This window comes from Calothrix sp. NIES-3974, assembly GCF_002368395.1.
Lineage (GTDB): Bacteria > Cyanobacteriota > Cyanobacteriia > Cyanobacteriales > Nostocaceae > NIES-3974.
This window is the reverse complement of the sequence record NZ_AP018254.1, coordinates 5,536,459-5,651,801: the sequence shown is the minus strand read 5'-3', so window position 1 is coordinate 5,651,801 and position 115,343 is coordinate 5,536,459. Positions and strand designations below refer to the sequence as shown.

The following is a 115,343-nucleotide window of genomic DNA, read 5'->3' as shown; positions in this document are numbered from 1 at the left end:
TTAGTCGATTTACTCAGCCATCTTTATGTGTTGATTCCGGTTTTGGATGATGATAAGCACTATTGGGTGGGAGAAGACGAAATTACTAAGTTATTACATCATGGAGAAGGTTGGTTAAGCACCCATCCCGCAAAAGCAGAAATTACCCGACGCTACCTCAAACGCAAAGGAAGTTTAACCCGTCAAGCTTTAGCTCAATTAGCAGAGGTAGATCAACCCGATCCGGATGGGATGGAAGCGGAAGCAGCAGAAGTGGAAGCAGCTGTGGAAAAACCGTTGAGTTTAAATAAACAACGGATGTTAGCTGTGGTGGATGCACTCAAACAATATGGCTGTCAAAAGGTGATTGATTTAGGTTGCGGTGAGGGGACTTTATTAAGGTATTTGATTAGGGATACTTTTTTTGCCAAAGTTACTGGTATGGATGTGTCCTATCGCGCTCTCACCATAGCTCAAGAAAGGATAGAAAAACTCCATTTACCGCGTCAGCAATGGGAAAAAATTAGTATATTCCAAGGGTCTTTAACCTATCAAGACGCTCGATTCAAAGGATACGACGCAGTCACCCTAATAGAAGTGATTGAACATTTAGATTTACCCCGTTTAACCACTTTAGAAAAAATTATTTTCGGATTTGTCCAGCCAAGTTGTGTAATTGTGACTACTCCCAATATTGAATACAATGTCAAGTTTGAACGTCTCGCTACAGGAAAATTTCGCCATCCCGACCATCGGTTTGAATGGACACGTTCAGAATTTCAATCTTGGGCAAATAAATTAGCGAGTAAATATGGTTATAATGTGAATTTAACCGGGATTGGAGAAACTGGTATTCAGGTAGGTTCACCCACCCAAATGGCGATTTTTCACCATTTGACTGGAAAGTGAGTCGGGAGTAGAGACAACCCAACGGGTCGTCTCCAGGGGAATAGGGAATAGGAACTGTCACTCCTCCATCATCAAAATTAGAGTTTTTGTCATTGCACTTCTTCCCGTAGCGGTTCGACCGTAGGGTCGCAAAGTAGTAATTTCATAATCACGACAAAGAACTACAGTTCTCAAACTGGATAGGTTTAGGTTTTTAAAAACCAATAACTCTCTTAAAAAGAAAACAGAGAACTATGCAAAAGATACTGAGAAACCCCCATTTTCCTAGTGGTCTGTGTCACTGGATAGAAAAAGCTTGAAAATAAAGGCGTTAAAGCGCTATTAAGTGCCTTTCTTGACTCATCAAAATTAATGACATGGAGTACTAGGTGAAATCAAAAGAGTCTCATATCTCGTGAATGAAGACAGTATCATTGCTTCCTTTAACTGCATTCTACTCGCTTCGGACATACCTCAATACAGTTAAGTTAGACTTCAAAGCCTGATTATTGGGTAGGTTAGGTCTTTTTTGGGGTCGCAAATTCATGCACAAACCGTGAAAACAAACTTTTTCTAATACTCCGGCTGTTGATACATATAGGGAAGCTCTGCTTCCTGATTTGAGGCAGTAAGTAGCCCTCGTGGAATGCGTCCCCACGCGGAGCATAGGAACGAGATAATCACAAAAACTGTGTGAACTTATGGGTAAATTTCAACAAAATCAACAGTCTAAGCAGAGCCTCAACCCGACCTACAGTTATCTTTAACTGAAACGTATTGGGACATTGGAACATCGACTTACCTGGAGTTATTTGCGCAACTGCAAACAAGTAATAAAATATGGAATCCCCGAAATTATAATTACGCAAGCAAAGCTTTACCGCAGGCTATTACGAACTACGAATTACGAACTACGTACGCGAAGCGTTGCCGCAGGCTATTACAAATTACGAACTACGTACGCGAAGCGTTGCCGCAGGCTATTACAAATTATTCAACCATGACTAAAATTAATATTCCCGAATTATCATTAATTACCCTAATAGGTGCTTCCGGTTCCGGTAAATCCACCTTTGCACACCAACATTTTCAGCCATTTGAAGTAATTTCCTCCGACTTTTGTCGAGGTTTAGTTAGTAACGATGAAAATAATCAAGCCATTTCTCAAGATGCCTTTGATGTTTTATATTATATTGTCCAGAAACGTTTAAAAGCTGGTAAATTAACCGTTATTGATGCAACTAATGTCCAACCGGAAGACCGGAAAAAATATATTCAACTAGCACGGGAATACCATGTTTTCCCGATTGCCATTGTGTTAAATTTACCGGAAGAAATTTGTCATCAACGCAATTCCCAACGTCCGGATCGACAATTTGGTATCCACGTCGTTCGTCGTCACACCCAAGCTTTACGACGTAGTTTACGTGGTTTAGAAAAGGAGGGTTTTCGCTATGTGTATGTGTTGAATTCCCTAACGGAAATTAATCAGGTGGAAATTCACCGTCAACCCCTATGGAATAACCTCAAACATGAACATGGTCCCTTTGATATTATTGGTGACATTCATGGTTGCTGTGATGAATTGGAAACACTCCTTACCCAACTGGGATACCAACCAACTGATCCATCCCACCCTGGGAATACAGGGGTGAATTTAGGAATTTGGGATTTTCCCACCTATTCCCACCCGCAAGGACGTAAAGCAGTATTTTTAGGAGATTTGGTTGACAGGGGTCCACGAATTCTCGACACTGTGAAATTAGTGAGAAATATGGTGGTAGCAGGGTCCGGGATTTGTGTTCCCGGAAACCATGAAAATAAACTTTTACGGAAATTGCGAGGGAAAAATGTCAGGGTGAGTCATGGTTTAGCACAAACCCTGGAGGAAATTGAGGGGATTCCGGAACCGGAAAGGGAAACTGCAATCAAGGCTTTAATTGAGTTTCTCGATTCCTTGGTGAGTCATTATGTCCTTGACAATGGTAATCTAGTAGTTGCCCATGCTGGGATGAAACAGGAAATGCAGGGACGTGGTTCCGGTGCTGTTCGGGAATTTGCACTGTATGGGGAAACTACGGGGGAAATTGATGAATTTGGTTTCCCTGTACGATTTAATTGGGCTAGTGAATACCGGGGAGAGGCTTTAGTGGTTTATGGTCATACTCCCGTACCCGAAGCCGAATGGTTGAATAATACCATCGATATCGATACTGGTTGTGTTTTTGGTGGTAAATTGACCGCATTGCGCTATCCGGAACGGGAATTGGTGGCGATCGCAGCAAAACGGGTTTACTGTGAACCCCTGAAACCTTTACAGGGAATTGGCCATCATTCCAGAACCGTACAGCAGGAACTGGATGATGTTTTACAGATTGAGGATGTATGCGGTAAGCGGTTTATCCAGACCCGTTTGCAAACTAATATCAAGATTCGGGAGGAAAATAGTATTGCTGCATTGGAGGTTATGGGTCGGTTTGCAGCAAATCCCAAATGGTTAATTTATTTACCACCCACCATGTCACCTGTGGAAACTTCCCAATTACCAGGATATCTGGAACATCCCCAGCAAGCTTTTAGTTACTACCAAAGTCAGGGGGTGCAGGAAGTGGTGTGTGAAGAAAAACATATGGGTTCCCGAACTGTAGTAATTGTCTGTCGTGATTTAGAAGCTGCAAATAAACGGTTTGGGGTGGTGGATGAAGGAATCGGTATTTGTTATACCCGGACAGGACGGAGATTTTTCGACAATCGGGAGTTAGAGCAGCAATTATTAAACCAGTTAAGTACAACCCTCAGCGATATTCAATTTTGGCAAAGATTTGCCACCGATTGGGTCTGTTTCGATTGTGAATTAATGCCGTGGTCTGCGAAAGCTCAGGGACTGCTGACCAGACAGTATGCACCTGTGGGGATGTCATCGCGATTAGCTTTAGGTACTGCGGTGGATTTACTCACAAAAACCCAGGAAAGGGGGGTAGATGTATCCCCACTGCTGGAAAAGTTTCAACGGCGATCGCAAGCTGCAAATTTGTATGTGCAAGCCTATCGACGTTACTGTTGGAATGTGCAGGATATCACCGATATCAAACTCGCTCCCTTCCATATTTTAGCCACGGAAGGTGCCACCCATATGGATAAAACCCACCTTTGGCATTTGCAAGAAATCGCTAACATAGCCCATGCTCACCCCGATTTACTCCTGACTACTGAGTATAAAATTGTGAATTTAAATGACCCCCACAGCCAAGCCGCAGGAATTAATTGGTGGCAACAGTTAGTTGATGCGGGTGGGGAAGGGATGGTAGTCAAGCCGATGGATTTTATTTGTGTGGGCGATCGCGGTGTTATCCAACCAGCCGTTAAATGTCGTGGTCAAGAGTATTTACGGATAATATATGGTGCTGAATACGACTTACCGTGCCATTTGAACCGTTTACGTCAACGGGGATTATCCCATAAGCGCTCGTTAGCCATGCGGGAGTTTGCTTTAGGAGTAGAAGCTTTAGAGCGATTTGTCAAGGGTGTTCCTCTGCGTCGTGTCCACGAGTGTGTATTTGGGATTTTAGCCTTAGAAAGTGAACCTGTTGATCCGAGATTGTAATTAGGGTTCGCTGTAAAAGTCTCTTCGTGAGGGTAGGAATAGGGAAATTAATTTGTTGGTTGCGATCGCTTGATTTCCATTTTGTCAGGAAGTATTCCAAGGTAAGATAAATAGGGGTATGCAAATTTGTTGGTAGCGATCGCTTGATTTCCATTTTGTCAGGAAGTACTGTCCCCAAGGTTAAGATCAATCAGGGTGTGCAGCAAGAGTCTCTTGTACCATTTTACTCAATGCTGCGGAAAGCTCACCATCTAGGGTGAAAGTAGTTTGTTCCGACCCCCTGTTTTCCCATCCCTACACCTGACACCACAGAGTGTAAAAAGATTTGGAATATGTAGTTTGTTCCGACCCCCTGTTTTCCCATCCCTACACCCATCCCAGTCAGTCTCCCATATCCTTGGGACACAATCAAAACCATTGACAAAAAACTTTGATTGATTAATTTTGACACTGACTCAAGACTCGTGGTTTACTGACATAAAAGTAGTTTAATGCTGATTCATGTAGCGCGGGGATGGGACTAAAAGCTGTTTTATTTGATTTTAATGGTGTAATCATCAATGATGAACCAATCCATAAGCAGTTAGTTGCCGAAATCCTGCTGACGGAAAATCTTGTTCTCAAAAAGGGTGAGTACGAGCAAACCTGTTTAGGTAAAAGTGAACGTGATTGCTTTCGTAATTTAATTGGTAGTCGGGGACGGGTTGTGAATGATGATTATTTACTGCAAATTTTACAGCGCAAGCTTAAACGCTACATTGAAGAGATGGAAAAGTTGGAAAAACTCCCTTTATTTGCAGGTCTTGATGATTTAATTTTTCAAATTCGTTCCCGTAATTTAAAGTTAGGCATTGTCAGTGAAGGATTACGTTCAGCAGTTGATTTCGTGTTAAATAAAACCAATTTAGGTGAGTATTTTCAAGTGATTGTATCGGGGGAGGAAATTACTACAACTAAACCAGAACCGGATGGTTATATGTTGGCTGTTCAACGTTTAAATGAAAAGTTTCCCGATTTAAATCTATTACCGCGAGATTGTTTAGTCATTGAAGATACTTTGGTGGGAATTAAAGCGGCAAAACGAGCGAGAATGCAGGTTGTCGGCGTTGCCCATACCTATCCATTTCACATGTTACAGCGTCAGGCAAATTGGACGATTGATTTTTTGACTGATTTAGATTTGGAAAGGGTAATAGAGGTTTTTAAAAACCGGGAGAAGGAAAAGGAAAATATTCAGAAATAATGTTCAAATAAACATTCAAATAATAGCTGGTAACATGAAGCAAAGGCAAGATTTTTGAATAGGGAAGTCGGGTTTGTAGAATAAATTTCGATGAAACAAAATAATCTTACTAACAACCCAACTTCTCACCAATTTGCAGGAATACCATTGATTACAAACTCGATAATTCCCTTTCCAACTCCAATAGTGCAGCCACTCTTTGTTCCGTACTGGGATGGGTTCTAAATAAATTAGCGATCGCTTCCCCCGAAAATGGGTTAATAATTAGTAATGGCTCAAAGGCTGGATTCGCACCATGAAAGGGAATTCCTTTAGCGGCTGCTTCCAGTCGTTGTAGCGCACTAGCTAAAGCACGGGGATTTCGGGTCAATTTAGCTGCACCAGCATCGGCGGAAAATTCGCGGGTGCGGGAAATTGCCATTTGTAGGACGGTTGCTGCAAAGGGTGCTAATATCACTGTTGCCAAGACACCAATGGGGTTGCCACCCCGCTCATTGTCGCGGGAACCGCCAAACCACATACTATAGCTTAACATCTGTCCCAAAAAACTGATCGCTCCAGCTACCGTTGCCGCGACCGCTTGGGTAAGGGTATCACGGTTAGCGATATGACTCAGTTCGTGGGCAATCACCGCCTCTAACTCATCTGGGGGTAAAATTTGCATAATCCCCTCCGTCACTGCCACTGCTGCATGTTCCGGGTCTCGTCCCGTGGCGAAGGCATTAGGAGAAGCACTAGGTACAATACAGACACGGGGCATCGGTAAATTTGCCTGCTCCGCCAATTTGCGCACCATCCGATACAGTTGAGGTGCTTGGGATTCGTTGACTTCCTGTGCACCGTAAGCAGCTAGGGCAATCCGGTCAGATTGATACCAAGAAAATAAATTTGTTGCTGCTGCGATCGCAATACCGATAATTATACCCGTAGTTCCGCCCACAACCCAATAACTAATTGCAATTAAAAGTCCACTCAAAGCTGCCAACAAAGCTGCTGTTTTTAATTGGTTTCCCATAAATGTCTGTTCTCCAAATTTATTTATGGCTTTGCACTCAAAAATCGACGTTGCTGATTTGATGTATGAAATTGATTCGTTGGATGTGTAAAACCCTGATGGAGACACGATATATTGCGTCTCTACATTTTATTCATATCTGGATTCAGCAACGCCCAAAAATCGCTGTGTACCGTTAGGCGATACGCAAACTGCCCACATTCGTATTTTATCGACCGCCAACCCTATATTAGTCGAGAGAAAACCTCATCATCAATGTACGGTTCTCCCTCTGAATTTATGGGATTTTGGATTTGTATCTAGTTTGCTAACCAAAGGTTTACATCTCATACAAATCCGATAAAGTACGAATTTTGGCTTTGATGCGATCGCGTATACTGTTTGGTGTCACCACAATACAATCGGGTGCATACTGCATAACTTCCCGAATAAACCAAAATGTCGATGTCACCCTTCTAATTACCTTCTTCACACGCTGTTTTTCCGGTATCCATTCAACTAACACATCCTCCGGTTTCCCTTGGTAAGCAAAAGCTAAACCACCAAATAAATGCATAGAAACTTCAACTTCCGCTAAATGCGATCGCCACTTCCGATCAATTTCCACCACCGCAGCATCTTGTATCCGATCAAAACGCAAACACCAGTTATGTTGCAATTCCTCAATATCCTGATTCCCCTCCGTCTCTTCACACCAACAATCTAAATACTGACGCTTTTCATGATTCGTAATTCTGGCGTAACACACTGTAAAATTCCATACCCGATGGGCCGCATCTTCATAGGAAAGTTGAAAGGGTTGCTGTCTTTTAATCAATTGCTCAACCCGTAAACGCCACGCAGCAGGGGGATTCCCCAGAAATTCTTCTATTTGAGTTCGTAGCGGTGTCGATAACTCACTACGTTCTAAAAGTAACTTACCAATTTCCCACGCTTGTTCATTTTCTCCCATATCGACGAATCCGCGCATCGCTCGATCCAAAGCACGAATCCGACTTGGGGTCCAATCATTATTATTCCCCAGCAATAACTGACGACGCGCGATCGCTTCCACTAATCTGGATATATTCGGTTTATCCCCCCATTTCATCCCAAACTCTAACGCAAGGGTTTCTAGTTCTGATTTATCCCTTTCTGAAATTGATAGTGTGATCGACTGACCTTTACGACTCATAATTATACGGACACTTTTATAAGGACACATCTTGTCAATCACTATTTTGCGTGCCAAGATAGATTTTAACAACAACTTACGGACACTATTTTATGTCCAACCTGTCTAGCTATCGTATTTATCTACAACCAGTTTTTTCCCAGACCATCCCCACACCTAACGGGGTGAAAATACCTAACGGCTGGTCACTATCTTGGCATCAAGGGGAGACTTATAAAGCGTTGCAAGACCCACAGGTAGAAGTAATATTTAACACTGCTATGACGGGAGATGGGAAGAGTTTAGCAGCTTTTCTCCCGTCTATGAATCAGCGTATGTATACTTTAGGGATGTATCCCACCAATGAGTTGGTGAGAGACCAGGAAAAGCAGGTACAAGCTTACAAAGCACAGTTTCAACCCCATTATGATCCGCAGATATATCGGTTAACAGCAGCTATTTTGGAGAATTATGTGGATGGGGTAAAACTACCTGCTAAGTTGGAAGGATTAGAGGATATTTCCAGTAATCATGAAATACTGCTGACCAATCCAGATTTGTTTCATTACATTCATAATTTTTACTATTTACGGGGAAAAATAGACAATCCAGATAGATTATTTCGTCGCATTGATGAGAGGTATAAACTATTTATTTATGATGAATTTCATATTTTCTCCTCACCCCAAATTGCTAGTGTAATTAATACGATATTCTTAATTCGGAACACAGCCAATCATCCCAAAAAGTTCCTCTTTCTCTCCGCCACTCCCAGCGAGTTATTACAAGGATATTTCGAGAAGGCGGGAATAAAAGTAAAAATTATTAATCCCATAGATGCCGGAGCTTATCAGTTTACTGTCGATAGCTATCAACAGGAATGGAGACAAATTAGTCAACCGATCACCTTAAATTTCCCCTCTGGCTTAGAACCTAATTTACGTTCTAGTCGGGAATGGATAGAAGAGAATCTAGAAACAGTAATCCTCAAATTTTTCCAAGATAATCCCAATAGTAAAGGGGCAATTATCCTGAATTCCATTGCTGCGGTGAAGAAGTTATTACCAAAATTTAAGGCAGTATTTGAACCGCGCTGGCAAGTTAGAGAAAATACCGGATTAACGGGGGAAACAGAAAAAAGAGATTCCATCGCTGAAGCAGATTTATTGATAGGAACTTCTACAATTGATGTCGGTGTAGATTTTCGGATTAATTTTTTAATTTTTGAAGCAGCAGATGCAGGCAATTTTATTCAGCGTTTTGGCAGATTAGGAAGACATCCAGGTTTTTCTATCTATCAAGCCTATGCTTTAATTCCCAATTTTTTAGTTGCCAGGTTGTTTGTAGAAGAATCCCATCCCTTGGAAGAAAATCAAACCTATGACCGCATAAATTTTACAGACGCAATTCGTAGTGTATGGATTAATCGAAATGAATTTGAACGGTATCCCCAGCGATGGGGTGGTATGCAATCAGCTGACATTTACTCAAAACTATGTCGCATGAAAGAAAAATATCCCGATGTGGCGAAAAAGTTTGGTACCCATATTCAAAAAGCATTAGGAATTAGTATCAAACAAATCAATGCCCAGTTTTATCGCTGTCAAAATGAGGGTAAAAATAAAATTATAGATGAAGCTCGAAGTTTTCGTGGTAGTAGTCAATTAGATTGTGCCATTTATGATTTAACTAACCCCGATGAACCGGAAACAGATCGATTTAAAACCTATCATCTTCCCGGTATTCTCAGTAACTTTATTTTTGAAATTTGGGATAAAAATAGCTTCATGGAGAAAGCAAAAACAGCAGGAGTTTCTACCAAGCGATTTGAAAAAGCCTTATGCTATCTGAAACTAAAAGACTTTCGCGATGTCCGGGAGGATTGGTATTTTTACTACCCAGGCAATATCCGCGAATTTGCTCAGACAAGTAAGGTACAGCTTTTAAAAAACTTAGAGATTTGCCAACCCCACGGTTACGGTATCCAACAAATAAGTGATGCAGTCAGTCGGCGTAAATTAGTGTGCTTTATTTCGGATCGCGATCGCAATTATTTACGCGCTGTCCTGCGATTACCCATGCACTTTCAAATTTACCCGTTGACCAACCAACCAGAAAATCGGGGTTCCTGGTATTCCATCGCTTTTGGACAGGATGCGTTGTTACTGGAAACCCTTACATGGTATTGGAAACCAAAGGAGGATGAAGGATGGATATGTTAGAAAGATTGAAGAATTTGATAAACCAAGTCCCCTAGCAGCAAAGGTTAACGGTGGTGCAGCTAATGGGTGGGAATACATCGAAGTAAAGAAAAACGACCAATGGATTCGTTTAGAAGAATTACGACAAATTTGGAGAAACACCAATGATTAGAAATGATTTACTCTCTCGCATTTCCATTGATCCAAATATCTGTTTCGGTAAACCTTGCATTCGCGGACATCGGATTTGGGTTTCTCTGATTCTTGATTATCTTGCAAGTGGTACAACAATTGAGGAAGTTCTTGAAGCATACCCAAGCATCGAACGCGAAGATGTACTTGCTTGTATTGCTTATGGAGCAGAAATGGCAAGAGGTGTATTTGTAGAACTTCCCCTAGACAAAAAAAAGAAGCGAGCGCATGAAATTAAAGTTAGATGAAAATATCGACTTGCGTGTTCTCAGTTTATTACGGTTAGCAGGACATGATGTTGCAACTATCCCAGGACAAGCTTTAAATTCTGCTTCTGATGAAGAAGTAATTGAAGTTTGTCGTAGTAAGGGTAGATGTTTAATTACATGTGATAGAGGATTTGGTAATCGCTTGAAATATAATCCAGAAAATTATCCAGGAATTGTGATTATTCGTCTACCATCACGTTTTACTTTTACAAATTGGCGCGAAGCTATTGAAATATTAATTAATGCTTTGGAAACAGCAGATGTGACTGGTAAATTGTGGGTCATTCAAACAGGACAAGTTCAAGAATTTCAAGCTATTGAACCAGAAGGATAGGATGTATGAATAACTTAGAAGATAATTTGGAGAATTTGGATGATGAGTTACCGGAGGAAGTACCAGATTATGATTTTACAAAAGAAGAAGATGATGATGAATTCCTTCTAAAAAAGGAACTGCTCACAATACGCTTGTTCATAGAAGCAGTAAAAAAATCAAAAGGGAATCAGGATGATGCGACTTTAGAAAAGTTTGCGAAATATGTTTTACCACATATAATTTTACAATTAGCAGGTGCAACTGCAAAAGGTGGGAAGTTTTTTGATGTCACTATTCCCAAAATCAACGCTAAACGTGCTTCTGAAGGTAAGCCACCTGTTGATAGCACCAGAAATGCAGGTGATCAATCGATAATTGCACATTTACTGAATGGATTATTTCCCACCTATCGAATTATCAAGGAATTGCAAAAATCCAGTGTAACTAATCCAGTTAAACGTAACTTAGGTGAGTTACAAGTTTGTATTTTTATCGTTGCTTACCTACTGCATGATTATGAAAAATTTCCTGATTACATAGCATGGTTGATAGAGAATAATGTAGCTGACAGAGATTGGGAATTAGAACCTCCTCAGAAAGCAGATGCACCCAATTTAGGAAGGGATTACATTGCCAAAAAAATCCAAGATTTTGGTTTGCATCATTTACTAGGTGAGAATTGGCGAGATTTTATTGACGATATTATTGAAATTAGCAGTAATTCTGGTGTGAAACACGACTCAGATTTAGGTCTTGCTACCCGTGGTTTAAAAACCCTAGATGATGACAGATTAGATAGTCGCATTCGACAGGATTTAATTGACCTAGTTTCCCTATCTGATTTGTTTGCTTCTGTCGTCAAACATCCTAGAGATGTAGAAACTGGTCGCTTACCGAATCTCATTAGCAGACTCAGTAACCATCAATTAAAACTCACATACCATTCCCTTTGCGAAAATCGTGGTGTTCTCACGAATATCCTCAATAATGCCATCATTGAAGCGCACCCCGAAGAATTTTATACCCCACTACTCTACTTACCTGATGGTGTTGTTTACCTAGCTAGTCAAGATGCAACGGAAATTAATACCGATGACATACCTGAAAGAGTAGTTAATAAGGTGAAATACCTGTGTGGTGAAAAACTCAGAGAAAGACAAACCGGATTTAATCGGGATGGGAAGGGATTTAAATTCGCAGATTACTATTGGTTATTCTTTGATGTCATCGGATTAATGAAAGTCAGTATCGATGCAGCTTGTCGATTACTTCCTGATGGTAAAACAGCTTCCAGTGGGAAAAGGGGTGAAAGTTTACAAAGCTATCAAACCCAGGGTGAGTTATCAACAAATCTCAACTTGCAATTTCCCAGTGAAATTCGGATTGATAGATTAGCGGAATTTGGTGATATTTTGTGTCGAGGAATTTGGGGTAGTTGGTGTGAAAGGGTAAAACAAGCACAAAAAGATATACCTAAAGCCAAAAGAAAAATACCACCAGAACTGGATTTAACTCAAAAGTTGGCGGAATATTTAGGATTATCCGATGAAATACCAGCTATTAAACAAATTCAATCCCTGAAAAAAACAGGTGGTGTTCCTTTAGATTGGTACTATCTTGCAGCGCAGTATTTCCGCAAGCATCCGGGTAAGGATTTTGCTCAAATCTTGGAAGTTATGCGAGGAATGGTAAGTTATGCAGAAGGTATAATTCAGCCAATTCTTCAAGAATTTCAAGATATTCCTGATGGTTGGAAGGATTTAAAAATCTATGTGCAACGAGTTATATTCTTACCGACACAAGCAGTAGTCACACCAGAAATTGACCCCTTCCTGGAGGAATTACGACGTTATCAAGCAGCAAAAGTAACGGGAAGAGGTAGGGAAAATGTCTGTGCAATGTCGAGTTCTGCTTACACTGTCACTGAACAGATGGAGTCAGCAACTTTATTTGCACCGCAAGTTTACAGCAACCGACAAATTTTATTTAATGCTCAAGCTGCAAAACGACAAATCTGCTCAATTTGGTCGATTGAAATCATGTTGAGACAGATTTTAATGAATCAAACTAATGCGGTAGGTGCGGATTTTGAAGGTCGTAAATATCGCTATCTCTATCTTTATCCAACTTATTTTTTTACACCGGAGACAAATAAATTTTTACAATTAGCCTACAATCAATTTGCCAGAACTAGGTTTGATGCAGAGTTACGCAAGCATTTTATTACTGAGAAACAAATTGCGAAGTTTGACATTACCAATTATCAGCAAGTTGATACCTTACTTATCAAGGAAAGTCTGAAACCAGAGGATGATAAAACCTTTAAAATAAGCTTTCCTGAACAGGAAACTTTGACATTTTTCTTCTTGGGATTACCTCCCGGAAGAGATGCGACAGATACGGAATCTTGGGTGACACCAGCTTGGTTAGCATTGACATTACCACTGGTAATGGATGTAAAAGTTGTCGCTTCTGAATCCCCTGTTCCTCCTTTTATTAGTGGTGCTGATTTTGCCGAAACTGTGTTATTAGATGGAGAACATCAAGCAATTCGTTCTCTAGTGAAAAAAGATATCTATCGTTTAGATAGTATTCTTCCTAGGAATTCAGAAAAACGGGAATTTTCACCTTTGAATGCACTCACTGCTGCTTATTGTATTCACCTAGAAGTAAATCGGAAAAAGGATGGTGATCCAGATTGGGGTAAATTATCAGATTTAGCAAGAGATTTGGAAACAAGTCCCTTGTATGTTTTTCATTATCTCACTAAATGGTTACGTAAACCCAAAAAAGATAAAGACAATCAACAGAAGACAATGGATTCTGTCCCAATCGCTAAGATTCGTCTTTATATGGATTTGTATAAGTACTTTGAACCAGGAGAAGAAACTGTGAATAAATTGCGGAAATTAACAGAACTCTATCGCCGTTTTTATCGTGCAAAAAGTTCTTATGCGAAAGCAAACGCAATCCTCAAACCCATTGATGAAGCTGCGGATGTGATTTTGAAAATTGACAAAGCTGTTGTACCAGACACCGAATCATTAACAGACGTAGTAGCAGCGCGTTTAGCAAAATTAATGAATAATGTTAGGAGGAGAACTGCGGAGGGGAAACCGACCCTTACTTTTGTGGATGGAAAGTGGAAACCTGCACTTACTTCCGAACAAGAACGTCAAGCAGTATATGACTTTGCTCAGTATTTTGTTGAAGAAATATTTAAAGAGAGTTTTAAAAGCGATCGCGCGCGTTTAGCAGGTACACAACTCAACCTCATCCGCGATACCTGCGAATATCTCTATCGTCTTACAGACGATGAAGAACGTAAAAACCTTCCCCAAACAGAACCTGAAGATATTCCTGATTTGGGTGTTGATGATGCAGCCTAAATATTTAGAGACGCGATCTATCGCGTCTCTACAATAGATTTCGTATTTTTGTTTAACCTTAACCCTTGGAGAAACATATGAACTTTCTGAAAACCGTTGACGCTAAATTCTTCCACAACGAAATCCCAGCAAAACCAATGGGTAAATATGCTCATTTTGTGACAATTCGTATCACTGAATCTTACCCATTATTCCAAACAGACGGAGAATTAAATAAAGTCAAAGTGCGTGCTGGTATTCAACATGCAGAAGCAATTAGTCGTTTGGCAATGTTTAAACGCAAACAATCCACACCCGAACGTTTAACTGGGAGAGAATTACTCAGGAATTACAAAATTGGTGACTGGGAAAAATGCGACTATAACGTCGATTTTAGTAAAACTACTCCCGATTGTATTCTCTATGGTTTTGCCATTGGTGATGCTGGTTCGGAAAAATCTAAAGTTGTCGTAGACACAGCTTTTTCCATTACACCCTTTGATGACTCTCACCTGAACTTTACCCTGAATGCTCCCTATGAAAATGGGACTATGAGTCGCAATGGGGAAGTTACAAGCAGAATTAACAGTCAAGACCACATTCTACCTCAAGTTTTCTTCCCTAGTATTGTCACCCTCAAAGACCCCACAGAAGCGGGATTTTTGTATATATTCAATAATATTCTGAGAACCCGTCACTATGGAGCGCAAACAACCCGAACTGGACGAGTAAGAAATGAGTTAATGGGAGTAATTTTTGCTGACGGAGAAATTGTTAGTAACCTACGTTGGACACAGAAAATATATGATTTATTAAGTTTCGATGGCAAAATTAATCCACCCGATCCATTAAATGAAGATGATGTTCGCAAAGCAGCAATTAAAGCAATTAATGAATTAATGACTCAAGAATATGTCACCCATACTGATTATATCGGAGAAAATTTCACTCCCTTACTAGATGAAGTTAAGTTAATTACTAGCAATGAAGCAAAACTTCAAGAATTGCTGACGCAAGCAAATCTTGAATCTTCTGCTTATGCACAGAAATATATTTCCAAGAATTCGGAAGCGAAGAATTCCGAGAAAGGAAAAAAAGGTAAAAAAGCTGCTGCAATGGAGTGAGAATTATGAGTTTTATCTACCATTGTCAAATCGAATTGCATGATAGTATGTATCATGCTACTCGCGAAATCGGTAGACTCTACGAAACAGAGCCAATAATTCACAATTATGCACTTTGCTATGCACTGGGGTTAATTGACAGTGACAAATATGCAACTAATGTCCCAGAGGAAGATTCCTATCGCTATTTTTGTCCAGAACAAGTACCAAAATACGAACAACATTTAACCCCTCTCAATCAACAGGGTATTTATGTCACCCCTGCTGCTTCTATTCACCATACCTCTGTTCTCAATACATGGAAGTATGCCAATAATAATTACCATGTGGAAATGGAGAAAACCCAAAAAAACATTCCTAGTTTTGGTAGAGCAAAAGAAATTGCACCGGAAAGTCAATTTGAGTTTTTTATCATTTCCCAAAAAGACATCAAAGACTTGTTACCAAAATGGATTCGTTTGGGAAAATGGATGAGTAAAGCGGAGGTAATGGTTAATAAATTAGCTGAAGCTCCAGTAACTGAAGGTTTATTCACTTGTAAACACCCTTTAAACCCTTTGGATGTGATGTTTACAAATCAAGTATTTAGTTACGATGTGGTGAATATGCCTCCTGTTAGTTTAATTCAAAATGTGCAAATGCGAGGACAATATTACCAAATCAAAGAGATGAAAGAGATGAAAATTCCGGCTCGAATGGCTTATTATTTTCGTAGTTAATCATTACTATCGGATGGTTTACCGACCAACCAGTGGTGAACCATCAGCAAACTTTGAATTCTGTGAAATACTATCAACAAAAACTTAATGCTTTCCCCTTTGATTATAGCGGTTCCCGGTCTGGTGAGGTACGATTTTAATTCTGCTTGTATTTTGATCAAAGCTAGAGAATTTTAGATGTACCTCAGTTGCTTGGGAAAAGCTATACCTCAATCACCTCTGGGGGAAATTCATGCTTGTCCCTACCTTAGCGTCAACAACCTGAATCGTGATTTTGTCGGGAATAAAGGTTTTTCTGTCGTGTTTGCGTGATCGCATATCTCTTTAGTAGAACAAAAGTTCTTCTATTTTCAGTCTTACTTGGATTTAGCTCTCCAACCAAATTGTAATGTTTTCTACCTGAATCCGTTGTTACTTCAGGAAGGTTCCCGTGTTGATCCCCATGTTGATCGTTCTTTACGTTCCTATTGCAAGACCGTTGAACCACCTTTGTGAGGCGAATTGAAAGCCCTTCTTGAGGGAAACACAGCTATTGCAAGACCGTTGAACCACCTTTGGTTGTGAGTGTTCTCTGTGTCCGTCTACCTCTGAATATGGAAGGGGGAGAACTGGTTCTCAAAGCAAATAAACGTCATTTGGGACAAACTCAACCCCAGATCAACACTTTGCTGCACTTTCAAGGTGACTTAACCCATGCTGTTAACCCGGTGAAAACTCCCGGATATCGATTGAGTTTGGTTTGCGAGCAGTATAATTTGACCGATGGAGAACAAGAGAAGATCCCACATTAGTGGAGTCATTATAGTGGAGTTACAGGTGGTTCAATTTACGAAAAAGTCAAAAAAATATGCCTCATAGCCTAATTCTCAACCTCATCCCCAAATCCCCCATCTACCCTAACTACCTCACCGGGAGACACTACCACGCTTTATTTTTGAATCTGATTAGTTCGGTGGATCGCAATCTCGGTGACAAACTTCACGACTCTACCGCAGATAAAGCTTTTACCCTTTCACCTCTGCAAGTTCAAACAAATCATAGGTATCAACACAAAAATTCCCAATACAGTAAGCTACTACAAGTTGAGCAACCGCAACCGATTCCTCCTGGTACTCCTTGTTGGTGGAGGATATCCCTACTCGATGATACGTTGTTTGGTAAGTTAACACCCCTGTGGTTAAATATTAATCCAGAGCAACCTTGGCGTTTGGGTAGTGCGGATTTATTTATTACCAGTATTTTGGCTACACCCCAATCTACCCAGCCCTGGGCAAACTCTTGCAGTTATGGGCAATTATATCAGCAAGCGAGCGATTCTGAACGGGTGATTTCGTTAAGTTTTGCAACTCCTACGGCTTTTCGTCAGGGTAAGTATGATACGACCTTACCGACAAGGGAATCTGTTTTTAATTCTTTACTATCTCGGTGGAATAAATATAGTGGAATTGAGTTTACAAAGGTGAATTTGGAGAGTGTTTTTCCCAGTTTTATAAATATTCATACGGAAATAGTTGCTGATTCTCGCAGCAAATTTATTGGGATTGTTGGGGAAGTTAGCTATCGGATTATGGGGGATATTGAAGCAATGGAAATTAAGAGGATAAATGCTTTAGCTGATTTTGCTATTTTCGCTGGAGTGGGGAGGAAGACGACAATGGGGATGGGAATGGTGAGGAGAGTGAATAATAATTCGTAATTTTTAATAGCCTGCGGCAACGCTTCGCGTACGTAATACCCGCTACGCGGAAAGCAAGCTATGTAATTTGTAATGCCTGCTATTTGGGGAGGAAGCTACTTAATTTGTAAGTTTATTTCGTAGGTTATTGCTGATTAATAATTTATCTGGATATGTAGAAAGTGAAGTAATCATGAATAATCAAAAAGAGACTCTATCTTCTGTCATCTGTAATTCTGCTGTTAGCACGGATGATTATATTTCTATTGCTGCCTTAAATCAATATTCCTATTGTCCCCATCGTTGTTGGAGAATGCATTGTTTGGGTGATTTTATGGATAATCAATACACGATTGAAGGGACAAGTTTACATGAGCGGGTGCATACTATCGGGGATAGTAATCGTGAGGAAGTTTGGCAAGTGCGTGCAATTTGGTTGAAGTCAGATAAGTATAAATTAATTGGTAAATCGGATTTAATTGAGTTGGAAAATGGGGAATGGTATCCGGTGGAATATAAACGGGGAAGAAAGGGGGAGTGGGATAATGATGAATTACAGGTGTGCGCTCAAGCTTTGTGTTTGGAGGAAATGACGGGAAAAAGTATTGGAGTTGGGTATGTTTATTATGCGCAAACTCACCAGCGACAGTTGATAGAAATTAATCAGGAATTACGTCAGCAAACTATTACCGCGATCGCAGAGGTTACAAAATTATTGAAAACTGGAATGATGCCACGGGCTGTGTATAGTCAGCGCTGTAAAGGTTGCAGTTTGGAACCGCAATGTTTACCCAAGGTTGGAGAGAAAATCAGGAAGTATTGTGAAACTGATTGAGAGATTTTTTTGCCGAATAATACGGGATACAGGAGTAAACTTAAATCTTGTAGAACCTGAGCAAATACCTAAATCAAATCATCATATTTATATTTACGGTAATTAGTTACTCCAATCTTTATACTGGAATTTGTAGTTTATTTCAACATGCTTAAATTTTAAATCAAAAAATCTCAAATCAAAAATCAGGAATTATGGGAACATTATACGTAACACAGGAAGATGCTTTTATCGCCAAAGTTGATGAAAGATTAAATGTCAAATATGATAAAAAGACGATTTTAGACGTTCCTTTGATTAAAATAGATGGTTTAGTAGTCATGGGAAGAGTCAGTATTTCCCCAATGGCGATTTCCGAATTAATTAATCATAAAATACCACTGACTTTTTTAACTGCAAACGGTAAATATATAGCTCGTTTAGAACCGGAAATGAGTAAAAATGTATATTTACGAAATGCTCAGTGGAAAGCTGCTGGTGAGTCATTCCAAGCTCTTCATGTTGTCAAGGGTTTTGTGAGAGGAAAACTCAAGAATTATCGCTATGCTCTAGCAAAAACTCAACGCAGCTACAGTGATGTTGATCTCTGTGAAAATTTAACCACTTTGGGAAATGCGATCGCATCCCTAGAAACAGCAGCGACTATTGATTCTGTTCGCGGTTATGAAGGTGTAGGAAGTGCAGCTTATTTTGCTTGCTTTAATCAATTACTCCGGAATGAAAACTTCTGTTTTACAAATCGTAATCGTCGTCCACCAGTTGACCCAGTTAACTCTCTGTTAAGTTTGGGATATTCATTGCTACGACACGACATACAAGGAGCTTTAAACATTGTTGGGTTTGACCCCTATTTAGGATACTTACATGTCGAACGTTATGGTAGACCCTCCTTAGCACTAGATTTAATGGAAGAATTTCGACCTTTGATTGTCGATGCTGTGGTGATTTCAGCAATTAATCGAAAGATTTTCAAACCTTCAGATTTTGTCACCGAACCGGTAAGTAATGCGGTTTCCCTGACTAAGGAAGCTTTACATACCTTTTTGCGCTTATATCAGGAGAAAAAATTGACAAAATTTAAACACCCTGTTTTGGGAATTCAAAAAACCTATCAGGAAAGCTTTGAAATTCAAGCTCGTTTGTTGGGTAAGTACCTAATGGGGGAAATAGACAAGTATCCTCCCTTAGTCATGAAGTAACTGTTTGTTGAAGTGATCCCATAAATCCACACTGTCACTAGCGATCGCTAATTCCATCTCTCCTTTGTCATCAAGTAACTGAATCTCTCTTTGTCTCCTTCAGAGATTGAACTGACTAGCGATCGCTAATTCCATCTCTCCTTTGTCATCAAGTAACTGAATCTCTCTTTGTCTCCTTCAGAGATTGAACTGACTAGCGATCGCCAATTCCATTTTTCCTTTGTCATCAAGTAACTGAATCTCTCTTTGTCTCCTTCAGAGATTGAACTGACTAGCGATCGCCAATTCCATTTTTCCTTTGTCATCAAGTAACTGAATCTCTCTTTGTCTCCTTCAGAGATTGAACTGACTAGCGATCGCTAATTCCATCTCTCCTTTGTCATCAAGTAACTGGTTCTTAAAGTGATTATTTTTTGTGTCAAGTCATGTTTGTAGTTGTCTCCTACGATATTCCTCAAGATAAGCGTCGTACTAAAATTCATCGCATTCTCAAATCCTACGGACAGTGGATGCAGTATTCTGTATTTGAGTGCGATTTAACAGACACTCAGTACGCAAAATTGCGATCGCGGCTTTCCAAATTGATAAAACCAGATGAAGATAGTGTGCGCTTTTACTTCCTTTGTGCCTGCTGCCAAGGTAAAGTAGAGCGTATCGGCGGTGAAATGCCACGAGATAATTCTATATTCCTTGTCTGATTTCGTAATTATTTGTCGATTTGGGTGCGAACCAGGGGGTGTAAAAATAGGATGAGGCTTTTTTTCGCTGGAAATACTTGCTGGATAAGGGTTTCCCGGCTTGGGAACCAAAAGGAGGTTCGCACCATTCTCGAAAAGCTTACTATGAATGGTTTTGAGCGTTTTTTCTCCGCCTTCCCCTTGACAAGTCAGTGGCTGAAAGAGTATTTTAAAAGAGGTTCGCACCTTTGCACCTTGAAAACTAAATATGGTAAGGGTTCTGACTATGAACGGTTACAAAACTAAATAATCCCTATTAGGGATTGAAACCGAGTATGTCGCTACCCAGGAGCAGCTGATGACTTGTTACAAAACTAAATAATCCCTATTAGGGATTGAAACCTCCGGGATCATGCTATCATCCGTGACAAACATGTACGTTACAAAACTAAATAATCCCTATTAGGGATTGAAACACTGATGCCGGCTTCGATGGGCTGAAGTTGCCTGGTTACAAAACTAAATAATCCCTATTAGGGATTGAAACTTACCGCCTGTAGTTTGTCCGCATCTAGTAGAGCTAGTCTTAGTTACAAAACTAAATAATCCCTATTAGGGATTGAAACGTCTATGGTTCCCTATGCTGCCCCCTCCCCCAAGGTTACAAAACTAAATAATCCCTATTAGGGATTGAAACGCTTCACCAGCAAAAGGTGTCAGCTCTGAACGCGTTACAAAACTAAATAATCCCTATTAGGGATTGAAACCTTTTCTAGCTTTGCCCTCATCCAATACACCTCCTCGTTACAAAACTAAATAATCCCTATTAGGGATTGAAACCTTATAGCCGCCGTTCCTGGAAACCAGGATGCAGCTATCCGTTACAAAACTAAATAATCCCTATTAGGGATTGAAACACCTCACCACCCACACCCTTATGATACTAATGAGTTACAAAACTAAATAATCCCTATTAGGGATTGAAACTGGGATTTCAGAAAAGATCGTCGTCGTCGTCGTGTTACAAAACTAAATAATCCCTATTAGGGATTGAAACATTGTCTAAGCTAAGGCTTTATCTATGATATGCTTGTTACAAAACTAAATAATCCCTATTAGGGATTGAAACTTTCCGCGCGTGGGATTGCGCGGAAAGGAATAGGAGTTACAAAACTAAATAATCCCTATTAGGGATTGAAACAGCATATGAGCAGCAGCAGAGTGCCTTCCGCCAATGGCAGGTTACAAAACTAAATAATCCCTATTAGGGATTGAAACAGCTTAAGGGGTAACTAGTGAGAGAGGTGACAAATAGTTACAAAACTAAATAATCCCTATTAGGGATTGAAACCAAATAAGGTCTGCCATCTCTTTTCTCCTTTGTTACGTTACAAAACTAAATAATCCCTATTAGGGATTGAAACTACCTATGCCTTAGTCTACTCAAGATCATAGGTATACCGTTACAAAACTAAATAATCCCTATTAGGGATTGAAACTGCATTCAACGTAGGCAAAGCCTATGAGCTCGACCACACGTTACAAAACTAAATAATCCCTATTAGGGATTGAAACTACCAGAGAATAGGTTGCTATCACTAAGAAGGTAGGTTACAAAACTAAATAATCCCTATTAGGGATTGAAACCGACTTCAATACCCTGCGACAAGCCCTAGACACGGGTTACAAAACTAAATAATCCCTATTAGGGATTGAAACGCACCATAGATGATGCTAAATATTAGCGCTTTGGGTTACAAAACTAAATAATCCCTATTAGGGATTGAAACAGATATGTAGGGGGCTCCGTTATCGTCCTCGGCTGTTACAAAACTAAATAATCCCTATTAAGGATTGAAACCACAGCGCACCAAACGCTTTGGCGGAATCAAGAAGGTTACAAAACTAAATAATCCCTATTAGGGATTGAAACACCTACTGATTGGCGCGGATATTGATCGCGCGGAGCTTAGTTACAAAACTAAATAATCCCTATTAGGGATTGAAACGTTAGGTACACACCGAACCCAAAGCCATTGACACTGTTACAAAACTAAATAATCCCTATTAGGGATTGAAACACGGTAGATTTCGTACCGGGACACCTCTGGAAGCCTTGCGTTACAAAACTAAATAATCCCTATTAGGGATTGAAACGAACGCTGCAGAAGAGGAAAACCAGCTAGCTGCAGGTTACAAAACTAAATAATCCCTATTAGGGATTGAAACGATCTGATACTGCTAGATGTAAATGCTACCTGTCCTTCTCTTGGTTTGATAAGGATAATTCATTTGAATTGAAACGATCTGATACTGCTAGATGTAAATGCTACCGCTATGTTACAAAACTAAATAATCCCTATTAGGGATTGAAACAGAATCCGGCAAGCCGTACAGATGTAGCACATCGTTACAAAACTAAATAATCCCTATTAGGGATTGAAACGAGTCACGCCTTCAAGAGCCTGCCATGCTCTGTGTGTTACAAAACTAAATAATCCCTATTAGGGATTGAAACGCTCATATTCCCTCAGCTATCTGCTATCATTTGCTTCAGTTACAAAACTAAATAATCCCTATTAGGGATTGAAACGTCTGCCACCGCCTGTGCATACGCCAGATTGGGGTTACAAAACTAAATAATCCCTATTAGGGATTGAAACACGAGATGTAAGGAACAGCAGGAAATTTGACAACGTTACAAAACTAAATAATCCCTATTAGGGATTGAAACGTATAAATCCTTACTCTGGTTATTTACTCAGTTAGCGAGGGCTACTTGCCTTCATTCACGAGGTCGGAACCTCGTAGATTCTACCCCCACGCAGAGCATGGGTGCGAGGGAAAAGGTAGGCGTATTTACGCCGCGTGGTACTAGGAGGTTAATTTGAGGATATGATTTTGATTGGGTGTATTAAACTGGATTACTCAAGCTATGTCTATTCAGGAATTTCAGGCTTTTTTTGATTGCTGTGTGGGAAAATGGAGTACGGAGCGGACGTATCATTACCTCACAAAACGGGAAGTCGAGCGATCGCACACGGATTTTGTGGTGGAGCCAATTACGGATACGGCGAAACTGCAAGTTCTCCAGGACAATCAATTCCCGATACCCACAAATCTGGAAATCCTTCCCGGATATCATCTAGAGTTTGAAACTGTCTCCGAAACGGGTGAAAAAGTTTCCCAGCAGTTAAATATGTTGTTTGTCACAGAAGGTAATGGGAAAATTATCACCGGACAATATCTACGCGATCGCGCTTATGAGGAAGATCGACCCATAGTTGCCGATTTCCAGTTTGACATCAGTAAGTGTGAATTGCTGATGACAACTAAATATACCCGTGTTGTCGCAGTGGACTCGATTACCCTGATTAACCCTAATCTCCGCATTCGTAAAATTATCACCTATTGTCGTCCAGAGGATAATCAACCCCTTCAAGAAGTCGTTTTAGTGGGATTTGGTGTGGAACAGAAAGCCTAGGTATAAAACCCGCACTTCTCACAAAACCCTAAAACTCATCGGGAATAGGGAGTAGTCCGTGATGGGAGTAGAAGGAAAATCAATCCGTTACTCAAGGCTTACAACTTACGCGTGAGAAATCCAGGAAAAGACCTGGAAGCAACATCAGCTTAGAATCCCCTGTGTTTCAACCAGGGGAGATGTTAAATCGGTAAACGATTAATATCCTTATTACAACCAATCACCACCATTGCCGCACCTTTGTATAGCCGTTGGTAGGGGTCTGGATTAATCTTGAATTTACCATCTTGACTTACTGCCAATAAATTCAACCCATAGCGATTTCTCAACTGTAATTCCGCCACGGTTTTACCATCAAATTCATCGGGAACAATAATTTCCACGATACTGTGTTCTGGGTCTAAATCAAACCGTTCCAAAATCGATGGTTTAGTTAAAGTTCGAGCGAGGGAACTTCCAGCTTCATACTCTGGAAATACCACATGGTCCGCACCCACCCGCTTTAACAGTTTACAATGCACTTCGGTGGAAGCTTTAGCAATAACATGGGGTACTCCACCCTCCTTCACATTTAAGGTCGTAATAATACTTTCCTGAATGTAATTACCAATCGCAATAATCACGGTATCAAACTCAAACAACCCAGCTTCTTTGAGCGCTGCTGGTTCAGTCGAATCCAGTTGTACAGCATGACCGACAATTTTTTCCGACAAAGCATCAGCAACCCGTTTTTCATCAATATCGGTAGCCAAAACCTGATACCCTAATCGATGCAGGGTGGAGCAAACGGAACGACCAAATCGACCCAACCCAATCACGGCAAACTGATGATTATCTTTGCGTAGGCTACGAAAAAACCCCAATGATGACAAATCCACAATGTTATGTCCTTAAAGAATATCGTGCAAATAATGAATGTACTAAAAAGTCAAAAATTGAGATTAACCCACACGGAGGTTTTCTTCGGGATAATGAATTCTGGTTGGTTGGGGGTCTCCCAAAATTGCCGACATTAGCAATAACACACCAACACGTCCCATATACATTGTGACAATTAGAATTAATTTGCCAGCAGTAGATACACTAGCAGTGATTCCCGTGGACAAGCCAACCGTAGCAAATGCTGAAACAGTTTCAAATAAAATTTGAATAAAAGGCAATTTGGGATCGGTCAAAGCAATTAGTATGGTGACACTCAAAACAGCAGCGATCGAACCAACTAGAACACCAACAGCCTTTAAAATTAACTGTAAAGGTATTTTCCGCTCATATAATAAAACTTCTTCCTTACCTTGCAAAATCGATTTTGTACAACTAGTTAAAACTCTTAACGTTGTGGTTTTTATCCCTCCCCCCGTACCACCGGGACTTGCACCGATAAACATTAAAGCGATGGTAATAAATAAACCCGCAGTTGTCATTTTACCGATATCCACACTATTGAAACCAGCAGTACGGGTTGTCACCGATTGAAACCAAGCTAATAAAAATTTATCAGCAATACTGTAGCCACCAAAAGTTGATGGATTACGGGTTTCTACACCAAAAAAAGCAACCGTCCCCAACACCAATAAAATTAGGGTTGTACTAGTTGCTACCTTAAAATCCAGGGAAAATATGAGTTTTGCTTGACGCTGCAAAATGCGATCACGTAACCACATATAGGTTTCAATCAAGACCTGATAACCAATCCCACCACAAATAATCAACATACTAATTGTGAATATAACCAATGGTGAGGTTTGGTACTTAACCAGGCTATCGCTAAATAAACCAAAACCAGCATTATTCCAAGCACTCACACTATGGAAAATCGCCAACCATAACCCCTCCCTCCAGCCAAATTCGGGAACAAAGGTAGTCATTAACAAGAATACACCCGTCAGTTCAAATATCAGCGTCGTCGCAATAATTGAACGAATGATTTGCCTACTCCCACTCATCCCCGGACGGTCTAAAGCTTGTTGAATGGCAATTTTTTGCCGCAAATCAAATTTGCGACCAGTCAACAAAATCAAAAATGTGGTGGTCGTCATATACCCCAAACCACCAATTTGCGCCAATAACATGATCCATAATTCACCCCAAAAGGAAAAGTGCGTACTCACATCCACTATCGATAGACCTGTAACGCACACAGCCGAAGTCGAGGTAAATAGGGCTACAATCAGGTCATTCCAAGTACCTGTGGTAGTCGAAAACGGCATCATTAACAATACCGTTCCCAGCAAAATCACAGCTAGGAACCCAAAACAAATCGTCCGAGAAACAGTCATATTCAGACATGTAAAAACAAATATAGAGGAAACAAGACGACAAGCAACCGAAAAATTGACTTGACGCAGAAAAATCCCCCATACAGATCAAAACACACATGGTAGCCTACGAGTATGGGTATTTTGATCTGCATTTTTTCTTTTGCTCGTGGTGCAATATGAATACTAGCCTCAACAATCGAATTCAAAACTTTTATGATGCTTCTTCCGGACTGTGGGAACAAATCTGGGGCGAACATATGCATCATGGTTACTATGGTGCAGACGGACTCACCAAAAAAGAACGTCGTCAAGCCCAAATCGACCTAATTGAAGAATTACTCCACTGGTCAAACCCAAACCCTGTCACGAATCTCCTAGATGTCGGCTGTGGTATCGGTGGTAGTTCATTATATCTTGCCCAGCGCTACCATGCTCGTGCGACTGGAATTACCCTCAGTACCGTCCAAGCTCAACGTGCTCAAGAACGAGCAAGTGAACAGGGTTTATCAGCCAGAACTAATTTCCTCGTAGCCGACGCTTTAAATATGCCCTTTGAGGATAACAGTTTTGATCTGGTTTGGACTTTAGAAAGTGGCGAACATATGCCTGATAAAGTCAAATTTCTCCAAGAATGCTATCGCGTACTACAACCAGGGGGAACCTTAATTATGGCTACCTGGTGTCACCGTCCCACCGATCAATCCCCCCTCAACCAAAATGAACAAAAATTACTAGCCGATATTTATCGAGTTTACTGTTTACCCTACGTAATTTCCCTACCCGAATATACTGAAATTGCTACAAAACTGCCATTAAAAGACTTGAAAATAGCCGATTGGTCAGCAGCTGTTGCTCCCTTTTGGAACGTCGTTATCGATTCTGCTTTCACACCCCAAGCCCTGTTTGGTTTGTTACGAGCTGGATGGACAACCATTCAAGGCGCTTTAGCCCTGGGTTTAATGCGTCAAGGCTACGAAAGTGGATTAATTCGCTTTGGCTTGGTTTGTGGGAGAAAATAATAGCCGATGGGGGACAGGGGAAAAGTGGGAGACAGGAGGAGAAAAGGGGGAATAATTGGCGATATTAGTCTCCACCACATTAAGGAAAGGCACGTACTAGCGCTAGTCTAGGACAACCCTGCGGATATAGCGCTTTATATTCCTTGTATTTATGTGATCAACAGTTTGAAAAAATGGGTTTAAATGCGATCGCAATTTTTCTGGTATCGGCTTTTCAAGTCCGTGATTGTTCCCCTATCGCAATTGTAATAAAAATGCGATCGCAATACCCAAAATTTAAATATGGCGATCGCCCTTGATTTATAAAATAGTTGCTATAGTTAGCCTTCGTCCTTAACAGCACTACTGACCATCATATCTGGGGGAGAAGGAGGAATGCGAGCAGCACGAACCCGTTGCCAAACCGTGAATGCCAGCAGTATGACAATACCGGTCGTGGTTGCGGATATCTGGAACCAGCTCATATTTTGTAACCACATGGCCAAAATATTAGAACCCAGAGCAATTAACCACAGGGTTAAAGCTGCTCGCCGTTGAGATAGACCCCAAGCAAGGAGACGATGGTGGATATGGTCTTTTCCTGGAGTATTTAGAGGATTTTTACCAGCCATGAGTCGGCGAATTATCACTTGAGTGGTGTCCAAAACTGGTAATAACACAAACAAAACCGAAGGGAATAGGGCAAAAACCGTTGATGCCTGTAATTTCCCTAGGATAGTGGTTGCAGCTAGCACATAGCCAAAAAAATAGGCTCCCGCATCCCCCATAATAATACGAGAGGGATGAAAATTATGGCGCAAAAATCCTAGAGCGGCTCCTGCAAGGGCTGCTAAAACTAATGTAGCCGCAGCGCGGTTAAAAGACTGGGCAGATACAGCCAGCAAACTCATAGAAGTAATAAAACCAATTCCCCCGACTAACCCATCCATTCCATCCATCAGGTTAATGGCATTGGTAATACCTACTACCCACAATACCGTTAGTAGGGTTGAGAGGGTAGGGTCGAAGGGTGTGCCAATTGTCACCTGAATACTAATTTTGTTCGCAACTAGTAGCAGGGCTGTAAAAACTTGTACCAGTAAACGGATTGAAGAAGGTAATCCAAATTGGTCGTCAATAAATCCCACCAGTACCAAAATTGAACCACCGAGCAAAATCGTTAAAACTTGGGCAAGTACGCTTTGGATTTCAATGGGGCGTAGTAAACTAGCCAACACTAGAGCCGCAATTACACCAGCATAAATAGCTAATCCCCCAGCATTGGGTAGGGGTTCCCGGTTCAAACGTCGAGCATTGGGTTGATCTGCCCAACCGACCCGTAGGGCAAATTTCCGAACCACAGGAATAAACCGCCAAGTGACAATCCAAGCTAAGAGAAACGTAAATACAACTGCTAACCAGCCAAAGCCGCTTGGTTCAGCAATGCCCAGTGCTTTGAGGGAACTGTAGATATCCATCATCTCATGGGGGTAGTGTGGAACAAGAAGGTTTTTTTACCAAGGCAATTCTAGAACAATCTAACTATATTTCGGGGAGTAGGGAGTGGAGAATAGGCAATAGGTGAACAATTAAATTAAATGCACTCCTGACAATCGGTTTGACTAACTTAAATACAGAAGGAGACATAGGGTATGGTAGAATACCTCCCCTATGTACATCAAGCCTAATTCCTACTTCCAACTCTTAATACCCAAAAACTGATAAATTCATAATTTTTAGATATATCTCTCATTTACCTGTCCTTATTTATTAGCACTCTCACCCAGTGAGTGCTAAATTGTCTTATGTAGACAATATGATAATGACTGACTGCAAAACTAAACGACGGAAATATGGCGAAGATTGTAGCATTTGATGATGAATCTCGGCAGGCATTGGAAAGAGGTATTAATGCCCTCGCAGATGCGGTAAAAATTACCCTGGGACCAAAAGGTCGCAATGTCCTGCTGGAGAAAAAATTTGGCGCACCCCAAATTGTGAATGACGGGATTACGGTTGCCAAGGAAATTGAATTGGAAGACCCCCTGGAAAATACCGGGGCACGTCTGATTCAAGAGGTAGCATCCAAAACCAAGGATACTGCTGGTGATGGTACCACAACTGCCACGGTTTTGGCACAGGCAATGATTCGTGAAGGTTTGCGGAATGTGACTGCTGGTAGTAATCCAATTGCCTTGAAGCGAGGGATTGATAAGACTGTGGAAGCTTTGGTGGAGGAAATTGCCAAAGTCGCTAAACCCGTAGAAGGAAGTGCGATCGCTCAAGTAGCAACTGTCTCGGCTGGTAATGACGAGGAAGTGGGAGCGATGATTGCGGAGGCAATGGAACGGGTGACAAAGGATGGAGTCATCACCGTTGAGGAATCGAAATCCCTTTCGACGGAGTTGGAAGTTGTGGAAGGGATGCAACTGGATCGCGGTTACATTTCTCCCTACTTCATTACCAATAACGAACGGATGACGGTGGAGTTTGAAAATCCTCGTATCCTGATTACCGATAAAAAAATCAGCAATATCCAAGAGTTGGTTCCAGTCCTGGAAAAAGTGGCCCGGAGTGGTCAGCCTTTGTTAATTATTGCTGAGGACATTGAAGGGGATGCTTTGGCAACTTTAGTTGTCAATAAGGCTCGCGGTGTTTTAAATGTCTGTGCCATTAAAGCCCCTGGTTTTGGCGAACGTCGTAAAGCCATGCTCCAAGACATCGCGGTTTTAACCAAAGGACAAATGATTTCCGAGGAGATTGGTCTTAGCCTGGATACTGCGACCCTGGAAATGCTGGGAACCGCTCGTAAAGTTGAAATTGACAAGGAAAGTACCACCATTGTCGCTGCTGGTGATAATGCGGCTGATGTCCAAGCGCGTATTGCTCAAATCCGCAAACAGTTGGCGGAAACTGATTCCGAGTATGACAAGGAAAAACTCCAGGAACGTATCGCTAAGTTGGCTGGTGGTGTGGCCGTAATTAAGGTGGGTGCGGCCACAGAAACTGAGTTAAAAGACCGGAAACTACGGATTGAAGATGCATTAAATGCGACTAAAGCAGCGGTGGAGGAGGGAATTGTTCCCGGTGGTGGAACAACTTTGATCCATTTAGCCAAGAAGGTGGCAGAGTTTAAACAAACTCTGACCAATGAGGATGAAGTTGTTGGTGCTGATATCCTTGCCCGTAGTTTAGAAGCTCCTTTGTGCCAAATGGCTAATAATGCTGGTGCGGAAGGTGCGGTGATTGTTTCCCGTGTCCGTGATACGGAATTTAATATCGGTTACAACGCCATTACTGGTCAAATGGAAGACATGATTGCTTCCGGAATTGTTGACCCTGCCAAAGTTGTCCGGTCTGCCCTCCAAAATGCTGCCTCGATTGCGGGAATGGTTTTAACCACTGAAGCCATTGTGGTGGAAAAGCCTGAGAAAAAAGCCCCTGCTCCCGATATGGGTGGTATGGGCGGTATGGGCGGTATGGGAGGTATGGGTATGGGGATGATGTAATTTAATTTACCTATATCTACCTGTCAACCATATTTGTTGTAGAGACGTAGCACCGCTACGTCTCTACGGGTTTGTACGAATCACCCGGAATGTTAAATTAATCCGTTCGCCGATGGGTTTGGCGGTTTTGGGGATGTGGTGTTGCCAATAATGCTGGGTTTGCCCTGCCATGATTAGTAGGCTACCGTGATTGAGGGGAATTTCTAATTTGGGTAGGTGTTTGTCGTGACGATGACGTAGCAAAAATCTCCGGGTCTCCCCAAAACTAACGGAGGCGATGAGGGGATTTGCTCCCAGTTCGGGTTCATCGTCGCTATGCCAACCCATGCTATCTTGACCGTGACGGTAGCGATTGAGTAAGACGCTGTTAAACTCGATTTGTTTGTCTTCCTCTGTGTTGTTGATGTTTACAGCCATTTCTACTTGCTGTTTGACCTGGAGTAGGGTATCCGTCCACGGTTGGGGATACATGGTTATCCCCGAATAGGTATAAACTACCCCCGGTTCTCCATACCAAGCGGTTAATCGCGGCTGCAACATTTCTTTCCCATACAGTTTGATGGGGTCTTGTCGCCACTTAATATTATTTAATAATTCTTGATAAATTGACTGGGCATTTACGCCGGAGAAAAAGTCCTTGTAAAGGAGAATTTCTGCTTGGGGAGTGGGTTCCCCATTGGGTAATTTGATAATTTCTGGAAGCGGTAATTTATTACAATTTATTACAGTTTTTGACATGGAATTTAATGAATCAGTTTGTAGAGCAACTGTTGAGGGAGAAGGCTTTGACGGTGTAATCGTAGCTGGGACGACAAATTGAACGCTGAACGTGATATTTGTATAACAGCAGCTTAAATACGACTTTTTAATTTCACTGGCATTATCTGATGAAACAGGTATTTTGTGTGTTGTTTTTAGGAATGACGTACAAATTGCCAACTGCATTAAGTTGCTTTGAAATAAATCCTGTGTTGAGCGTCAAATATCGTTAAGGGGAAAGATGTTGAGAAGAATCATTGGCGTATTTGTGGCGACGGTAGTATTAACATTTCAGTTTGCGATCGCCAGTGCAAATGCGGTGGAACTTGATGCGAAAATTCGTACCGTACCTTTAAATGAGAAAGGTGATACACTCACCCTCTCCCTCAAACAAGTGAAGGAAGGTAAGCAACTGTTCCAGTATGCGTGTGCGCAATGTCATGCAGGTGGTGTCACCAAAACTAACCAAAACGTGGGTCTCGACCCAGAAACCTTGGCGTTGGCAACACCACCTCGCAATAATATTGAAAACTTGGTGGATTATATGAAAAATCCCACCACCTACGACGGAGAAGAGGAAATTTCCGAACTTCACCCCAGTCTCAAAAGTGCAGATATCTTCACCGAAATGCGCAACCTCAAAGAAGAGGATTTAGTCGCGATCGCTGGACATATCCTCATGCAACCCAAGGTAGTTGGTGAAAAATGGGGCGGTGGTAAAATTTACTACTAAAATGCTCGATTAACTCGATTAACTGATGTTAATCCCTGAGTGTTTTGTTTTTGTTTGACTATGCCTGTGGCTGAAAACGCGAGTGCAATGGTAACGCGATGGACGATGATTTTCGTGTAGTCGGTTAAATTTGCCTCGCGGCTTCGTTGACAAAGATTAGGAGAAACGCGACATGTCGCGTCCGTACTCCCTTGCAGTGGGAGGGATTTGTGAACAATCTGAGTTGAAGTGAGTCTGACTGATGATTTGGGCTATCTGAAATTAAAAAAACTTTTAAGTATGACAAGTTGTCGTATTTCGGTGTAAATTTATTTAATATGGGACTAAAAAAAGATGGTTTAAATTAGTTCAGGAGAGAATTTAATGAAAGCGATCGCAGAACAAATCCGACGTATTGGTTTATTGGTGGTGACTTTGGTGTTGGTGGCTGGTACTTTGGCGATATTTGCTCCCACCGCAGCAGCTGAGACCTACACAGTCAAGTTAGGAAGTGACAAAGGCATGTTGGCATTTGAGCCTGCGAAAATATCGATTAAGCCTGGTGACACCATTAAATGGGAGAATAACAAGTTACCTCCCCACAACATCGTTTTTGATAGTGTGAAAAACCCAGCGAAAAGTGCCGATTTAGCCAAAGCACTTTCCCACAAACAATTAATGATGAATCCCGGACAGGCTTTAGAAACAACTTTCCCCGCAGACGCACCCGCAGGTGAGTATACTTTCTATTGCGAACCCCACCGTGGTGCCGGAATGGTTGGTAAAGTGATTGTGGAAGGCTAGAATTGAGTATATTTGCTCAATAATTTGCATTCAGGAAGACTTGAAAATAATAAGTCTTCCTTTTTTGTGTGGGGGGAAAATGATCAATTCAGGTCTACTACCGACAGCGACGAACCTGATCGACAAATAGCCAACCCTGGGTTCCATCTGCGAGTCTGACTTGGGCAAAATCCCCTTGAACTTTGACAAGTAAAACCTTTTCACCGTGGCTAAGTTGTCTCATGGAACCAACTTCTGTTTGGGGTTCGGGACGGAGTTTCGCCAGAAAATTACCACCGGTGGGATTGATTTCCCGACATTGGGGTTGGAGAGCAATAAAGTTGGTTTCCGAGAAAGAATTACCAGATTTACCAGGTTGAAGAAACATCAGACCACCAACTAAACTGAGGGCGATCGCACTACCAGTTCCCAATAGCCAGGGATTTTTACGGTGAAACCGGGATTTAATGGAGACATTTTGAGAACCGGAGCGGGTACGAGAATAGACGATTTTTTGTGGAGGTGCGGTTTTGACCACGGGTTCGTAGACCGATGATGGTGCGGGTTGGTGGGTATTTTCCGCCGGTAGGGAGCAACCAACAGGATATTTTTTAATCGCGATCGCTTGGACTTTAAAACTTTGTTTCCCTAAGCGTAAACTACTCCCAGCCGTCAGTGGCATTTCCCCAGCTAATAATAATTTACCGTCGAGGATGGGGGGGTTTTTTTGCCGTAAATTACGTAAATAAAACTGATTTTGCTGGGGATGGAAAAAGATTTCCGCATGTAAGGCTGATACGGATAAATCGGGAATGACGATATCGCACACCTGGGGGTCCCGTCCAATCCGAATCCGTCCGGGATTTTTACTATTTTGGTTTTCTAAAATTGTATAGGTTTTTGTTTCCCCCCCATCCTGCCAACACAGAGTTAACTCATGTATCGTTTGTCCTGCTTGAGCAGGTACCACCGTTGGAGCTTCCACTAAAGCCGATAATTCTTCTAAAGCAGCTAAAACTTCCGTTGCACTTTGATAGCGGTCTTTGAAATGATACCGCGTCATTTTCTCCAGAACTTGGGTTAAACCAGGACTCACAGGAGTTAAATGTTGCCACAGAATTTCCCCCGTATCCGGGTCATCATTCAATTCTCGCGGATTTACCCCCGTTAATGCTTGAATTGCCATCATCCCTAACGCATAAATATCGCTACTGGGACGGGGTAAACGCCGAGTTTGTTCGGATGGCATATAACCGGGTGTCCCCACGGCAAAAGTCATCCGTTGCGCACCTACCGCCATTGCAGTTTGATTACGCAATTGTTTAATCGCACCGAAATCAATTAATACTAATTTTCCATCGGATTGACGGCGAATAATATTATCTGGTTTGATATCACGATGAATCACCCCCTGACCATGTACAAATTCCAATATCTTGAGAATTTCAATTAACATCTCAATGACTTGGCTTTCAATCCATGACTGTCCAGGAATTAATTCCTCCCGTAGGGTGTGTCCACAAATATATTCTTGAATCAAATAAAATTCTTGATTTTCTTCAAAATAGGCAAGTAAGCGAGGTATTTGCTCGTGTTTACCTAACAGTTGTAGGGTTTCTGCTTCTTTTTGAAACAACTTTCGCGTTATCTGTAAGCTTTCCTGGTCTGTACTAGGAGGTTGGAGGTGCTTGAGTACACACTGGGGATGACCTGGAAGGTGGATATCCTCGACAACATAGGTTTGTCCAAATCCACCTTCACCTAAGACCTGAAGAACTTGATAATGTCCTGCTAGTAACTGACCAATCATGCGCTTAAACTGGTGGTTAAAATTCTGAATTGACCTAATTGTGATCCACTGATACTAATTCTGGATTGCTCAAGAGTGGGACTCCCTATTCAGGAGCAAGTTATCGGGATGGGTGAGAAATTTAGGTAATAAGATAATTTATCATCACTCTTAATCAATAACCAATAATATATGTACTTTGCACACTGATATATTTCCCTTTGGGCTTTTTAACAGTTGACAGTTGTGACAGTAGACAAAGCATTAACCATCTCAACAAAAAGCTCACCTATTGACCGTGTAAAGTATAGCCGATTTGGGTTTTTGATACATGTTTATTGCATATCAGTTCATCGGTTATTTTTTGTGTTGAGAGTTCGATAATCACAAATGCTAATAAACTGCACTAACACTATCAATCCGATGGGAATCCTACTTGCGTCTTGCCATAGCAATTCGTTGAGGATTTATAAAATCTTACATGTTGGGTTGGTGACTGTTAACGGTTGACAGTCAACAGCCATAGACGTAGACACGCGTAGCGCAACTTCTCTAGGAGAAGACTTACCGTAGGGCACAGTCAAAACCAATATTTTTCACTACTTAAATCAGATTGCTATGGGAGTTCTATATTTTTCCCTAAATAGATTCACAAAGACGATTATATAATCATAATTTGATTTTGTCAGAGGTTTTGGGAGATAAAAATCGATGACAACCCCGGTATACTCATGAATAACAAATTCAATTTATGAGTGTTGCCAGTTTGGCATATATTTAGTTTTTTAGAAATAAAAATAAACTTATTTTAATTATCGATTTTCAGCAATTTGTAACCGCAAATACTAAATATGAATCCGGAACTTTTTGCTAATTTTTTGGGGACAGAATAGGGTCATTAGGAAGAAAAGGAAGGGAGGGAAAATTTAATAATACTCACCCGGATTTCTCACAAACCCCTAAAACCTTCAGGGAATGGGGAGTGGGGAGATATATCGCGTCTGTACGGGAGTAGTAGGAAAAACCACCCATGACCAACCCTTATCACTTGCTCGTGAGAAATACAGGTTACAGGACTTACGCCAATGAAGATTTGTCATGACGACGGAAACTGCGTTTCGGGAAGCGATCGCAGGATTTTTGTGTAGACGCACATAGCGCGTCTGCGTTGCGTAGGTCCTGCTCCTATTTCCCCTGCTCCAGAAAGCACCCGTGGTTCCTATTCCCCAATTGCGGGTAGATTTGCGAACAAGTTGGTAATTAACCTTTTGGCTTTAAAATCAAGGGCATTCCAATCCACATCACCCGTAATATCGATTAGACTAGTATCTATATGTACGTGTTCTTGATTAGGTGCGTAATCGAGAAAACAGACTTGATAGCACAATTCCCATAGATCAACTTGTATTTGCTGCTCTTGACGCTGCAAGCACAGATGATATCCTGGATGGGGTGTCGGTAGTTTGGCTAGGGTTTGACGAATTTCGACAGCTCGTTGGGGAATAGCAGTTTCTAATTCAGTTTGCAACTGTTTGACCTGTAATTTGACATCCTCCGTTGTATCTTCAGCCCAAACCATTACTTCTTGATAACTTCCTTTCCATGCTGATGTATCCAATGTTTTGCGGATATTATCAATCACCCGAATAAAGGCGGGTTGCATCAGCAGTTCGGCTTGCTTCCACATAACAGGGTCAGTGATTTTTGGTGGCATGGTTATAAATGCGACTATGGAAATGTGTATTGATAAAAAACTGGATTTTGGTTAAATCTTTTCTCAACATAGCGGATTTTACCGTGAAAGATTTGGAGATATTCATTACCGTCACAATTAAATCCACGATTAAATCGGTATTTGGACAGGGGAGGGAGGAAGTATGATTGGCACACTACTAGACCGACGTTATCGAGTTGTTCAGGTTTTGGCGACTGGGGGTTTCGGTCAAACCTATATTGCGGAGGATACTAAGCGACCTGGTAATCCTATTTGTGTGGTGAAGCATTTGAAGCCAGCAAGTAGTGATGCGAAGTTATTTGAAACTGCCAAGCGGTTGTTTCAAAGTGAGGCTGAGTCCCTGGAAAAGTTGGGTAATCATGACCAAATTCCCCGGTTGTTAGCTTATTTTGATGAAAATCAGGAATTTTATTTAGTTCAAGAGTTTATTCAAGGGCATACTCTAAGTGAAGAATTAGTGGTTGGCCAATGCTGGAGCGAGGCGCAGGTTTTTTATTTATTACATGAAATTTTAAGTATTCTAGATTTTGTTCATGCTCAGGGGGTAATTCACCGGGATATTAAACCAGATAATATTATTCGCCGCACCACGGATAATAAATTAGTGTTGGTGGATTTTGGAGCGGTAAAACAATTGCGGGTTCCTGGGGGTTATCCAGCGCGGGTAAATATGGGGGGACAATCAACGGCAACGGTAGCGATTGGTACACCTGGATATATGCCGACGGAACAGGGACAGGGTAAACCTCGACCGAATAGTGATATTTATGCATTGGGAATGATTGCGATTCAGGCTTTGACTGGGGTTTCACCAATGGATTTACAGGAAGACCCGAATACGGGGGAATTTATCTGGCAACATTTGGTTCCCATTAGTCCCCAGTTGGCGGAAGTGTTACGGAAGATGGTGCGTTACCATTTTAAAGACCGTTATCAAAATGCTGGGGAGGCTTTGCGAGCTTTAAATGCGATCGCACCCCAAGCATTTTTGGCGAGTTCGGGTTCTGTGACAACACCTACTGGAGCAATGGTTCGGGTTAATTCCCCCTATTCTCGTCAACAAACTTTGGCTGTTGCTCCTAAACATCGCCAACCTGTTGCATCTGCGGTTGTGGCGACACCGACACCCATAAAACGGGAGCAGACTAAGTTTGATTTTCTCCAACTGTTTGTTTTGTTACTCTTGATTGGGGGAACTGCCGCAGTTACACCGATGTTGGTGCAGAATTTTCAAGCTTTGACGGCGAATTGGACAAAAAATGATCCATTGTCTTCCCAAGCTTGTATGGCAGAAATTGGTGGGACGGCAAATATTCGTTCGGAACCGAGTGCGATTAATTCCCAAACAATTCTCAAAACCGTCAATCGCGGAACTAAGTTGGAAGTGACGGGAACTCGTACCAAGAAGGGTTGGGTGCAGTTACGTTTAGATTCTGGTCAGACAGCTTGGACCCATTCGAGTGTAATTGCGAACAATCAGGAATGGGGAACTTGTTTACGCGATCGCGGTGTAGCCATTCAGGTTGTTAATGATGATAATTTGATTGCTGACCGTCCTGCTCCCAAACCGATTGCAAGTGTGAGAATTCCTCCCCAACCAGCACCACAGCAGACCCCAAATAACCAACCAACAGGGATAAACCCGGTGGAGGTATTGGAACAAGCACGCAAAAAGTACGAGTCGGGTGATTTTCAAGGAGCAATTGATTTACTGCGGTCGGTTCCCCAAGGGATAGAGGATACCCGAAAAACCATTTCCCAATGGCAAAAGGAATGGGAAAAGGCTGAAAAGGTGTTTCGAGATATTGACGAAGCGATCGCTCAAGGAAATTGGGATAAGGTCAAGGAACTTCAAAAAAATCCCCAGGGTTCTCCCAATATTCAGTATTGGCGTGACAAGATTAATCCTTTGTTGCAAAAAGCCAATGAACGACTTTCTCAACAAAAAACTCCGGAAAACCCGATTCCGCAATCGGAGGTTTCCCCTCCAGCAACAAAGGAAAGGGAAAAATCCCATTCCTCACCAACTCCATCCCCCAATCCAGAAACCGAAGTTAATCCTGCGGAGGAATTAATTAATAATTTATTTGCTAATTAGAGTATCTTTTTAATTCGTAATTTGTAATTCGTAATTCGTAATTACGAATTATTAATTTATTGAGCAATTTTTCCATACACGATTCAACGGTTATAGCTGCTGATATGTAGCAATCATTAGCGTAAACGATATTAAACGCTATAATCTCTGTGAATTAATGATTTTGAAAGACAATACCAATTTAATATGAAGACGCATAGAAAGAACCCCACCGTAACCCTCCCCGATTACCCTACGGGAAGTAAGCTAAGGGGAGGAGACTGGATTTCTCCCTCTCCGTAGGTGAAGGAGTGGGTTCAAATTATGTGCAACTTTACATTAAATGGGTATAAGGTTTAAAGTAATTTCACTCATTAGTTGAGAAAACAATCAATAACTGACTGGTTCCAAGTTTAATGATTTTCTTCTCAACACACTAGGAGGTTTTTAAAAACTTCTATTTCCTACAAATTGCAAATTACGTACGTAGCTTGCTTCCCGCGTAGCGGGTATTACAAATTACGAATTATTTAAAAACTTTTCCACACATCCAACAAATATTTCTACACCCATTGCTAAGGCTGTTTCATCGAAGTCAAAACGGGGATGATGGTGGGGGTAGGCTAAATTTAGCTGCGGATTGGCAGAACCGAGGAAAAAGTAACAGCCGGGGACTTCCTGTAAAAAGAATGACATATCCTCCCCTCCCATTGTTTGACATTCAGGAACTACACCTAGGGGTGTTTCCACTACTTGAGTCGCAACGGATTGAACTAGGTGGGTTATATCGGGATGGTTAATCACCGGGGGATAGAGACGATAATGCTGAAAATCGTATTTTGCACCATTGCTAGCACAGACACCTGCAATCACTGTTTCAATTTTATTTTGAAAAAAGTCTGCTAAATCGGGATTAAAATAGCGAATTGTCCCGGACATCCTCGCAGTATCAGCGATAACATTACGTTTTGTACCGGCGTGGAGTTCGCCAATGGTGACGACCGCAGCATCGAGGGGGTTAACATTGCGGGAAACGATGGTTTGGAGGGCATTCACAACTTGAGCCGCCACGACGATGGAATCAACGGTTTGGTGAGGCATGGCCCCGTGTCCACCCTGACCCAGGATGGTACAGTCAAAACATTCCACCGCCGCCATTAAAGCGCCTGACCGTACTCCTACGGTTCCCAAGGGTAAATTATTCCACAAATGCAACCCAATAATGGCATCGACATCGGGGTTTTTGAGAACACCTGCGGTAATCATGGGTTTTGCACCACCGGGACCTTCCTCGGCTGGTTGAAAAATAATTTTGACGATACCATTGAAGCGATCGCGGTGTTGGTGTAAATAATAGGCAGTACCCAGAGCGATCGCGGTATGGCCATCATGACCGCAAGCGTGCATTATCCCATCATGTTGGGAACGGTAGGGAACCTGATTTTGTTCTTGAATTGGTAGAGCATCCATATCTGCTCGAATTGCTAAAACCTTACCGAAACCTGGCTTTTCTCCACGAATAATGGCAACAATACCGGTTTTGGCGATACCTGATTCATGTTCGATTCCCCATGCCTTTAATTTTTGACAGATAAATTCTGCCGTTAGTTGTTCTTGAAAGCCTAATTCCGGTTTTTGATGAAAATTACGTCGCCATTCCACCAATTGTGGTTGTAATGTGCGAATATCTAAACGAATATTCGCGTGATTAGGAATTGAAGTTGTATTAGGTAATGTGGAAATCATGGGATTTTGGATTTTAGATTTTGGATGTTGGATTTTGGATTTTCTAAGCTCGACCTTATCCAAAATTAAGAACTTGGCTTTCCTGATGCGGCAAAAATCCTGGTTTTTTGGCAAAGACTTTTTCCATGTCACAGATTTGCACTCAAGTCCAAAAACTAAAACAACTATCTTGCAATGGTTTCAGCGTTGGGTTTTAGGTTTTTTAAAAATGGATAAAGTCGAGTTTCTCAGAGGATGTTGCTCAAGTGTCAATAAATACTTTATCAACCACTTATTGAAGACGTGACATAGGCTCAAACAGTATATTTATCGTTGTCGGCTACTCCCCATTCCCAAAAAACGATAAGTAAAGTATTAGAAGGGACTTTTAAAACATCCTCTAACCTATATCCTGTATTTTTTTTACGTCCTTTCTACTTACCCTCCTGTATTCTGTATTTTCCCATACTAACTAATGAAAATATTATTTTTAGACCAAAGTGGAAAGCCCGGTGGGGCAGAATTATGTTTAATTGATATCGCCAAACCAATACGCGATCGCTGTTTGGTGGGGTTGTTTGCTGATGGGGATTTTCGTCGATTGTTAGAACAAGAGCAAATTCCTGTACAAGTCCTGACCCAGCAAGCGATTCAGGTACGCAAGGAAAGTGGTTTAACCCAGGGTCTAGCGAGTTTAGGGCAATTACTACCCTTGATTAGAAATGTTGTCCCCATAGCCAGGAATTTTGATATTATCTATGCTAATACTCAAAAGGCATTGGTTGTTGGCGCTGTCGCCAGCTTTTTGGCTCGTCGTCCCCTGGTCTACCATTTACATGATATTCTCTCCCCAGAACATTTTAGTACAACGAACCGCCGCATTGCCGTAACTTTAGCAAATCGTGCCCAGTTGGTGATTGCAAATTCCTCGGCTAGTAAGCAGGCTTTTGTCGCAGCTGGAGGAAGAGAGGATATTGTGGAGATTGTTTATAATGGGTTTGAGTTAAATAAATATCAAATACCTCAACAGGAAAGTTTAGTAATTCGCCAAGAATTAGGCTTAACAGATAAATTCATTATCGGTCATTTTAGCCGTCTTTCTCCGTGGAAAGGGCAACATATTTTAATTGCGGCTTTAGCAAAAGTACCAGAACAAGCTTGTTTAATTTTAGTGGGAGATGCCCTATTTGGAGAACAGAAATATGTGCAACAATTACATACCCAAGTGCAAGAATTAGGTTTAGAAACAAGGGTAAAATTTCTCGGTTTTCGCCACAATATTCCCCAATTAATGTCGGCTTGTGATTTAATAGCCCATACTTCCACAGCCGCAGAACCTTTTGGTAGAGTGATTGTGGAAGCAATGTTATGTGGTAAACCTGTGGTTGCGGCGAAAGCCGGTGGTGCGATGGAATTAGTCGAATCCGGGGTCAACGGCTTTTTGACTACACCTGGAAATGTGGAAGAATTAGCTGAAGTGATTAATCTCTGCATTCACCAACCAGAGAAAACCGCCATGATTGCTGAACATGCTCGTTATACCGCTAGTCAGCGATTTGATGTGGCAGTGATTAATCAACAATTAGCTAGGTTTTTGGACAAAATTTGACCTGGTAGAGACGACCCGACGGATCGTCTCTACTACACAATGTAAAATTTTCAATTCATATTTGTATTCTGCAACACCCGGTTTTTGCTAAACATCAAAACCCGACTTCTGGCCAAACAATTAAATTAAACTGAGAACACGACGAACTAAATCAGATGTTTGCATCACACCTTCGATTTTATCTATCGGCTCCCCATTTTTAAACAGAATTAATGTGGGCAAAGCATAAATCTGATACTGACTTGCTAGTTGGGGATATTTTTCCGTATCGATTTTGGCAATTTTAATCTTACCTTGAAGTTGGGCGTTCACCTGTTCTAAGATTTGGCTCATAATCTTACACGGACCGCACCAATCTGCATAAAAATCGACTAACACTGGCAAATCTGAACTAGTAAGCATTTCTTCAAAGCTACTAAATTGCTTTTGTATCGCCATATAACATGTACCAGTTGTAATAGTTTAATTTCAATGGTAATCCTTGCCACTGATTTATGGTATGGTAAAACCCGATTTTTTTTAGCTTTTGATTCACTGGGGAGCAGCAAAGATATATTCCTCTGCCATCAGTCCCCAAATCACCATAAGATATTCCTTTGGGGAAAAATTACCAGAAAATTTTGTCTATGGAACTATTACCAGAAAACTTGCAGTTACTACGCACACAGGTGGCCCTAGTTACAGGTGCATCCAGGGGAATTGGTCGAGCGATCGCGTTGGAATTAGCCAAGTATGGTGCTACGATTGTTGTCAATTACGCTGCTTCTAGTGCTGCTGCGGATGGGGTTGTGGAAACGATTACTAGTGCTGGGGGAAGTGCTGTCTCCCTCCAAGCTGATGTTTCCCAAGCTGATCAGGTAGACACCCTCATTAATGCCATTATCGAAAAATTTGGACGTATTGATATCTTAGTCAATAATGCTGGTATCACCCGCGACACATTACTGTTACGCATGAAGCCAGAAGACTGGCAAGCTGTAATTGACCTCAACCTGACTGGTGTATTCTTATGTACTCGCGCCGTCAGTAAAATCATGCTGAAGCAACGCAGTGGACGGATTATTAATATCACCTCTGTAGCTGGATTGATGGGCAACCCTGGACAAGCCAATTATAGTGCGGCGAAGGCTGGTGTAATCGGTTTTACAAAAACCGTTGCCAAGGAGTTGTCCTCACGGGGAATCACGGTAAATGCGGTCGCACCTGGATTTATCGTCACCGATATGACAAATGATTTGGGGAATACGGAGGAAATCCTCAAGTTAATCCCCCTGGGACGCTTTGGACAACCGGAAGAGATTGCGGGAATGGTGCGCTTTCTAGCTACAGACCCCGCAGCAGCCTATATCACTGGACAAGTTTTTAATGTTGATGGGGGAATGGTAATGGCTTAATTCGTTGCAGTAAATATGCATTTTTTGCATAGAATCAATGCGTTTTGAACATAATACTGCTAGTCATCTATGGAAATAATCGTTATATTTGATTCCAGTATTTAAGTGTGTTGACTCTGTGTGTTAGTAGTTAATCCAGTCCAGGCGTTGAGTTTGGGCTGTTTTTTGTTTGCAGGGATATGTTGATTTGCCAAAATTCTGGCAACAGACCACTTAGATATTTATTTGATTAACGGCGAATTTTGCTGGCATATTGGCCGTGAATATTCACCAAATAGGGCACAATATAGGTGAGACCAGCCGCCAACCAGCGCTGACGATTCATTTGTCCGGAAAGGAAAGCACTACCGTGGTTAATCATAAATAAAACGGAACCAACCACTAAAGCGACTTTAATTGCAGTAGGAGTGAATTCGGGATGGATTAGACACCGAGTAAACTGACGTAGAGATTTCATTGCCAATTAGCGATTGGGATTTATGATCTTCGACGGAATGCAGATTTTTGACAAAGATTTTGTTTTTGACATACTCCCTGCCCTACAAAGGCAGAGATTCTAGGCTCAAACAACGATTGCGGACAAAGTCCGTCTTAAATCGTCTAACCCAACAGTTGATGCCCCAACTGCACAAATATTTTTAGCTGCGTTTTCGTCTCTCCCATTGACTGACTGACAGGACGGACAACGCCACTTTCTAACTGACAAATCTAATTTTTCTAGAACGTGTCCACAATTAGAACAAGTTTTGCTAGACGGATACCATTGATCAATAAATACGATTTGTTTGCCTTTCTTTTTGGCAATCCACTCTAGAATTTGTAGAAATTCTCCAAAAGCCAGGTCTGATATCTTGCGCCCCCAAAGACGTTGCATTCCTTTGAGGTTGAGTGTTTCAAAACACAACACATCAAACCTATTAGTTAGGTCGTGAGCTAATTTCCAAAACCAATCACGTCTAGCATTAGAAATATCCTCATACTTGCGTACTAAATTCTTTCTAGCCCGTTCTCGATTGGCTGACCCTTTCAACTTTTTGGAATGCTGCCTACTGGCTTTTTTAATAGCATTAAGTGACTGTTTGAAGAATTGGGGCGACTCAATTTTAGTGCCGTCTGAGCAGGTGAGAAATGTCTTTAATCCCAAATCGAAACCAGCGATTTTACCTGTCTTGATTTCAACGTCTGGATTGCTAGCATCATCAACAACAATAACCATAAACAACTCACCTAATGATGTGCGTTTTCTAGTTAAGGTTTTGACTGTTCCTTCTATCTCTCTTGACTTCCAAAATTGATATATTCGATTACCAATCTTTACCTTGTTGCCACTTAAAAACTTATAACCTGCTTGCTTAAGGGTGAATGATTTGTACTTTTTAACTTTCTTGAATCCTGGTGGACGAACCCCCTTCTTGTTGTGTTTAAAAAATAATTGGTATGCTTTCTCAATGCGTTGGCAAATATCTTGTACTGCCTGAGAACCTACTGATTGCCAAAACAAGTTACGCTTCCGCAATTTGGCTATATGAGATTGGAGGAGATTGGAGTTTCGCACAACTCAAGTGTTTACCCCACATCCGGTAGTATCGACGATGAAGGGCAATGCAATGGTTATAAATCACCCCAGAAGCGTTAATCATTCGCTTGAGGTGTTTATTGCGTTTGTGTTCGTACAACTTAAATCGTAGTGTTCTCATGCTACTATTGTACAGCGTTATTGTGTACAATAGTATGAAGAAACGATTAGATTTTAGAGTAGAAGAATACGAACTTCAAATCCTTGAAGACTACTGCTTATTTGTCGGCAGAACAAAAACTGATGTGCTTAGATAACTCATTAGAAACCTGAAGATAAAGAAAAGTCGTCCTAGAAGGACGGGGCTTTAGACCCATTCTTTCGGTAACGAATTTTAACTCAACGTGAGTACCCCTGCGAGGAATAAACTATGACGCATACACCAGAAGCAGGGTTTTTATCGCTCTGATCTTGATTGAAGGGACATTTATCTTTAATAACCTGAGTATTGCGTAGGTCGAGTTGAAAAACGTAAACCCAACCGACAACGAGAATTCCTAGGGTTCCACTGCGTTACAACGTCACCTACTTCAACGTGGGGAACCCGCACAACATAGTGGTTCCCCAACCGACGATGATTTTATATTTGTTTTATTATCTCCTGTATCCTGTTTCCTGTATTCTTTTCACATCAGTTTATTGTGTCCAATCAATTCGCGACAAATGTTAACCAAGCCAAAATTTCCATCATTATTCCTACCCTCAACGAAGCGGGGAATATTGATACTACCCTCAAAAGTGTGTTAGGAGGCGAAAATATTGAAATTATAGTAGTTGATGGTGGTTCTGATGATAAAACCTTAGAAATCGTCCAGCAATTTCCCGTCCAAGCAATGGTATCAGCACCAGGAAGAGCGACGCAAATGAATAGGGGTACGGAGGTTGCGAAGGGGGATATATTCCTATTTCTCCATGCAGATACCCAATTACCACCGGGATATGACACGATGGTGCGAAATGCTTTAGCCATCAAGGGGACGGTTGCGGGTGCATTTGCCTTACAAATCGACGCACCCCAATATAGCTTACGTTTAATCGAGTGGGGTGTGAAAATGCGATCGCAGTTTTTTCAGTTTCCCTACGGCGACCAGGCAATTTTTTTAACTCGCGATATATTTTTTCAGGTGGGAATGTTTCCAACTGTCCCCATTATGGAAGATTTTATCTTGGTGCGCACTCTCCAACGTCTTGGTAAAATTACCTTAATTCCGGTTCCTGTAGTGACTTCTGCACGTCGGTGGTTATCCAGGGGTATCCTGAAAACAACATTAATTAATCAAATGATAATTTTTGGCTATTTTCTCGGAGTTTCCCCCCAAATCTTGCATCGGTTATACCAAAGAAGAAAATAATTCGATTGTGGATTGTGAATTTTCCATGAAGTTCGTAGCATTGCTAAATTAATCATCGGCAATCACCAATTACGTACGCGAAGCGTTGCCGCAGTCTATTACGTAGACGCGAAGCGGCTTGCCGCAGGCTATTACGTAGCTTGCTTCCCGCGTAGCGGGTATTACAAATTACAAATTACGAATTACGAATTACGAATTACGAATTACGAATTACAAATTACCAATGCCTAAACGTCCCTATCACCATATTCCCATCCAAGAATGTAACGAAGCACTGATTCCGATTCCAGGGGAATTATTTGCAGTGGAAACACCCCACCCCTATGAAAAACTTGGCGCACCCTATGGGGGATATTCACCCTATTTTTTGCGGGAAACCGTGGTGGAAAAATTATTAATCGCTCAAAATAACTTGCAACAACAATACCCAAACTGGCAAATCCAAATTTTTGATGCCTATCGTCCCGTGAGTGTACAACAATTTATGGTGGATTATGCTTTTGCCGAAGCCTTACAAATGAAAGGTTTCAGTAGTCAAGATGTATCCCAAATCCCCCCATCCCAACTAGAGCAGATTTGGGAACAGGTGTATCAAATTTGGGCCCCTCCCAGCTTGGATTTGGCTACTCCTCCACCCCACAGTACGGGTTCTGCGGTGGATATTACTTTGGTGGATGATAAGGGGAAAGTAATTAATATGGGTTCACCGATCGACGAAATGTCGGAGCGCTCCTTACCGGACTACTACCGTGAACATACTTCCCATCCCCAAGCCAAAGAATTTTCCCACCACCGTCAACTACTGTGTGATGTGATGGTAGCAGCTGGATTTGTCCGCAATCCACGGGAATGGTGGCATTTTTCCTATGGTGATCAAATGTGGGCTTGGTTATCGGGTGAAACTACGGCTAAATACGGTCGAATTTAGGGAGACCGTCGCAACTGTTACCAAACTTGTGGTTGATTCTGGTGTTGCTGGTGGTGGGGGTGATTCGGGTTTTTTGGGAAATACCAATCTCCAGATAAAGGGTGAAATGGCCAGCAATATGATTATGATTAACAAATGATAGACGCGCAATGTACTTCCTTTAGTGATTAACTCTAGTGATTGCGATTAAATAATATACCAAGTTGCGGTTTTTGGGATTGAATTTGATGGCGATCGCTTTTTTGCTTTTCTAGTTAATTTTTACACAGCACTACTCCCGCATTTCTTGCAAAACCCTAAAACTCACAGGGAGTAGGGAGTAGAAGGAAAATCAGTCTGTCACTCAAGGCTGACAACTTACTCGTAAGAAATCCAGGTACTTTCCCTGCTCCCTCAGTTCCCGAAAGCTCCACTTGCATCCCCAGTTTTCCTCCCCGTATTGATTTTGGTGTGGTCAAATACTAGGGGTGGATTTGACTGAGAATATAGCGTAAGCGGTCGTAGTCATCCTTCAGTAAAATATTCAACATCCGTCCAGTTTCGACTAACCATGCTCGATCGGCTTGACGCAATCGATAAATTTCCCGAATCGCGGCTGCCGTTAGGGATTCTACGGGTGCGCCTGCTACATTAAGCAAAGTACGTAAAAAATCTAACTTCTCGCTAAAACGAATAATTGTATCTGGGGAACAGCGATACACAGCCTGGTGAATTTGTGGAGGACGGGGTGGTAGATATTGATACAAATTACCGGGAGCGTCGGGAATAGGACTTGGTTCTTCAAAGCCGACAATGGCAGCACGAAACTCGGTTTTCAACATCGCGAAAATTTGGGGTTGTTCTTCCCGTAAATCCTGTAGGGACATACCTAAAGCCCTAGCGCGGTGGACAGAATCAATGGGCATAGTAGTAGCATAGTAGACGATGCCGTAGATTTGGTTCCCGGTTTCCTCATCCTGGGATTTGACCCAACTACCAAAAGCTGGCATTGCTGGGAAACTTAAATCATCTGGTTCCAAACACTGGGCTAAAAATTCGCAGGTGGAGGTTTCAATTACTTCAGCAATGTGGGTCGGGTCGCGATCGCTGCGATTAAATTGGGGAAGGGGAAGACGCATATACTAGGAGACAGGATACAGGAGATTGGGGATGTAGGGGAAGCTTTTGGGAGATAAATGAGCAAAATTTTGGCGAAATAGTAACAAGTATTAATCTCGAAAAAAGCCGTAATCATGAACCGGAGAACAAAATTACGGCTATTAAGCTTGATATTAGCGAAATATCAACAATCTATTTCTTTTTCTTTCCTGGACTTGTTTCCACTGCTTCCAACTCCGATAAACGGAAAGTAATCAACTTATCCCAGTTACCACCCTCAAACAAAACGGCAACTTTACCATCACTCACCCTCTGGACTAGTCCTTCAAAGCGGTAGTATGTGTCCGCAGGGTTTTTTACACGAACAGTAGCTCCAGGCAAAATCATAGCTCTTTCTCGTAATGTTTACCTTTTTCTAGCTTAATCCATAATCTCTTTGGCAAAAAAGGACGCATGTAAATGCGTCCTCAGTATTTTTACTTGTATGAGAATTGGGGAAAAGTTAGCAAAAAATATCACCCAAGTTAAACCATGCCACCAGCAGCTTGAAAACGCGCTCTAGCCCGTTTAAAAGCTTGTGTCGCCTGGATTTGGGCTTGACGGTCATCGGCGGGTACTCGCTCCAATTTGGCTTGAGCTTCTGTGTAGGCTGCACGAGCTTCTTCCAAGTTAATCCCGTCTCCACGTTCGGCTCCATTGACGAGAATTGTCACCTCGTCTTCTTCCACTTCCACAAATCCGCCCATTAGAGCGATCGCTACCCAATTTTGGTTTTTGTTAGCACGCACGCGCATCACTCCAGTGTCTAACGCGCTCAAAAGTGGTGCGTGTCCACTCAAAATACCTAACTGTCCTGTGGTGCTTGGCAAAATTACTTCTTCTGCATCCGCATCCCAAACAGTTTTATCTGGAGAGATTACACGAACTGTTAGCGTCATATTATTCCTTTTGACAAGCAAATTCTTACGGTTAGATTCTGGATTTTGGTTCTCTAATTAGAGAAACCCAAAATCCAAAATCCAAAATCGATCTAGCCTTTGAGTTTTTCAGCTTTAGCGATCGCTTCGTTGATATCACCAACCATATAGAACGCCTGTTCTGGTAAATCATCCAATTCACCGGACAGAATCATCTTGAAGCCTTTGATGGTATCTTCCAACTTCACATATTTACCAGGTGAACCCGTAAACACCTCTGCCACAAAGAAGGGCTGGGACAAGAAACGCTCGATTTTACGTGCCCTTGCCACGGTCAAACGGTCTTCCTCTGACAACTCATCTAACCCGAGAATAGCGATGATATCTTGTAACTCTTTATACCGTTGTAGTGTCGATTGTACAGCACGAGCGGTGTTATAGTGTTCCTCTCCCACTACATTCGGTTGCAACATGGTGGAGGTGGAACCTAATGGGTCTACTGCGGGATAGATACCTTTTGCTGCCAAACTCCGAGATAATACGGTTGTACCATCAAGGTGAGCAAATGTAGTGGCAGGTGCGGGGTCAGTTAAGTCGTCCGCAGGGACGTATACAGCTTGAATGGAGGTGATGGAACCTTCATTAGTGGAGGTAATCCGCTCTTGGAGTTCGCCCACATCCGTACCGAGGGTGGGTTGGTATCCTACCGCAGAAGGCATCCGTCCGAGTAGGGCTGATACTTCCGAACCAGCTTGAACGAAGCGGAAAATGTTGTCAATAAACAACAGCACGTCTTGCTTGTTCACATCACGGAAGTATTCCGCCATTGTCAAACCCGACAGACCAACACGCATCCGCGCACCGGGTGGTTCATTCATCTGACCATATACAAGGGCAATTTTCGATTCGTTGAGGTTATCTTTGTTGATAACTCCCGACTCAATCATTTCATTGTAAAGGTCATTACCTTCGCGGGTACGTTCACCCACACCTGCAAACACCGATACACCACCGTGTTCCTGGGCGATGTTGTTAATCAACTCCATCATAATCACGGTTTTGCCCACACCAGCACCGCCGAACAGACCGATTTTTCCACCACGACGGTAGGGGGTCAACAGGTCAACGACTTTAATTCCGGTTTCAAACACCGATGGTTTGGTTTCCAATTCGGTGAGTTTAGGAGCAGCACGGTGGATGGGTAGGGTATCTTGGGTGTTAACAGGACCCTTATTATCAACAGGTTCGCCAAGAACATTGAAAATCCGACCGAGGGTAACTTTACCAACTGGAACGCTAATTGGCGCACCAGTATCGACAACTTCCATGCCTCGCACCAAACCGTCGGTAGTACTCATTGCTACCGCCCGTACTTGATTGTCGCCTAAAAGTTGCTGTACCTCGCAGGTCACGGAAACTTCTTGTCCGGCTTCATTTGTGCCTTTGATGGTCAACGCGTTGTAGATGGGGGGCATTTTGCCGCCGGTAAATTTCACATCCACAACCGGACCAATTACTTGGGTAATATAACCAACGTTTGTTTTTTCTGCAGTGGTGACCATGCTGAGCCTAAGTTATTGAAGCTATATTTTCAGTTCGGGTCGAAAAGACTAAAAAGCAATATCATTTCCAGAGTAGCACCGAACGACCTCACTATACTCCCTAATTTCATTCTTTCGTTTGATGTCTGTCCGTTAGCCATGTGATATCCTGCGAAAGCGGATAAATAGGAGGCAAATAGAATCATAAACTACCTATCATTTTTTTTGTCAGTAGCTGCGATTTTTTTGATTAGCCTTGTAAAACGAGCGTGGAGGGATTTGAACCCCCGACCTACAGAACCGGAATCTGACGCGCTATCCACTGCGCTACACGCCCTAGTAAATGCATGTCGATGCGTTTACAACTAAACTATTATAGCAGAAAAGTCCATCAGTGCGTCACGGTTCCAATATTTTTGATTTTTCCCACGGCAATCAACTGAGCTTTTACCTTTGACGGTGGTGCTAAAGCGCAACTACGTGCCTTTATTTCACCCACCAAAAATTAATGAAAGTGGTGTTTCCCTACTCCATAGAAGCGTTTTAATCTATATTTAAGTAGAACTAAGTTACCAAATCTGGAATGAATAAGTTTCTTGACTCAAACTTGTCTACCGAAGTTGCTCAACAAATCAAAAGCAAGGCGAAACAACCGTTTGATAATGCCTATAAAGCGGTACTGACGATTGCTGAAGCTAGATATACCCAAGGGTTTCTCGTCTACCCTGGTAAGCCTTATCAGCCGATTGAACATGCATGGGTAGAAGTCACAGAGACTACCGAAGGTGGAGATTGTGTCCGGATTGTTGACCCTACTTTCCCACATTTACAGAAAAATCCGGAGACAGTTTTTTATTTTGCTGCCCATACTATTAAAGCATCGGAACTTCAAGCTATCATTGAGGAATCCCAAGAAGATTACCCAGAAGATGATCCTTTACCAATCTATGGTGATGCACCCTATGAATATTACGGGGATGTAATGCTTGGTGGTAAAAATTATTTGACGGCTTACGAAATGGCAATGAGTAAGTGTCGGGAACTTAATCAACCGATTCTCGATGGGAATTAATCGGGGGAAGGGGTTTGGGTCTGCAAAAACGGGTGAATTTGTCAATTGCCGACCAGCTGAATTAAGTCTTCAATTTTCTTAATATTTGGATCTCCAGCGAGGTAGCCAATACCTCGATGGAGGTGTAGGATTAATTGCTGTGAAAGGGTCTCTTTTTCTGTGGATAGCCCATCATTGTAACAGCGCTGTTTGAGAGCCATAATTAGAGCATCGGACATTTCTCCGGCAAAGACTTGCCAAGCTATTTCTACATTGCTATCAAGCTTGATGGGTATGGGGGATGGTGGTGTTGGTTCACATAGGGAACGACAAAAAGCCCAGCGACATAGTATATTCCACTGGTCAATTTTGGTGATTCGTTTGAGTTTAATTAGTTGGTCTTTCCCGGTTTGGGAAATCTTGATACGTTCGATTGGTGGTTCCATAGATTTTCCGATGATATTTATTTCCCAAATTTCCGAAATTTAGATGGGGTTGTCTGTAGTTATTGAGGGAATGTCAAGTAGTTTTAATTACAAGCCCAAAATGAATTTATACCATATTCTCTAAATTTTAATTGCGAGTTACATCGATCAACATCGGTTTTTGCAAGAATAGTTCTATCTTTTTCTTTTCGGTGCATTTTTGTCAAAGTAAGAAAAGCGACGTGTCGCATCTGTACGGGAATTGGGAGAGACGGGACGTGTCGCGTTTGTACAGTTTATAAGGATAAATATATCGTTTGAGCTTATTTCTGTCTCCAAAAGATGGTTGGTGAAGTATTTATTTATACTCAAAAGATGCCTTGTTTATGGTGTCTTTGATTCTAGATTTGTAATCAATCATTCGGGTTGAAGTAATAATTGATTTTTGCAAACATGGGTGTTTCTTGTCAATCACAAGTTTCCTGTTAATCAACAAATAAATGTAGTGATTTTTTATTTTGGTATTTGATATGAACGAGGGTAAAAATGTATGAAAGCTGAGTCAAGGGACAATTCGACAAGTTTTCCAATTAAAAATAGTTTAGAAGCAGCTAGACAGGAATATCAATATAATTATACTTTGATTCCGTCTGTGGCAATGGTGGAAACTTTACCGGAAAAGGAAAAGTTTCCGAGAGAATGGTATTACTTGTTAGCTCAAAGTTTAAAGGTTATATTTATCAATACAATTATTACCAATCGTGGTAATCGTGGTTCCTTGTCAGTGGGTGATGATGTCAGGGATTTTATCTTAGAAGCGGTAGTAAAAGGAGCAATTCCCACCCAGTTTAGTGTCGCTAGTCGATTACTACAAATTATTCCCCAAATGCTGTTAGTGGGGTTTTCTAAAGATTTTCGAGAACTGGATGATTTGTTTTTTTCGCTGTTAAGGGAAAGTGGGGTGACGGTGTTGCGAGACTCGGTAGAACGAATTAAGCAATTGATGTATGAAGGACAACCGACGGGACAGGTTCAAAATCTTAGGGATTACGAGAAGTTACTACCACAAATTGCATTACCAGCTTTAATTCATACTTTGAATCAGGATGATGGGTTTGCGTGGATGCAGGTTGCTGGGTACAATCCAGTCATGATTGAGCGAGTTAATTCCCTCCCGAATAATTTTCCTGTGACCGATGAACATTATCAAGGGGTGATGGGGAATGATGATTGTTTAGCAGATACGATCGCTCAGGGTCGATTATATATTGCTGATTATCGGATTTTAGATGGTGGGGTAAACGGGACTTTTCCTCGATACCAAAAGTATTTGTATGCTCCCTTGGCTTTGTTTGCAGTCCCCCAGGGTAATGACCCCCATCGAACATTACGAGCGATCGCTATTCAATGTGGTCAAAATCCAGGTGAAAATCCGATTGTCACCCCTAATTCAGGTAAATATGCTTGGATGTTCGCGAAAACCGTTGTCCACATTGCTGATGCTAATTATCACGAAGCTGTTAGCCATTTAGGACGAACCCATTTATTTGTTGGTAGTTTTGCGATCGCTACCCATCGACAACTTCCTCCAAGTCATCCGTTGAGTGTTTTACTGCTTCCCCATTTTGTTGGTACTCTGGCTATCAATGACGCAGCACAACGTCAGTTAATCGCACCAGGGGGTAGTGTGGATATATTGCTTTCCGCAAGTATTGATAATTCCCGTGTGTTTGCAGTTAAGGGTTTACAAAGTTATGGTTTTAATTCCGCAATGTTGCGCAAACAGTTAAAATTGCAAGGGGTTGATGATGTAAATGCTTTACCTGTTTATCCTTACCGAGATGATGCTTTATTGATTTGGGATGCTATTCATGCATGGGTAAGTGATTATATCGGTTTGTATTACCAAACTGATATGGATGTGCAACAAGATATCTACCTCCAGAGATGGAGTCAGGAAGTAGGAGCTTTTGATGGAGGACGGATATCTGATTTTGGCCAAGAGAATGGGCATATTAATACTAAATTATATCTGATTGATGCAATTACGTTAATTATTTTTACCGCCAGTGCCCAACATGCTGCGGTTAACTCCCCCCAACAGGACTTAATGAGTTATGCGGGAATGGTGCCATTAGCAGGTTATGCTCCGGCATCAGTTTTATTGAAATCAGAGGTAACGGAAGCGGATTATTTACAGTTGTTACCTCCTTTAGAACAAGCTCAAAAACAATTAAATATTCTGTATTTGTTAGGTTCGGTGTATTATAGCAAATTAGGTAATTATCCCCCTCGACATTTCACAGACACAAAAGTCGAACCTTTATTACAAAAATTCCGTAAACAACTACAAAAAATTGAGGACATAATTAACCAACGAAATCTTAATCGTCAACCATACACCTATTTATTACCTTCGAGAATTCCCCAAAGTATCAATATTTGAGGAGATAGAATACAGGAGATAGAACCGGATTGCTCACAAATCCCTCAAGCTCTTAGGGAATAGGGAAGAGGGAGTAGGAAGTAGAAAGAAGATGAAGGCGTGACTTAAGGCTTACTGTTCACTGATGAGAAATGCAGGATAGAATAATTTCTTTACCATAATTACTCTAAAGCTTTCAGGGAGTGGGGAATATCAAGAAATTTAAGTCATTACTTAGAGGATGTTTTAAAAGTCGATTTTAATACTTGAATTATCGTTTTTGGGAATAGGAGGAGACGCGACATGTCGCGTCTGTACGCTCGAAGGGAAAATCAGCTTTATGATTACTTTCTAGAAGAATACAGGATACGGTAAACAGTCTTAAAAACCCTTGATTACAAGCTTTGAAAATAGAAATAATACACCAAATTTACCTAAAATTTGCTGTAATTTCCATTCAAAATCCAAAATCCAAAATCCAAAATCATCATGACTCTTGAAGAAAAAATTCTCAAAGGACACAAACGTCAAGTTTGGTTAGCAAATATCTTAGCGAAAGTTGGTTATAACACACCCATTGGTAAACTTCTGCGTTTGTGGGTTTACTATGCAGATGGAATTGTAATACTCAGACATTGGCGAGATTTTTTATCGATTCGTCAAAAAAATATCGGTGACCAGTATTTAGCCGTTGACCAAGCTATTATGCATTCCTCCTATTCCCAAGTACGGGAATTAATGCATGGGGAACCACAAATCCGTGGCAATGATTTAGGGATTATCCGTATTCTTGCTCCTAGTTATTTACTCAATAATCCCCTGAGTTTAGGGACGAATGGAGAGGAACATACGGGTGTGAGAGCTTTATTTATCCAAGCATTACCCAATCCTTTGGAGGTATGCGATTTTTTGGGAGCATTAGTTAATGAATGTTTGATGGTCGCTGTTCAAAAAGGAGAATTACACGTTGGCAATGATTTACCCGCAATGATGATTCAAATCTTACACCAAGTTGTGTTTGATATCACTTTAACAGACGAAGAAGTAGAAGCTTCCCGCAAATTTATTAAGAGTTTACCTTTGGCTTCCCTACCCAACTTTATCAGTGAAAAAGTTATTTTCCCTTTGACTGCACCAATCATTAAACATCGCCAAAAACTTATTCAAAAATATCAGCGATCGCCCAAGTGGTTCAGTTATTTAGAAACTGGTTTTTCCCACGGATTAAATGAGCATCAAATCGCCAATTCACTCTTTGATATGATTCATATTGCGGGAACTGCGGGAACTAGTGCTTTACTTGGTTCTGTAATTGGGGTGCTATGTTTGGATAATGGCTTAAGAAGTAATGTGATTGCCGAAATTGACAGAGTATGGGATGGAAATGACCCTCTACAATCGGTAAATATTGCCCAATTAACCCTAGTTTATCAAGTAATTTTAGAGACTGCTCGTTTATATCCTCCCGTGAGATTTGTTAGTCAACTTGCACCTGATAGGGGTGAAATTAATTTGGGAACTAGTAAATGTCCTTTCCAAAAAGGAACCCGTTTGTTAGGTTCGATTTTCACTGCGAATCGCGACCCCAGAAAATATGATAATCCAGATGATTTTGATATTACACGAGATTTATCAGATATTTTATCCTGGAACGGGAGTGGACACGAACGAGCTTGTCCGGGTCGAGACTTATCAATTGGTATAATTCAAATCTTTTGTTTATATCTTTTCAAGAAGTATAGATGGGACTCGATTACGGAAGTCAAATGGGATTTTGAAAAGGTGACTGCGGTGACACCGAATAATTTAGTTCTTCAAGGTTTTAGCTGCAAATAATGATCAGCTAACACTCACATGAGCTGATTGTTAACTGTTAACAATCATCTATCGAAAGTAGTGAATATACAACTTAACGTGAGTTCGATGAGTTATAAAGCCTGAAAATCTTGTCCAGTATCATTCGTAGGAAATATAAGTTTTTAAAAACCTCCTAGTACCACGCGGCGTAAATACACCTACCTTTCCCCTCGCTCCCATGCTCCGCGTGGGAGCAGAATCTGCGAAGCTCCTGCTTCGTGAATGAAGGTAGAGCCTTCAACTCACTAAGCGACCACACGGAGCATGGTCACTAGATAAAAAGTATAAAAAGTTAATACTCGGTTTATTTCAGCTAACCTGTACTAGTATGTTGAGAATAAAATCATTAAACCTGGAATCAGTCAGTTATTGACTTTGTTCTCAACTAATGGATGAGGTTACTTTAAACCTTAACCTTCAAAATCATTGATTAACAAATATTATAGCGTTTACAATCCATCGTAGCGAGCTACGACCTAGGAGTATTCACGTACAACTTAAATGCGTAACAGTTGCTCAAAACCTGAATGCGACATTAGCCATGCTTAGATGTATTCCCTAAGTTGGTTTTTAAAAATTGATGAATATATGTAATTGTTGATTGTTGAGTGTTAACCGTTAACTATCAACAGTCAACACCTTCTACTAGCTGACTACCGTAACCTGTCCCCTATTCCTAAAATTGCAATGATTGAAATTAGATTACTGGAAGATATCAATACTTGGATGATACCTGTTGAAGAAACGGGTTTACCTGACACTTTGAAGGGTGTGTTTTTTATGGATGGAAATCCTTTACCGGATAGTTGTTTAACGATGTATAACTTAACCTGGGATAAGGAAAATCTCAGTTTATTTATACCTGTTTATGGTCGGTTACAGTGGACTTTTCATCACAGCTTACCGGGATTATTATTACTGCGTGCTGCTCAAATTGCTCGCTTTGGTTATCAAATTAAGTTTACAGATGCAAGTTTACAATTCGCCAATATTATCCCGATGGGATTTGGAATTGCTGTACCGAAATGGATTGTTGATTTGACAATGTTTCAAATTGATGATTCGACAAATGGAGATATCTGGAAGCGTAAAAATATCTGGTTTGGAGGAATTCCCTATATTGGTGAGTATATTTTACGTCGTGTTGTCAATGCGGATGGTAGTTTTACTGCTGCTTTTCCAGATATGTTGAATAAAGCACCCAATCAGTGTTTGGTAATAAATTAAATTTCTACTAGGTTTTGAGAATAGATATTTTAAGCAATATGTAAAAAATTATGGTGTTGCTGAATCAAAATATGAATTGAAAATTTTGCGTCGTGTTGTGTAGAGACCTAGCATTGCTACGTCTCTACATAACGATAATTTTGGTGTTAATGCAAAATGTAAATAATTATAATTCATACCCAAATTCAGCAATGCCACAATTACTGTTTAATCAATCCCTCCCTCAAAGAATTTAAATATAAATATCGGCTGACTACTTCTTCTAATTCTTCTATCAGATAGGGTTTTGTAACATACCCATGAAAACCTGCTGCTTCAATCCGTTTTTGGTCTTCTACTAGGGCTAAAGCTGTCACCGCAATTACTGGTATTTCCCGTGTGAAAGTATCCGCTTGTAAAGATGCAAAAATTTCCAATCCGTTAGTACCTGGTAACATTATATCCAGTAAAATAATATCTGCCTGACAAGATTTAGCGATTTCAACTGTCCTACTTCCTTCACTCTCACCGACAAAATCACAATTGAGGGATTCAGCAATATAGGAAATTAATAACAAATTATCTTCATTATCTTCTATCGCTAAAATCACAGGCTTTCTTTTCTGAGTTGATTGACAGCACGTGTCACTGGAATAGGATACTGGTTTCATAATTTAGCTCAGTTATTTCTAGTTTTTGCAAGGTAACACGTCACGATTTCTGATTTAGTAATACCAATTTGAAAAAAGAATGCGACAGATGAATTTTGGATGTTGCAAACATTTTGCCATCGGTATAAGTAATTAACAGCAAAATAAAGTATTGTTTTTATACCAACAATACCTGTCTGATTTCTAAATCAATCGTGAATTATTGGAAACTTGAGTACAACAAGCTGAATAATCACCAGGTCAATCAAACTTTTTGTTTGTGCCTATAGCCAAAGAAAAAGCTTATTAAGCTGATATAGTATGGCAATCCGTTGGGGATTTGTAAAATCTTACATATGAGGTTGTTGGCTGTTAACTGTTGACAGTTATAGCCTTCTCTAGGAAAAGACTTTCCGCAGGTTACAGTCAAAACTGATACTTTTCCCCTACTGAATAGGATTGCTATAATAACTAATATAATATTTTAATCAAATTTTAATAAAAAAACTACTTTTTCCAAGTAAATAAAAAATTAGCTCCACAATTGGGTTGGGAAACTAGTCTAATTGTACCGCCTTGGGTTTCGACAATTTTCTTGACTATTGATAGACCGATACCCGTATTTTCCGTGTTATCGCGGGAATCTAGGGTTTGGAAAATCGTAAAGATTTTTTCATGAAATTCAGGAGCTATACCTAATCCATCATCGGCAATGGAGAATTCATAGTATTCATTCTTTTCTTGATAGGTAATATGAATACATCCATCGATGCGAGGATGATGTTTAATCGCGTTACTAATAAGATTGGTAAACACCATTTGCAATGGTAAACGTTCGGTGGTGATAGTCGGCATATTTTTCGCGATCGCAATGGTAAATGTGGGGGGTGGAGCAAGGGAATCGATGATTTCTGCTAATAATTGGGAGATTTCTACCTCTTCCGGTTGATTGGTGATTCTGCCAATGCGAGAATACTGGAGAATACCATTAATTAACGCATCCATCCGATTTACCCGCGATCGCAATAAATGCATTTGATGACGGGTATCATCGGTGAGTTTGTCTGCTAAATCTTCTTCAATCCATTGGGAAAGATTGGCGATCGCTCTTAAGGGTGCTTTTAAATCATGGGAGGTGACGTAGGCAAATTGATCTAACTCTGCATTTCTGCGTTCCAATTCTGTCGTAATTTTGACTAATTGATTATTTGCTTGCGCTAGTTCCTGAGCGCGAAGAGCGATTAATTCCTCCGCTTGTTTGCGTTGAGTAATGTCGTTAATTGTACCCCATACACCAATAATATTACCGTAGGAGTCAGTTTTCGGTTGGGCATACATTTCTAACCAACGGGGTTCACCTTGTTGATTCTGGATTAAAAAATCAATCTGATAGGTTTCTTGGGAACCATTAATTAATGACTGAAATAATTCTTGAGTTCGCTGTTTTTCAGTTGCTTTCACCATTAAATCGGTGAAATTTTGGTACAGACTTACAGATGCTGGAAAACCCGTCACTGTTTCCCAAGCAGGACTTAAAAATGTCCAATTTCCCTGGATATCTGTTTGAAAAATTACTTCATCTACACTATTAATTACAGATGTATAGAGCCGTTCACTTTCTGCTAAAGCTGTTTCCATACGTTTGCGATCGCTGATGTCCTCAAATGCAACACCGAGATGGTGGTTAGGAATTGGAAATACCTTCAATGCAAACACAGTTGGTTGGAGACGTTCATCGCTGTAGTTGACACTTTCAATAATTTTTGCTTCCTTAGATGTGGCAACCCAGCTATAGGTGTGGAGTAAGTCGTGACAATCTTCCGTCACCATATTGGGAAAAGCTTCTCCGATAGTTCGACCAATTTCTGCTTGCATGTCTATCTTGAGTATCTGGGAAGCTGCTGGATTTGCGGTGACTAAACTTAAACTACTTGCATCGTCGGTTTTTTTGAGGTTCCAAACTAGTAATCCCAGAGGAATATTATCAATTATGTGCTTATAAATTTCAATTTCTTGACGATAATTCCGTTCTTGAGCAATTAACTGGTCTTTTTGTTGATTTGCAGCTGCTAACTGGGCTGTTCTTTGTTCTACTCTTGCTTCTAATTCTTGGTTTAATTTCGCCAATTCTAATTGTACCTGCTCCCTTTCTTGAATCTCCGCAACTAAACGCTGGTTTGTTTCTTCTATCTGCTTACGACTTGGTAAAGCCATAATTTGGGGAATTAAATAGAATAATGCGATCGCTGTTGCGAGGGATACAATTCCTGTGACGACGCGAATGTAAATAGCCAACCAGTAATTAGGATGCCATAATGTCCATATATCCATCAAATGACCAATACCACAACAAATAATAAAAGCAGCAAATAATTGGGGTATCCAATTAAAGGGAATATCTTGACGTTGACGGACAATATGTACCAAAGTCACAGGTATGGAAAAATACGATAATCCAATCACCGAATTACTAACGACATGCAATCCCACTAACCACGGTTTCCATAGATAACACATTCCATGGGGCATAAATGATGAGGTCAGGAAATAGCTGGTTAGCGTGAATATATGCATAGTTGATACACTTTTTTTTCCATATATTGTTCATAGTACATCTCCTGGCTATGGATGTAAATCTGATTCTGTCTCCGGATGGAATTAGGTCGAATGATTTTGGATTTTGGATTAACTCAATGCATGAATGTAGGTATTTGAAAGCGATTGAGAGAATATTTTTTAGTCATTTGTTTTATTTATATATTTCTCCCTCTGGATTTATCTCCCAAAAATTATTTGATAATTGGATGAATCAGGGATGGATTTTTCTTCCACTGCTGTTCTACATCTGAATTGATAAATATGGGTATTCATATCGATAGATAGGTTAATTAGGGATTATCGCCGTTTGATAGATGGTTTATCAAATAATTAAAAATACTATGTAAATAACAAATAAAAACCAAATCAAAAACGGAGGAAGCAATGAGCGCTGAAAATAGAATGAAAGCTGCGGCTAAAAATGTTGAAGGTAAAGTTCAAGAAGCTGTGGGTGAAGTCACCGGAAACCCTGAAGATAAAGCCGCAGGAAAAGCAAAACAAGCTGAATCTCAAGTTCGTCACACTGTCGAAAACGCTAAGGACGAAGTGAAAAAAGCGATTGATTAGTCATTGAATAAATATATATTGATGGCTTTTTGATCAACACTGAATAGACTGGGGTATGGTCTAGGTAGATTGATATCTATCTGGACTTTATTCTTACAGAAGTTTTTATTTCACATAAAGGATAAAATTATGGCTGCAAATAAACCCTTAACAGGAATCGAATTAATTGATTGTGCTAAAGCTAATAGTCAAGAACTAGTCGATATAGTTGCCAGCAGATGTGGTTATGGGGAAAATGTATCGTTATTTGAGCAGGAACTCAAAAAATCCTGTCAAGAAATCGGTATCGACTTAGATAGCTTTTACGATTTAAAGCAAATTGAGCAACAAAGGTTTTTAAAAACTAAAAAAGCTGGAGTAGAAATAGCACCAGATACCTATAGGGAGTTGTAAAAATTTATTTGAATACAATCTCGAATATGAATAAGCTAAACCCTACCATCTTTCATAAGGGAATTACCTCCCTCAGTACTTTGTCTCGTATGATATATATAATGTAGAGAATTTGTTGTAACTACATCTACTTTGCGGTTTAATAAGGCTTATAAGTCCTGAATTAGTCCACTGGGAAACCAAGCTGTAACTTTATTGATGTCGTAATCAATTAAGAAATCTATATCACTTGTTTCAGTTTCTTCTTTCCTAGCGACGCTACCAAAAATTCAGAGATTATAAGCTCCATTTTTAGTAGCAATTGTTTCTATCTCTTCTTTTTTTCTTGCAGTAATTGTCTGAGTGTCATTTGATTTTCCTTGTGGTTATATTTCTCAAATTTGATGATATCAATCTCCTCATATAATTGAGCGCGATCGCATCAATTTTCCTCAGAATCACTCTCCAAACTAAGAGGATGTTTTAAAAGTTGATTTTAATACTTAATCAGCTCGTTTTTTGGGAGTAGGGAGAAGGGAATCGGGAGAGACGCGACATGTTGCGTCTGTACTTTATCTTGAAAAATATACCGTTTAAGCCTATTGACAGTCTTCAAAAAGTGGTTGATAAAGTATTTATTGATACTTGACCAACATCCTCTAAGCCAGTCACCTGGGGAGCATCTACACATACCAATTCGCTGCAACAAGGTAAAAGAAGCACTTTCGCGCTAACTCCCCGTAGCGATAGCCTAACACAAATCCAGTAAATTTACCCATAAAAAAATAGCGATCGCTAATTCGAGCAATATTCTATATAGCTATACCGGGAATCAAAGCTTTATGAAAAAGAGAAATAAGCCTTATCCAAAAGGATAAGGCTCTTTTTCAACACACATTCACAAATATAAGGAGATTAAAAGGAGAAAGCCATCTATAAATCACCAAAACAAACGTAATTGTTACATAGATACTTGTAGTGTAGCTTCCCATACACGTATAGGAGAAATCAGATTTTGAAATTCCCCCAGACTTTTGAGCATAACTGTAGATAAACCTAGCATAATTTCTGATTTAATAAGTTCTAGTACCTTCTTCAGCCGTTTCGTAATACTTTGCCACAGACCAGACCCCATGAATAGAACCGGGAACCCAACCCAACAGAGTTAACAAAATATTGATAACTAAGGTTATACCTACACCGTAGGTCAAAAAGACACCAACAGGGGGAACAAGGACAGCAAGTATGTATCTCAAAAATCTGGTGTTCATATCTATATCCTGTATTGATTCAACTTATTAGCTTTATTATTAATCGTCTTACCTGGAAAATCCTCTACATAAATGAATAGTTAGGTTTTATCTTGCGGTCGAAGGAAATAGACTATTTGTAAAAATGATACATATCTGGAGATAGAGATACCAATCAATCTTTATAAAGATGTCAGAATTTTTTAAATTCGTAATAATCAAGGCTGAAAGGTAAATATAGTCATATTCAAAAACTTGTAATCCCATTCGCTATGCTTAGTCAAAATATTTGATTATTCCTTTTGATTAACCCTGAAGATAAATCTGCTGACTCTATATCATTAACAGCTGGTCGTCATAGATTTCCATCAGAAATCAAATCGGATTAACATACATATTGAGAACTAAGCGATAGAGAACTATATCACCTTGATGAACCCCAATTAAGATTAGGAAAATCATATGCTGTCATATTTCTTTACTGTTTTAGCCACTGCTTTGAGTCTATTAATTGTTGATCTGGCTGTTCCGGGTGTAAACATTGCCACATTTGCATCTGCACTGATTGCTGGTGTCGTAATTGGTATTATTAATTCAACCGTTAGACCAGTAGTTTCCTTCTTTTCCCTACCTTTAAATATCTTGACATTAGGACTTTTTTCTCTGGTTGTGAATGGAGTCTGTCTGTGGTTAGCAGCAGCTTTTGTCCCTGGATTTTCAATCAATGGTCTACCAGCAATTATCATTGCACCAGTTGTACTTTCCCTAGTTAATACATTTTTGAGCAAATATTTTGTGCAGCGCAATCCCGACTTAAATATTAAAAGCCAAGCCTAGGGTTCAGAACAAGCAGGGGACTTACGTACTGACTATATTTTTACATTACGACAGCAGTCCGAGCGGGATTTGTGAAATCTTACATGTAGGGTTGTTAACAATTGACAGTTGACGGTTAACAGTCACCAGTCATCAGTCAACGGCACGCTATTTTTCACGACTTAAATCGGATTGCTGTATATATATACGTAAGCCCCTCTGCAATCACTAATATTTTCAAAAACTCCGAAATGGAGCTTGGTAAAGGTTTGATAAAACCCATATTCAAACCTATGATAAATTGAAATTACAGAAGTAATATCGATTCTCTTTTACTTTGCAAGAAAACTAGAATAATTAACACTTATAGCCCCCAATATGTAGCGATAATTGGCGTAAACGATATAACAGATTATTCCCAAGTTTTTATTTTTTTTAATCTGTCCAAATAATATTTAATATTATGAAGCTAGGCTGAATATTTGATAAAGCTTTGGTGTTTACAGAAAAATCTTACACTAGGTATAAGCGCGGTTGAGGCTTGATAAATTCTTAACTACCAAGGGCTAGAGCTCACAGGTCAAAGTTTTAGAATAATCATGGGTCAAACTTGGACTTAAAGCGACAAAGTGTGGTAAAAATTTAAAGAATCAAATATTGGCTGTGAATCCATAAGTAATCGTGAATACACTTCCGACCTAGAGATATACAGCTAAATACAGGTGAAACAGATAAAACGTGCTTATCTGTTTTTTGCGCTGATATAATTATCAGCCGTCTCAGACAATTTAATATCAGTTTCAAGTGATATTTATGTCTTTGGATAGACGATATCGCCACAACTGATTATCGGTGCATGAAACTAAAAACCCTAATTTATTGTACACAATTTATCAAAGTGTCACCCAAGATACTGAGCGATGAATGTGCTTTTTTGTCAAGTCCCATGTCTCAAAACCTAAACTGCTGAACACTTAAAACTTGTATTGTCCCAAGAGAAACATGAACCCAAAGTTGACTGATGAATTTACCAGCTTTAACCCAAGTCAAAATTATAATTTATCTGAGTTGAATTCATTATTTATAAATGATGCTAATAAAAGTTTTGCTGGGATAAACTGGAGTAATCAATATTTAAGCGGTGTCAACTTAAGCTATGCAAATCTAGAACAAGCGGTATTAGATGGTGTAGATTTAAATAATGCGGATTTAACTGGGAGTAACTTATCTACAACTACATTACGAGGTGCAAACCTCAATAGTATTTGTTTGCGGAATGGAGATTTACATAATGCTGATTTAGCGAGTGCTAACCTTAGCTGTGCGGATTTGAGTGGTGCAGATTTAACAGGTGCTAATTTAACAGGAGTAAATCTGAGTGGAGCGGTTTTAGTAGGAGCAAAATTAGAAACAGCGAGTTTACGGGAAGCCTATCTGTGGAATGGAAACCTAACACAGACAAGGTTAATCGATGCAGATTTAACTGGTGCTTACATGAGCAATGTCCGATTGCAAGATGCGGATTTACGGGGAGCTATTTTAAAATCTGTACAATTAAGTGAAGCAATTTTACGTCACGTGAATTTAGCTCAAGCCAATTTAAAAGCTGCTCAATTAGATGCAGCAAAAATGTTTGATGTGGATTTAACAAATGCTAATTTAACAAATGCAAATTTAGAAGCAGCTAGTTTAAATCAAGTCAACTTAACGGGAGCAAATTTACTAGGTGTGAAGTTGAATCATCGGACAGCGATCGCACCGAAATGGAAACTAGTCTGGGAAATAGTCAATAATATTTTTGTTGGCGATAGTCTGAAGGATGCTGATTTAAGCGGTGCAAATTTAGCAAATACAGATTTACGCAAGTTTGATTTGACCAATGTCAATTGGTCTCAGACACAATTGCAGCAGACACGCTTTAGCAAACAGCAAAAAGGTATTTCCGAAAAAATTCAAGCAGAACTACGCGATCGCGGTGCTATTTTTGAGTAGATATGTCTTTCTTCAGTTTCTGTTTTATCGCTCCCGGTCGAATTTGATGGTACTTATTTTTACCAACTTTCAGAATACAGCTAGGTGCTTGTTTACACTGTTTTTGACATCCCGTTGTTTGAATTTTGACTTGCTGGTGTAATCCCTCTGCCTTCAGTGTTTGTTGTAACTGGGATAGTAATTTCTCACTACCCCGTTTGCGGCAACCTGATTTTTGACAAATCATGATTTTCGCGTTGGGTGGACAGGGTGGCTGTTTGGTGTGATTAATTTCTGGATAACTCCGTATTTCCCCAGAGGAATGGGGGAAAGCGATCGCGGATATATTTTCCGTATGCAGTTTTAATCGTGAATTATGTATATTTAATTTGATGACACCGGAAAGACGAATCCGCGTCATTTTCGGTAGGGAATATAGATCAAAATTTTGGCGTAGAGTTTTCGATAGTTTAATCAGTATCCGTTTACCATCTGTAATTAAATACAGATACTTTTTGACTATACCCACATAATCGCCCTCGATATCAAAGGAGGATAAGCGTAAATATTTCTGCCCCATTGTCATTATACTCTATGAGAAAAAATACAGGCGAACAATTGCTCGCCCCTATAAACTAATTCATAATTAATAATTATTAATTCCTAACTCTTAATTACGTCCGCAAAGCGTTATCATAGACTATTAAGAATTACGTAGCCTGCTTCCCACGTAGCGGGTATTACAAATTACGTACGCGAAGCGTTGCCGCAGGCTATTACGAATTATTCAACTTATTCTTCTCGCTTCAACGGTTTGCGGTAACTTAAGAGGGTCACTTAAATTACTAAATTCCAATTCCCAACCATTAGCTAAAGTAAATACTTTCCCCCCATCAGATTCCGTTTGTTTAATCACCTCTTCTTCCAAGTCTTTTTTGGGAACATACACGGTTAATTTTCCCAGTGAATTTTCACGTAACATTACTTTCATGATTGTTCCCTTTCCAAATCTGGATTTTTTTCAATAAGTTCTAATTCTTTTTTGCGACAACCGACGACGAACCCTGTTTTTAAAAAATGTACTGCATAAATATAGGACTTTTGCAGGAATGTACCGATGCTGACCACGTAACCAATCTCACCTTTTTGTGCTAAGACAGTACCAATTTCTTGACCGGGAAAAGTACCATCATTTTTCAGGAGTTTACGGGTACGAACCTTATCACCAACATCAAATTCTGGAGGGGAAAATAATTCCATTTCATCCGATTGTTGCATGGGAATATCTCACTTGCATTGCTAAATTTAATAATTCTTCGGCGGTTAAATTACGTTTTTTGTTGGTAGATTCTTGACGAACCGCATCCAAAACTAATTGGGTTTGTTCATAATCAAGATTAATACCGTGGTTTTGTAAAATATTAGTGAGTAGATGCCGTCCGGAGTGTTTCCCCACAACTAACTTCCGTTCCCAACCAACTTCTTCCGGTGCAAAGGGTTCATAGGTGAGGGGGTTTTTAATTACACCATGAGCATGTATTCCCGATTCATGGGTGAAAGTATTTTCACCGACAATCGCTTTCCAAGGGGGAATACTCGAACCAGATGCGCTTGCAACCAGACGAGATAATTCCAATAAGCGTGGTGTATCAATGGTAATATCCTGTTTGTACAGGTGCTTGAGAGCCATGACAACCTCTTCTAAAGCTGCATTTCCAGCTCTTTCCCCCAGTCCATTCACGGTAGTATTTACTGAAGTCGCACCAGCTTTGATACCAGCTAAAGCGTTTGCCGTTGCGAGTCCAAAATCGTTATGGGTGTGCATTTCCACCGGAATTCGCAAAAATTTCACCAGTCGTTGGACTTTTTCGTAGGTAGTGAAGGGGTCAAGAATACCCACCGTATCGCAAAAACGAAAACGGGATGCACCCCAAGATTGAGCATTAAAGGCAACATCAAGCAAAAAACTTTCATCAGCGCGGGATGAGTCTTCACCTCCAACTGCAACCCACAAGTCGTGATCGACTGCAAAACTAATGGCATCTTTGAGGTGATTCAGGGTGACTTCCCATTGTCCACGAAATTTAGCCGCGATTTGAATCCCAGAAACGGGGATGGAAATATGAATTCGTCGCAATCCTGCGGCAATGGATGCTTGAATATCGGCAATTATAGCGCGATTCCATCCCAATAAATCAGCCTTTAACCCTAATTCACCAATGGCTTTGATGGCATTAATTTCATGTTCTCCCATTGCGGGAATTCCCACCTCTAGTTCATGAACACCAATGCTATCCAAAAATTGAGCGATCGCAATTTTCTCTTGCAGGTTAAATGCAACTCCTGCGGCTTGTTCTCCATCACGCAGAGTTGTATCATTGATACAAATTTGACTCATTATCTATTTTTTGCCCCTTCCGAATTGAATATCTCCCAATTAACTATTTGCGGATTTTAGACTTTTTTTCGGTCATATTTTTAGCAGTAAATATGAATATTTTTGGATTGTCTGTACTGATAAACACACAGCATTATCTGGGAGAAAATAGGATTGAAAACCTATCCAGTTTGAGAACTGTAGTTCTTAGTCGTGATTAGCTGCTTCAAGTCTACCTGATTCGCAATGACGAAAACTCCAGTTTTGATTATGGAGGAAGTTTAATATCCCGTCTCTCCAATCAATATAACTGATTTAATTAAAGTACACTATCAATAGGTTGAGATACTTATTTGCTAGTTGGGAAAAATTAATTAATAATGCGGAAAAATTGACTGTTTTTCACAACACTATTAATCTTTGAACATTCTTAATTTTTCCTGATGATTGATTCTCTATCTGTATTCTACTAAACAATTACAGACAAGAAAATTTAATTTTTAGGACTTACGCATTTATTCCCATGACTTACGAGTTCGTAGTGAGGACCTTAGTTCTCAAAGTCAGCGCTATGGGTACTGACTACAAACAAAAAATCAGAATTTTGGTGACACTTGTGTAAGTCCTAATTCAGAAAAAAAGACTTTGAGATTACTTCCTGCGACCCTAGGGTTGATCCGCTACACGAAGAAGTGCAGTTATGTAACTGGGTAGTAACTGCGTAAATCCCGATTTTATTTCCCCCGTGATGGCAAAGAGTTAGTGAATAACATCTGACTCATATACCCGGAGATGAAACCAAAACTACCAATTAAGGTTAAACCAAAAAATAGAACTACAATCATAAATATCCTCTTGGGTTGTTCAATGAATTTTCATAGACGACCCGACTCAGGGAGAAGTCACGCTATCACTTCTAGGGGTCATCTCTACTGGTTTTCTAACCAATCAAAGATACGCTCTAACTGGTCGATATTTACAAATCCATATTGCCAAAGTAACATTGGTAATGGTGCGGTTTCGACCTCGTTGTGACGCAAGGCAACGGATATATCTGCCTTTGATAGTTGTAATTCCTGTTGGAGAAACCGGATAAATTTGCGCTTGCGTCGATAATTTATCATAATCAATTCTTCCAGCTAAAAATGGCTCGTAAATATCAAAATCAACAATGCAGGTGGTGGGAATTTTAGTAGAGACGACCCGATAGGTCGTCTCTACATACGCATCATCCAGAAATTAAGAATCATCACGATATTATTCCCAGGCAAAATTTTCTAGTTATACTGGGTTTTATAGTCACAAACAAATCAACTGAAATCAGATAAACTTGCCCAGCTAATTATCTATCCTCAACTATCAACAGTAGTTGCCGAAGCTAATAGAAAAAATTAGCGATAATCATGAATAAATACATCAACTCTGAGTCAAATTGAGAAATATCTTGATGACTATAATTTATCGGACTTACCCTCGTGAGTTCGACACCCGTAAAGGGAGGTAAACAGAAAAGAAATCGGATTTGAAGATTGCTATTCTGTAACCAATTGCTACAGGTTTACCCAATGACTTAAATAGGTATTCCGTGAAAAAGTCCCGACTTCATCGAAATCCAACGCTAAATGTTCAAGAACGGCGAAAAAAAGATAGCGATGGGATTTATATTGTCAGCTAATCATGAATAAAATGATGTTAGGGACTAACCTAATTAACAGATAATGCGAACAAAAACTCTAGACCCGCATTTCTCACAAAACCCTAAAACTCACAGGGAGTAGGGAGTAGTGAATAGAAGGAAAATGAATTCGTTACTCAAGGTTTACAACTTACTCGTGAGCAATCCAGATAGAGATTTTTGACAACAATGGTAATTTTGAAGGTATCTTGGAAATTGGCATCATGGTAATCTAAATTTACTATTGCCAACAAAATTCTAGCCAGGTTATTAATTGGTGACGGGATGCTGTGTATTGCATAACTACGCTACGTACTTGTAAAGCAGTTAGAGGAGTTTCTACTTGTACTTCTAAAGTACCGTCAGCAAGACAGGAACAGGGAATTGATAACTCTTGTAAGCGTTGGAAAATTGGCCAGCGATAGGTAAAACGTAAAGCTGGTTGATCACCACAATGGAATTGGAGAATCTGGGTGGTGAAAATATGGGAATTTGGGGAATTCAACATATACTTTAAACGGCAATAAGTGGGCTTTTTGTTAAGACTGTTAATGCTTAAAGGTCAACTGTTAACCGTTATCTGTCAACAAACTAAGCGGGAAATATATCTGCGTACACAAGTATAAAAATCACTTTTGATGTTGTTGGTTTTGCAGGGTTTGTAGTTGTGTTTCCAGAGTTTGCACACGGGAAACTAAAGAACGAATCAGATTACCCTCCACATCAGGGAGCTTTCCATGTTCCAGGACAGCAAGACACTCATTTCCATTGCGACAGATATTGCGTCCAGGAATTCCTACCACAGTGCAATCGTCGGGTACATCGCGAAGTACCACACTACCAGCACCAACACGAACGCGATCGCCGATGTGAATATTCCCCAGAACCTTAGCACCAGCACCAACAACAACGTTATTACCCAAAGTGGGATGACGTTTTCCGGTTTCTTTTCCGGTTCCACCCAAAGTGACACCTTGATAAATGAGTACATAATCACCAATAATTGCGGTTTCACCGACCACCACACCAATCCCGTGGTCAATAAATACTCCGTGACCAATTTTGGCTCCGGGATGAATTTCAATCCCGGTTAAAAATCGAGCTAGATGGGAAATTAAACGCGGTAAAACTAAAATGTTGCGTAAATATAAATAATGGGCTATTCGATACAAAAATAAAGCATGCAATCCTGGGTAACATAAAATTACTTCTAACCAATTCCGTGCAGCGGGGTCGCGTTCAAAAATAATTTGAAAATCTTGCTTAAGGACTTGCCAAAATTGGTATAAACCGAAACTTTTGAGCAGATAATTTAGGGAATAATTTAACATTTTTGCAGTTGGAAAATGCCAAATTGGGTGATAGGGTTGTTTCATAAAAATTTATCGGCATTCAGATTTGATGGTATGCGGTGAAGTCACCGACTTCCCGACGAATGAAAGGCGGTCTGCTATTGTTATTGCTTATATCAAACCACCATTACATCTACTTTCTGTCCACCATTGATTGAATTAATTAAATTATTTATAAATCTACTCATGCAGCAAGTATATACCCTAGTTGGATTCAGAATTATGGATGGGGATAGGGAGTGAGAATTTTGAGGATGGGGGACAAGAATTGTTGCGGGTAGGTATTAGATTTTTGAGGATTGTTGAATACAAATCTAAATTGAAAATTTGACCTTGTGTAGAGAGGTAGCAGTAGAGACGTAGCAATGCTACCTCTCTACACAAATATGATTATTTTGATTTTCATCCAAAATGTAAATAATTATAATTCATGCCAAAATTCAACAATGCTGATTTTTTGTACTCAACACCCTTGTAAAGGTTATAATTGAGACAAAATCTAGCGACTACTTTTGCTGGTATGATGGATCGACTTAAACAGGTGCTGAAAACTTTCCAACCAACACGAGATAATCATCAGGCATTAGTGGTATCATCGCCAGATGAACAACCAGTTTTAGTTCGAGACAGTCAGCAGGTCGATTGGCGTTTACCGTTGGTAGCGGTTAGCATCAGTGCTACGGCATTAGTCGCAACTGTAAGAGAAATCGGTTGGTTACAAGGCTGGGAATTGCAGGTCTATGACCATATGGTGAGAGTATTTGCACCCCGTTCTCCCGACCCGCGGATTGTAGTAGTGACGATTGGGGAAAGTGAATATCCGCAAAAAACCGACGCAAATATTCTCAAAGCAGTAAATATTTTACAAGCGAATCAAGCCCGTGTAATTGGCCTAAATCTTTATCTACCAGAAAGCAATAAGTTGAGTCAAGCGATCGCCAATCAGAAAAATCTCCTTGTCACCTGTTTTCATCATCGCCAAAATGATAGTCAACAAGCTCAGATTTCTCCACCACCAGGTTTTGATGTCAAAAAACATGATATTGGTTTTAGTGATTTAATTCCTGACCAAGCAAGTAGTCCCATCCTCCGCAGAGCCGTATTATTTAAACCCGCAAATCCCCAGAGTAAATGTGGTACTGGTTATTCCTTTGCAGCTTTAGCGGCGATTATGCATCTAGAGCCAGAAAAAGTCAATTGGCAGCAGATGGAAGAAACAGCATGGCATTTAGGTCAACAAATTATTCCCGCACTAACTGAAAATGCTGGTGGTTATAAAAGATTTGATAGTGGTGGTTTTCAAACATTAATTAGTTATCGTCATCCCCGATATGCATTTGCTCAAATTTCACTACAGCAATTATTAAATAACCAGTTTTCCCGCTCCCAAATTGCTGATAAATTAGTCCTCATTGGAGTTACTGCAACGAGTATAGAACGCGGCTTTTATACCCCCTTTACAGGTGATGATAGCCATGAATATAATCGAATGCCACCTGTATTTATTCATGCCCAAATTATTAGCCATTTACTCGATATTGGCTTCGGTCAACGTCAACCCATTTGGTACTGGTCAGAACCGGGGGAATTACTATGGATTTTGCTCTGGTCAACGGTCGGTGCTGTGGTTGCATTGCGTATCCGTTCCGGGTGGATATTAATGATCAGTGGAAGCGCGATCGCCATCTTACTTACCGGAATCTGTTATGCAGTTTTTTCCCAAGGTGGTTGGATTCCCCTCATCCCCCCCCTCCTGGGTTTAGGATTCAGTGGTTTAGGTGTAACCCTCTATCAAGCCTATCAAAATCAGGTTCGCACCCGAATTATTATCCTTCAAGTTGAAAAACAACAACAAGCGATCGCCCAATTAAATGCTCTCCTCCAGGATACATCACGTCTAGCAGTTCCCCCCAGCAACGATAATATCCGCCAAACTGGTGATTTACTCCTAGGGGGTAGGTATCAAATTACTCGCGTCCTCGCCTCCGGGGGATTTGGTTGCACCTATCTCGCCAAAGATAACCAACGACCAGGGACACCCACCTGTGTCGTCAAACAGTTAATGCCAGCTCGACGAGATCCGAAATTTTTAGAAGTTGCACGGCGCTTATTTGCGGCGGAAGCAGAGATTTTGCAAGTATTAGGGAAACATAATCACATCCCTAACCTCCTGGCCTATTTAGAAGAAAATCAGGAATTTTACTTAGTACAGGAGTATATTCCCGGACGTACCCTAGAACAGGAATTACATTCCCCCCACCCCGAAGCCTTTGTGATTAACTTAGTAGGTGAAATTCTGGAAATTCTCAAATTTGTCCATAGCCATCGCGTTATCCACCGTGATATCAAACCCGGAAACATTATCCGTTGCAAACACGATAACCGTTTGGTACTAATCGACTTTGGTGCAGTCAAAACCATCCAACCCCTCCCACCCGGTCAAACGGAACTAGCAACCGTAGCAATTGGAACCCGTGGTTACGCACCCCCCGAACAATTAGCTGGTCATCCCCGACTTAGTAGCGACATTTATGCCGTAGGGATGATTGGGATTCAAGCACTGACCGGATTACCCCCCCAAGATATTGAAATTGACCCCGACACCGGTAATCTCAAATGGAGTCATCTAGTGCAAGTTAGTCCTGAATTTGCCCAAATCCTGGAGAAAATGACATCTTACCACTTTGGCGATCGCTATTTATCTGCAAACGATGCCTTAGCTGATTTACGTCGGTTAGTTTAACAAGCTCTGAGTCAAAACATCGGGAAAATCTGATAAAGATAATTGATTTTTACTGATGGTTTATAACTATCTAAAATCGGCAAACTTTTGAACATAAAGTTTTACTTATATATACAATCCGATATTTATTCTGAATTACCCTTTCCTCAGTGATTGCATTTGAGCATATAAGGATGTATAGTGATTTCTAGACAGTTAAAAAAGTCACACACATTCCCGAATGCTAGTCTTTGATTAAGGACTTAATACCCATAAAAGTCAGAAGTCTTTCGCTATTGTTCCTAGCCATACAATTTCATTAGGGCTGGGAATTATTAATATCTTTAGTAATCAGAAAAGATAAGTCTGGAAAGCTTTTTTGTTTCAGACTACAGTTTTTGCCTACCCCAAAAATTAGTTATTTGGATTTAAACGATGTCAGAGATTTTTAATTCCATATCCCGACGCAAATTTATCTTCATTGCTGGTACAACAGCTAGTGCAACGCTATTAAAAGGTTGTTTGGGAAATCCACCTGAATCAGGTGGAAATACAGGTGCTTCCGGAGGTGGAAATACAGCCCAACCAGTAGCAAATGTTGGCTCCGAACAAGCACCAGAAACACCCAAAATCAAATTGGGATACATACCAATTGTGGAATCCGCACCCCTAATTATTGCCTTTGAAAAAGGGTTTTTCCGAGAGTTTGGGATGACCGAGGTCGAACTCTCGAAGCAAGCTTCCTGGGGTTCAGCACGGGATAACGTTGAAATTGGGTCTTCCGGTGGTGGAATTGACGGTGGACAATGGCAAATGCCCATGCCACACTTAATTACTGAAGGCATAATTACTAAAGGAAATCAGAAAATTCCCATGTATGTGCTGTGTCAATTGAATACCCAGGGAAATGGCATTGCGATCGCGAGTAAATGGCAGGGTAAGGGTGTAACATTGCAATTGGCAGGGGCTAAATCTGCAATCACAGCTTTGAAATCATCTACTCCCTTCACAGCTGCGCAGACTTTCCCCGCAGTTAACCAAGATTTCTGGATTCGTTATTGGGTTGCAGCAGGTGGGATTAACCCCGATACCGACATCAAGCTTTTAACCGTACCTGCTGCGCAAACCGTTGCCAATATGAAAACCGGGACGATGGATGCATTTAGTACCGGAGACCCTTGGCCATACCGAATCGTCAAAGATAAAATTGGCTTTTTAGCAGCTTTGACTGCACAAATGTGGAAATATCACCCTGAAGAATATTTAGCAATTCGTGCTGATTGGGTTGATAAACATCCTAAAGCCACTAAAGCTTTGCTCAAAGGAATTTTTAAAGCACAACAATGGTTAGATGATTTTAATAACCGCAATGAAGCCGCAGAAATTTTATCTGGACGAAATTATTTTAACCTCCCCGCAGAGGTATTAAAAGAACCATTCCAAGGTCAATATGATATGGGGGATGGTAACAAAATAAATGATAAAACAATGGCTGCTTATTATTGGAAAGATGGTGATAAGGGAACTAGCACCTCCTATCCCTATAAGAGCCATGATTTATGGTTTATTACCGAAAGTGTACGCTGGGGTTTCTTACCAAAAGATTATATTACTGGTGGTGCAGCTAAAGCAAAAGCCCTGATTGATAAAGTTAATCGTGAAGATATTTGGAAACAAGCAGCTAGTGAAATGGGAATTGCCGCAGCTGATATCCCCAACACCACATCGCGGGGAATCGAAGAATTTTTTGATGGCATTAAATTTGACCCAGAAAATCCTGAAGCCTATCTCAATAGTTTAACCATCAAAAAAGTGTAGTGTTACCATCAGCAAAATAGATAATCACCAGGCATTACGAGACGATAAATATTTCTAGAAGCAGGTAGAATGGTGATAGATATATCATCTCTTGCAATCTTAGAAATACAACCTCATAAGGATAGCCATACTAATAGTATCCGCTAAAATCCAGTTGCAATGCTAATAATGTGGTTAGGCGTTATGAAACATATAATTATCAACGTCATATCCAACAGGTGTCACTATAGACAATTATCAGGATAGCAAGATTCCTTGCGAATAGGACTCATTTAAAATCTTGAATTGCCTATTTTTGCCATACTCTGCTAGTACATAAAGGCAAAAAAACTAGACTCAATCCAACAGCCTTTCTATCATTGGAAATAGTCCTTTTACTTCTTACCACGGTACTAGATTAATCCCGACTTAGATGACTGCACTCCATTTTTAACTATCCCCAAACCATATTACTTCAAGGAGAATATTCCCAATGACAACAGCTCAAAGAAGGCCAGTAAGTGCCACTTTCGATAATTCGTTTATTAACCGTTTACAAAAACAGTTTCCCGAATTAATTCCACCAGCTATTGCCATTGTGATTTTTCTGGTTGTATGGCAACTGTTCACCATTTTACCCGGAGCCACTTTACCAGGACCAATCAAAGTCATTCAAGATACATGGATTTTAATTCTTTATCCTTTTTACGATAAAGGTGGTATTGATAAGGGATTATTTTGGCAAATTTTAGCTAGTTTACAACGAGTGGCGATTAGCTATACTGCTTCGGCAATTGTGGGAATTGCTCTGGGGATTTTAATTGGTGTGAATAAAACAATTAATAAAGCCCTTGATCCACTTTTTCAACTGCTACGTACAGTTCCGCCTTTAGCTTGGGTACCGATTTCTTTAGCAGCCTTAAGGCAAAATGAACCAGCCGCATTATTTGTAATTTTTATCACTGCAATTTGGCCGATTTTAATTAATACGGCAGTAGGTGTGAAAGAAATCCCCAACGATTACAATAATGTCGCCAAAGTTTTGCAACTATCACAAAAAGAATATTTTATTAATATTCTTTTGCCCGCAGCTTTACCCTACATTTTCACCGGGTTGAGAATTGCCATTGGTTTAGCTTGGTTAGCAATTATTGCCGCAGAAATTGTCATGTCAGGGATTGTAGGGATTGGATTTTTCATCTGGGATGCATATCAAAATAATAACGTCAGTGAAGTGATTTTAGCGCTATTCTACATTGGCATAGTCGGGTTATTGCTGGACAAATTAATGCTCTGGATTCAAAATCGAATTATTCCCAGTGAGGGCAGATAATTCTCTTCAATACTGTACCCGAATTTTTCACAAAACCCTAAAACTTTCAGGGAGTAGGGAATGGGAGTAGGGAATAGAAAGATAATTAAGCCTTTACTCAACACTTACCATTCACTCGTGAAAAATACAGATTTGGGTGATGTTTTTACTTCTGTCTCCTATCTTTTGTATCCTGTATTCCTCCTAAATTCAAAACTTGAAATTCCAAATCCGAAATTACCATGAGTATTTTTGTTGGTGTTGACCAGATCGAAAAGGTTTTTGAACTAACTGGTGGCGGTAAATACATAGCCCTCAAAGGAATTAATTTACAAATCAAAAAAGGCGAATTTGTCTCCCTAATTGGTCACTCCGGTTGTGGTAAATCAACCTTATTAAACATGATTGCAGGTTTAGATTTACCAACAGATGGGTTAGTCACCCTAGAAGGAAAACGAGTCACTAAACCCGGACCAGACCGGATGGTGGTATTTCAAAACTATTCCTTGCTACCTTGGCGGACTGTACGGGAAAATATCGCCCTAGCAGTAGATTCAGTAATGAAAGACCTACCCGCAGGTGAACGCAAGGCGATTGTGGAAAAACATATAAATATGGTTGGGTTGCGTCCCCATGCAGATAAACCCCCCACCATGCTATCGGGTGGACAAAAACAACGGGTAGCGATCGCCCGTGCATTGGCAATTCGTCCGAAACTTCTCCTCCTCGATGAACCCTTTGGAGCTTTAGATGCATTAACACGGGGAAATCTCCAGGAACAATTAATGCAGATATGTGAAGAAAATCAAGTGACTGCGGTGATGGTGACTCACGACATAGACGAAGCAGTTTTATTGAGCGATCGCATCGTCATGTTGACCAATGGCCCAGAGTCGAAAATTGGTGATATCCTGGAAGTTGATATTCCCCGTCCCCGTAAGCGCATGGAAGTGGTGGAGCATCCGAGCTACTATAGCCTACGTAGCGAGATGATTTACTTCCTCAATCAACAAAAACGTATCAAAAAATTACGGGCCCGTAAAACTACGGCTATATCCCGTCACGGATTGGAAAAAATTAACCTGGAAATTGGATTTGTCCCCTTAACAGCTTGCGCACCCCTAGCTATTGCTCAGGAAAAGGGATTTTTCCGCAAACACGGTCTCGATGATGTCCATCTTGTCCGGGAAACCAGTTGGCGAGGAATCGTAGACGGAATTGCCGGTGGCTACCTCGATGCAGCCCAAATGCCTTCCGGAATGCCGATATGGATGACCTTGGGTGGACACCGTAACCGTCCCTTACCAGTGGTATCATCCTTAACAATGACCCGGAATGGCAATGCAATTACCCTTTCTCGGCAATTCTTTGAACAGGGTGTCCAGTCTTTAGGTGATTTCCGTAAATATCTCCTGCAAACCAGGGAAAAGCGGCACACAATGGGTGTAGTTCACCCCGCATCCATGCATAATCTTCTACTGCGCTATTGGTTAGCCGCAGGTGGCATTGACCCCGATAGCGATGTACATATTCAAACCATACCCCCAGCCCAAATGGTGGTTGACTTACAGAATGGAAGTATCGATGGCTACTGTGTAGGCGAACCGTGGAATTTACGGGCAGTGGAAGAAGGTGTCGGTTTTACTATCGCCACTGACTTAGAAGTTTGGTTCGGTCATCCCGGAAAAGTCCTGGGAGTGCGGGAAGAATGGGCACAAAAGTACCCAAATACCCACATTGCTTTAACTAAAGCCTTACTGGAAGCTTGTTACTACTGTTCCCGACCAGAAAATGCCGAGGAAATCCGCCAAATCTTGGCCCGTCCCGAATACGTCAGTACTGACCCCAACTTTATCCAATTAGGCGACCCCAATCACACAACCTGCGACTTAGACCACCCGATGCGCGAATATGCCCATCATTTATTCTATGCCGAGTCAGCCGTCAACCGTCCCAGTCGTACCGAGCAAGTTTGGATTATGACCCAGTTAGCTCGGTGGGGTGATACCCCTTTCCCCCGCAATTGGGTGGAAATTGTGGAACGGGTCTGCCGCGTAGGAGTTTTCAGCACCGCAGCCAGAGAATTGGGTTTGGATATTAATTATACCCGTCAACCAATTGAGTTTTTTGACGGGGTGAAATTTAGTGCAGACGACCCGATTAGTTACCTGAACAGCTTAAAAATTAAGCGTGATTTCTCGATTGCTGAAGTAGTTTTAGATACACCAATTTCCACTGCTGCTTAGAGGTTGTTTGAAAAGTCGCTTTTAATACTTAAGAGACGCGACATGTCGCGTCTGTACGGAAAGGAAATCAGGAGTAGTTGATAATTATAAATATACTTTTTGAGCTTCCTTCCTCTATTCCAGAAGATGATTAAAAAAGTATTTATTGACACTTTCCAAACATCCGCTTGGGGTTAAGCATCTTCACTTTTGACTTGCTCTCAAAAATCACCTTCACCACCTCACCATGCAAACTCGTAATTTTATCGCTACAGAAATGCCCAGAAAACCTTTAGGAATAACCCCGAATTCTGACTCAGCTATAACTAGACAACAGCCCTTTCTAGAAATCAAAGATGTTACTAAAGTTTATCCAACTAAAAATGGCCCATTTACCGTTTTAGATGGTGTTAATTTAAACGTTTATCAAGGGGAATTTATCTGTGTTATTGGTCACTCTGGCTGTGGGAAATCAACTTTATTAAATATGGTTTCCGGGTTTAATCAACCCACAACCGGACAGGTTTTGTTATCGGGTAAACCAATTACAAAACCAGGTCCTGACCGGATGGTAGTTTTTCAAAACTATGCATTATTGCCTTGGCGAACTGCATTTGAAAATATTTATTTAGCCGTCAATGCAGTATATCCCAATAAATCAGAAGCCGCAAAAAGGGCGATTGTCCGGGATAATTTGGCAATGGTGGGATTAGCTGACGCAATGGATAAAAAGCCGATGCAAATGTCGGGAGGGATGCGTCAACGGGTTTCCATCGCTCGCGCTTTAGCGATTCGTCCCAAAGTTCTGATTTTAGATGAACCTTTTGGTGCATTAGATGCAATTACCAAAGAGGAATTACAGGAGGAATTATTAAAGATTTGGAACGAAAACCGTTGCACAGTCTTAATGATTACCCACGATATTGATGAAGCATTATTTCTCGCAGACAAGCTAGTAATGATGACCAACGGTCCCCACGCGAAAATCGGCGAAGTGATGAACATTCCTTTCCCTCGTCCCAGAGATCGAGCGCGGATTATGGAAGACCCAGGGTATTATCAATTACGGAACTATGCCCTAGATTTTCTGTTTAACCGTTACGCTCATGATGACGTGGGTTAAAAACCTGCATTTCTCGCACGTGAATGGTAAGCGTCAAGTAACGGCTTAATTTTCTTTCTATTACCTACTCTCCACTCCCTATTCCCTGAGAGTTGGAGAGATTTGTGATAAATCTGGGAAAACTAGTAAGTAGGAAGGCGTAATTATTTGTAAAACCTGTAATTCCGAAAATAAACACTCAACCTTAACAACCGCATTGGTTACGCTTTGCTAAACCATCCCACATTTAATTAGACCCACCTACTTATTTAATTTCGATCCGCACCTAGGTTATGAATTTCATAGCCACTAGGATAGGTTCGTGTTGGTTTATCAATAAAGAAGTCTGATTGCTTTCTTTGGGGTAAATAGCGGACAATTCTCCCCTTTATTTTGAGCGTATTTTCAACTAGCGATCGCACATAAACAGGAGGTTCGGGAAATCCAAATGCATTTAACATATTTGGATCAAATAAAGCCGAGGTAGCTGGTTTAACCAGGGGACGAATTAATGGTGGAAACCAACTTAAAAATAAATCCCGCGTTGATTCACCAACACGACGATTTGCATCGGAATACACAAAATTTTTGGCTTCATATTCCCGGTTAAATTTCATCAATTCTGCATAGGTTGGAGGAATATCCATAATTTGCATTCGCTTCCCCACCTCATTCCAAAAATAAAAGGTTGCTAACTTTTCCTGTTCATACATTTTTCGCCAACCAAACCGTTCATTCCAGCGAATCGGTTCACAGATAAAAGTTGAAAGCACATAGATAAAATCCTCGTTTGCAATCCGAAAACGTCCATGTATTTCATTCATGCGGGCGATCGCTGCTAAACCGCGATCGCTATCGTAACCCCATTTACTAATCTCGGAGACGATGATAGCGGTGTCATCATAACGCTTCTGAGGACGATGGTGAAATTCACCTGTTTTGTCCAACAGTCGCGAAATACTGGGAATACAAAATGTTTTCATCAAAGCTAATTCTAAAGCTTTGACCGTATCCCAAGGAAATTCGTATCCTGTCGTTAGGTGATATATTTCACAATGATTTTTCTGGGGGTCTAAATTTTGGATTTGATATTCCCTTGAATTAGCTCTCTGATTGGAGGACTGAAAAAGTTTCATTGTGAGTAGTGATGAATGAAATTTTGTTCATACTGTATGAATCATAACATGACAAAAGTCATTGATTTACATGACTTTCGCTAGGAGACTCGGAAGGTAATTTATCTGTAGATTACTGTTGGTTCGTGAATTGTAAATCATAATGCTTTTTGCAAGACGCGTTTTGTGCGTCTTTTTTGTGAATTTATCATTCTAATTCGGTTTTGTGATTCATGATGATTCAAAATTATGTAGGCTAAATATAGCGTTTTCCCATCAGACTAGGTACAAAACTAGTTATGACGTTGTTCCCTAGCGACACAAATCATTTTATGGTGAAGCTCTGTCGAACCATATTCAAATCAGATTCCCATGTATTAGGTTCTATAGGTTTCTACTTTCCACCCATTCCCTATTTTCCGCCGAGAACGCGATAATATAAAAAAGCGCAACCAAACAGGAAACGGCAAAATCGGATAGGAAACATGGCACGAGATTTACGGGGATTTATCAAGTTACTCGAAGAGCGGGGACAACTCAAACGGGTCACTGTCCCCGTTGATGCGGATTTGGAGATTGCCGAAATTTCTAACCGCATGTTGGCAAAAGGAGGTCCAGCTTTATTATTTGAAAATGTCAAGGGAGCCGATTTTCCGGTTGCGGTGAATGTTATGGGGACGGTGGAACGGATTTGCTGGGCCATGAATATGCAACATCCCCTGGAATTGGAAGAATTGGGGAAAAAGTTAGCCATGTTGCAGCAACCTAAACCACCTAAAAAAATATCCCAAGCCATCGATTTTGGGAAGGTTTTGTTTGATGTCCTCAAAGCCAAACCCGGACGGGATTTTTTTCCCCCCTGTCAACAGGTAGTATTGCAGGATGATGAGGTGGATTTAAATAAGCTACCCCTCATCCGTCCCTACCCCGGTGATGCAGGGAAAATTATTACCCTGGGTTTAGTAATTACCAAGGATTGCGAAACCGGAATTCCCAACGTGGGAGTGTATCGGTTACAACAACAATCCCGGAATACCATGACCGTACAGTGGTTATCGGTACGGGGAGGAGCGCGTCATCTACGTAAAGCTGCGGAAAAAGGGAAAAAACTCGAAATTGCCATCGCTCTCGGTGTCGATCCATTGGTGATTATGGCAGCAGCTACACCCATCCCCGTCGATTTATCGGAATGGTTGTTTGCGGGTTTATACGGTGGTGAAGGTGTAAAATTGGCTAAATGTAAAACCTTGGATTTGGAAGTACCCGCCGACTCAGAAATCGTTTTAGAAGGAACAATTACCCCAGGGGAAGTGATGACCGATGGTCCCTTTGGCGACCACATGGGATACTACGGTGGTATTAATGAAAATGCCCCCCTAATTAGATTCCATTGCCTAACCCATCGTCGTGACCCCATTTACCTAACCACCTTTAGCGGTCGTCCTCCCAAAGAAGAAGCAATGATGGCGATCGCCCTCAACCGGATCTACACACCAATTTTACGTCAGCAAGTTTCCGAAATCGTCGATTTTTTCCTACCAATGGAAGCCCTCAGTTATAAAGCGGCGATAATTTCCATCGATAAAGCCTATCCTGGACAAGCACGTCGAGCAGCTTTAGCTTTTTGGAGTGCCTTACCCCAATTTACTTACACCAAGTTTGTGATTGTCGTCGATAAGGATATTAATATTCGCGACCCCCGTCAAGTTGTCTGGGCTATCAGTTCCAAAGTTGACCCCAACCGAGATGTGTTCATCCTTCCCGATACCCCTTTTGATACCCTCGATTTTGCCAGCGAAAAACTAGGTTTGGGAGGCAGAATGGGAATCGACGCAACCACAAAAATTCCCCCCGAAACTGACCACGACTGGGGTTTACCTTTAGAATCCGACCCCGAAGTGGCTGCAATGGTGGAACGTCGCTGGGGAGAATACGGTTTCGCTGATTTACAATTAGGGGAAGTTGACCCGAATTTGTTTGGTTATGATATGTGAAGGGAATCGGTAATTCGTAATTCGTAATTCGTAATTCGTAATTTTTACCCTACGATTAAAATCTGCGGCTTGAATCATGATGCTATACATTTTTGTGTTTTACATTAATAAATTAGGTTGCTCAAGACCTGAATGAATTAATTATTAATTTTGTCCGTAATTACGAATTATTAATATATCAGTGTGTAAAGTATATTAAGAAGATGTTTCAACTTGTGGTCGCAACGGGAAATCCCGGTAAACTCAAAGAAATGCAAGCCTACTTAACTGGCTTAAATTGGGAATTAGTTCTCAAACCCGATGAATTAGAAATAGCAGAAACTGGTACAACCTTTGCGGAAAATGCTTGTTTAAAAGCTTCCCAGGTAGCATTAGCCACAGGTAAATGGGCGATCGCCGATGATTCGGGTTTAGAAGTGGATGCACTCAATGGCGCACCAGGGGTTTATTCAGCCCGCTACGGTTCTACAGACAGCGATCGCATTCATCGGTTACTCACAGAACTAAGTGGCAATCCCAACCGTCAAGCTAGGTTTGTGTGTGTAGTTGCCTTAGCCAAACCCGATGGTGCGATCGCGCTTCAATCTACCGGTATCTGTCCTGGTACTATATTAGAAGAACCTCGTGGCAGCGGTGGATTTGGTTACGACCCAATTTTCTACGTACCAGAACAACAACTGACCTATGCCCAAATGACACCCGACCAGAAACGCAGAATTAGCCATCGTGGTCTAGCATTTGCCGATTTAATCCCAAAACTACAGGAATTAGAACTGAATTAGCAATTACCCAACATCCATGTAGAGACGCGATATATCGCGTCTCTACGATATATCGCGTCTCTAGTTATATATATCGTGTCTCTAATTATTCCCATATTAGACATCCATATCTACATTATCAGCCGCGAAAAATATCTCATAGGAACCTAGAAACAGCTTCACAAAATCAAGGGGTAAAATCTCTAATTGAGAACCATAGGAAGAGATAGCTTGATGTTTTTTATCCCGCACAGGAGTAATTGAAAATCGCACAGCCTTGGCAATATCCCTGAATTTCAACTTCACAAATAAAGGTGCTTCCCAAAATAGCCAAATCGGATATTGAAATAATTCCACCTTTATCCTAGTTTGCTTTATCGCTTCCTGAACAAATTGATAGGTGGCTTCATGGTCTTGATGACAATCGCGATAGTGAGGAACGTACACTTCTCCAGGTTGATATATTTCTAGAAGATGACAAATATCCTTAATTGTATTTTCTCTTTCCTCTATCCTTAAGGTTTGTAAATTACCATCCGGTTTATTTAAAAAATAAATTGATGATTCCTCTACTCCCAAAACTTTTAATGCAGTAATTGCTTCCTGCTGACGAGTTTGAATAATACTTCTTTGCTTTTCAGCTTCCAAATCAACAAAACCCAGTCCCCCATCAGTTAAAAAAACAACCACAACCGGTATATCCAATTCCCGCTTAAGAGCAATCATTCCTCCACATCCAAAAGTTTCATCATCCTGATGGGGAGAAAAAACCATAATCGGTTTATGATTAAACTCCAATTTCTCACTACCATAATTCAGAATCAATCTCCGAAGTAGAGAGGAATGGATATACTTAACTTTTTTCAACCAAATATCAGGAAGTATTTTTCTGATGATTTTCAGCACATACTTGACTATCATAAATTTTCCACTTGCTCCAACCTTTAACTATATTCCCTAATAAGCACCAGTTTTTTGCAGCACCACTTGTACCGTTTTCAACAAAATTTGTAAATCTAACCACAAAGACCAATTCTCAATATATTTCAAGTCCAATTTGACCGCATCTTCAAAATTATCAATATTAGATCGACCAGAAACCTGCCATAATCCCGTAATACCAGGTAAAACTTCCTGACGAATAAAGTAAGCCGATTTAAATCTCTCCACATCCCGATTCGGAAGCGGACGCGGACCCACTAAACTCATCTCTCCCAGCAAGACATTAAATAATTGAGGCAGTTCATCTAAACTATAGCGGCGTAAAAATTTACCAACTCTGGTAATTCGTGGGTCTTCTTTTAATTTAAATAAAACCCCATCTTTATTTTCATTTTTCGCCTCTAACGCAGCCTGTAATTTTTCCGCATTTGCCACCATTGTCCGAAATTTCCAGATTTTAAACGGTTTACAATGTAAACCAATACGAGTTTGCTTGAACAATATTGGACCAGGAGAATCTAACTTAATTAACAAGGCAATGACCAAATAAAGTGGCGATATCAAACAAATTAGTATTGTGGCTGCACAAAGGTCAAAACAACGTTTGATCCAAAAATCTGTACCAGTAATAATTGGTGCCGGAATAGTTAAACAAGGAACATCACCAATCATTCTAAACAAAGACTTTGGATAGCAAAGTTCATTATTTGTTGGCAATATACGCAAGGTAATCCCAGCAGTATAAAAATTCCAACAAACATATAAACGGTCTTTAATTGAACTCCAGGAAACAAAAGCCTCAATAATACCCTGATTACGTAAATACCTAAAAGTTGCCTCTCGATTTTCCCAATCTAGACATTTAGAGTCAGCAATACCCTCAATTACATAACACTTTTCTCGCTCCACTAATCGAATATGGGATGCTTGCTCTGCTGCATCTGTGATAATGAAAATTGGATGCCTAATTGCCCCTTTACTGCGTAAAGCTTTGATAATAAAATCGAATAATAAACGACCACTAATTGTTAAAATTATCGATACCAACCAAAAAATCAGAAAGGTCGAGCGGGAGACATAATAATTTGGCTCATACAAAAAAGCAATCAGTAACAGTAAAACAACAGATAAAGACAGAGCCTTCATCAGAGCCAGATAATTACGACGGCTATTACCTGCTTGATATAAACCTTGGGAGGCAATAATCGTGATTTCAATTATCAAAGATAGTAATAGAAAAGGTAATTTCTGAGTCCAAGGAGATTCCAATGGAGTACCATAAATGAATGATAAATATCGTGCAGTCACCAAAGCAAATATATCCAGAGATAGGAGAGTAAGAACTCGTAGAATTTTGCTGGGTAAACCTCTTTGTATCCGTAAAGATTGAGCAGACCTTAAGTCGGATTTAGAGTGGATTAAAGGTAGAGTTTTGTACACCATAAATTTTGAGATTTTCTTATTTAAAAATCAAAAATTTCATCAATCATGCAGCTAATTAACGTTTAGGAGCATTATCAAAAGCCCTAGCGATCGCATTCCAGGCCAACTTACGCTCAAAGTTCGAGTCTAAAGGCAAAGGACGTACCGCTCGACCATCAGGACGGGGAGCAGCCTCCGACAACCAGGTATATTTATCACTTAAACCCCAAGTAATTACCGCAATTACCGCCGGCTCATCTAAAACGACTGAAAGATAATCTTCGTAAGTACTAGCAACAATGCGATCGCGCACTTTGATATCTGCCGGTAACTCAGCATCAATTACATCCAACTCCGTAATCATGATTTTTAAACCCAAATTCGCAACATCCGCTAAAAATTTTCTCAGCTTGTTGGGATGAAAACGAGTCTCATGGGCTAATAGATGTGATTGAATTCCTAAAGCGTGAACAGGTGTTCTTTTTGACTTTAAATGTTCCAGTAATTTGAGTACGGCATCTCTTTTTGCATCATACTCACGGGTGTCATACTCCAGATAATTTTCATTGTAAACTAGTAAAGCGTTGGGATCTGCACTCGCTGCCGTCTTAAAAGCAAGCTCGATATAATCAGGACCAACAAACTTTAACCACGGACTTGTGCGCAAACCGTCCCTACGTCCATCATCTAAATGAACCACCTCATTCACCACATCCCAAGAATGAATCCTTCCTGCATAACGCTTCACAACAGTGGATATATGAGTTGTAAAAATATCTCGGATTTCCCTGGGAGTTGTTTTCGCACTTTTAAATCTTTCATTCAACCAATCCGGAGGAAAATCATGCCAAATCAGGGGATGACCACGAAACAGCATCCCATTTTCAGACGCAAAATTGGCAAAATAATCTGTTTGACTAAAATCAAAATCAGTTGCATTAGGTCTTATTATCCCCCAGTAAAACCCTCCTAAAAGCAGCCCACATTCTTGTACAAAACTAGATTGTAATGTTTGATTTTGGGAGAATACTTTGTGATCAGTCTCCGTATATGCCCCATATATTAACCCCTTTGTTGTCACCCGTCTGCGCAGGGGTAAATCATTCGCTACATGGAAATTCCTCATCGGATTATCTACTGCCAACGCTTGGGTGTAGGATTTTAACCTTCTCCAACCGATACCAGAACCAATAGCTGCTAAAGCACCCAAAGAAATCAAAAAATTACGTCGTTTTAGTAATTTTTGATGTTTAGCCATATCAAACAATTGTAAAGGCATATCAACTATCCATATGACTCTATTTTTTCACTACCATCCGGTCTAGCAGGAATAAACTTTCTCAAACCCAAATATTGTAAAAATACATTCCACAGATATAAAGGATTAAGTACTAAATAACGTTGCCACAAACGCTTCGGTTCCTGAAATAAACGAAATAACCACTCCAAACCCCTATCTTGTAAAAATCGAGGTGCTTGCGGTAAAGTTCCTGCATGGAAATCAAAAGCAGCACCTACCGCCAAAATCGGAATATTCAGAAGCTCTCTATATTCGTAAGCCCACACTTCCTGTCTCGGACAACCTAAACCCAAAAAGACTGCATTCGCACCAGAAGAATGAATGCGTTCTACCAACTCTAGACGCTCCTCCCTTGTGAGTCTACGAAATTTAGAAGGCTCCATACCCACTATTTTCAACTCCGGATAAGCAACTGTCAGATTTTCCGCAAACATCTTCAAAGTCTCTTGTTTGCTGCCATACAAATAAACAGACAACCCCTGTTCCGCAAAAGCTTCAGCTACCCGTAAGGTTAAATTCGGGCCATAAACACGGTCGGGTAATTTCTTCTTGTGTAACCATCCTAAAGCCCAACGGACAGGTTGACCATCAGGTACAACCAAATCCATTCCATTCAAACGTCGAGCATGTACCGGATCTAAAAAACCTGTCATTACCCCGTGAACAGCTAAAGCACTAACAGCAAAAGGATACCTATTTTTTGCTGCTGTCACAATTTTTGCGACAGCAAACTCATAATCCACAGCATGTACATTAATGCCTAAAATCGGATACTTACCCAGATTAATCATTGAAACTGCACCTCATAAAACCTCATTAAAACGTATATTTTCATCTGGAAGATTTATACCTTTGAACAACTCAACCTCATAGTTTGGCAACCCAAAAATATGCTGTTCGTAGTTGTATCCACAGGCTTGTTCTAGACTAGTACTCCACCACATTAATTTTGATGGGGAAAGGTTAGTAGTAGCGCTGTACCCGGATTTCTCACGAGTAAGTTATAAGTATTGAGTGACAGATTAATTTTCCTTCTACTCCCTATTCCCTAATCCCTGTAAGTTTTAGGAATTTGTGAGAAATGCAGGTTTAGTACTCTATATTAAAGCTTTTTAAGACTAAAGCTACTACTACAAGCCTTTAAATTTAATGACATGAACCACTAGGAAACACCGGCCAAAAGAGAACTATCCTCTTTAGTCCATTTCTCAATGTTATAGTCGTAAATTTCCTGCAAAATTTGCGTGACGTTATACTTAATCGACCAGTTGGGATAATCTGATTTAAACTTAGAAAGATTACTGATATACCAAATATGATCACCCTTGCGATTACTATCTTCATAGGAATAGTTCATTTCCCGACCAGTAATCGATTGGCAAATATCAATCGCTTCTAACATCGAACAGTTGCTTTCACGACCACCCCCAATGTTATACACTGCTGCAACACCAGGATTTTGATAAAATTCGTAGAATGCAGCAATCAAATCAGAGGAATGAATATTATCCCGCACTTGCTTACCTTTGTAACCAAAGACCGTATAATGTTTACCCGTTGCAGCACACTTCATCAGATAAGCTAAAAACCCATGTAGCTGTGTTCCCGAATGATTTGGTCCTGTCAAACATCCCCCTCGAAAGGAAACTGTTTTGATCCCAAAGTAACGACCATATTCTTGCACCAAAACATCTGCTGCAACCTTAGATGCTCCAAACAAGGAATGCTTACTTTGATCTATACTCATATCTTCCGAAATACCACCTTGATATTTATGGGATGGTTCGATTTCCCAGCGTTTTTCCAACTCGATCAAGGGAAGATAATTCGGTAAATCTCCATATACCTTATTGGTTGAGGTAAAAATAAATACGGCTTCTGGACAGTAATTCCTAGTTGCCTGTAACAGATTTAATGTACCGTTAGCATTAACAGAAAAGTCGGAAAATGGATCTCGAGCAGCCCAGTCGTGGGAAGGCTGTGCTGCTGTATGAATAATCAAAGATATAGACTTCCCAAATTTTTTGAATAACCCTTCGATTTTTGAGTATTCCCGAATATCAATATCATAATGTTCATAGTTGGATATTTCTGCTTGCAAACGCCTACGATTCCATGTTGTCGAAGCTTCTTCACCAAAGAAAAATTTACGCATGTCGTTATCAATACCGATAACATCCATACCTAATTTACTAAAAAAACGTACTGCTTCAGAACCAATTAAACCAGCCGATCCAGTAATAATAGCTACGCTCATTTTTATACTCCTCCAATGAAATTAATCTTCTTTTTTATGATTGTCTTTTAACTGTCTTTTAACTTTTAATTTTTCACTTATTTGCTCATCACGTAAGCTCCTATATCCACGAAAAATTCTGCTGCTGCTTGGGGAGTATGGGGCAATATTAATTGCTGAGATTTCTCCCCCATCAGATTACTTAAATTTGGATGATGGATAAATTGCTTCATTGCCTCCGCAATCGTTTCTGGCTGATAGGGATCAAAAATATAGCCATTTTCCCCTTCAACTATCATCTCTGCTGCTCCCGCTAACTGAGAACATAAAACTGGCTTACTAAAAGCCATTGCTTCCAATACAACCATTCCCCAAATATCCTCTAAAGTCGGAAAGATAAAAACATCGGCAGCCTGAAAATAATGTCCTAACTTTCCATAATTTACCCATCCAACCCATTCCACACACTCCTCTAATTGATAGCTCTGAGAAAGAGAATGAAATTCATCCCGTTGTACTCCATCCCCTACAATCATTAAGGTATAGTCAGTGTAGCCTTGCTGTTTCAAAATGGCACAAGCTTGCAATAGAAGATGAATACCTTTTCTGGTTTCCAATCTTCCCACATATAAAAAGACTGGAGATTTACCATTGGGAACTTTAATATCACAGGTGGATGTATTTACCCTATCTAATAATGCTTTGGTATCTGGAACCATATATGGCTTTACAAATACTTTTTCTGGAGCAATATTTAAGGAATTTACTAAATAATTTCTGCCAGCATTATTATTAGTAATAAACGCTTCCACAAACTTACTAATAATGCGTCTTAGTTGTGAGCGAACTTGAGAATCACTACAATCTACATTGGGAGAACTGCCATCCCACATCATGACGATTCGCCATCTCATGAGTGGTTTGAATAGAATAGCCATCATCGTCCAGATCGAAAAAGCACTAGTAAAAATAACATCTGGCTTAAACTGGAGTAAGGGGAAAATAATGGCAGGAGAAACAAAATATAATCCCCTATCATACCCATCGTTTCTTTTACCATAAAACTTAATAAATCTAGTTTTACCCACAACATGAATCACTGAATTACCAGGAAGATTTGCATCAAAACCAGGCCACAAACGACCAGTAAAAAAAATCGTCTGCTCCAGCATTTTTTTTATTTCTTTTAATACTGGCTGCCAATAAGCCCCTAGCTCAACCGAGGGGTAAAGAAAGGCTATTTTATAATTGATGTTTTTGTTCATTTTGATTTATGGGAAGCTTTGATTCATCGAAGACTTATTCGCTCAAATACTTAAATATTCTACTGACCTTGACAGATTTCAATTCCATCTAAAAAACCCAAGGCGACTTCAGAAATAGTCGGATGTAAGGTATCAACCAATAAAAAGGCCAAAGTAAACCTGCATGACGGGAGGAAAACAATTTCCATTCATAAATTGGTAGACCTTTTGGTTGATTTATTTTTTGCCATCTTTGACGCAAGGTTAAGTTCGGTTCGTCCCAAGCTTGATGTCTGATGGCATTGTATTCACAAGTTCCGATATAACCCGGTGCAATCCAAACAGAACCGCCTTTTTGTTGAACTCTTAATCCATAATCCAGGTCTCCAGTGCTATGAATAAACCCTGAATCCAAATTGCCAACCAGACTAGCAACTTCTCGACTAATGAGGACACAATTACCATTAAGTGTGAGACAAGGTTTTGGACTTGTACCCGGTTCCACCAAATCAAATTTTAACGGATGCCACCAAGAGCTTTTACTAACTCCTCCATAGGTCAGTTGTCCAGTTTTTGGATCTTGTGTAGAACCAACTATCACTGGATATTGATAATTTTGTTGAGCTAAATCTTCATAGGTTTGTATTAAACAATTAATCGCTTGGGGATAGAGCAGAGTATCATCATTCAGCCAGAGGTAAAAGTCATAATTGTATTTGACGGCTTCACTAAAAGCCAACCTCATTCCACCATTCCAAAATAGATTACCACTACCTGGAATTACTTTGACTGCGGGAAAGTATTTCATCACAGCTGCGGTTGTTCCGTCAGTGCTACCATCATCTACTAAATAAACTTGGATTTTGACTGTCTCCGGTAAGCTCTGTTGAAATAATTTTTCTAAACAAGCTAATGTTTTTGCTTGTCGATTATGGCAGGTCATTAAAACAGCTAAGTTATATTCTTGCATCATTTTTTTGTGTGAATTAAATCATGTAACAGTTGTTAAAAATTCTTTTTTCAGAAAATCATTCATTCGTAACTAAGTATCTTGAGTGTTCCCTATTTTTTCCGTGATTAAAGAGATTTTTTAAATGTCCATAATGTACTGAGGAAGATACGGAAACATATCCATAGGATAACCATAATATATTATTTGTTGATAGTAGGGTTTGCCCTTCAATAAAATTGAAAATTAGATAGATTAACAAAAACTCCAGCATCCAAAAGTATTCCACCCTTCTGGTGGCAAATAGTAAATATACCGTTTTACGTATAGTTTCAAGAAAATTCACGATAAAAATCACAACTCCAACTATACCCAACTGAATAAATAAATCGATAAAGCCGTTGTGGGCATGGAATATATCTTCACCACTCACAAAGTTTTCTTGTCCTCTAGCCCAAGAATTCATCAGAATAGGAGTAGACACATCAGAAGTCCAAAATGCATTATATCCGTATCCTAACAGGGGACGTTCTCGTAATCCTTTTTCTATTATCATTGTCCAAATTGGTGTACGTCCGTTGAATTCTAGGTTTTTACCTAGCATATCAACAACGATTGTTTGCAAATTCAAAGTCAGGATAATTGCTAGGCAAATTGCTATCAATAACGTTATGAGCATCAACAAAAATCTTGTCCCTTTTTGTCTGGCTATCCGATAAAAAGGCAGAAACATTACAAGTATAAAAAATCCCATTAAGCTGGTTTTACTTTGAGAAAATACAGTCAGTATTAATATCAAGGAAAGTAACACAAAATTTAGCCAGTGCTGATTTCGCTGATAGGCTGCTCTTACCAGAAATATTGAAGCGGAAAACGACAAGAAGCGACCAAATATTTGTTTGTGGGTAAAAATCCCTGTCCAGGCTGAATAGTTATCAGGGTCGCTAGCTATTCCATAGGAAGGAAAAAGTAAGCACACAATAAAGCTTAGTAAAATTGCCAAGCCTGTCACCCAAGATAATAGTTTTATCTGCTCCGTCGGATTGTATTGTAGTGCTAGGTAGATGCTAAAAAACATTGAACGCACAAGCGCTCTGACTTCCTGGAGGGTCTCTGAAGGATTAATAGACCAGTAAACTGAAAGGACTGCTAATATGATTAATGAGACAAAAGATATATCTTTGAGTAAGAAATAGGCAAATCTTCTCAATCTGATTGCAATCAGAAACAGGACAGTGGCATAGCTAAAACTATTGATAATTACTGGTGGGATAAATGGCACATTTAAAGCTTCAGCAAATAAAAGCAAAAATGCCACAATTGGGGTTTCTAATTTAGATAAAAAAATGCTATTAAATCTATGAGACAATCTATCACTTATCATTGATTTTTACGAATAATTATAAATCACGAAGTATTTCAGTATAAAGATTTAAATAGCGTTGAGCTTGAATTTCGATAGTAAATTCCTGCTCTACTTTTTGCCGTGAATAATAGGATAATTTTTGATATCTTTCTGGGTTTTCCAGAACCCAAATTATTCCTTGTTTTAAATCTTCTACTTCATAGGGCTTTGCTAAATAGCCATTTATTTGGTGACTGACTATATCTTTTAATCCGGTTGCATTAAACGCTACTACTGGGGTTCCACAAGCTAGGGATTCACTGGCTGTTTGTCCGAAGGATTCTTGCAGGGACGGAACAATCATGACATCAGCAGCAGAGTAAACTAATGACAGGGAAAGGTCGTCCTGAAAACTTCCTAAATAGTGAGACCTAAAGCCTAAATCAGGGGGATTTTCTGGTTGGGAGACTCCAAAAATCACCACTTCTAATTTATCTTGCCAATCAGACTGACTTAAATTTTGCAGCGCTGGTTGTAATAAATGAAATCCTTTATTTTTATCACTGGTGGGTTTGATTGCACCGAAGAGAATGAGTTGCTTATCCTGGGGTAAATCCAGTAGTTTTCTGGCTAACTTTTTGTCGATGGGTTTGTATTTTTGAATGTCTAATCCGTGGGGAATGATTTCGATGCATGAATCTTTAAATAGGGAACTAGAGCTAGCACACTCGGCTAACCAATGACTCGGTGAAACTAGAGTTAGCCGGGAATTTTTCCAAGCTTTTGCTTTCCGTTTCCATGTCCAATGGGATAAATCCCAATTTTTTTGACTCCCTAGTTGAGGACATTTTCCGCAGGAAACTTGATAGCGATCGCATTCCCCTGTGCAATGACATCCACCTGTAAAGGGCCACATATCATGCAGTGTCCATATTAGGGGACGGTTGATTTTACCGATGGTCTCTATTTGCATAAATCCGACACTAATCCAGTGCAAATGGATGATATCTGGATTAATGGCATTTAATCTCGGAATTACCCGATCGGGAAGCCATTGCAGGGAGAAGAGACTTTCTTGTCGTTGATGGTAAAGCTTTTGCGGTAAAGCGTCAAAAGTGATTTTTGCCCTTGCTATACCTTGATGTAGGCGGATTTCCGGAGCAATAACTGTTTTATCATTCTTAAGTTTTTCTTGCACTAATATTTGAGAATCTAGATTGATATCTCGCAATCCTTGATGTAGTCGATAGGTAGCACGAGCTGCACCCCCATTTGTGTCAGATGTGCTGATATGTAAAATTTTCATGTTCTTTAGCCATTATGGAAAGCAAATATCATTTTCCAATTCATGATTTGTCTTTTGATTGTTTGGAGCAAGTTTTTTAAGTCCGCTTTTAGTTGCCTTTTGTAGGTAATTTGGTAGTCATACTTTTCTTTGAATTTATCTGCTTGGTAATCTGGGATGACAAAGGGTGGATGCTTGAGGGGAAACTGGATTTCTGTTGTAGGTAAGTTTTCATATAGACTACTTTTCTCGTCGGTAAAATGGGTTGAATCGATGCCAAATCCAATGTTAGAAATTAAATTTACATTGGCAACAATGCTCACACAATTATGTAACCAACAGGCAAATGTCCATTGATAGTCCCAGGTTATACCAAGGGGATTTTTGTAAATTGCTTCCAGAAGATTATCCCAATACTTAACAGCAAGGTCGTCTTTTAATATATCTTTCAAAAAACCCTGTGACCGAATCTCTGGCCATAGACGCATGTATAAATCATAGTTTTGCCAAGCGCGTCTCCAACTAGCCCAACCCCAACAGGGATTGTAACGAGAGAAATAGTAACTGTAATTTGTGCGCTGACTTCCGACAAAACTATTATCGCCACAGATTGCAGCTATTCTGGTATCGTATCTGTACCTCTCTAGTAATTCTTCACAAAAACGAAAAAAGCTAGGGTGGGGAACACAATCATCTTCTAAAATAATTGCTTCTTCTACATGACTAAAAACCCAGTCAATGCCACTAGAAACACGCTTTGCACAGCCTAAATTAGCGTCAGAATAGTTTTTTATTATCTCACAATCCCAATCGATTTGTTCAATGATTGCGCGAGCCGCAGCACACTTTTCGATTTCATCGGGACGGTCAATTCGTGGTCCGTCGGCAATCACAAATAACTTGGGTGGTTTTGCTTCGCGAATGGCAGCCAATACTTTTGCAGTGGTGTCCGGTCGTTTGAAAATAATCAAAGCGACTGGTGTTTTTATTTGGTATGTGTTCATGCTTTTGCTGCTAGTTAATCGTCATTAAGAAATGGATGTTGATTTGATAAAAATTATTTTTATCTGATGAAATAATTATCGTAATCTTATCATATATCCACTTTGACTTAAAATTTGAAAAAGATGGAAATTATTTTTGCAAAAAGAGGAAGGATTTGATTTGAATGATGAATAGTTTTTGTGTTTCTGGATTAATGGCATTACTTAAAAATGAAGCAAATGCTTGAGATATGACAGTCGCGATCGCTGCGCCAAACCCCGCATATCTAGGAATCAGAAAGAGGTTAAGTATAATATTTGCTATTGCCCCAATGAGAGTTCTCCGTAAAGATAAATTGGTGAGGTTTTCTGCAATAAACCAAGGTGATGTGGCTACACCTAAAAAGACGAATAGGGAAGCCCAAATATGAATGGCGAGGATTGTTTTTGCTTCTGCGTATCCATCTCCAAACAGCATGGTGATGATGGTATCTGCAAAAAATGTCATCGGTATGGCAATGAAAATCGAAATACCCACCATCAGTCGCAGCAATTTTTTGATTCGTTGATAGTAAAGTACTTCACTACTCTCCTTCGCTTCATAAATCGCGGGGGAAACGGAAGAAGTAATTGCCATCGGAATAAAATACCACATCTCGGAAACTCGAGTCGCTGCGGAATAGTTCCCAACTGCACTATCTCCAATCATTTGACCCAGCATAATCTGATCGGTTCTCATGTAAATCATGATGGTAAAACCGGAAAGAATCAAAGGATAACTTTCCTTCAGCAGTTTTTTGGCTAGCGGTAAACTCCAACGCCATAGTGACAAAGACCATCCCTTGACTCTGTAGACGATGGCTAAACCAATTCCCCCTAGTCCAATCTCCGCTAATGCTGTCCAAGCAAAGGCAATTAAAGGTGCTTGCATCTGAATGAGAGCAACTCTCACCAGAGCTATCACCAGAAAAGATGTATTTTTAGCAACTACTGTGTACTTGGACTGAACTTGGGACTGAAACCAAAAGTCAATCGTATCAAAGGCTTGAAAGATTCCTGCTGTTGCTAAAATCACTACAATCCAGACTGTCAGGTGGTCATTTTGCCGTAAAAATAGAATACAAGTAAGTGCTAATAGTAAGGAGATAAAACCACCAAACACCTTCAACCAGAAGGTTGTTCCTAGTATTTTTTCTCGCTCTAAACCATCACGCACTAAGTCACGAACGACAATACTATCTAAACCCAAATTTGCAATTGGACTAAATAGAGCGACAAATGCGATCGCATAATTCAAAATACCATACTGCTGAACCCCCAAGTAGCGTGCAACCCAAACTCCAACGACAAGACTTGTTCCCATGCGCAGAACTTGGTCAAAGAATAGCCAACTAATATTCGCAATCACAGCCTTGAGTTTGGAATTAGAAGTAAACGGGAATAACTTCCTAATTCTAAATTGAATTTGTAATAAAAAAGACATATATAAAACTACAAAAAGTGAGTTTTTTTCTACTAGGATTAGATTATTTTGAGGATTTTATACTCAATTTCATCCTTTCTGGGATATTACGTAATTCCCGTTTAACTTGCTTGAGTTGTTTGACTCCGTATATATACAGAGGTTGTTTCTTTACCGATGATTTGATATAGCTCCCAACTCCTCCCAGTTCTGTAATTAAGCGTGAATGTGTGGCATAGTTCCACTTGTAGGTTTCTCCTCCTAGTAAAAAATCAAACTCTTTATGTCCTTGTTGATAGCTGCTTGCCATCGTCATGTGCATTAATAAACGACCCGGTGCGTAGATACTGTATTTTTGGTCGTAAGCTGAAATCCACGAATAAAAACGGTGGTTCCAAATCGCACCAAAATCGACCGCAATTAACTGATCGTTAACAGATAAACTTGAAACTACCAATAAACCAGATTTAGCTAGTTCCTGAAAAAATAGGAGGTTTTTGATATTCTGAAATAATTGATGGGATTCTCGAAACTGTAATGATTTAAATTTGATGCAGAAATCAAAGGCTTCTGGTCTAGTGTCTTGCCATCTAAAATTTACTGAACCGATATCGTTTTCCAATTTACGTTTTCTCCGCTCCGAGTCACGGCAGAGTTTAGTATCTTTTTGTTTAAGATGATGCCAAAACGAATCCCAAGTATTAAAGTCACTCCATTTAATTAGGGGTGAAGCCGTATATGGGATGAATAAATTTTGCTCAAACCACTCTTGAACTGTGACAATCCCATCACAAACCCTGGTAATATGATTTACTTTTTTCACATCCCAGGATTTAACTTGTGCAGGTGAAACAGGCTCGAAAAAATCAATGAATTGCCATTTTGTTATGGGTTCACCACTGGGTAATGTGGGTAATCGCCAAATTTTATCTTGAAGCAAAAAGTCTTCTAAATGAAGTTTAATATCTGGGAAATAGGCTTTATTAAAAGCTTCCAGGAATTCTGGAGAAGAGTAAATATTCATCTTCAGCTTAGTTTCTTACGAACATTGTTCTGTTTTAGGAACTGATTTCCGGAAACGTAAGTTAGATAACGGATTCCCAGTTTCCACGGATTCTTGAGAGTAGTATATATAACTCTCTGGCTCTCTATTTTTACTCACGTCATTGATCACCATTCCCAACACATTCTGACTAGATTGACTCAATAATTCTTTGGCTGCATTTGCGCTATTGACATCCAGTACTCCTGGGCGAACCACCAGCAACATACCATCAGTCAACCGACCTAAAGTACTCGCATCTGCTGTTCCTAGGACAGAATTTGTGTCAAAAATCACTAAATCAAAATCTTGGACAAAACTCTGAACCAGTTCAGTCATGCGCTGGGAGTTCAGTAGTGATAGGGGATTTGGCGGCAAAGTCCCACAAGGAAGAATGGATAGATTCGGTATCACTGCCTCAATAGGCGTAATTGTATTCATTTGATTGGTAATTAGATTACTTAAACCAACTGGATGCTGGTGAGAAAGCCCCCAAATGTGATGCTGAATGGGGTGACGCATATCAGCATCTACAAGTAATACTTTACGCCCCATTTGTGCTGCTGTCACTGCCAAATTGGCAGCAACAAAAGATTTTCCTTCCTTGGGTAAGGAACTGGTGACTACAAGGCTTTTAAGTTGCTGGTCAGAGAGAAAGTTTAAATTTGATTGTAATATTTGATATGCATCTCCTATCGGGAAATGAGGTATATCTCGATCAATGATTTTGGGTATTTGTTCACCCGTTTCCTGTCTTCGGAGTATGCTTTTTTTTGAACCGTCACTAATAGCAGGAATAACACCCAACAATGTGTATTGAAACAGTTCTTTTGCTTCCTTGACTGTTTTGAGGGATTGATCCATCAAATCCAATGCAAGAGCAGCGATAATTCCCATGAGAGCGCCGATAACTATACCACCTCCCAAGATTAATTGCTTGCGAGAAGCTGTGGGTTGCTCAGGAATAAAAGCAGGGGAAACGATGCGCACGTTCCCAATATTTTGATTTTCAGCTAGTTGAACTTCCTGTAGCTTTTTGAGTAGGGATTCGTAGGTGGTTTGAGATGCTTGCAATTTCCGCTCTAGCTGTCTTTGGGTTTGCTCTAGCTTCGGTAACTGTTTTGCTCGATCTTTGTAGGCTGCTAACTGCTGGGATAGGGTTGTAATTTTCTTTTCTAAAGCAAGTCGTTCTGTTTCCACACGAGCAAAATCCTGAAGTAATCCCTGTCGCAGTTCCCCTATTTGAAAATTCTTTAAACCAGGGGGTGGATTGTCACCGAATACCTGTTTCGCCTGTTCTTGTAACAATTTATTCAGGGTTGCAGTTTTCTCTTCTAGATTGAGAACTTGGGGATGCTGGGGATGAAAACGAGTTCTAGCAACTGCAAGTTGAGTGCGTGCTTCTTGTAGTTGAGTGAGGATTTGCTGAAGTCCTGGAGCTTGACTCAGGGAAGCGAGGATGACGGTCTGCTCAGAATCAATACTGGCCTGTTTCTGTAGTCGCTGTAACCGAGCATTTACGGAAGCAAGTTCCGCCTGTGTGCGAGCAAGTTGATCTTCTAAACTCGCGATCGCTTGTACACCTGCGGACTCTTCCTGAGCTAAAGAAATAATTCGATGATTTTCCTTAAATTGGCGCAGGTCTGATTCTGCTCTAGTGACAGAAGCTGCTGTTTTCGGCAGTTGCTCTAGTATAAATTTGCTAGCTGAAACCGCTTCTGCTCGGTTGGCTTGAATATTTTGTTGGATATAAATTTCAATAATTTTATTGACAAATTTTGCCGCCCTGACCGGGTTCTCATCGGTGTAGGAAATTTGTATAATATCTGTACCCTTAGCTCCCGTGGCTTTCAAACTGGAAAAAGCTTTAACTGGTAAAAGTCTGCCTTTTTTATCTCTCAAGTCAAGTTCCCTAATGGCCTTTTCGATAATAGGACGTGAGACGATAATTTGTGCCTGTGTATCTAGGGGGTTTCCCTGTAGGGTCAATGATTCTATTTTGCCTAGTATTTCCCCTAGTCCGGTTAGGGAGGAAGAACGATTGGTTTTAATCAAAACACTTGCTTCTGTTTGGTAACTTGGCTTTAGCGACAAGATAAACAGTGATGTTAGTGCCACAATCAAGCCAAAGACACTGAATACTACAACCTTACGCCGTTGGAGAATCAGCCAATATTTGTAAAAATTTATATCTTCAATATTTTCTCTATGCTCAAACATTACCAAATACCCAGATGATTGATGACATAGACTGGAATTTTGGTGGTTATGTTCAAAGATTTTTCTAAAAGTTTCATACCTTACACTTGTGCATAAACTTGCGTGTGAATACCCTAACATCCAAAAACAAGGGATAGGCGAAAACGATTCACATCACTTCACCTTCTTCCGATTACAATGTATGGCACCACCAATCAATCCAATCTCGAGATTGGCTGCATCACTACTGCCGATAGGGAACTACAATATCTATTAAAAAAGCTATTTTTTCATACTTTAGTGGGCTTCAATCCTACAGACTAGGATTTTATTCTCAATTCAACCTTGAGAAAACACTCTTCATCAAAGCTTGTTTAAATTTAAATCCGCATATTTTTCATAAACAGCAGAACATATAAGGTGTAACTAGAGTTTATGAAGGGTTTAACTCTACCCATCACTTAAAATTACCTTGAAAACAATCTATTACTCCACCAAGTTTTGAGTGAGGGGTTTGTGGTAGTAGCTCTAACCCCGAAAAAGCTTTAATATCAAGTGCTACACCCGCAGGGTTGTCGAAGGCTAGCGCAACTACTTGCCTTCTCTCACCTATCAAAATTAATGGGACAGACCACTAGAAAACCAAAAACCATAATGCATTCCCCTGAGAAAAATAATTTGCTTAATTCAATTCGTGTCACACACCAAAAATTACAGCCTCAGTTTATTCGACTGGTATCAAACTACCAGTTAAGCGAGTTCTGAGACTTATCTGCAAAAATTATTAGCTTTGAAATTGATTTATATTGTGTATCTGACTTTGATTTACTCTCCACAAATAATAATACATCTACATGGGCATAAGTATACCTAACTTTACAAAAACTTTATAAATACTTTATTTTGGTTTCTTGAAGTATTGAAAATCCGGTCATAACAGAAGTTTGGAGAGGATTGGTGACAGGTTAGCTCTCAAGGAACACACTTAGTATGGTGACTCGTAACGTAACAATGAGTGAGGATACTGTCAGCACCTGGTTTGATTGCTGAAATTACCTATGTACGGATGTACGGAGGTGACAAGGATTGCATCGGAATCCGATTGGAATATTCTGGTTCGACAAGAGACATAGCATGGCTACGTCTCTTCATCGAATAGCGATCGCTTTTGATTATGGACAATAGTTTATGGTCAGGGGATAGTGCTAGCCTGGCGATCGAGGCGAATTTGTCTACCATCCTGTAAAATATGCACAATAGCCCGTAAATTTTGTCCAACCACGGTAACTCGATAGGCAGGCAAAGCAATTCTAGTACAGCGTTCTTGAGGTGCAGGTAAACTTAAGCAGCCATCTACAGTTATTTCTTGAGCGTCACTAATTCGCAGTTGGTGAGCAGGGAATCCGGTAGCTCTGACTAGATAGGAAATAATTTGCTCTTGAATCCGACGGGGTAGGTTCACCTGGGGATTTTCACCGATGATTGTACTGTCATTTTGGTTGAGAACAACCACGTTGCCAGTTTCGTCGGTATGGTAGACTAAAGTTTGTTCCTGCATACCGACTACAACTCGCCAACCCTCCACCATCACCTGGGTACACAAACGGTTTGGATCGATGATTTCTAAACAGCCATTCCGCCAAGTTCGTTGTTGGACTTGAATTAAATTTAACCTGGATGTGGGTACTTTTAAACGTTGTGATGCAGCTTTGAAAACAGCATCCCGTACTCTTCTGGGTAAATTATCACTAATTGGCGGTTGGACGCTACTGGAGGCAAAACGCAGATTTCGTCCATTATGGTTAGTATGGTACACCCAAGTTTGACTTTTTTGGCGATCGCTAACTACCACCCGCCAACCTGGAACTAAAGCTTGAGTACATAATTCTCCCGGACGAGCCAATTCTAAACAGCCATTCCGCCAAGTGTGTTCGGTAGCACTGATAATTTCTAATTGACGACGGGGAATTTTATTCCGACGCGCAGCATCCCGTAGAACCGCATTTTTAACTGTTCTCGGAAGATTATTGACGGGGATAGATGGTGGACGCAGACGGTTGGAAATGTTGACAACTGGATTGGCAATGGTATTGGCACTGACATTGAAACTACCACCAACGGAGAAAATACTAGTTAGTGCGAAGACAGCGATCGCCTGCACAATTTTAGTGGTATTATTGGGCTGACGGTGATTAAACTTAGGAGAAATTTCCATTCTTAATTATTAAACTCCATTCTTAGAAATAAATATTTAGGGGTATCAGCACATCAAAATACATTGAAATTAATTACCTAAACCGACTCACAATAACAATAAAAATAATCAATCATGAACGCAGTGCAAAAATAGCAGACTGCTTTTTAATGGATAACTCGTAAATAGGGAATAGACTACACACACTGCTTGCAGCAAAATAGTCAATGTGCGTAGCGCTGCTTCTCTGGGAGATGAAAGCGGTTTTTCCCTCCCTTTGGTTTTATCCAAACTACATGGGGGGCTGACTTGAAAGTTAGTCTATACTAAGTACAAAGAGCTGTTAATTTGTTACCAGTTTGGCTATGTCTAAACCAAACAGGTCAGCAAAAAGCGTTAAAATCATAGGAATTATTTCTGAATTTGGAACAGATTCCTTGTATTTTGAGGATTTGCTCAAATAGCCTCTGTTCAAATCGGATTCCTCATATTTGAACAAAAAAACACTTGTGGGTAAATTCCCTGATTTTCAGACAATCGGCTTTAGCGTCAAGTAATCAGCTTTTAGCCTAGATTCAACTACATTGACTAGAAAATAGATACTTTTTGTTCCTTGCTTGTAAATAGGGTGAGTAGGGAGTAGGAATTGGGGAATAGTTCAGGATAATTATATAATTATCGCTAGGGGAACCCGCGCAACGTAGTGACTCCCCAACCGATGCAATTCAAGGTTTTCAGTTCTAATATCGTTTACGCTCAGAGGTTGTTTTAAAAGTTCTACAGCGTATCTTTCACGACTCATCTACTGAAAAACTGCTAGGAGAGAATAGGGTTTTCGGATTTGCGATTCGTATCCCTGAGTATCACTTGAGACTTAATTTATACTTACACCTTTACGTATACATACGTTGAATTTCAAAATATACGCGATATAGCTACAGTACTATTGTTTGTTTTTAAAGCTAAGATAATACTTTTAGCTTTATACTGAGTATTCTATTTCCATCAGCTTTTCTTGGTGCAAGATGTGAGTTAAGCAGATACTTTCCAAACATGCTCTGAGAGCTTTTTTTTACTCAATTGCTGACTTTTCAAACATCCTCTAATAGGGATTATTTGAAATAGTAACATTTCGTCAATCGGAAATACGAATGTTTGCAACGCATCCAGAATCAGAGACGAAATATCTATGGAGACGCGATATATTGCGTCTCCACTCAAAATTATCGGGTTTTCTTCTGTTCCTGCTTGGCTTCCGGCTTTTGATACTTACCTGGATACTTACGGTGGAAATAGTATTCCATCACCTCCAAAGCCATTGGTGCAGCGACACTACCACCACCACCACCGGAATGTTCAGCAAAAGCTACTACCAAAATTTCTGGTTTATCTGCGGGAGCATAACCCCCAAACCAAGCGTGATTTTGCTTGACACGATTCACGGTCCATGCTTCAGCTGTTCCCGTTTTTCCAGCCATTGGTGGTATTGTCGGCACATTTAACTTTTTCGCGGTTCCATCGGTAATTACCCGACGTAAACCATCGCGAATAATTTTCGCCGTCTGGGGTTTCATCCCTGTGGTTTCCCGCCAAGATTTTGCTTCCTCGTTATCCTTGAGCAGGTGGGGTTGCACCCGGAATCCACCATTCGCAGGAACCGCGAACATCACCGCCACTTGTAAAGGTGTGGTTAACAACGCTCCTTGACCAATGGACATATTCACCGCATCACCCACGGTGGGAGGACGCTTCATTGTTCTGAGAATATAATCCCGGTCGGGAACCAAACCACGGGACTCTTCAATTTTGAATTCAAATCCAGTTCTTTGACCGAAACCAAACCTTCTTGTCCATTCAACTAATTTTTCTGCCCCAATTTTGGCTCCAATTTGATAGAAAAAGGTGTCACTACTCATAGCCATTGCTCCTGTCCAACCCAAGGGACCAAACCCAGCGTGGTTCCATTCTCCGAAGCGAGTTCCGCCGAAGGTTAGGGAGCCAAAGGTTGGTAGCACGGTACTTGGGGAAAATTTGCCCGATTCTAACCCAGCCGCAGTAGTCACAATTTTAAAGGTACTAGCGGGGGGATAAGCTCGTAAAGCCCGATTCAGTAATGGATGACCCTTATTCAGCAAAACTGCTTGAATTTCCTTGGCGGAAGCGTTTTGTTTAGAAAACACGTTTGGATCAAAGGTGGGATGGGAAACCATGGCCAAAATCCCCCCGTTATGGGGATTCATGGCAATCACAGTCCCGTTTCTTCCTCCCAGGGCTTTTTCCGCCACTCTTTGTAAATCTAAATCCAAGGTCAAAGTAATATTCTTACCTGGTTTAGCCTGTTTTTCCCCTAATACTCGTATTGGCTTACCTTTTCCGTCCACTTCAACTTGTTGTCCACCCCATTCACCCCGCAAAGTGGATTCAAATGCGTGTTCAATCCCCATCTGTCCGATGACATCACCAAGACGATAGCCATCTGCTTTCTTTTTCTCATACTGTTCTGGGGTAAGTTCGCGGGTAAATCCAGTTACATGGGCAGTCATTTTGCCGTGGGGATAGAAACGTACCGCCTCTGTATGAATTTCTACTCTCGGTAATTCGTGTTCATATTCTTTGAGGGCGGTAACTTGTGCTTCGTTGATATCACGAGCGATTCGGACTAAACTCGTTGAAGCGGGGCCAGCTTTTTTCAGTGTTTCTTCGATTTCCTCTTGGGGAATACCGAGAATTTTGGTTAGACGGGGACCAACTTTTTCTTCCCATCCTGGTTCGGTATGGGCCATCGGCCACAAGTACACAGAGCGGGGATAGTAGGTGGTGGCGATAATTTTACCATTGCGGTCGAATACGTTACCACGTTCCGGTAGTTTATGGATGGTGCGAATCCGGTTTGCATCTGCCCTTTGGCTATATTTTTCCCCTTCAATAATTTGTAAATAGGCCAAGCGGACACCAATGACACTGGTCAGTGCGAATGTTAATAAAATTAAAAATGCTGATTGGAAACCGCGACCAACTGTCCGTGAATCTTTTTGTTTCCCTAATCCCGAAGACTGTAGTAAAGACATAGTAAAACTTGATTAATATATGATTTCTAATAATCAATAATATTTTTACGTCAAAGTACCTCGCTGACCCGGTATAAAATCATTGTCGTTTTTTCTAGTCATTCCATCAACCCAGGGACTAGCCTACTGCTTACATGGGAGTAGGGAGTGCGGGAGGAAGAAAGTAGGAGAAAAAACACTTTCATCTTTTCTAAAAGCTGTGCTACGCGCATCTACGGTTCTGGTGTCAGCATTATATATAGGCTACTCCCTTTTTCTGTGTGTTGCTTTACTCCTCCATGTCTTCCGCCATTCCTGGATTAATCAAAGTAATATCGTACTCAGTTGAATCTGTTTGCCCGGTTTGTTGAGAATCTTTCAACAAGTAATAAATTGCTCGCACTTGGGGACCAAATACGACTTCATCTTCATTTTTCATATCATGGGCTGGGATGCGACGACCATTAATTAGCAATCCATTGGAACTGGGTTTACCTTTGGCATCTCCATCCACTATTCGGTAATAATAGCCTGATTCCTGGTCATCCCGTGGTAGTCTTACCAACGTTGCGTGACGACGAGATACAAACTGAGAAAAAAGACGAATATCGCAATCGCGATCGCGACCGATTGAATAAACTGGACGTTCCAGGATAAATTCCTTCCGTCCCTGGTCGTCCTCAATAATTAATAAATGGCTTTCGTTGACTTCTGTTGCCATTGCAGTTTCGTTAATAGTATCCTTGTGGGTGCTTCCTGAGTAAGTATATGGATGATTAATCACCATGATTTGGTTCAATGAGTGGTTCTGTTTTCACTTTCGGGGAACCGCAGAGGACGACCTAGCCGGCTTTTTGGGAAAATAAAGTTACATGGTACATCATGTCTGTATTTACAGGACTCCGTACTCCTGTTTTTCGATACAACTTCAACCGATAAAGTGTTTGATTTACTACGTATAACCTCAACCGTGAGATGACCCGTCTGACCCTTATATAAGGCCGATCAATTCAAAAACAGTGTTAAACCCGCATTTCTCACAACACCCTAAAACCCATCGGGATAGTCCGTAGAAGGAAAATCAATCCGTTACTCAAGGTTTACAACTTAACTTGTGAGAAATCCAAGTCAAGTATCTCGGTTGGGAAAGTCTATCCATTTCGGAATAGCGGGATACAGGGAACACAGCACAATAGGTAGTAATTATTAGGTAGCTATCGGTATAGTTTAGCGTGAGTTGGGGTCTATTGCTTTAATTTTTGGTATAAATCGTCTGAAAAAGAATATGATTTTCCCAGGAAAGGAGGAATACAAGAAAGATTGAAGTAGTTGTGCTAAATAAATTATACATTTGGGGTCAGGAGACAGGGAACAGTTAATAGGGACGGAATACAGCGATTTTATTTGTCGCGAAAATTATTTTCCCTTTGTATCAAGCAAGATTCCTATACATGCAGAAATATTGCCATTGTTAAATAAGTGTAAACAAGTCATCTTTACTACTTGAACAAATCAATTTTTTTTGAAATGATGAAAATCGTAGTATCATTGTCAATGAAGTAGGAAATCATGCCGGCAAAGATGAGGGGATTAGCGATCGCGTTAGGGATGTTGCTAGTGACAAGTGCTTGTGCAACAAACCAGACACCGGAAGCGAAGGAAGAACCGACAGGTAATTCGGTTGCAGTGCAAGCGGTTAGTGACAATAAGGTTGCCGCAGCTAAAATCATCATAGACGGTTCCAGTACGGTTTATCCAATTACCGAAGCGATCGCTGGACAATTGCAATTAAATAAAACCCAAACCAGGGGTACGATTACGGTTAATTTTTCGGGGACGAGGGGTGGGTTTGAGAAGTTTTGTACAGGAAAGACCGATATCAGTAATGCATCACGGCCTATTTTGCAAGCGGAAATCGATAAGTGTCAAGCCAATGGGGTAGAATTTATTGAATTGCCAGTAGCCTACGACGCTTTGACTGTAGTGGTCAACAACAAGAATACCTGGGCTAAGGATATCACCGTTGAGGAACTAAAGAAAATTTGGGAACCAGCAGCGCAAGGGAAAATCACCCGTTGGAATCAAATTCGTCCAGAATACCCCGATCAACCCCTTAATCTCTATGGACCTGGGGATGAGTCAGGGACTTTTGATTACTTTACTGAAGCCATTGTAGGTAAAACTGATTCGAGTCGGAAAGATTATGTTGCAAGTGAAGATGACATGGCTTTGGTCAGGGGTGTAATTAATGACCCCAACGCTCTGGGTTATTTTGGCTATGTTTACTATAAAGATAATAAAGGACCGATCAGAGCTTTAGCAATCAACAATGGTCAGGGACCTGTCTTACCATCCCGGGAAACTGTGGAAAAATCCCAGTATCAACCCCTTGCTCGTCCTTTATTTATCTATGTCAATGCCAAGTCAGTCCAATCCAAACCAGAGTTAAAAGAGTTTGTCGAATATTATCTGCAAAATGCTCAATTAACCGTGGGTACAGTTGGTTATATTCCCTTACCAGAGAAAATCTATCGGTTAGCCCAGCAACGTTTCAGTAGCAACAAAACCGGAAGTGTGTTCGCAGGTAAAAGCGAAACAGCATTACAAATAGAGCAGTTATTAGAGTTGGAACAGAAAGCAAAATAGCTGATTGGGGAATTTCCCTATCAGTTTGTCCACGCATTGAAATTGAGCAGTTGAGATGGGGATGTAGCACTACTACTTCTCCACCCAACCTAGAAGAGGAATCTGCATGAATCTGGATAATCAACATACCAGTCCCAAAGCTATAGTCGCGGGTGGAAGTCTCAGCTTTTTTGAAAAATACCTCACATTATGGGTATTGTTGTGTATCTTGGTGGGGATTGGTTTGGGTCGGATATTTCCTGGTGTGGCGATCGCTCTTGATCGGATGAGTATCTACCAGGTTTCCATTCCGATTGCGGTGTGTTTATTTTTCATGATGTATCCCATCATGGTGAAAATCGACTTTACCCAAGCGAAAAGAGCCATACGCACCCCTAAGCCTGTGGTTTTGACCTTGGTGGTGAATTGGTTAATTAAACCCTTTTCGATGGTGGTGTTTGCCAGATTTTTCCTCGGTTGGCTATTTGCTCCCTTGCTATCCGGTAGTGAGTTAATTCGGGGTGTGGATGTCAGTATCGCTAATTCCTACATCGCTGGAGCCATTTTATTAGGAATTGCTCCCTGTACCGCAATGGTATTAATGTGGGGATATCTCTGTTATGGAAACCAAGGTCATACCCTGGTGATGGTTGCAGTCAACTCCTTGACGATGTTATTTTTATACGCACCCTTGGGTCGGTGGTTACTCGCTGCTAATGATTTAACCGTACCTTGGCAGACAATTAGTTTATCGGTTTTGATCTATGTTGGTTTACCCTTAATTGCTGGGATGTACAGCCGTTACTGGATTTTTAAACATAAAGGTAAAACTTGGTTTGAGACGAAATTTTTAAAATACCTGACTCCCGTTGCCATTACCGCCCTACTGGTGACACTGGTGCTGCTTTTTGCCTTCAAAGGTGAATTAATTGTGCAAAATCCCCTACACATTCTCCTAATTGCTGTACCATTATTTTTACAAACCAATTTCATATTTTTCATTAGTTACGTCGCTGCCTTAAAATTAAACCTAGCCTATGAAGACGCAGCACCAGCCGCTTTAATTGGAGCTAGCAATCATTTTGAAGTAGCTATTGCTACCGCCGTCATGTTATTCGGTTTAAATTCCGGTGCAGCCTTAGCGACTGTGGTGGGTGTATTAATCGAAGTTCCCGTAATGTTGATGTTAGTGGAAATTTGCAAGCGTACCGCCATGTGGTTTCCCCGCGAACCCGAAAAAGCCACCTTAAGGGACCCTCGCTGTTTAAGATACTGAAAGAAATGGGGAGTAGGGGTGGGGGAGTAGCCTACATATGAAGCTGACACCGGAACAGATGAAGAATTTACGAACAAAGGAACCAAGCATCAAGCAAAAGCTAGGGCTATATCCAAACGACATGGGAGAATAGAATGAAAAAAGTGATGTTTGTCTGTAAAAAAAACTCCCGTCGTTCCCAAATGGCGGAAGGTTGGCTACGAAAATTTGCTGGGGGAAAAATTCAAGTAACCAGTGCAGGATTAGAAGCAAGTCAGGTCGATCCCCTTGCGATTCAGGTGATGGAGGAAGTGGGTATTGATATTAGTCATCATACCTCTAAACCGTTAAGCGATTTTCCAGCCGCAGATTACGACGTAGTGATATCTTTGTGTGGATGTGGTGTCAATTTACCTGAAGAATGGGTCTTACGGGAAATTTTTGCAGATTGGCAACTGGAAGACCCGGAAGGGGAGGAAATTGCTAAGTATCGCCATGTCCGTGATCAAGTGAAACACAAAGTCATGGAGTTATTGGAACAGCTACAACTAGGTCTGGTAATGAATTGATTTTTAAAAGCCTTGATTACGGGTTGCGATCGCAATTAGTATTTTCCCTGAATATTTTCAACGCTTTTTTTACCCCAACCTACCAAGCCACAATCCCCCTTGTCACAGGAGAAGATGATTACCCACAAGCGATCGCTCTTTCCAATGCTAGGAAGCAGGGGGAGCAGGGTCAGAAAATGTATCAAAATTTTAGTGAAATGGTATAAGAGTTCCTCATAACCTATGTGGTGGAATACCAGTCTAAGACAACCCTGGGAGTACCCGTGAGGATAATCCAAAATCTCAAATCCAAAATCGAAAATAATTTACCCCGTGCCATAGAAAGCAGTCGAGAAAGCACAGGTATGTCAAAATAAAATGGAAAAAAGTCAATTTACAACACTTTGCAGCTAGCTGGGGGAGAAACTGTCACGTTGACAGCTAAGTTGGAAACCCATCTCACCCCTGACTACTGTGTCATCAATTCTCTACTCAAAATTAAGGATAACCTGGTAATGGCGGACGAAATAAATCAAAAACCCACGGAAGAAGCAACCCCTGCAAAAAAACCCGCAGCGAAAAAGGAAAAACCACCAGCAGTGGAAGATAAACCATTTGTGGAGTTTATGGAACAGGATTATTTACCTGCACTGCAAAAAGCGATCGCTGATGAGGGTGTGCGTGATTTAGAATTAAAATTTACTAAGCAGCAACTCCCCATTCGCGGAATGGAAGGATTGGGGGAATGTTGGCAAGTGGTTGGTAGTTGGCAAAATGGATACCGACAGTTTAATATCTATTTCCCTGACGAGAATATTCAAGGGAAAAAAGCTTTTTCTTGTAATGAGGGGAAAGTACCTAGTACCCTAGAGTCATTTTTAATTGATGAACGCAAAATTACCCTCGATTTACTGGTTTTTGGAACTGTACGCCGTTTAAACGGACAAAAATGGTTAGGTCGCAATTAACTGTCCGTTACTTTCCCCAAAAAAGTGGCACTATTTTCCCCGCAGAAGTATACTAACCAGCTAGGTATTTCTAGATATTACTGTCTATCTGATTTCGTGAGAATCGGGAAAATATTTTCTCCTAGCTTGACTAGTCAACCCTTAACTTGTCAACAACAAGCAGAAATATTTTTCATTACCGACATCAAATGGGTCTATAATTGCTCGAATTTACCTAGCTTATCAAGCATACTATTCTCTGTGGTGTGGTCTTTGAACATGATTCAACAAAAGTTTCTAACTTTCACGCCGTTAAGTTTTATTAGCGGCTGTTTTTGTATTGGTATCAGCATGGGATTGTGGATACGTGTTGCTTATATTGGTGAATGGAATCATCTGATTACACCACGGTCATCGGAACCCCAATTACCAAAAATTACACTTCCACCCTCATTACAGGAAAAGTTAATTCAGGATGATTTAACTATTCAAGCGCTCGAAAAAAAATAAAATCTTCTGATTTATTTTTATTGAAGGTTTATTTGTTTTCTGTGTCAGCTACCACTACGCCCCGAATATTATACCGATTCAAAAAATGTCCGTTACACATCTGGAATATGAGACGCAATCTATTGCGTCTCTACAGACAAAATTCATCTGTCACATTTTTTCTGGTGTTAATTTAACGCCCTTAACCCCCGCAATGTAGTCACTCCCTCACCGACCTCAACTGTTCATTAACGATGACTTTCCCACCGTTCTAATTAATAAAAATAAATATTCAAACACTCAAGATATAACAGAGGTATACTTTCGATATTAATTCCATTTGTCATCAGTTCAATCAATGAAATATAAACACTTTTTAGTACAACCAGGGCAGAAAATATCCTTAAAAGACTATGACCCCAAATATACCGATGATTTTTATCAAAAAAGCGATGCTCAATTGAAATTACAAGAAGGCATTGAGGAAATGCGTAAAGACCAAGATATGCTCTACGCTGATAATAAATATGCCCTATTAATCATTTTTCAAGCAATGGATGCAGCTGGAAAGGATAGCACTATTAAATATGTGATGTCCGGGGTGAACCCCCAAGGTTGTCAAGTTTTTAACTTTAAAACCCCTAGTCAGGAAGAACTAGACCATGATTATTTATGGCGCTATTGTAAATCTTTGCCGGAAAGGGGTCGCATCGGTATTTTCAATCGTTCCTATTACGAAGAAGTATTGATTGTGCGGGTGCATCCAGAAATCTTACAGGCTCAACAATTACCCTACATACCACCAAATAATCAAATTTGGCAGCAGCGATTTAGGGAAATTAATAATTTTGAACAATACTTAACAAATAATGGAATTATTATTTTAAAATTCTTTTTGCATATTTCTAAACAAGAGCAGAAAAAACGCTTTCTCAAGAGAATCGAGCAACCAGAGAAAAACTGGAAATTTACCTTAAGTGATGTTGAAGAAAGGGCTTATTGGGACGATTATATGCACGCCTACGAGGATGCATTTAATCATACTAGTACAGAATGGGCACCCTGGTATATTGTACCGAGCGATCGCAAATGGTTTGCGCGTCTGGTTGTTGCTGGTATTATTTGTCACACATTGCAAAAACTGAACCTCAGTTATCCACAAATTAGTCACGAACAGCGTCAACACCTCCTTACCGCTAAAGCCATGTTAGAAGCGGAAACTGATTAGTTCAGTCGTCTAGTAACCGAATGTAAATCAATCCTACCCCTAGATGACCCGTCGGTTCGTCTCTACTCTTCACAAAAATCAGAAAATTCCCGATAATGTTATCCCTGGCACAGGAAAAATGGATTTTTTTGGATGTTTTTTCACATTTTCGCCCCAATCATGCTATTTAATATAGATAAATAATGCGTAATATTTGCTACAGACTGAATTGTGAGGAACAGGAATAGATTATACTTTACACGGTCAAAAAGTTAGCTTTTCGTTGAGATGGTTAATGTTTAAAGGCCAACAGTCACCTATTAACTGTCAACAAACCAAAAGGGGAATATATCAGCGTGCAAAGTATAAAACATCTAAAAATCAATATGAAGATTAGATGACAAGTTTGGGCGAATTGGCATTAGTATTTTGAAGGAATAATTGGCATGAGCGGGTTTTTCACAGGTGTATTTTTCCATAGTCGTTGGTTTGGTGGGATATTAGTAGCAGGTACTACATTAGTGATGGTCAATGGGGATGTAGTAAAAGCTAAATCTGTAACTTCTCCACCCCAAGTTTGGGTGATGCAGTCAGGTCAGCAGGTGAAGGGTCAACCCTATGTTTGGGTGGTGGAGGATGTGAAAAAAGGTGGACAACAGCCTTTATTGGTTGTAAATCCAACGGATAAAAGTTCAGCCAAAAAACCGACTCCAGCGAAAACTCCAGAAAAGAAAAATAGTGAAATGGAGGATTTTGATGAGGTTGTTAAAGATGCCAAAAAAATCCCTGGGTTGTTTACTTTGTACCGGAATCAAGAGAAAAATAAGATTTTTTTAGAAATTAAACCGGAACAGTTAAACGAGAATTTTTTGGCTACAGCAACCCTCGAATCGGGAATTGGGGAAGCGGGTATTTATAGTGGAATGCCTTTACAGGATTTTTTGTTTTATTTTCAACGGGTTGATGATAAATTACAATTTGCAGTCAGGAATGTGAATTTTCGTACCCGTGAAGGAGACCCCCAGGTACGTTCTGTGGCTCGTTCCTTTAGTGATTCGGTTTTGTATAATTTGGCAATTAAAAGTATTCATCCCCAACGGAAAACCTTACTGATTGATTTGGGTGATTTACTATTAGGAGATTTGGCGGGAATTGCCAGTGCTTTGGAAGTTGCATCCCCGGAACAAAGTTATTTTGGAAGTGCCAAAGCTTTCCCAGAAAATGTGGAAGTGGAAGCAGTTTTGAATATGACTGGTAGTAGTGGTAAAACTAATAGTAACTCAGTTCTATCTCGCTTAGAGTCCTTAGCAGATAGCCGTGGCTTTACGTTGCGGGTACACTACAGTTTATCGCGCTTACCCAACAATAATTATAGACCCCGTTTGGCTGATGAACGGGTTGGTTATTTCCTCACCGCTTACCAGGATTTATCTAGCGATGACCGTAGTGACCCATTTGTACGTTATATTAATCGTTGGGATTTGCAAAAACAAGACCCGAAGGCAGCTATTTCCCCTCCGAAAAAACCGATTGTATTTTGGATAGATAATGCCACACCCTACGAGTATCGGGAAGCCATTCGTGAAGGTGTATTGATGTGGAATCAAGCATTTTTAAAAGCGGGTTTTCAGAATGCCCTAGAAGTTAAACAAATGCCTGATGATGCTACCTGGGATCCGGCAGATATTCGCTACAATACGATTCGTTGGATTAATACGATAGATGGTTATTTTGCAATGGGGCCATCGCGGGTAAATCCGTTGACGGGGGAAATTTTAGATGCAGATATTTTGGTTGATGCTAGTTTTATTCGGGCTTTAAAAAGTGATTATCGCAATATTATTCAACCGCAACAAATGGGGAGGGGAAATCGGACTGCCATTTCTACATTGATGCAAAATCGAATGCTATGTAACCATTCTTTTAATATTAATCATCCAGATAGTATCAAAAAGAATCCCCCAACACAACAGTTACCTCCTGTCCTACAACGTCTGGGGAAACTTGCTCATACCTACGACCTGTGTTATGGAGTGGAAGCGAGTAATCAATTTGCCTACGGGAAAATGACCCTATCCATGTTACAGGGGGTATCCAGAAATAGCATCCAAGCCAAGGATTACGTCCATCAATATCTGCGGTTGATTATCGCCCATGAGGTGGGTCATACTTTGGGTTTGCGCCATAATTTCCGGGGAAGCACTTTCCTCACCCCCGAACAAATGAATAATACCAGTATTACAAAACAACGGGGTTTAATAGCTTCGGTGATGGATTATATCCCCCCTAACATTGCTCCAA

At 40.4% G+C, this 115,343-nt stretch carries 92 protein-coding genes, 1 tRNA gene, 2 pseudogenes and 2 CRISPR repeat arrays (2 of these 97 only partly in view); of the genes and pseudogenes, 49 read left to right on the top strand and 46 right to left on the bottom strand.

Annotation, left to right across the window (positions count from 1 at the left end; all coding sequences use genetic code 11):
• From CDC37_RS22490 to CDC37_RS22480, 3 genes are all read left to right on the top strand, one after another.
• On the top strand, nt 1–888 hold the 3' portion of the coding sequence (locus tag CDC37_RS22490) for a 3' terminal RNA ribose 2'-O-methyltransferase Hen1 (RefSeq protein WP_096625315.1). 507 nt of this gene lie to the left of the window's left edge; only the last 888 of its 1,395 coding nucleotides appear in the window; its start codon lies beyond the left edge, outside the window; it ends in the stop codon at nt 886–888.
• A gap of 979 nt (nt 889–1,867) precedes the next feature.
• Nucleotides 1,868–4,471, top strand: a complete 2,604-nt coding sequence (locus CDC37_RS22485) for a polynucleotide kinase-phosphatase (protein WP_096625314.1) — start codon at nt 1,868–1,870, stop codon at nt 4,469–4,471.
• Between the two features lie 514 nt (nt 4,472–4,985).
• The gene (locus CDC37_RS22480) at nt 4,986–5,714 is read left to right on the top strand and encodes an HAD family hydrolase (protein WP_096625312.1); all 729 of its coding nucleotides are present in this window, start codon (nt 4,986–4,988) and stop codon (nt 5,712–5,714) included.
• 151 nt (nt 5,715–5,865) lie between these two features.
• Here CDC37_RS22480 and CDC37_RS22475 read toward each other — a convergent pair whose 3' ends face one another.
• Nucleotides 5,866–6,729 (bottom strand): M48 family metalloprotease, encoded by an 864-nt coding sequence (locus CDC37_RS22475; protein ID WP_096625310.1) that lies wholly within the window; start codon nt 6,727–6,729, stop codon nt 5,866–5,868.
• Nucleotides 6,730–7,048: 319 nt separating this feature from the next.
• Nucleotides 7,049–7,903, bottom strand: a complete 855-nt coding sequence (locus tag CDC37_RS22470) for a WYL domain-containing protein (protein ID WP_096626544.1) — start codon at nt 7,901–7,903, stop codon at nt 7,049–7,051.
• 101 nt (nt 7,904–8,004) lie between these two features.
• Between CDC37_RS22470 and cas3 the strand changes: the two genes are divergently transcribed.
• From cas3 to CDC37_RS22410, 13 genes and pseudogenes are all read left to right on the top strand, one after another.
• Nucleotides 8,005–10,104 carry a type I-D CRISPR-associated helicase Cas3' gene (gene cas3, locus CDC37_RS22465; protein WP_096626542.1) on the top strand — a complete coding sequence of 700 codons (2,100 nt, stop codon included), beginning with the start codon at nt 8,005–8,007 and terminating at the stop codon, nt 10,102–10,104.
• Nucleotides 10,085–10,255: a hypothetical protein gene (locus CDC37_RS24600; protein ID WP_157780820.1), complete on the top strand. Its 171-nt coding sequence runs from the start codon at nt 10,085–10,087 to the stop codon at nt 10,253–10,255. Before cas3 ends, CDC37_RS24600 begins: the two co-directional genes overlap by 20 nt.
• A complete protein-coding gene (locus tag CDC37_RS22460) occupies nt 10,248–10,523 on the top strand; it encodes a DUF433 domain-containing protein (protein WP_096625308.1) in 276 nt (91 codons plus the stop codon). The genes CDC37_RS24600 and CDC37_RS22460 overlap by 8 nt, the downstream gene beginning before the upstream one ends.
• Nucleotides 10,504–10,878, top strand: a complete 375-nt coding sequence (locus CDC37_RS22455; RefSeq protein WP_096625306.1) for a DUF5615 family PIN-like protein — start codon at nt 10,504–10,506, stop codon at nt 10,876–10,878. The genes CDC37_RS22460 and CDC37_RS22455 overlap by 20 nt, the downstream gene beginning before the upstream one ends.
• A 5-nt stretch (nt 10,879–10,883) precedes the next feature.
• Complete coding sequence (gene cas10d / locus CDC37_RS22450; protein WP_096625304.1) at nt 10,884–14,249, top strand: type I-D CRISPR-associated protein Cas10d/Csc3; 3,366 nt, start codon at nt 10,884–10,886, stop codon at nt 14,247–14,249.
• Nucleotides 14,250–14,326: 77 nt separating this feature from the next.
• Entirely contained in the window at nt 14,327–15,352 is a 1,026-nt protein-coding gene (gene cas7d / locus CDC37_RS22445; RefSeq protein WP_096625302.1) for a type I-D CRISPR-associated protein Cas7/Csc2, read from the top strand.
• A 5-nt stretch (nt 15,353–15,357) separates the two neighbouring features.
• Nucleotides 15,358–16,071: a type I-D CRISPR-associated protein Cas5/Csc1 gene (gene cas5d, locus CDC37_RS22440; protein ID WP_096625300.1), complete on the top strand. Its 714-nt coding sequence runs from the start codon at nt 15,358–15,360 to the stop codon at nt 16,069–16,071.
• A 205-nt stretch (nt 16,072–16,276) separates the two neighbouring features.
• A pseudogene (locus CDC37_RS22435) lies at nt 16,277–16,862 on the top strand (hypothetical protein); the annotation flags it as partial.
• A gap of 56 nt (nt 16,863–16,918) precedes the next feature.
• Nucleotides 16,919–17,767: a CRISPR-associated endoribonuclease Cas6 gene (cas6, locus tag CDC37_RS22430; protein WP_096625298.1), complete on the top strand. Its 849-nt coding sequence runs from the start codon at nt 16,919–16,921 to the stop codon at nt 17,765–17,767.
• 172 nt (nt 17,768–17,939) lie between these two features.
• Nucleotides 17,940–18,581: a CRISPR-associated protein Cas4 gene (gene cas4, locus CDC37_RS22425; RefSeq protein WP_096625296.1), complete on the top strand. Its 642-nt coding sequence runs from the start codon at nt 17,940–17,942 to the stop codon at nt 18,579–18,581.
• Between the two features lie 194 nt (nt 18,582–18,775).
• Entirely contained in the window at nt 18,776–19,780 is a 1,005-nt protein-coding gene (gene cas1d / locus CDC37_RS22420) for a type I-D CRISPR-associated endonuclease Cas1d (RefSeq protein WP_096625294.1), read from the top strand.
• Nucleotides 19,781–20,205: 425 nt separating this feature from the next.
• Nucleotides 20,206–20,478: a CRISPR-associated endonuclease Cas2 gene (cas2, locus tag CDC37_RS22415; protein WP_096625292.1), complete on the top strand. Its 273-nt coding sequence runs from the start codon at nt 20,206–20,208 to the stop codon at nt 20,476–20,478.
• A gap of 272 nt (nt 20,479–20,750) precedes the next feature.
• Nucleotides 20,751–22,686: a CRISPR direct-repeat array (repeat unit 37 nt; unit sequence GTTACAAAACTAAATAATCCCTATTAGGGATTGAAAC).
• Nucleotides 22,687–22,795: 109 nt separating this feature from the next.
• Nucleotides 22,796–23,191: a CRISPR direct-repeat array (repeat unit 37 nt; unit sequence GTTACAAAACTAAATAATCCCTATTAGGGATTGAAAC).
• Between the two features lie 201 nt (nt 23,192–23,392).
• Entirely contained in the window at nt 23,393–23,941 is a 549-nt protein-coding gene (locus tag CDC37_RS22410; protein WP_096626540.1) for a phycobiliprotein lyase, read from the top strand.
• Nucleotides 23,942–24,123: 182 nt separating this feature from the next.
• On the opposite strand, the gene CDC37_RS22405 is transcribed toward CDC37_RS22410, so the two are convergent.
• Entirely contained in the window at nt 24,124–24,819 is a 696-nt protein-coding gene (locus CDC37_RS22405; protein ID WP_096625290.1) for a potassium channel family protein, read from the bottom strand.
• Between the two features lie 63 nt (nt 24,820–24,882).
• Entirely contained in the window at nt 24,883–26,217 is a 1,335-nt protein-coding gene (locus tag CDC37_RS22400) for a TrkH family potassium uptake protein (protein WP_096625288.1), read from the bottom strand.
• Between the two features lie 158 nt (nt 26,218–26,375).
• Between CDC37_RS22400 and CDC37_RS22395 the strand changes: the two genes are divergently transcribed.
• Together CDC37_RS22395 and CDC37_RS24595 are read left to right on the top strand one after the other, a co-directional pair.
• Entirely contained in the window at nt 26,376–27,218 is an 843-nt protein-coding gene (locus tag CDC37_RS22395) for a methyltransferase domain-containing protein (protein ID WP_096625286.1), read from the top strand.
• Nucleotides 27,219–27,361: 143 nt separating this feature from the next.
• Nucleotides 27,362–27,517: a hypothetical protein gene (locus CDC37_RS24595; RefSeq protein ID WP_157780819.1), complete on the top strand. Its 156-nt coding sequence runs from the start codon at nt 27,362–27,364 to the stop codon at nt 27,515–27,517.
• A 21-nt stretch (nt 27,518–27,538) separates the two neighbouring features.
• Here CDC37_RS24595 and CDC37_RS22390 read toward each other — a convergent pair whose 3' ends face one another.
• A complete protein-coding gene (locus CDC37_RS22390; protein ID WP_096626538.1) occupies nt 27,539–28,675 on the bottom strand; it encodes an MraY family glycosyltransferase in 1,137 nt (378 codons plus the stop codon).
• A gap of 375 nt (nt 28,676–29,050) precedes the next feature.
• On the opposite strand from CDC37_RS22390, the gene groL reads away from it, so the two are divergent.
• Nucleotides 29,051–30,706 (top strand): chaperonin GroEL, encoded by a 1,656-nt coding sequence (groL, locus tag CDC37_RS22385; RefSeq protein WP_096625284.1) that lies wholly within the window; start codon nt 29,051–29,053, stop codon nt 30,704–30,706.
• Nucleotides 30,707–30,769: 63 nt separating this feature from the next.
• Here the strand turns inward: groL and CDC37_RS22380 are convergent, their stop codons facing one another.
• The gene (locus CDC37_RS22380; protein ID WP_096625282.1) at nt 30,770–31,444 is read right to left on the bottom strand and encodes an alpha-ketoglutarate-dependent dioxygenase AlkB family protein; all 675 of its coding nucleotides are present in this window, start codon (nt 31,442–31,444) and stop codon (nt 30,770–30,772) included.
• 262 nt (nt 31,445–31,706) lie between these two features.
• Here CDC37_RS22380 and psbV point away from each other — a divergent pair, with 262 nt between their 5' ends.
• Both psbV and petE read left to right on the top strand, forming a co-directional pair.
• Nucleotides 31,707–32,198: a photosystem II cytochrome c-550 gene (gene psbV / locus CDC37_RS22375; protein WP_096625280.1), complete on the top strand. Its 492-nt coding sequence runs from the start codon at nt 31,707–31,709 to the stop codon at nt 32,196–32,198.
• A gap of 363 nt (nt 32,199–32,561) precedes the next feature.
• Nucleotides 32,562–32,981 carry a plastocyanin gene (petE, locus tag CDC37_RS22370; RefSeq protein WP_096625278.1) on the top strand — a complete coding sequence of 140 codons (420 nt, stop codon included), beginning with the start codon at nt 32,562–32,564 and terminating at the stop codon, nt 32,979–32,981.
• A 97-nt stretch (nt 32,982–33,078) separates the two neighbouring features.
• On the opposite strand, the gene CDC37_RS22365 is transcribed toward petE, so the two are convergent.
• A complete protein-coding gene (locus CDC37_RS22365) occupies nt 33,079–34,770 on the bottom strand; it encodes a protein kinase domain-containing protein (RefSeq protein WP_096625276.1) in 1,692 nt (563 codons plus the stop codon).
• A 1,198-nt stretch (nt 34,771–35,968) separates the two neighbouring features.
• Nucleotides 35,969–36,463: a hypothetical protein gene (locus tag CDC37_RS22360; RefSeq protein WP_096625274.1), complete on the bottom strand. Its 495-nt coding sequence runs from the start codon at nt 36,461–36,463 to the stop codon at nt 35,969–35,971.
• Nucleotides 36,464–36,626: 163 nt separating this feature from the next.
• Here CDC37_RS22360 and CDC37_RS22355 point away from each other — a divergent pair, with 163 nt between their 5' ends.
• Nucleotides 36,627–38,582, top strand: a complete 1,956-nt coding sequence (locus tag CDC37_RS22355) for a serine/threonine protein kinase (protein ID WP_096625272.1) — start codon at nt 36,627–36,629, stop codon at nt 38,580–38,582.
• Nucleotides 38,583–39,080: 498 nt separating this feature from the next.
• Here the strand turns inward: CDC37_RS22355 and CDC37_RS22350 are convergent, their stop codons facing one another.
• Nucleotides 39,081–40,307 (bottom strand): M20 metallopeptidase family protein, encoded by a 1,227-nt coding sequence (locus CDC37_RS22350; RefSeq protein ID WP_096625270.1) that lies wholly within the window; start codon nt 40,305–40,307, stop codon nt 39,081–39,083.
• 454 nt (nt 40,308–40,761) lie between these two features.
• On the opposite strand from CDC37_RS22350, the gene CDC37_RS22340 reads away from it, so the two are divergent.
• Nucleotides 40,762–41,895, top strand: a complete 1,134-nt coding sequence (locus CDC37_RS22340; RefSeq protein WP_096625266.1) for a glycosyltransferase family 4 protein — start codon at nt 40,762–40,764, stop codon at nt 41,893–41,895.
• Between the two features lie 120 nt (nt 41,896–42,015).
• Here the strand turns inward: CDC37_RS22340 and trxA are convergent, their stop codons facing one another.
• Nucleotides 42,016–42,333: a thioredoxin gene (trxA, locus tag CDC37_RS22335; RefSeq protein ID WP_096625264.1), complete on the bottom strand. Its 318-nt coding sequence runs from the start codon at nt 42,331–42,333 to the stop codon at nt 42,016–42,018.
• A gap of 188 nt (nt 42,334–42,521) precedes the next feature.
• Between trxA and fabG the strand changes: the two genes are divergently transcribed.
• Nucleotides 42,522–43,289, top strand: a complete 768-nt coding sequence (gene fabG / locus CDC37_RS22330; protein WP_096625262.1) for a 3-oxoacyl-[acyl-carrier-protein] reductase — start codon at nt 42,522–42,524, stop codon at nt 43,287–43,289.
• A gap of 229 nt (nt 43,290–43,518) precedes the next feature.
• On the opposite strand, the gene nrtS is transcribed toward fabG, so the two are convergent.
• On the bottom strand, nt 43,519–43,746 hold the full coding sequence (nrtS, locus tag CDC37_RS22325) for a nitrate/nitrite transporter NrtS (RefSeq protein ID WP_096625260.1): 228 nt from the start codon (nt 43,744–43,746) through the stop codon (nt 43,519–43,521).
• A gap of 105 nt (nt 43,747–43,851) precedes the next feature.
• Nucleotides 43,852–44,986: pseudogene (locus tag CDC37_RS22320) on the bottom strand (RNA-guided endonuclease InsQ/TnpB family protein).
• A gap of 520 nt (nt 44,987–45,506) precedes the next feature.
• On the opposite strand from CDC37_RS22320, the gene CDC37_RS22310 reads away from it, so the two are divergent.
• Nucleotides 45,507–46,217, top strand: coding sequence for a TIGR04283 family arsenosugar biosynthesis glycosyltransferase (locus tag CDC37_RS22310; RefSeq protein ID WP_096625258.1), 711 nt, complete (start codon nt 45,507–45,509; stop codon nt 46,215–46,217).
• Nucleotides 46,218–46,440: 223 nt separating this feature from the next.
• Nucleotides 46,441–47,145, top strand: a complete 705-nt coding sequence (locus CDC37_RS22305) for a M15 family metallopeptidase (RefSeq protein ID WP_096625256.1) — start codon at nt 46,441–46,443, stop codon at nt 47,143–47,145.
• A gap of 461 nt (nt 47,146–47,606) precedes the next feature.
• Here CDC37_RS22305 and CDC37_RS22300 read toward each other — a convergent pair whose 3' ends face one another.
• From CDC37_RS22300 to CDC37_RS22280, 5 genes are all read right to left on the bottom strand, one after another.
• On the bottom strand, nt 47,607–48,263 hold the full coding sequence (locus CDC37_RS22300; RefSeq protein ID WP_096625254.1) for an HAS-barrel domain-containing protein: 657 nt from the start codon (nt 48,261–48,263) through the stop codon (nt 47,607–47,609).
• Between the two features lie 172 nt (nt 48,264–48,435).
• Entirely contained in the window at nt 48,436–48,630 is a 195-nt protein-coding gene (locus tag CDC37_RS22295) for an NAD(P)H dehydrogenase subunit NdhS (protein ID WP_096625252.1), read from the bottom strand.
• A gap of 137 nt (nt 48,631–48,767) precedes the next feature.
• Nucleotides 48,768–49,181, bottom strand: coding sequence for an ATP synthase F1 subunit epsilon (gene atpC, locus CDC37_RS22290; RefSeq protein WP_096625250.1), 414 nt, complete (start codon nt 49,179–49,181; stop codon nt 48,768–48,770).
• 92 nt (nt 49,182–49,273) lie between these two features.
• Entirely contained in the window at nt 49,274–50,722 is a 1,449-nt protein-coding gene (atpD, locus tag CDC37_RS22285; RefSeq protein WP_096625248.1) for a F0F1 ATP synthase subunit beta, read from the bottom strand.
• A gap of 243 nt (nt 50,723–50,965) precedes the next feature.
• Nucleotides 50,966–51,038: transfer RNA gene (locus CDC37_RS22280), tRNA-Arg, on the bottom strand.
• Between the two features lie 246 nt (nt 51,039–51,284).
• Between CDC37_RS22280 and CDC37_RS22275 the strand changes: the two genes are divergently transcribed.
• On the top strand, nt 51,285–51,773 hold the full coding sequence (locus CDC37_RS22275) for a hypothetical protein (RefSeq protein ID WP_096625246.1): 489 nt from the start codon (nt 51,285–51,287) through the stop codon (nt 51,771–51,773).
• Nucleotides 51,774–51,814: 41 nt separating this feature from the next.
• On the opposite strand, the gene dndE is transcribed toward CDC37_RS22275, so the two are convergent.
• A complete protein-coding gene (dndE, locus tag CDC37_RS22270) occupies nt 51,815–52,198 on the bottom strand; it encodes a DNA sulfur modification protein DndE (RefSeq protein WP_096625244.1) in 384 nt (127 codons plus the stop codon).
• A gap of 529 nt (nt 52,199–52,727) precedes the next feature.
• Between dndE and CDC37_RS22265 the strand changes: the two genes are divergently transcribed.
• The 3 genes from CDC37_RS22265 to CDC37_RS22255 all read left to right on the top strand — a co-directional run bounded on the left by CDC37_RS22265 (nt 52,728) and on the right by CDC37_RS22255 (nt 57,686).
• A complete protein-coding gene (locus CDC37_RS22265) occupies nt 52,728–54,623 on the top strand; it encodes a lipoxygenase family protein (RefSeq protein WP_096625242.1) in 1,896 nt (631 codons plus the stop codon).
• A gap of 468 nt (nt 54,624–55,091) precedes the next feature.
• Complete coding sequence (locus tag CDC37_RS22260) at nt 55,092–56,438, top strand: cytochrome P450 (protein ID WP_096625240.1); 1,347 nt, start codon at nt 55,092–55,094, stop codon at nt 56,436–56,438.
• Nucleotides 56,439–57,146: 708 nt separating this feature from the next.
• Nucleotides 57,147–57,686, top strand: a complete 540-nt coding sequence (locus CDC37_RS22255) for a hypothetical protein (RefSeq protein WP_096625238.1) — start codon at nt 57,147–57,149, stop codon at nt 57,684–57,686.
• Nucleotides 57,687–57,886: 200 nt separating this feature from the next.
• Here the strand turns inward: CDC37_RS22255 and CDC37_RS22250 are convergent, their stop codons facing one another.
• Nucleotides 57,887–58,276, bottom strand: coding sequence for a response regulator (locus CDC37_RS22250; protein ID WP_231943152.1), 390 nt, complete (start codon nt 58,274–58,276; stop codon nt 57,887–57,889).
• Between the two features lie 546 nt (nt 58,277–58,822).
• On the bottom strand, nt 58,823–60,832 hold the full coding sequence (locus CDC37_RS22245; protein ID WP_231943151.1) for an ATP-binding protein: 2,010 nt from the start codon (nt 60,830–60,832) through the stop codon (nt 58,823–58,825).
• A gap of 465 nt (nt 60,833–61,297) precedes the next feature.
• Between CDC37_RS22245 and CDC37_RS22240 the strand changes: the two genes are divergently transcribed.
• Both CDC37_RS22240 and CDC37_RS22235 read left to right on the top strand, forming a co-directional pair.
• Nucleotides 61,298–61,480 (top strand): CsbD family protein, encoded by a 183-nt coding sequence (locus CDC37_RS22240; protein WP_096625232.1) that lies wholly within the window; start codon nt 61,298–61,300, stop codon nt 61,478–61,480.
• 129 nt (nt 61,481–61,609) lie between these two features.
• Nucleotides 61,610–61,873, top strand: coding sequence for a hypothetical protein (locus tag CDC37_RS22235; protein ID WP_096625230.1), 264 nt, complete (start codon nt 61,610–61,612; stop codon nt 61,871–61,873).
• Nucleotides 61,874–62,022: 149 nt separating this feature from the next.
• Here the strand turns inward: CDC37_RS22235 and CDC37_RS25350 are convergent, their stop codons facing one another.
• Both CDC37_RS25350 and CDC37_RS22225 read right to left on the bottom strand, forming a co-directional pair.
• The gene (locus tag CDC37_RS25350) at nt 62,023–62,142 is read right to left on the bottom strand and encodes a nucleotidyltransferase domain-containing protein (RefSeq protein ID WP_231943516.1); all 120 of its coding nucleotides are present in this window, start codon (nt 62,140–62,142) and stop codon (nt 62,023–62,025) included.
• 783 nt (nt 62,143–62,925) lie between these two features.
• Nucleotides 62,926–63,123 carry a YqaE/Pmp3 family membrane protein gene (locus CDC37_RS22225; protein WP_096625228.1) on the bottom strand — a complete coding sequence of 66 codons (198 nt, stop codon included), beginning with the start codon at nt 63,121–63,123 and terminating at the stop codon, nt 62,926–62,928.
• A 441-nt stretch (nt 63,124–63,564) separates the two neighbouring features.
• On the opposite strand from CDC37_RS22225, the gene CDC37_RS22220 reads away from it, so the two are divergent.
• A complete protein-coding gene (locus tag CDC37_RS22220) occupies nt 63,565–63,939 on the top strand; it encodes a phage holin family protein (RefSeq protein WP_096625226.1) in 375 nt (124 codons plus the stop codon).
• Between the two features lie 981 nt (nt 63,940–64,920).
• Nucleotides 64,921–65,910, top strand: coding sequence for a pentapeptide repeat-containing protein (locus CDC37_RS22215; RefSeq protein WP_096625224.1), 990 nt, complete (start codon nt 64,921–64,923; stop codon nt 65,908–65,910).
• Here CDC37_RS22215 and CDC37_RS22210 read toward each other — a convergent pair.
• The 7 genes from CDC37_RS22210 to cysE form a co-directional block, all read right to left on the bottom strand.
• The gene (locus CDC37_RS22210) at nt 65,897–66,475 is read right to left on the bottom strand and encodes a (2Fe-2S) ferredoxin domain-containing protein (protein WP_096625222.1); all 579 of its coding nucleotides are present in this window, start codon (nt 66,473–66,475) and stop codon (nt 65,897–65,899) included. The genes CDC37_RS22215 and CDC37_RS22210 overlap by 14 nt on opposite strands.
• A 201-nt stretch (nt 66,476–66,676) precedes the next feature.
• Entirely contained in the window at nt 66,677–66,880 is a 204-nt protein-coding gene (gene nifT, locus CDC37_RS22205; RefSeq protein WP_096625220.1) for a putative nitrogen fixation protein NifT, read from the bottom strand.
• Nucleotides 66,877–67,167 carry a nitrogen fixation protein NifZ gene (locus CDC37_RS22200; RefSeq protein ID WP_096625218.1) on the bottom strand — a complete coding sequence of 97 codons (291 nt, stop codon included), beginning with the start codon at nt 67,165–67,167 and terminating at the stop codon, nt 66,877–66,879. Before CDC37_RS22200 ends, nifT begins: the two co-directional genes overlap by 4 nt.
• Nucleotides 67,151–68,287 (bottom strand): homocitrate synthase, encoded by a 1,137-nt coding sequence (gene nifV / locus CDC37_RS22195; protein WP_096625216.1) that lies wholly within the window; start codon nt 68,285–68,287, stop codon nt 67,151–67,153. The genes CDC37_RS22200 and nifV overlap by 17 nt, the downstream gene beginning before the upstream one ends.
• 908 nt (nt 68,288–69,195) lie before the next feature.
• A complete protein-coding gene (locus CDC37_RS22190; protein WP_096625214.1) occupies nt 69,196–69,390 on the bottom strand; it encodes a DUF2949 domain-containing protein in 195 nt (64 codons plus the stop codon).
• A gap of 792 nt (nt 69,391–70,182) precedes the next feature.
• Nucleotides 70,183–70,449: an Asr1405/Asl0597 family protein gene (locus tag CDC37_RS22185; protein WP_231943150.1), complete on the bottom strand. Its 267-nt coding sequence runs from the start codon at nt 70,447–70,449 to the stop codon at nt 70,183–70,185.
• 121 nt (nt 70,450–70,570) lie between these two features.
• Nucleotides 70,571–71,317, bottom strand: a complete 747-nt coding sequence (gene cysE, locus CDC37_RS22180) for a serine O-acetyltransferase (RefSeq protein ID WP_096625212.1) — start codon at nt 71,315–71,317, stop codon at nt 70,571–70,573.
• Nucleotides 71,318–71,813: 496 nt separating this feature from the next.
• On the opposite strand from cysE, the gene CDC37_RS22175 reads away from it, so the two are divergent.
• From CDC37_RS22175 to CDC37_RS22155, 5 genes are all read left to right on the top strand, one after another.
• A complete protein-coding gene (locus tag CDC37_RS22175) occupies nt 71,814–74,036 on the top strand; it encodes a CHASE2 domain-containing serine/threonine-protein kinase (protein WP_096625210.1) in 2,223 nt (740 codons plus the stop codon).
• Nucleotides 74,037–74,450: 414 nt separating this feature from the next.
• A complete protein-coding gene (locus CDC37_RS22170) occupies nt 74,451–75,833 on the top strand; it encodes a CmpA/NrtA family ABC transporter substrate-binding protein (protein ID WP_096625208.1) in 1,383 nt (460 codons plus the stop codon).
• Nucleotides 75,834–76,305: 472 nt separating this feature from the next.
• Nucleotides 76,306–77,145, top strand: a complete 840-nt coding sequence (gene ntrB, locus CDC37_RS22165; RefSeq protein WP_096625205.1) for a nitrate ABC transporter permease — start codon at nt 76,306–76,308, stop codon at nt 77,143–77,145.
• A gap of 221 nt (nt 77,146–77,366) precedes the next feature.
• Nucleotides 77,367–79,370 (top strand): ABC transporter ATP-binding/substrate-binding protein, encoded by a 2,004-nt coding sequence (locus CDC37_RS22160; protein WP_096625203.1) that lies wholly within the window; start codon nt 77,367–77,369, stop codon nt 79,368–79,370.
• Nucleotides 79,371–79,626: 256 nt separating this feature from the next.
• On the top strand, nt 79,627–80,472 hold the full coding sequence (locus tag CDC37_RS22155) for a nitrate ABC transporter ATP-binding protein (protein ID WP_096626532.1): 846 nt from the start codon (nt 79,627–79,629) through the stop codon (nt 80,470–80,472).
• 248 nt (nt 80,473–80,720) lie between these two features.
• On the opposite strand, the gene CDC37_RS22150 is transcribed toward CDC37_RS22155, so the two are convergent.
• Nucleotides 80,721–81,587: an oxygenase MpaB family protein gene (locus CDC37_RS22150; protein ID WP_096625201.1), complete on the bottom strand. Its 867-nt coding sequence runs from the start codon at nt 81,585–81,587 to the stop codon at nt 80,721–80,723.
• A 464-nt stretch (nt 81,588–82,051) separates the two neighbouring features.
• Here CDC37_RS22150 and CDC37_RS22145 point away from each other — a divergent pair, with 464 nt between their 5' ends.
• Nucleotides 82,052–83,560 (top strand): UbiD family decarboxylase, encoded by a 1,509-nt coding sequence (locus CDC37_RS22145; RefSeq protein ID WP_096625199.1) that lies wholly within the window; start codon nt 82,052–82,054, stop codon nt 83,558–83,560.
• 203 nt (nt 83,561–83,763) lie between these two features.
• Nucleotides 83,764–84,342: an RdgB/HAM1 family non-canonical purine NTP pyrophosphatase gene (rdgB, locus tag CDC37_RS22140; protein WP_096625197.1), complete on the top strand. Its 579-nt coding sequence runs from the start codon at nt 83,764–83,766 to the stop codon at nt 84,340–84,342.
• Nucleotides 84,343–84,438: 96 nt separating this feature from the next.
• Here the strand turns inward: rdgB and CDC37_RS22135 are convergent, their stop codons facing one another.
• From CDC37_RS22135 to CDC37_RS22060, 16 genes are all read right to left on the bottom strand, one after another.
• Nucleotides 84,439–85,242, bottom strand: a complete 804-nt coding sequence (locus CDC37_RS22135; protein ID WP_096625195.1) for a PIG-L deacetylase family protein — start codon at nt 85,240–85,242, stop codon at nt 84,439–84,441.
• A gap of 36 nt (nt 85,243–85,278) precedes the next feature.
• Entirely contained in the window at nt 85,279–86,706 is a 1,428-nt protein-coding gene (locus CDC37_RS22130) for a sugar transferase (RefSeq protein ID WP_096625193.1), read from the bottom strand.
• A gap of 55 nt (nt 86,707–86,761) precedes the next feature.
• Entirely contained in the window at nt 86,762–87,964 is a 1,203-nt protein-coding gene (locus tag CDC37_RS22125) for an endo-1,4-beta-xylanase (RefSeq protein WP_231943149.1), read from the bottom strand.
• Between the two features lie 5 nt (nt 87,965–87,969).
• The gene (locus CDC37_RS22120) at nt 87,970–88,776 is read right to left on the bottom strand and encodes a WecB/TagA/CpsF family glycosyltransferase (RefSeq protein ID WP_096625191.1); all 807 of its coding nucleotides are present in this window, start codon (nt 88,774–88,776) and stop codon (nt 87,970–87,972) included.
• A gap of 371 nt (nt 88,777–89,147) precedes the next feature.
• Complete coding sequence (locus CDC37_RS22115; RefSeq protein WP_096625189.1) at nt 89,148–90,242, bottom strand: NAD-dependent epimerase/dehydratase family protein; 1,095 nt, start codon at nt 90,240–90,242, stop codon at nt 89,148–89,150.
• 77 nt (nt 90,243–90,319) lie between these two features.
• Nucleotides 90,320–91,486, bottom strand: coding sequence for a glycosyltransferase family 4 protein (locus CDC37_RS22110; protein ID WP_096625187.1), 1,167 nt, complete (start codon nt 91,484–91,486; stop codon nt 90,320–90,322).
• Nucleotides 91,487–91,574: 88 nt separating this feature from the next.
• Entirely contained in the window at nt 91,575–92,438 is an 864-nt protein-coding gene (locus CDC37_RS22105; RefSeq protein WP_231943148.1) for a glycosyltransferase family 2 protein, read from the bottom strand.
• Nucleotides 92,439–92,493: 55 nt separating this feature from the next.
• Entirely contained in the window at nt 92,494–93,732 is a 1,239-nt protein-coding gene (locus CDC37_RS22100) for an O-antigen ligase family protein (protein WP_157780818.1), read from the bottom strand.
• Between the two features lie 82 nt (nt 93,733–93,814).
• Nucleotides 93,815–95,065, bottom strand: a complete 1,251-nt coding sequence (locus CDC37_RS22095; RefSeq protein WP_096625181.1) for a glycosyltransferase family 4 protein — start codon at nt 95,063–95,065, stop codon at nt 93,815–93,817.
• A 5-nt stretch (nt 95,066–95,070) separates the two neighbouring features.
• Nucleotides 95,071–96,048, bottom strand: a complete 978-nt coding sequence (locus CDC37_RS22090; RefSeq protein ID WP_231943147.1) for a glycosyltransferase family 2 protein — start codon at nt 96,046–96,048, stop codon at nt 95,071–95,073.
• A 130-nt stretch (nt 96,049–96,178) separates the two neighbouring features.
• The gene (locus CDC37_RS22085) at nt 96,179–97,510 is read right to left on the bottom strand and encodes a flippase (RefSeq protein WP_096625179.1); all 1,332 of its coding nucleotides are present in this window, start codon (nt 97,508–97,510) and stop codon (nt 96,179–96,181) included.
• A gap of 43 nt (nt 97,511–97,553) precedes the next feature.
• Entirely contained in the window at nt 97,554–98,513 is a 960-nt protein-coding gene (locus CDC37_RS22080; RefSeq protein WP_096625177.1) for a GNAT family N-acetyltransferase, read from the bottom strand.
• A 15-nt stretch (nt 98,514–98,528) separates the two neighbouring features.
• Nucleotides 98,529–100,751 (bottom strand): GumC family protein, encoded by a 2,223-nt coding sequence (locus tag CDC37_RS22075; protein ID WP_096625175.1) that lies wholly within the window; start codon nt 100,749–100,751, stop codon nt 98,529–98,531.
• 1,171 nt (nt 100,752–101,922) lie between these two features.
• Nucleotides 101,923–102,945, bottom strand: a complete 1,023-nt coding sequence (locus tag CDC37_RS22070; RefSeq protein ID WP_096625173.1) for a hypothetical protein — start codon at nt 102,943–102,945, stop codon at nt 101,923–101,925.
• A 1,202-nt stretch (nt 102,946–104,147) separates the two neighbouring features.
• On the bottom strand, nt 104,148–105,992 hold the full coding sequence (gene mrdA / locus CDC37_RS22065) for a penicillin-binding protein 2 (RefSeq protein ID WP_096625171.1): 1,845 nt from the start codon (nt 105,990–105,992) through the stop codon (nt 104,148–104,150).
• 268 nt (nt 105,993–106,260) lie between these two features.
• Nucleotides 106,261–106,758 (bottom strand): FHA domain-containing protein, encoded by a 498-nt coding sequence (locus CDC37_RS22060; protein ID WP_096625169.1) that lies wholly within the window; start codon nt 106,756–106,758, stop codon nt 106,261–106,263.
• 782 nt (nt 106,759–107,540) lie between these two features.
• On the opposite strand from CDC37_RS22060, the gene CDC37_RS22055 reads away from it, so the two are divergent.
• The 8 genes from CDC37_RS22055 to CDC37_RS22020 form a co-directional block, all read left to right on the top strand.
• The gene (locus CDC37_RS22055) at nt 107,541–108,617 is read left to right on the top strand and encodes a PstS family phosphate ABC transporter substrate-binding protein (protein ID WP_096625166.1); all 1,077 of its coding nucleotides are present in this window, start codon (nt 107,541–107,543) and stop codon (nt 108,615–108,617) included.
• Nucleotides 108,618–108,723: 106 nt separating this feature from the next.
• Complete coding sequence (gene arsB, locus CDC37_RS22050) at nt 108,724–109,872, top strand: ACR3 family arsenite efflux transporter (protein ID WP_096625164.1); 1,149 nt, start codon at nt 108,724–108,726, stop codon at nt 109,870–109,872.
• A gap of 134 nt (nt 109,873–110,006) precedes the next feature.
• Nucleotides 110,007–110,420 (top strand): arsenate reductase, glutathione/glutaredoxin type, encoded by a 414-nt coding sequence (gene arsC, locus CDC37_RS22045; RefSeq protein ID WP_172892814.1) that lies wholly within the window; start codon nt 110,007–110,009, stop codon nt 110,418–110,420.
• On the top strand, nt 110,417–110,626 hold the full coding sequence (locus CDC37_RS22040; RefSeq protein WP_096625162.1) for a hypothetical protein: 210 nt from the start codon (nt 110,417–110,419) through the stop codon (nt 110,624–110,626). The genes arsC and CDC37_RS22040 overlap by 4 nt, the downstream gene beginning before the upstream one ends.
• Before the next feature lie 288 nt (nt 110,627–110,914).
• Nucleotides 110,915–111,367, top strand: coding sequence for a DUF2996 domain-containing protein (locus tag CDC37_RS22035; protein WP_096626524.1), 453 nt, complete (start codon nt 110,915–110,917; stop codon nt 111,365–111,367).
• 126 nt (nt 111,368–111,493) lie between these two features.
• Complete coding sequence (locus CDC37_RS24590) at nt 111,494–111,856, top strand: hypothetical protein (protein WP_172892813.1); 363 nt, start codon at nt 111,494–111,496, stop codon at nt 111,854–111,856.
• Nucleotides 111,857–112,193: 337 nt separating this feature from the next.
• Entirely contained in the window at nt 112,194–113,063 is an 870-nt protein-coding gene (locus CDC37_RS22025; protein ID WP_096625158.1) for a polyphosphate kinase 2 family protein, read from the top strand.
• Between the two features lie 425 nt (nt 113,064–113,488).
• Nucleotides 113,489–115,343 carry the 5' portion of a zinc-dependent metalloprotease gene (locus CDC37_RS22020; RefSeq protein ID WP_096625156.1) on the top strand. 1,055 nt of this gene lie beyond the right edge of the window, so the window shows 1,855 of its 2,910 coding nt (coding positions 1–1,855); its start codon is at nt 113,489–113,491; the stop codon falls past the right edge of the window.

What these genes read in the sequence shown, in the direction of transcription:
- CDC37_RS22485 (WP_096625314.1), top strand. Translation starts at nt 1,868, where the DNA reads ATGACTAAAATTAATATTCCCGAATTATCATTAATTACCCTAATAGGT.
- CDC37_RS22480 (WP_096625312.1), top strand. Translation starts at nt 4,986, where the DNA reads ATGGGACTAAAAGCTGTTTTATTTGATTTTAATGGTGTAATCATCAAT.
- CDC37_RS22475 (WP_096625310.1), bottom strand. Translation starts at nt 6,729, where the DNA reads ATGGGAAACCAATTAAAAACAGCAGCTTTGTTGGCAGCTTTGAGTGGA.
- CDC37_RS22470 (WP_096626544.1), bottom strand. Translation starts at nt 7,903, where the DNA reads ATGAGTCGTAAAGGTCAGTCGATCACACTATCAATTTCAGAAAGGGAT.
- CDC37_RS24600 (WP_157780820.1), top strand. Translation starts at nt 10,085, where the DNA reads ATGAAGGATGGATATGTTAGAAAGATTGAAGAATTTGATAAACCAAGT.
- CDC37_RS22460 (WP_096625308.1), top strand. Translation starts at nt 10,248, where the DNA reads ATGATTAGAAATGATTTACTCTCTCGCATTTCCATTGATCCAAATATC.
- CDC37_RS22455 (WP_096625306.1), top strand. Translation starts at nt 10,504, where the DNA reads ATGAAATTAAAGTTAGATGAAAATATCGACTTGCGTGTTCTCAGTTTA.
- cas10d (WP_096625304.1), top strand. Translation starts at nt 10,884, where the DNA reads ATGAATAACTTAGAAGATAATTTGGAGAATTTGGATGATGAGTTACCG.
- cas7d (WP_096625302.1), top strand. Translation starts at nt 14,327, where the DNA reads ATGAACTTTCTGAAAACCGTTGACGCTAAATTCTTCCACAACGAAATC.
- cas5d (WP_096625300.1), top strand. Translation starts at nt 15,358, where the DNA reads ATGAGTTTTATCTACCATTGTCAAATCGAATTGCATGATAGTATGTAT.
- cas6 (WP_096625298.1), top strand. Translation starts at nt 16,919, where the DNA reads ATGCCTCATAGCCTAATTCTCAACCTCATCCCCAAATCCCCCATCTAC.
- cas4 (WP_096625296.1), top strand. Translation starts at nt 17,940, where the DNA reads ATGAATAATCAAAAAGAGACTCTATCTTCTGTCATCTGTAATTCTGCT.
- cas1d (WP_096625294.1), top strand. Translation starts at nt 18,776, where the DNA reads ATGGGAACATTATACGTAACACAGGAAGATGCTTTTATCGCCAAAGTT.
- cas2 (WP_096625292.1), top strand. Translation starts at nt 20,206, where the DNA reads ATGTTTGTAGTTGTCTCCTACGATATTCCTCAAGATAAGCGTCGTACT.
- CDC37_RS22410 (WP_096626540.1), top strand. Translation starts at nt 23,393, where the DNA reads ATGTCTATTCAGGAATTTCAGGCTTTTTTTGATTGCTGTGTGGGAAAA.
- CDC37_RS22400 (WP_096625288.1), bottom strand. Translation starts at nt 26,217, where the DNA reads ATGACTGTTTCTCGGACGATTTGTTTTGGGTTCCTAGCTGTGATTTTG.
- CDC37_RS22395 (WP_096625286.1), top strand. Translation starts at nt 26,376, where the DNA reads ATGAATACTAGCCTCAACAATCGAATTCAAAACTTTTATGATGCTTCT.
- CDC37_RS22390 (WP_096626538.1), bottom strand. Translation starts at nt 28,675, where the DNA reads ATGGATATCTACAGTTCCCTCAAAGCACTGGGCATTGCTGAACCAAGC.
- groL (WP_096625284.1), top strand. Translation starts at nt 29,051, where the DNA reads ATGGCGAAGATTGTAGCATTTGATGATGAATCTCGGCAGGCATTGGAA.
- CDC37_RS22380 (WP_096625282.1), bottom strand. Translation starts at nt 31,444, where the DNA reads ATGTCAAAAACTGTAATAAATTGTAATAAATTACCGCTTCCAGAAATT.
- psbV (WP_096625280.1), top strand. Translation starts at nt 31,707, where the DNA reads ATGTTGAGAAGAATCATTGGCGTATTTGTGGCGACGGTAGTATTAACA.
- petE (WP_096625278.1), top strand. Translation starts at nt 32,562, where the DNA reads ATGAAAGCGATCGCAGAACAAATCCGACGTATTGGTTTATTGGTGGTG.
- CDC37_RS22365 (WP_096625276.1), bottom strand. Translation starts at nt 34,770, where the DNA reads ATGATTGGTCAGTTACTAGCAGGACATTATCAAGTTCTTCAGGTCTTA.
- CDC37_RS22360 (WP_096625274.1), bottom strand. Translation starts at nt 36,463, where the DNA reads ATGCCACCAAAAATCACTGACCCTGTTATGTGGAAGCAAGCCGAACTG.
- CDC37_RS22355 (WP_096625272.1), top strand. Translation starts at nt 36,627, where the DNA reads ATGATTGGCACACTACTAGACCGACGTTATCGAGTTGTTCAGGTTTTG.
- CDC37_RS22350 (WP_096625270.1), bottom strand. Translation starts at nt 40,307, where the DNA reads ATGATTTCCACATTACCTAATACAACTTCAATTCCTAATCACGCGAAT.
- CDC37_RS22340 (WP_096625266.1), top strand. Translation starts at nt 40,762, where the DNA reads ATGAAAATATTATTTTTAGACCAAAGTGGAAAGCCCGGTGGGGCAGAA.
- trxA (WP_096625264.1), bottom strand. Translation starts at nt 42,333, where the DNA reads ATGGCGATACAAAAGCAATTTAGTAGCTTTGAAGAAATGCTTACTAGT.
- fabG (WP_096625262.1), top strand. Translation starts at nt 42,522, where the DNA reads ATGGAACTATTACCAGAAAACTTGCAGTTACTACGCACACAGGTGGCC.
- nrtS (WP_096625260.1), bottom strand. Translation starts at nt 43,746, where the DNA reads ATGAAATCTCTACGTCAGTTTACTCGGTGTCTAATCCATCCCGAATTC.
- CDC37_RS22305 (WP_096625256.1), top strand. Translation starts at nt 46,441, where the DNA reads ATGCCTAAACGTCCCTATCACCATATTCCCATCCAAGAATGTAACGAA.
- CDC37_RS22300 (WP_096625254.1), bottom strand. Translation starts at nt 48,263, where the DNA reads ATGCGTCTTCCCCTTCCCCAATTTAATCGCAGCGATCGCGACCCGACC.
- CDC37_RS22295 (WP_096625252.1), bottom strand. Translation starts at nt 48,630, where the DNA reads ATGATTTTGCCTGGAGCTACTGTTCGTGTAAAAAACCCTGCGGACACA.
- atpC (WP_096625250.1), bottom strand. Translation starts at nt 49,181, where the DNA reads ATGACGCTAACAGTTCGTGTAATCTCTCCAGATAAAACTGTTTGGGAT.
- atpD (WP_096625248.1), bottom strand. Translation starts at nt 50,722, where the DNA reads ATGGTCACCACTGCAGAAAAAACAAACGTTGGTTATATTACCCAAGTA.
- CDC37_RS22275 (WP_096625246.1), top strand. Translation starts at nt 51,285, where the DNA reads ATGAATAAGTTTCTTGACTCAAACTTGTCTACCGAAGTTGCTCAACAA.
- dndE (WP_096625244.1), bottom strand. Translation starts at nt 52,198, where the DNA reads ATGGAACCACCAATCGAACGTATCAAGATTTCCCAAACCGGGAAAGAC.
- CDC37_RS22265 (WP_096625242.1), top strand. Translation starts at nt 52,728, where the DNA reads ATGAAAGCTGAGTCAAGGGACAATTCGACAAGTTTTCCAATTAAAAAT.
- CDC37_RS22260 (WP_096625240.1), top strand. Translation starts at nt 55,092, where the DNA reads ATGACTCTTGAAGAAAAAATTCTCAAAGGACACAAACGTCAAGTTTGG.
- CDC37_RS22255 (WP_096625238.1), top strand. Translation starts at nt 57,147, where the DNA reads ATGATTGAAATTAGATTACTGGAAGATATCAATACTTGGATGATACCT.
- CDC37_RS22245 (WP_231943151.1), bottom strand. Translation starts at nt 60,832, where the DNA reads ATGTGTTATCTATGGAAACCGTGGTTAGTGGGATTGCATGTCGTTAGT.
- CDC37_RS22240 (WP_096625232.1), top strand. Translation starts at nt 61,298, where the DNA reads ATGAGCGCTGAAAATAGAATGAAAGCTGCGGCTAAAAATGTTGAAGGT.
- CDC37_RS22235 (WP_096625230.1), top strand. Translation starts at nt 61,610, where the DNA reads ATGGCTGCAAATAAACCCTTAACAGGAATCGAATTAATTGATTGTGCT.
- CDC37_RS22225 (WP_096625228.1), bottom strand. Translation starts at nt 63,123, where the DNA reads ATGAACACCAGATTTTTGAGATACATACTTGCTGTCCTTGTTCCCCCT.
- CDC37_RS22220 (WP_096625226.1), top strand. Translation starts at nt 63,565, where the DNA reads ATGCTGTCATATTTCTTTACTGTTTTAGCCACTGCTTTGAGTCTATTA.
- CDC37_RS22215 (WP_096625224.1), top strand. Translation starts at nt 64,921, where the DNA reads ATGAACCCAAAGTTGACTGATGAATTTACCAGCTTTAACCCAAGTCAA.
- CDC37_RS22210 (WP_096625222.1), bottom strand. Translation starts at nt 66,475, where the DNA reads ATGACAATGGGGCAGAAATATTTACGCTTATCCTCCTTTGATATCGAG.
- nifT (WP_096625220.1), bottom strand. Translation starts at nt 66,880, where the DNA reads ATGAAAGTAATGTTACGTGAAAATTCACTGGGAAAATTAACCGTGTAT.
- CDC37_RS22200 (WP_096625218.1), bottom strand. Translation starts at nt 67,167, where the DNA reads ATGCAACAATCGGATGAAATGGAATTATTTTCCCCTCCAGAATTTGAT.
- nifV (WP_096625216.1), bottom strand. Translation starts at nt 68,287, where the DNA reads ATGAGTCAAATTTGTATCAATGATACAACTCTGCGTGATGGAGAACAA.
- CDC37_RS22190 (WP_096625214.1), bottom strand. Translation starts at nt 69,390, where the DNA reads ATGATAAATTATCGACGCAAGCGCAAATTTATCCGGTTTCTCCAACAG.
- CDC37_RS22185 (WP_231943150.1), bottom strand. Translation starts at nt 70,449, where the DNA reads ATGTTGAATTCCCCAAATTCCCATATTTTCACCACCCAGATTCTCCAA.
- cysE (WP_096625212.1), bottom strand. Translation starts at nt 71,317, where the DNA reads ATGAAACAACCCTATCACCCAATTTGGCATTTTCCAACTGCAAAAATG.
- CDC37_RS22175 (WP_096625210.1), top strand. Translation starts at nt 71,814, where the DNA reads ATGATGGATCGACTTAAACAGGTGCTGAAAACTTTCCAACCAACACGA.
- CDC37_RS22170 (WP_096625208.1), top strand. Translation starts at nt 74,451, where the DNA reads ATGTCAGAGATTTTTAATTCCATATCCCGACGCAAATTTATCTTCATT.
- ntrB (WP_096625205.1), top strand. Translation starts at nt 76,306, where the DNA reads ATGACAACAGCTCAAAGAAGGCCAGTAAGTGCCACTTTCGATAATTCG.
- CDC37_RS22160 (WP_096625203.1), top strand. Translation starts at nt 77,367, where the DNA reads ATGAGTATTTTTGTTGGTGTTGACCAGATCGAAAAGGTTTTTGAACTA.
- CDC37_RS22155 (WP_096626532.1), top strand. Translation starts at nt 79,627, where the DNA reads ATGCCCAGAAAACCTTTAGGAATAACCCCGAATTCTGACTCAGCTATA.
- CDC37_RS22150 (WP_096625201.1), bottom strand. Translation starts at nt 81,587, where the DNA reads ATGAAACTTTTTCAGTCCTCCAATCAGAGAGCTAATTCAAGGGAATAT.
- CDC37_RS22145 (WP_096625199.1), top strand. Translation starts at nt 82,052, where the DNA reads ATGGCACGAGATTTACGGGGATTTATCAAGTTACTCGAAGAGCGGGGA.
- rdgB (WP_096625197.1), top strand. Translation starts at nt 83,764, where the DNA reads ATGTTTCAACTTGTGGTCGCAACGGGAAATCCCGGTAAACTCAAAGAA.
- CDC37_RS22135 (WP_096625195.1), bottom strand. Translation starts at nt 85,242, where the DNA reads ATGATAGTCAAGTATGTGCTGAAAATCATCAGAAAAATACTTCCTGAT.
- CDC37_RS22130 (WP_096625193.1), bottom strand. Translation starts at nt 86,706, where the DNA reads ATGGTGTACAAAACTCTACCTTTAATCCACTCTAAATCCGACTTAAGG.
- CDC37_RS22125 (WP_231943149.1), bottom strand. Translation starts at nt 87,964, where the DNA reads ATGCCTTTACAATTGTTTGATATGGCTAAACATCAAAAATTACTAAAA.
- CDC37_RS22120 (WP_096625191.1), bottom strand. Translation starts at nt 88,776, where the DNA reads ATGATTAATCTGGGTAAGTATCCGATTTTAGGCATTAATGTACATGCT.
- CDC37_RS22115 (WP_096625189.1), bottom strand. Translation starts at nt 90,242, where the DNA reads ATGAGCGTAGCTATTATTACTGGATCGGCTGGTTTAATTGGTTCTGAA.
- CDC37_RS22110 (WP_096625187.1), bottom strand. Translation starts at nt 91,486, where the DNA reads ATGAACAAAAACATCAATTATAAAATAGCCTTTCTTTACCCCTCGGTT.
- CDC37_RS22105 (WP_231943148.1), bottom strand. Translation starts at nt 92,438, where the DNA reads ATGATGCAAGAATATAACTTAGCTGTTTTAATGACCTGCCATAATCGA.
- CDC37_RS22095 (WP_096625181.1), bottom strand. Translation starts at nt 95,065, where the DNA reads ATGAAAATTTTACATATCAGCACATCTGACACAAATGGGGGTGCAGCT.
- CDC37_RS22090 (WP_231943147.1), bottom strand. Translation starts at nt 96,048, where the DNA reads ATGAACACATACCAAATAAAAACACCAGTCGCTTTGATTATTTTCAAA.
- CDC37_RS22085 (WP_096625179.1), bottom strand. Translation starts at nt 97,510, where the DNA reads ATGTCTTTTTTATTACAAATTCAATTTAGAATTAGGAAGTTATTCCCG.
- CDC37_RS22080 (WP_096625177.1), bottom strand. Translation starts at nt 98,513, where the DNA reads ATGAATATTTACTCTTCTCCAGAATTCCTGGAAGCTTTTAATAAAGCC.
- CDC37_RS22075 (WP_096625175.1), bottom strand. Translation starts at nt 100,751, where the DNA reads ATGTTTGAGCATAGAGAAAATATTGAAGATATAAATTTTTACAAATAT.
- CDC37_RS22070 (WP_096625173.1), bottom strand. Translation starts at nt 102,945, where the DNA reads ATGGAAATTTCTCCTAAGTTTAATCACCGTCAGCCCAATAATACCACT.
- mrdA (WP_096625171.1), bottom strand. Translation starts at nt 105,992, where the DNA reads ATGTCTTTACTACAGTCTTCGGGATTAGGGAAACAAAAAGATTCACGG.
- CDC37_RS22060 (WP_096625169.1), bottom strand. Translation starts at nt 106,758, where the DNA reads ATGGTGATTAATCATCCATATACTTACTCAGGAAGCACCCACAAGGAT.
- CDC37_RS22055 (WP_096625166.1), top strand. Translation starts at nt 107,541, where the DNA reads ATGCCGGCAAAGATGAGGGGATTAGCGATCGCGTTAGGGATGTTGCTA.
- arsB (WP_096625164.1), top strand. Translation starts at nt 108,724, where the DNA reads ATGAATCTGGATAATCAACATACCAGTCCCAAAGCTATAGTCGCGGGT.
- arsC (WP_172892814.1), top strand. Translation starts at nt 110,007, where the DNA reads ATGAAAAAAGTGATGTTTGTCTGTAAAAAAAACTCCCGTCGTTCCCAA.
- CDC37_RS22035 (WP_096626524.1), top strand. Translation starts at nt 110,915, where the DNA reads ATGGCGGACGAAATAAATCAAAAACCCACGGAAGAAGCAACCCCTGCA.
- CDC37_RS22025 (WP_096625158.1), top strand. Translation starts at nt 112,194, where the DNA reads ATGAAATATAAACACTTTTTAGTACAACCAGGGCAGAAAATATCCTTA.